Annotated in this window: 89 protein-coding genes and 1 pseudogene (2 of these 90 only partly in view); 51 read left to right on the top strand and 39 right to left on the bottom strand. The window is 40.0% G+C overall.

Translation table 11 applies throughout. The annotated features are described in order from the left end of the window. The 3 genes in view from BC751_RS16950 to nrfH are tightly spaced (at most 23 nt apart) and all read right to left on the bottom strand, a layout consistent with a single transcriptional unit that may run on beyond the window. Positions 1-1137: the 5' portion of an alginate export family protein gene (locus BC751_RS16950; protein WP_130276681.1), read on the bottom strand. Its footprint begins 189 nt before the window's first position; only the first 1137 of its 1326 coding nucleotides appear in the window; the start codon lies at positions 1135-1137; the stop codon falls past the left edge of the window. Between the two features lie 16 nt (positions 1138-1153). Then, entirely contained in the window at positions 1154-2647 is a 1494-nt protein-coding gene (nrfA, locus tag BC751_RS16945) for an ammonia-forming cytochrome c nitrite reductase (RefSeq protein WP_130276680.1), read from the bottom strand. Between the two features lie 23 nt (positions 2648-2670). Beyond that, positions 2671-3303 carry a cytochrome c nitrite reductase small subunit gene (nrfH, locus tag BC751_RS16940; protein ID WP_130276679.1) on the bottom strand — a complete coding sequence of 211 codons (633 nt, stop codon included), beginning with the start codon at positions 3301-3303 and terminating at the stop codon, positions 2671-2673. Positions 3304-3549: 246 nt separating this feature from the next. Here nrfH and BC751_RS16935 point away from each other — a divergent pair, with 246 nt between their 5' ends. The 3 genes from BC751_RS16935 to BC751_RS16925 all read left to right on the top strand — a co-directional run bounded on the left by BC751_RS16935 (position 3550) and on the right by BC751_RS16925 (position 6499). Continuing rightward, positions 3550-4107 carry a fasciclin domain-containing protein gene (locus tag BC751_RS16935; RefSeq protein ID WP_130276678.1) on the top strand — a complete coding sequence of 186 codons (558 nt, stop codon included), beginning with the start codon at positions 3550-3552 and terminating at the stop codon, positions 4105-4107. A 139-nt stretch (positions 4108-4246) separates the two neighbouring features. Further along, on the top strand, positions 4247-4786 hold the full coding sequence (locus tag BC751_RS16930) for a gluconate 2-dehydrogenase subunit 3 family protein (protein ID WP_130276677.1): 540 nt from the start codon (positions 4247-4249) through the stop codon (positions 4784-4786). 3 nt (positions 4787-4789) lie between these two features. Beyond that, positions 4790-6499, top strand: coding sequence for a GMC oxidoreductase (locus BC751_RS16925; protein WP_130276676.1), 1710 nt, complete (start codon positions 4790-4792; stop codon positions 6497-6499). 17 nt (positions 6500-6516) lie between these two features. On the opposite strand, the gene aceK is transcribed toward BC751_RS16925, so the two are convergent. Further along, positions 6517-8250 (bottom strand): bifunctional isocitrate dehydrogenase kinase/phosphatase, encoded by a 1734-nt coding sequence (gene aceK / locus BC751_RS16920; protein WP_130276675.1) that lies wholly within the window; start codon positions 8248-8250, stop codon positions 6517-6519. Between the two features lie 355 nt (positions 8251-8605). On the opposite strand from aceK, the gene BC751_RS16915 reads away from it, so the two are divergent. The 4 genes from BC751_RS16915 to BC751_RS16900 all read left to right on the top strand — a co-directional run bounded on the left by BC751_RS16915 (position 8606) and on the right by BC751_RS16900 (position 12094). Then, positions 8606-9268, top strand: a complete 663-nt coding sequence (locus BC751_RS16915) for a bifunctional isocitrate dehydrogenase kinase/phosphatase (protein ID WP_242617510.1) — start codon at positions 8606-8608, stop codon at positions 9266-9268. Then, positions 9268-9909, top strand: a complete 642-nt coding sequence (locus tag BC751_RS16910; RefSeq protein ID WP_130276674.1) for an NUDIX hydrolase — start codon at positions 9268-9270, stop codon at positions 9907-9909. Before BC751_RS16915 ends, BC751_RS16910 begins: the two co-directional genes overlap by 1 nt. Before the next feature lie 46 nt (positions 9910-9955). Next, positions 9956-11209 carry a DUF819 family protein gene (locus tag BC751_RS16905; protein WP_130276673.1) on the top strand — a complete coding sequence of 418 codons (1254 nt, stop codon included), beginning with the start codon at positions 9956-9958 and terminating at the stop codon, positions 11207-11209. A gap of 168 nt (positions 11210-11377) precedes the next feature. Next, positions 11378-12094 (top strand): SDR family oxidoreductase, encoded by a 717-nt coding sequence (locus BC751_RS16900; RefSeq protein WP_130276672.1) that lies wholly within the window; start codon positions 11378-11380, stop codon positions 12092-12094. Positions 12095-12118: 24 nt separating this feature from the next. On the opposite strand, the gene BC751_RS16895 is transcribed toward BC751_RS16900, so the two are convergent. The 4 genes from BC751_RS16895 to BC751_RS16880 are packed head-to-tail and all read right to left on the bottom strand — an operon-like array spanning position 12119 to position 15931. Next, the gene (locus BC751_RS16895) at positions 12119-12697 is read right to left on the bottom strand and encodes a helix-turn-helix domain-containing protein (protein WP_130276671.1); all 579 of its coding nucleotides are present in this window, start codon (positions 12695-12697) and stop codon (positions 12119-12121) included. 42 nt (positions 12698-12739) lie between these two features. Then, positions 12740-13861 (bottom strand): TIGR03364 family FAD-dependent oxidoreductase, encoded by a 1122-nt coding sequence (locus tag BC751_RS16890; RefSeq protein ID WP_130276670.1) that lies wholly within the window; start codon positions 13859-13861, stop codon positions 12740-12742. A gap of 38 nt (positions 13862-13899) precedes the next feature. Next, complete coding sequence (locus tag BC751_RS16885; protein WP_130276669.1) at positions 13900-15186, bottom strand: DUF5690 family protein; 1287 nt, start codon at positions 15184-15186, stop codon at positions 13900-13902. 16 nt (positions 15187-15202) lie between these two features. Then, positions 15203-15931, bottom strand: a complete 729-nt coding sequence (locus BC751_RS16880; protein WP_130276668.1) for an HAD-IA family hydrolase — start codon at positions 15929-15931, stop codon at positions 15203-15205. A gap of 224 nt (positions 15932-16155) precedes the next feature. On the opposite strand from BC751_RS16880, the gene BC751_RS16875 reads away from it, so the two are divergent. Beyond that, the gene (locus BC751_RS16875) at positions 16156-16734 is read left to right on the top strand and encodes a phosphonate degradation HD-domain oxygenase (protein WP_130276667.1); all 579 of its coding nucleotides are present in this window, start codon (positions 16156-16158) and stop codon (positions 16732-16734) included. Here the strand turns inward: BC751_RS16875 and BC751_RS16870 are convergent. Together BC751_RS16870 and BC751_RS16865 are read right to left on the bottom strand one after the other, a co-directional pair. Next, positions 16718-17563 (bottom strand): metallophosphoesterase family protein, encoded by an 846-nt coding sequence (locus BC751_RS16870; protein ID WP_130276666.1) that lies wholly within the window; start codon positions 17561-17563, stop codon positions 16718-16720. The genes BC751_RS16875 and BC751_RS16870 overlap by 17 nt on opposite strands. A 72-nt stretch (positions 17564-17635) precedes the next feature. Then, positions 17636-18376: a hypothetical protein gene (locus BC751_RS16865; RefSeq protein ID WP_130276665.1), complete on the bottom strand. Its 741-nt coding sequence runs from the start codon at positions 18374-18376 to the stop codon at positions 17636-17638. A 318-nt stretch (positions 18377-18694) separates the two neighbouring features. On the opposite strand from BC751_RS16865, the gene BC751_RS16860 reads away from it, so the two are divergent. Continuing rightward, the gene (locus BC751_RS16860) at positions 18695-20002 is read left to right on the top strand and encodes an IS1380 family transposase (RefSeq protein WP_130273823.1); all 1308 of its coding nucleotides are present in this window, start codon (positions 18695-18697) and stop codon (positions 20000-20002) included. Between the two features lie 211 nt (positions 20003-20213). On the opposite strand, the gene BC751_RS16855 is transcribed toward BC751_RS16860, so the two are convergent. From BC751_RS16855 to BC751_RS16845, 3 genes are all read right to left on the bottom strand, one after another. Next, complete coding sequence (locus tag BC751_RS16855) at positions 20214-21137, bottom strand: phosphoglyceromutase (RefSeq protein WP_130276664.1); 924 nt, start codon at positions 21135-21137, stop codon at positions 20214-20216. A 118-nt stretch (positions 21138-21255) separates the two neighbouring features. After that, the gene (locus BC751_RS16850) at positions 21256-22812 is read right to left on the bottom strand and encodes a SusD/RagB family nutrient-binding outer membrane lipoprotein (RefSeq protein ID WP_130276663.1); all 1557 of its coding nucleotides are present in this window, start codon (positions 22810-22812) and stop codon (positions 21256-21258) included. 21 nt (positions 22813-22833) lie between these two features. Continuing rightward, positions 22834-26049 carry a SusC/RagA family TonB-linked outer membrane protein gene (locus BC751_RS16845; protein ID WP_130276662.1) on the bottom strand — a complete coding sequence of 1072 codons (3216 nt, stop codon included), beginning with the start codon at positions 26047-26049 and terminating at the stop codon, positions 22834-22836. A 364-nt stretch (positions 26050-26413) separates the two neighbouring features. Between BC751_RS16845 and BC751_RS16840 the strand changes: the two genes are divergently transcribed. Continuing rightward, complete coding sequence (locus BC751_RS16840; RefSeq protein ID WP_130276661.1) at positions 26414-28117, top strand: potassium channel family protein; 1704 nt, start codon at positions 26414-26416, stop codon at positions 28115-28117. Positions 28118-28141: 24 nt separating this feature from the next. Here the strand turns inward: BC751_RS16840 and BC751_RS16835 are convergent, their stop codons facing one another. From BC751_RS16835 to BC751_RS16810, 6 genes are all read right to left on the bottom strand, one after another. After that, entirely contained in the window at positions 28142-28627 is a 486-nt protein-coding gene (locus BC751_RS16835; protein ID WP_130276660.1) for a thermonuclease family protein, read from the bottom strand. Positions 28628-28986: 359 nt separating this feature from the next. Next, a complete protein-coding gene (locus tag BC751_RS16830) occupies positions 28987-30294 on the bottom strand; it encodes an IS1380 family transposase (RefSeq protein ID WP_130276659.1) in 1308 nt (435 codons plus the stop codon). Between the two features lie 138 nt (positions 30295-30432). Then, positions 30433-31113 carry a protein-L-isoaspartate(D-aspartate) O-methyltransferase gene (locus BC751_RS16825; protein WP_130276658.1) on the bottom strand — a complete coding sequence of 227 codons (681 nt, stop codon included), beginning with the start codon at positions 31111-31113 and terminating at the stop codon, positions 30433-30435. A gap of 130 nt (positions 31114-31243) precedes the next feature. Beyond that, complete coding sequence (locus BC751_RS16820; protein ID WP_130276657.1) at positions 31244-32398, bottom strand: hypothetical protein; 1155 nt, start codon at positions 32396-32398, stop codon at positions 31244-31246. Between the two features lie 54 nt (positions 32399-32452). Further along, the gene (locus BC751_RS16815; protein ID WP_106565790.1) at positions 32453-32851 is read right to left on the bottom strand and encodes a VOC family protein; all 399 of its coding nucleotides are present in this window, start codon (positions 32849-32851) and stop codon (positions 32453-32455) included. 34 nt (positions 32852-32885) lie between these two features. Further along, positions 32886-33455 (bottom strand): RNA polymerase sigma factor, encoded by a 570-nt coding sequence (locus BC751_RS16810; protein WP_130276656.1) that lies wholly within the window; start codon positions 33453-33455, stop codon positions 32886-32888. A 286-nt stretch (positions 33456-33741) separates the two neighbouring features. Here BC751_RS16810 and BC751_RS16805 point away from each other — a divergent pair, with 286 nt between their 5' ends. Genes BC751_RS16805 through BC751_RS16795 form a run of 3 tightly spaced genes read left to right on the top strand, consistent with a single transcriptional unit; the run spans position 33742 to position 36207 of the window. Continuing rightward, positions 33742-34581 (top strand): transketolase, encoded by an 840-nt coding sequence (locus BC751_RS16805; RefSeq protein WP_130276655.1) that lies wholly within the window; start codon positions 33742-33744, stop codon positions 34579-34581. A gap of 11 nt (positions 34582-34592) precedes the next feature. After that, entirely contained in the window at positions 34593-35552 is a 960-nt protein-coding gene (locus tag BC751_RS16800; protein ID WP_130276654.1) for a transketolase family protein, read from the top strand. Continuing rightward, positions 35545-36207 carry an HAD family hydrolase gene (locus BC751_RS16795; RefSeq protein WP_130276653.1) on the top strand — a complete coding sequence of 221 codons (663 nt, stop codon included), beginning with the start codon at positions 35545-35547 and terminating at the stop codon, positions 36205-36207. The genes BC751_RS16800 and BC751_RS16795 overlap by 8 nt, the downstream gene beginning before the upstream one ends. A 54-nt stretch (positions 36208-36261) precedes the next feature. Here BC751_RS16795 and araA read toward each other — a convergent pair whose 3' ends face one another. The 3 genes from araA to BC751_RS16780 form a co-directional block, all read right to left on the bottom strand. Next, the gene (gene araA, locus BC751_RS16790; protein WP_130276652.1) at positions 36262-37761 is read right to left on the bottom strand and encodes an L-arabinose isomerase; all 1500 of its coding nucleotides are present in this window, start codon (positions 37759-37761) and stop codon (positions 36262-36264) included. A gap of 31 nt (positions 37762-37792) precedes the next feature. Then, entirely contained in the window at positions 37793-39667 is a 1875-nt protein-coding gene (locus tag BC751_RS16785) for a sodium:solute symporter family transporter (protein ID WP_130276651.1), read from the bottom strand. A gap of 219 nt (positions 39668-39886) precedes the next feature. Further along, entirely contained in the window at positions 39887-40597 is a 711-nt protein-coding gene (locus BC751_RS16780) for an NUDIX hydrolase (protein WP_130276650.1), read from the bottom strand. A gap of 372 nt (positions 40598-40969) precedes the next feature. On the opposite strand from BC751_RS16780, the gene BC751_RS16775 reads away from it, so the two are divergent. The 17 genes from BC751_RS16775 to BC751_RS22595 all read left to right on the top strand — a co-directional run bounded on the left by BC751_RS16775 (position 40970) and on the right by BC751_RS22595 (position 68658). Continuing rightward, on the top strand, positions 40970-42523 hold the full coding sequence (locus BC751_RS16775) for an alpha-N-arabinofuranosidase (protein WP_130276649.1): 1554 nt from the start codon (positions 40970-40972) through the stop codon (positions 42521-42523). A gap of 6 nt (positions 42524-42529) precedes the next feature. Then, complete coding sequence (locus tag BC751_RS16770) at positions 42530-44191, top strand: ribulokinase (RefSeq protein ID WP_130276648.1); 1662 nt, start codon at positions 42530-42532, stop codon at positions 44189-44191. A 105-nt stretch (positions 44192-44296) separates the two neighbouring features. Further along, complete coding sequence (locus BC751_RS16765; RefSeq protein WP_130276647.1) at positions 44297-44995, top strand: L-ribulose-5-phosphate 4-epimerase; 699 nt, start codon at positions 44297-44299, stop codon at positions 44993-44995. Positions 44996-45012: 17 nt separating this feature from the next. Next, entirely contained in the window at positions 45013-46158 is a 1146-nt protein-coding gene (locus BC751_RS16760) for an aldose epimerase family protein (RefSeq protein ID WP_130276646.1), read from the top strand. 128 nt (positions 46159-46286) lie between these two features. After that, a complete protein-coding gene (locus BC751_RS16755) occupies positions 46287-47297 on the top strand; it encodes an IS30 family transposase (RefSeq protein ID WP_130273814.1) in 1011 nt (336 codons plus the stop codon). 885 nt (positions 47298-48182) lie between these two features. After that, positions 48183-51527 carry a SusC/RagA family TonB-linked outer membrane protein gene (locus BC751_RS16750; RefSeq protein ID WP_242617508.1) on the top strand — a complete coding sequence of 1115 codons (3345 nt, stop codon included), beginning with the start codon at positions 48183-48185 and terminating at the stop codon, positions 51525-51527. Between the two features lie 13 nt (positions 51528-51540). After that, positions 51541-53454, top strand: a complete 1914-nt coding sequence (locus tag BC751_RS16745) for a RagB/SusD family nutrient uptake outer membrane protein (RefSeq protein WP_130276645.1) — start codon at positions 51541-51543, stop codon at positions 53452-53454. 33 nt (positions 53455-53487) lie between these two features. Continuing rightward, a complete protein-coding gene (locus BC751_RS16740) occupies positions 53488-56517 on the top strand; it encodes a SusC/RagA family TonB-linked outer membrane protein (protein ID WP_130276644.1) in 3030 nt (1009 codons plus the stop codon). A 12-nt stretch (positions 56518-56529) separates the two neighbouring features. Beyond that, on the top strand, positions 56530-58305 hold the full coding sequence (locus BC751_RS16735; protein ID WP_130276643.1) for a RagB/SusD family nutrient uptake outer membrane protein: 1776 nt from the start codon (positions 56530-56532) through the stop codon (positions 58303-58305). 43 nt (positions 58306-58348) lie between these two features. Continuing rightward, positions 58349-59374: a DUF5627 domain-containing protein gene (locus BC751_RS16730; protein ID WP_130276642.1), complete on the top strand. Its 1026-nt coding sequence runs from the start codon at positions 58349-58351 to the stop codon at positions 59372-59374. Between the two features lie 12 nt (positions 59375-59386). Next, on the top strand, positions 59387-61498 hold the full coding sequence (locus tag BC751_RS16725) for an endo-1,4-beta-xylanase (protein WP_130276641.1): 2112 nt from the start codon (positions 59387-59389) through the stop codon (positions 61496-61498). A 401-nt stretch (positions 61499-61899) separates the two neighbouring features. After that, on the top strand, positions 61900-63045 hold the full coding sequence (locus BC751_RS16720; protein WP_130276640.1) for an endo-1,4-beta-xylanase: 1146 nt from the start codon (positions 61900-61902) through the stop codon (positions 63043-63045). 30 nt (positions 63046-63075) lie between these two features. Continuing rightward, the gene (locus tag BC751_RS16715) at positions 63076-64641 is read left to right on the top strand and encodes a glycoside hydrolase family 43 protein (protein ID WP_130276639.1); all 1566 of its coding nucleotides are present in this window, start codon (positions 63076-63078) and stop codon (positions 64639-64641) included. Between the two features lie 21 nt (positions 64642-64662). After that, positions 64663-66405, top strand: a complete 1743-nt coding sequence (locus BC751_RS16710; RefSeq protein WP_130276638.1) for a glycoside hydrolase family 43 protein — start codon at positions 64663-64665, stop codon at positions 66403-66405. A 134-nt stretch (positions 66406-66539) separates the two neighbouring features. After that, the gene (locus BC751_RS16705; protein ID WP_130276637.1) at positions 66540-67649 is read left to right on the top strand and encodes an endo-1,4-beta-xylanase; all 1110 of its coding nucleotides are present in this window, start codon (positions 66540-66542) and stop codon (positions 67647-67649) included. Between the two features lie 168 nt (positions 67650-67817). Next, positions 67818-68249 (top strand): alpha/beta hydrolase, encoded by a 432-nt coding sequence (locus BC751_RS22600; protein ID WP_278043592.1) that lies wholly within the window; start codon positions 67818-67820, stop codon positions 68247-68249. A 7-nt stretch (positions 68250-68256) separates the two neighbouring features. Further along, positions 68257-68658, top strand: a complete 402-nt coding sequence (locus BC751_RS22595) for an alpha/beta hydrolase (RefSeq protein WP_278043591.1) — start codon at positions 68257-68259, stop codon at positions 68656-68658. Positions 68659-68769: 111 nt separating this feature from the next. On the opposite strand, the gene BC751_RS16695 is transcribed toward BC751_RS22595, so the two are convergent. The 3 genes and pseudogenes from BC751_RS16695 to BC751_RS22680 all read right to left on the bottom strand — a co-directional run. Next, entirely contained in the window at positions 68770-70539 is a 1770-nt protein-coding gene (locus BC751_RS16695; RefSeq protein ID WP_130276636.1) for a 7TM-DISM domain-containing protein, read from the bottom strand. Positions 70540-70857: 318 nt separating this feature from the next. After that, positions 70858-71751, bottom strand: coding sequence for a LacI family DNA-binding transcriptional regulator (locus tag BC751_RS16690; RefSeq protein WP_341272860.1), 894 nt, complete (start codon positions 71749-71751; stop codon positions 70858-70860). Next, positions 71746-71832, bottom strand: a pseudogene (locus BC751_RS22680) (LacI family DNA-binding transcriptional regulator); the annotation flags it as partial. The pseudogene BC751_RS22680 and the gene BC751_RS16690, both read right to left, overlap by 6 nt. A gap of 64 nt (positions 71833-71896) precedes the next feature. Between BC751_RS22680 and BC751_RS16685 the strand changes: the two are divergent. The 3 genes from BC751_RS16685 to BC751_RS16675 all read left to right on the top strand — a co-directional run bounded on the left by BC751_RS16685 (position 71897) and on the right by BC751_RS16675 (position 74684). Next, positions 71897-72190, top strand: a complete 294-nt coding sequence (locus BC751_RS16685) for a transposase (protein WP_130273826.1) — start codon at positions 71897-71899, stop codon at positions 72188-72190. Then, on the top strand, positions 72187-73023 hold the full coding sequence (locus tag BC751_RS16680; protein ID WP_130273825.1) for an IS3 family transposase: 837 nt from the start codon (positions 72187-72189) through the stop codon (positions 73021-73023). The genes BC751_RS16685 and BC751_RS16680 overlap by 4 nt, the downstream gene beginning before the upstream one ends. Positions 73024-73583: 560 nt before the next feature. Next, the gene (locus tag BC751_RS16675) at positions 73584-74684 is read left to right on the top strand and encodes a glycoside hydrolase family 43 protein (protein WP_130276635.1); all 1101 of its coding nucleotides are present in this window, start codon (positions 73584-73586) and stop codon (positions 74682-74684) included. A gap of 150 nt (positions 74685-74834) precedes the next feature. On the opposite strand, the gene BC751_RS16670 is transcribed toward BC751_RS16675, so the two are convergent. After that, the gene (locus tag BC751_RS16670; RefSeq protein WP_130276634.1) at positions 74835-75272 is read right to left on the bottom strand and encodes a GNAT family N-acetyltransferase; all 438 of its coding nucleotides are present in this window, start codon (positions 75270-75272) and stop codon (positions 74835-74837) included. 87 nt (positions 75273-75359) lie between these two features. Next, positions 75360-75992, bottom strand: coding sequence for a response regulator (locus BC751_RS16665; protein ID WP_130276633.1), 633 nt, complete (start codon positions 75990-75992; stop codon positions 75360-75362). Between the two features lie 327 nt (positions 75993-76319). Between BC751_RS16665 and katG the strand changes: the two genes are divergently transcribed. The 3 genes from katG to BC751_RS16650 all read left to right on the top strand — a co-directional run bounded on the left by katG (position 76320) and on the right by BC751_RS16650 (position 82607). After that, positions 76320-78524 (top strand): catalase/peroxidase HPI, encoded by a 2205-nt coding sequence (katG, locus tag BC751_RS16660; RefSeq protein WP_130276632.1) that lies wholly within the window; start codon positions 76320-76322, stop codon positions 78522-78524. A 389-nt stretch (positions 78525-78913) separates the two neighbouring features. Further along, positions 78914-79726: an SH3 domain-containing protein gene (locus tag BC751_RS16655; RefSeq protein ID WP_130276631.1), complete on the top strand. Its 813-nt coding sequence runs from the start codon at positions 78914-78916 to the stop codon at positions 79724-79726. A 430-nt stretch (positions 79727-80156) separates the two neighbouring features. Next, positions 80157-82607 carry an ABC transporter permease gene (locus tag BC751_RS16650; RefSeq protein WP_130276630.1) on the top strand — a complete coding sequence of 817 codons (2451 nt, stop codon included), beginning with the start codon at positions 80157-80159 and terminating at the stop codon, positions 82605-82607. A 105-nt stretch (positions 82608-82712) separates the two neighbouring features. Here BC751_RS16650 and BC751_RS16645 read toward each other — a convergent pair whose 3' ends face one another. The 5 genes from BC751_RS16645 to BC751_RS16625 form a co-directional block, all read right to left on the bottom strand. After that, entirely contained in the window at positions 82713-83774 is a 1062-nt protein-coding gene (locus BC751_RS16645) for a hypothetical protein (protein WP_130276629.1), read from the bottom strand. 115 nt (positions 83775-83889) lie between these two features. Next, entirely contained in the window at positions 83890-84810 is a 921-nt protein-coding gene (locus BC751_RS16640) for an IS1595 family transposase (RefSeq protein WP_130274191.1), read from the bottom strand. Between the two features lie 301 nt (positions 84811-85111). Continuing rightward, positions 85112-85561: a DUF4345 domain-containing protein gene (locus tag BC751_RS16635; RefSeq protein ID WP_130276628.1), complete on the bottom strand. Its 450-nt coding sequence runs from the start codon at positions 85559-85561 to the stop codon at positions 85112-85114. Positions 85562-85793: 232 nt separating this feature from the next. Continuing rightward, positions 85794-86855, bottom strand: a complete 1062-nt coding sequence (locus BC751_RS16630; RefSeq protein WP_130276627.1) for an FAD:protein FMN transferase — start codon at positions 86853-86855, stop codon at positions 85794-85796. 425 nt (positions 86856-87280) lie between these two features. Next, complete coding sequence (locus BC751_RS16625; RefSeq protein WP_130273823.1) at positions 87281-88588, bottom strand: IS1380 family transposase; 1308 nt, start codon at positions 88586-88588, stop codon at positions 87281-87283. A 304-nt stretch (positions 88589-88892) separates the two neighbouring features. Between BC751_RS16625 and BC751_RS16620 the strand changes: the two genes are divergently transcribed. Next, positions 88893-89564: a hemerythrin domain-containing protein gene (locus tag BC751_RS16620; RefSeq protein WP_130276626.1), complete on the top strand. Its 672-nt coding sequence runs from the start codon at positions 88893-88895 to the stop codon at positions 89562-89564. Between the two features lie 103 nt (positions 89565-89667). Next, complete coding sequence (locus BC751_RS16615; protein ID WP_130276625.1) at positions 89668-90534, top strand: phosphate/phosphite/phosphonate ABC transporter substrate-binding protein; 867 nt, start codon at positions 89668-89670, stop codon at positions 90532-90534. Between the two features lie 151 nt (positions 90535-90685). On the opposite strand, the gene BC751_RS16610 is transcribed toward BC751_RS16615, so the two are convergent. Together BC751_RS16610 and BC751_RS16605 are read right to left on the bottom strand one after the other, a co-directional pair. Beyond that, positions 90686-91636, bottom strand: coding sequence for an IS3 family transposase (locus tag BC751_RS16610; RefSeq protein ID WP_242617320.1), 951 nt, complete (start codon positions 91634-91636; stop codon positions 90686-90688). Then, positions 91633-92028: a transposase gene (locus BC751_RS16605; RefSeq protein ID WP_130273830.1), complete on the bottom strand. Its 396-nt coding sequence runs from the start codon at positions 92026-92028 to the stop codon at positions 91633-91635. Before BC751_RS16605 ends, BC751_RS16610 begins: the two co-directional genes overlap by 4 nt. 671 nt (positions 92029-92699) lie before the next feature. Here BC751_RS16605 and BC751_RS16600 point away from each other — a divergent pair. Next, positions 92700-93902, top strand: coding sequence for an IS4 family transposase (locus tag BC751_RS16600; RefSeq protein WP_165389854.1), 1203 nt, complete (start codon positions 92700-92702; stop codon positions 93900-93902). Between the two features lie 183 nt (positions 93903-94085). Here the strand turns inward: BC751_RS16600 and BC751_RS16595 are convergent, their stop codons facing one another. Together BC751_RS16595 and BC751_RS16590 are read right to left on the bottom strand one after the other, a co-directional pair. Then, the gene (locus tag BC751_RS16595) at positions 94086-94379 is read right to left on the bottom strand and encodes a Bor family protein (protein ID WP_130276623.1); all 294 of its coding nucleotides are present in this window, start codon (positions 94377-94379) and stop codon (positions 94086-94088) included. Positions 94380-94548: 169 nt separating this feature from the next. Next, positions 94549-95841 (bottom strand): hypothetical protein, encoded by a 1293-nt coding sequence (locus BC751_RS16590; RefSeq protein ID WP_130276622.1) that lies wholly within the window; start codon positions 95839-95841, stop codon positions 94549-94551. Between the two features lie 329 nt (positions 95842-96170). On the opposite strand from BC751_RS16590, the gene BC751_RS16585 reads away from it, so the two are divergent. The 3 genes from BC751_RS16585 (at position 96171) to BC751_RS16575 (ending at position 99767) form a co-directional block, all read left to right on the top strand. Continuing rightward, complete coding sequence (locus tag BC751_RS16585) at positions 96171-96701, top strand: hypothetical protein (RefSeq protein WP_130276621.1); 531 nt, start codon at positions 96171-96173, stop codon at positions 96699-96701. A gap of 7 nt (positions 96702-96708) precedes the next feature. Then, on the top strand, positions 96709-97779 hold the full coding sequence (locus BC751_RS16580; protein ID WP_242617507.1) for a class I SAM-dependent methyltransferase: 1071 nt from the start codon (positions 96709-96711) through the stop codon (positions 97777-97779). 263 nt (positions 97780-98042) lie between these two features. Next, complete coding sequence (locus BC751_RS16575; RefSeq protein ID WP_242617506.1) at positions 98043-99767, top strand: tetratricopeptide repeat protein; 1725 nt, start codon at positions 98043-98045, stop codon at positions 99765-99767. Positions 99768-99822: 55 nt separating this feature from the next. On the opposite strand, the gene BC751_RS16570 is transcribed toward BC751_RS16575, so the two are convergent. From BC751_RS16570 to BC751_RS16560, 3 genes are read right to left on the bottom strand one after another with little or no spacing between them, the layout of a single operon-like run. Next, entirely contained in the window at positions 99823-100374 is a 552-nt protein-coding gene (locus tag BC751_RS16570; RefSeq protein WP_130276619.1) for a GNAT family N-acetyltransferase, read from the bottom strand. 51 nt (positions 100375-100425) lie between these two features. Further along, positions 100426-101781, bottom strand: a complete 1356-nt coding sequence (locus tag BC751_RS16565; protein WP_130276618.1) for a sensor histidine kinase — start codon at positions 101779-101781, stop codon at positions 100426-100428. Continuing rightward, entirely contained in the window at positions 101771-103159 is a 1389-nt protein-coding gene (locus BC751_RS16560) for a sigma-54-dependent transcriptional regulator (RefSeq protein WP_130276617.1), read from the bottom strand. Before BC751_RS16560 ends, BC751_RS16565 begins: the two co-directional genes overlap by 11 nt. A gap of 362 nt (positions 103160-103521) precedes the next feature. Between BC751_RS16560 and BC751_RS16555 the strand changes: the two genes are divergently transcribed. From BC751_RS16555 to BC751_RS16515, 9 genes are all read left to right on the top strand, one after another. Beyond that, positions 103522-104772, top strand: coding sequence for an efflux RND transporter periplasmic adaptor subunit (locus BC751_RS16555; protein WP_130276616.1), 1251 nt, complete (start codon positions 103522-103524; stop codon positions 104770-104772). Between the two features lie 172 nt (positions 104773-104944). Next, a complete protein-coding gene (locus BC751_RS16550; protein ID WP_130276615.1) occupies positions 104945-105757 on the top strand; it encodes a glucose 1-dehydrogenase in 813 nt (270 codons plus the stop codon). 178 nt (positions 105758-105935) lie between these two features. Beyond that, entirely contained in the window at positions 105936-106634 is a 699-nt protein-coding gene (locus BC751_RS16545; RefSeq protein ID WP_130276614.1) for an ABC transporter ATP-binding protein, read from the top strand. A 94-nt stretch (positions 106635-106728) separates the two neighbouring features. After that, positions 106729-107109, top strand: coding sequence for a transposase (locus BC751_RS16540; protein WP_130275476.1), 381 nt, complete (start codon positions 106729-106731; stop codon positions 107107-107109). Beyond that, complete coding sequence (locus BC751_RS16535) at positions 107106-107984, top strand: IS3 family transposase (RefSeq protein ID WP_165389788.1); 879 nt, start codon at positions 107106-107108, stop codon at positions 107982-107984. Before BC751_RS16540 ends, BC751_RS16535 begins: the two co-directional genes overlap by 4 nt. A 427-nt stretch (positions 107985-108411) precedes the next feature. Next, positions 108412-109617 carry an IS256 family transposase gene (locus tag BC751_RS16530; protein ID WP_130274032.1) on the top strand — a complete coding sequence of 402 codons (1206 nt, stop codon included), beginning with the start codon at positions 108412-108414 and terminating at the stop codon, positions 109615-109617. Positions 109618-109820: 203 nt separating this feature from the next. Beyond that, positions 109821-112187, top strand: a complete 2367-nt coding sequence (locus tag BC751_RS16525) for an ABC transporter permease (protein WP_130276613.1) — start codon at positions 109821-109823, stop codon at positions 112185-112187. A 311-nt stretch (positions 112188-112498) separates the two neighbouring features. Further along, a complete protein-coding gene (locus tag BC751_RS16520; protein ID WP_130276612.1) occupies positions 112499-112939 on the top strand; it encodes a response regulator in 441 nt (146 codons plus the stop codon). Positions 112940-113149: 210 nt separating this feature from the next. Further along, a protein-coding gene (locus BC751_RS16515) for an ABC transporter permease (protein ID WP_130276611.1) crosses the window boundary here: on the top strand, positions 113150-115343 show its 5' portion. The gene runs 206 nt beyond the window's last position; the window shows 2194 of its 2400 coding nt (coding positions 1-2194); the start codon lies at positions 113150-113152; the stop codon falls past the right edge of the window.

Raw genomic sequence — 115343 nt, 5'->3', positions numbered from 1 at the left:
AAGTTCGGAACCAAAGTAACTATCCAATAGCTGGGCTTCGGGCTGACCTAATCGAAATACATCGTTTTGGGCATAAAATAAGTGGTAGTCGCCTTGAAGGAAAAACTTCTTATTGAATGCGTATCTGGATCGCAGGAAATAGTCTTCTAGACCCACGGATTCATAATGTGCTCCGCCCACAAAAAAGAAATCCATGTAACCATTGAAAAGGTGGTTGGTACCATATAATGGATTGTACGATCTGTTTACATCCTCTCCCAAATTACTTGTTCCACTGATATGTTCTGTACCCAAAGATAGGGTCCAGATTTTTCCGGCTTCTCTGTCCACGGGGATAATATGGTTATAAGCCACACTGAAGTTGTAGGCATTGAGGTTTTTACCTGAGATGTCTTTTCCAAACTGATGATAATAGAAAGCCGAAATCTGGGAATTCCCCGAATTATACCTGAGCGTAGGAATTCCCAAAGTGGATCTATACCTGACACCTTTGTCTATTAAAACTCCATTTGGATCAAAATTCTGCCATTCTCTGCCATCATTCCAGAATAAGGCAGAGAAGGAAACTTTCCCCCATTTGTTTTCATATCTCGCCATCTGGGCAATTTTGTACTGATTAGGGATCAGAAAGGGTTGATCGGTCAGGGTTTGATTTGCCTGATTGTAAGCGCCACCGAAATGGAATTTCATGTTTTCTTTTTCATATTTTGCAAGGGCAAAATCGTGTGCCCTCGCCTGTAGTGCCCAGTCCAGATTTCCCAGAAATCTAAAATTATCATAGTTCAGCTCCTGACGGCCTAATTTGACTGACCAATACTCTCCAATTTTCAATTGGGCCCAAGCCTCATGCACGGAAAGAAAATTGTCGGTAGTCTTGATCTGAGGGGTACTACCCCATACACGGACGTCCTGGACACTCATATAAAATGTCAGATTATCCAAGGTGTACTGCGCCTGTAGTCTTGCCCTGTGGGCAATGAAAAGTGCGGGATCTTGCCCTTCTCCTATCAGGCGGTTAAATCCATTGCGGTATTCAGACCGTTGTAAAATCTGTCCGTCTAAATTAAACTGGCCAAAACTTTGATTCCAAGCCAAAGTGAAAGCCAGGCCGATAAAGGTGAAAAGTATCTTCTTCATATAGTGCTGGGTGCTTTTATCTGCTGGAGACAGTTTTCACTTCTTTTTTAGCTTCTCGGGCTTTACCTTCTTTCAGCCAATTAGGCACGACTTCCTCTAAATACCTGGCTTTGGCAGCCCTTTCGGCAGGGATATCCAAACCAATATAAGCCTGCAATGATGCTTTGCTGGAGAAATCAGGCATTTCAACGGGTTTATTGTGACCCAAGCTTGCCAAAACCCTTGACAATTGAATCCTGGTTTCCTGAATAATCTGGTTGGAAGAGGCAACTACTCTTGCAGACTCCAAAGGTGCATGGAATGCAGCTCCATGTGAACCGGCAATAAAATCCCATCTCCACTGTGCATGACGGATACCTTTTAGTATGTCTTTCATTTGGGATTCAGTGGCGCCAAGTTCCCATGCTTTGGCAGCCTCGATATGTGCCATTGCAATATTTCGCTGGGCTTTGGCCAGTCCTTCTTTTACTTTTCTTTGCCTTTCATACACATCATTGATCAGATCTGATTGTTTTTCTCGGTGGCAAACAAAACAAGAGTTCTCAACTTTGCTGAGTGGGGAACTTATATGGTGGTCGGTGAATTTTTGTCCTCCTTCATTTTTATAAGGCATGTGACAATCTGCACAGGAAACCCCTCTTTTGGCATGAACACCCATTTCAAAAATTTCCCAATCAGGATGCTGCGCTTTGAGCATTTGTGCTTTGCTAAGGGGATGTACCCAATCCGCAAAATCGATGTTGTCATAATAAGATTCCATAGATTCCACACTCAGACCATCTTTCCATGGAAAGGTGAGGTAAGCGGCATTTTCCATACCTGGCTTAGTTCTGTCGAAATAATACTCGACATGGCACTGAGCACAAACCAGGGAGCGCATCTGTTGATGGGAGGCCTGATTAATGTCACGGCCCATAGCTTCAAAAGCTTCTATAAGTGCTGGTCTTGTAATGGTTAGATTCATGGTCTGGGGATTGTGGCAATCAGCACAGCCAATGGGATTGATCACTTCTATTGCCAAGCTGGATAATTTGGTGCTATAGTATTCTTTTATTCCCATTTCGCTCATCAGTCTTGGCACATCGGTGCTTTTGCAGGTCCAACAGGTGGAGGGCTGAGGACCGTCACCGAGTTCCATCGGCGCACCTATTCTTAAGGAATTGTGCACATCTGTAACAGCCCATGCATGTCCCCTTGGATGGTTGTAATCCCTGCTGAAACCAAAACCAGCCCAAAGGATTACAAGGTCGGGCTGTTCAGCAAGTGCATCTCTAAAGCCACTGGTACCGTACATACTCCTGAAAGTAGTATCCCGGGTATTCATGTAAGATTGATACTGCCGTGGATAATTAAGGCCCCAGACAGAATCTCTGGGTTCCATACCTTCAATCTGAACTTTAGGCTGATAGGCAAACCTCGCTTCTGCTTTTCTATCCATAATGGAATAGGCCAACATTGCTAGGAGGAAAACAATTACTGCAGTCAGGGTAAAAAGAATCCAGTTTTTCATAGTTTAGGAATTTTATGGGACTTTTATTTTTTGGTTGTATTCATAGACTCTTTGAGCCATTGAGGTATAATTTCCAAATCAGAAGGGGCATGGGCTTTGATTGGCTCAATTAGATGTCCTACGGAAGAAAGACTTTTTACCTTTCCATGAGGCACTTCTCTATGACATTCCCAGCAGATCCGATCTGTCCTGTGAACGATATGATTGTCTACAAAGCTAGCTAATTTGGCGTCCGTCACTTGGTTTTCATGGCATCGGATACAGTTGGCCTGTATCACCTGAATAGACGGTTCCAATGCCCTGATGACTTGGGGTTCTGCTCTTAAGGTAAATACAGTGGAATGGTAAAGGCCATCCTTTGCCTTGAAAAAATACTTATTGGCCATATTGTCGTGCGGTACGTGACAATCATTACAATGGGCCACTTCTCTGTGAGAACTTCTGGTCCAGGTAATATATTGTGGGGTCATAATATGGCAGTTGACACATGCCTGGGGATCATCCGACAGATAGGATGCCGCATTGCTAAGCTTGAACAAATATAAACCTAATCCAAATATTGCTGCGACAAGAATGGTTGCAGCCGGCCTCCACCTATGTGGGGGTATCAGGTTATACTGAAAAAGCTTTCTTTTTATTTTTAGCCGTTTGCCCATAAGGTGGTTTCCTGATGTTATAGTGTCAAAAGTATCCAGAATAAATTTTTCAAAACATGACAATTGTCATGACTTTAGAAATTTTCTGAAAAATTTCCAATTACAGCTATAATTTACCTTTTATCATCCTCTTTTCCAAATGGTTAATGGAAAAAGAAGATTTTATTCATCTATGGGTATGACTTTTATCATAAAGGATAAAATTGTCCTTTAATATCTTGCATTCATATTCTAACCCAATTAACAATGAAAGCATTATCTAAATCACTCTTATGGTTACTTAGCCTGGCTCTCCTAGCTGGATGTGGTACATCGGAAACACGAACTCACTCATCACCTGATGGTTCAGTGGTACAACATGTAGGTCAATCGGGGGTAAAAGACGACCAATCCAAACCCAATGTGGTTCAGATTGCGGTTTCATCCAAAGACCACGGCACCCTTGTAGCCGCTTTAAAGGCAGCTGATTATGTGGATGCATTGACCAATGTTGGACCTTTTACTGTTTTTGCTCCTACCAACGCTGCATTTGATGCCCTTCCCGTGGGTACCCTGGAAACTCTGACGAAAAAGGAGAACCAAAGACAACTTCGGGATATTCTGGAATACCATGTTCTCCTAGGCGTATACAAATCGGGAGATTTTGTCAATGGTAGAAAAATGGGTACTGCTGATGGTCGGCCTGTTGAAATAACTGTCAATGGAGATGGAACAGTTTTAATTAACGGTGGAAAAATCATCGCTACTGTGGAAGCCTCCAATGGGATAATACATGTAATTGACAGGGTTTTAGTTCCAAATTGATAAGGTAAGTTTTCCATGGTTGTTGGTTTCTGACCAAAAGGCATGGGATCCTGTCTCATGCTTTTTTCTTTTCCCCACTGATTTCAGCCATTTATCCTATTTTATTAGGCATTTTGGAGAATATTTTTTTGATTTTACTATGGATAGAAGAACAATGATGAAATCTTTGGCCATCACAGTATGGGGGATGATGGCCCTTCCTGGTTGTAGGCCCGGTGAGGATGGGGAAGGCATCGCTTTGGTTAGAAGCCTTCCTTTGAGTGATCAACAAAAATTGTGTCTTGAAAAAATGGTGGATACCTTTTTGCCGGACACCGATACCTTAGGGGCAGTACAATTGAACATCCACCGTTTTTTGGATAAGCTTATCGCCAATTGTTATCCTGAAGAGGAACAAAAATCTTTCATCAATGGTCTCGATATTTTGGAGGGAAAAGCACAGGATCTTTTTTCAAAGAGTTTTGGATCCTTAGAAAACCTTCAAAGAGAATCTGTACTTCTTGGCTTGGATAATGAGGAAAATGCAGAGGAAAAGGCATTTTTTGATTTTTCCAAAGAACAGGTAATCCTTGCTTACACGAGTTCTGAATACTTTTTGACCAATTTTACCAATTACGAAATGATTCCCGGGGGTTATGATGGTTGTGTGGATGTGCCCGAAGTACCATTTAAAGTTTAAACCATGCCTAATTTTAATATTGACGCCAAAAAAGACAATACTTACGATGCCATAGTCATAGGGTCAGGGATAAGTGGAGGTTGGGCAGCCAAGGAACTCTGTGAGAGAGGACTGAAGACTTTGGTATTGGAAAGAGGAAGGGATGTGAAGCATATCGTGGATTATCCAACTGCCAACAAACACCCTTGGGAGTTTGAATTTGGAGGGAGGTTACCCTTGGAAAAACAGGCAGAATTCGGAAGAAGAGGGGGGAGGATCCATGAATCAACTGCCCATTTTTGGATGAAGGAAGGCGAGCAGGAAACTGTTCAGGAAAGGCCTTTCCAATGGACCCGGGGATACCAGGTAGGAGGTAAATCCCTACTTTGGGCCAGACAGACCCAAAGGTGGTCCAATCTGGACTTTGAAGGCCCGGCAAGGGATGGTTATGCGGTAGATTGGCCCATCCGTTATGAGGATTTGGCACCCTGGTACAGTCATGTAGAGAAATTTTCCGGGATTGCAGGAAATTACGATGGACTTCCCCAATTGCCGGATGGAGAGTTTTTAAGGCCTTTTGACCTGAGCTGTGTGGAGCGACATTTTCAAAAGGTAATTGCTGCCAATTACAAAGACAGACATTTGATCCATGGGCGATGTGCCCATGTCACTGAACCGCAGGAAATCCACTTGCAGCAGGGCAGGGCAAAGTGCCAAAACAGAAATCTCTGCAATAGAGGATGCCCTTTTGGAGGCTACTTCAGTGCCAATGCCTCGACTTTGCCCTGGGCAGAAAGGACAGGGAATATGACACTGAGACCACATGCGGTGGTCCATTCCATTATTTATGATGAAGAAAAAGGCAAAGCAGTAGGTGTGAAGATCATAGATGCCATCGATAATCAGACCTATGAGTATTTTGCGAGGATTATTTTTGTCAATGCTTCAGCACTGAACTCTAATTTAATCTTGTTGAACTCTACCTCATCCCGGTTTCCAAATGGGCTGGGGAACGATAATGGTCTTTTGGGAAAATATATATCCTGGCACAATTACAGGGGGCAGATTTCTGGGAGAAGCGAGCAGTTTCCGGATAAAATGAGTACCGGTAAAAACCCCAGCCACAGTTATATTCCCCGATTCCGTAATCTATATCGCCAAGAAACCGATTTCCTAAGAGGGTATGCAGTTGGATTTGGTTCATCTGCAAGAGCCGTACAATTCTCCCGTGCCGGAATTGGAGAGGAATTGAAGCGGAATCTGTTTGACCGGAAATTGGGGCATTGGTGGGTATCCGGTTGGATGCAGGGGGAAGTGATTCCCATTGAGAGCAATCATGTGAGGCTTCATGAAGCACTCAAAGATAAATACGGGATTCCCCAGTTGGTACTTTCCTGTGATTGGACGGAAAACGATGATAAGATGGTCAAAGATTATATGGAGCAGATGACCGAGATGTTTGAAAAAGCCGGATTTACAGAAATCAATGCCAGGGACTCCGGGTCCGCTCCGGGATCGGATATCCATGAAATGGGAGGGGTAAGGATGGGCCATGATCCCAAAACTTCGCTGCTTAACAAGTGGAACCAATTGCACCATTGCAAAAATGTTTTCGTAACTGATGGGGCATGTATGACTTCCACGGCTACCCAAAATCCCTCATTGACCTATATGGCCATTACTGCAAGGGCTGCCAATTACGCAGTGGATGAGATCAATAAGGGAAATTTGTAGGCAATGCTTCTCATCGATTAAACTTCTTCATCAGGCCTGAACCTGATATGGTTGGGATAGGGGAGTGCATGGATCCATTCCCCTTTCTTGATTCTGTCTTGGATAGCATTCCAATAATCAGGATTAAACAGATTTTGATGGTAATTGAAAAAATGAGGTTTGACATCCTGACGGCCGATCATGAACTTTTTAAAATCTTCTGGGAAAACATCATTGGGCTTGATATCATACCAAGGCTCTGATGCATAAATCTGCTCAAAAGTTTCAGGCTTAGGTTTCCAGCGGAAATTCATATCTGTCAGGAATTCAATTTCATCGTAGTCATAAAAAACAATCCTCTTCTGTCGTGTAACTCCAAAATTTTTGGTCATCATGTCCCCTGGGAAAATATTGGCTTTGGCCAGTTGGAGGATGGCATCTCCGTACTCTTCTACGGCAGATTTAGCATCTTCTAAGCTGCATTCCTCCAGGTAAATGTTTAAAGGAATCATTTTTCTTTCGGTATATAGATGTTTGATAATGAGTTCATTATTTCTTATTTCCAAATGTGAGTTTACTGTAGCCCTCAACTCCTGCATCAACTCGGGATGAATCCTCTCCAGGGGAAGGTGAAATTCTTCAAATTCATGGGTATCAGCCATTCTCCCGACCCGGTCGTGCATTCCTACCATTTTGTATTTGTTTCTGACTTCCTGTCGGGTCATGGTTTTTGGGGGATCAAAATAATCTTTGATCATTTTGAAGACGATATTATAAGAAGGCAGCGTAAATACCGTCATAACCATTCCTTTGATACCCTCTGCGATTACAAATTGGTCATTGCTTTGACCCAAATGGTTCAGGAAATCCCTGTAAAATTCCGTCTTTCCATGTTTATTGAAGCCGATGGCATTATAAAGTTCATGCACTTGCTTATGGGTAATGACAGAGTTCAAAAAGGCCACCATTTGAAAGGGGATTTCCACATCCACCATGAAATAAGAACGGGTGAAGCTGAACAAATGGGCCATGATTTTTGGATCAAATATCAAAGTGTCCACATATACCCCATGAGGGCCATGTAAAAAGGGGATAATAAATGGCATCCATTTGCCACCCACGTAAGTCCTTCCGATAAGATATGCCGCCTTATTTCTGTAAAATACAGATTTGAGTACCTGCGTGACGGTATCCGCTGATGGCGTATAGCGGGACAGGATTACTTCCCTTACGGCTTTTACCAAAAACTGAATGTCAGCCTCTCTGTTCAGGTAAGGGGCATGAAAATCAAAATCACTGATGATTGAACGAATGATTTTTTGTAATCCCCAATTGGAGGGGTAACTGAAGTAAAGATTGTCATTGGGATAAATTTCACAAGAGTTAAAGCCTTCGTGGACAAACATCAGGTCTTCATTGATGGCCAAACCCGGGTATAATTTCCGGATGACTGAGTTGAAAAAGGTTTCAACCAGTTCTTTGTCTTTCCGGTTTTTGGTATCAATTATATAAGCTTGTTTTGTTTCTTTCCAAAAATCAAAGTCTGCTGTTTTTTCATGGAGCAATTCCTGAAGGATGGACTTGGTGGCAAAAACCTGATCCTTATAAAGCATGAGTCTTTTCCTATGGTTGTCTTTCATCGCCCGCCAATTCCGCTCTCTGAAGTGATTAGGTGCATAGGAGGTAAGTTCTTTGAAGTTGCGGAAGTAATTTTCAAAACCGCCAATTAGCAGTTTTGAGGTTTTTTCGACGAGAAGCTGATTCACAGACATAAAATTGTTTGAAACTGAATATAAAGGTATTGCGTTTTTGGACCAATACAAAAAGCTGCTTTTCCACTACATTTTTTAGGAGAAAAACCGTGAAATTTTAAGAGTTTGCAGTGAGAGGATCTCTGAAAAACAATCAAAAAGGATGTTTTAGGCCCTTTTGTTTCCAACAAAATAAAATTTTCGCAATCGATTGTTTGGACAATATCAAAACATTTTATACCTTTCGTGCATGTTATTCAATCACTGAATATCTACAATAGGTTTAATAGGTTTGAGAGATGAAAAAGGCTGAAACAATGTTTCGGCCTTTTTTGTTTTTTCAGCATTTTGTGCTTCATTCGAATTCTTTTTCTCCATGAAAATGATCAAACCCAGTCCTATTTACGCCTTCTTGTTTATGATCTTGTTGATCTGGTCCTGTTCTTCTGAAAAGAGCTCACAAGAGACCCTATCAGAGGGTCAGAAGGATGAACTATTGGAGGAGCGGATTTTGATAGAAAGTGGATTACAGCAGATCAAGACATGGTCCAATTACTGGAAAGAAAATAATCCTGATTTCAACCTTTCGGCTTTTTCATTAGAAAGAAGAGAATCATTTGAAGAGCTTGAATGGCCGGAAGAAAACCCCATCATTCCGGGCAATCCATTTTACCCTTACCTTCTTCCAAATCCGGAAGGAAAAGGTGTGGTTGACATTTACAGTTACAAAGTCTTTGTACCAGCCGAAGGCAAACCGGGATTTCAACCTGATTCCGAAGTGATATTTTTCAAAGAAAATGGCATGCGTGAAAGGTTATTGTTTATGGGACCATCAGGCGGGTTTGAAGAAGCGGTCTGGGTTAGTCCTGATAAACTTTTGGTAGCCGGTTATTTTGAGGAAGAAGAAGGCATCAGCCCAAAATTATGGCTGATTGATGTGGAAAAAAAACAGTATTCAATTTTTAAACACCCGATAATCACAACAAAATTTGAGAAGCAGGGGTATTTAATATCGAAACTGCGCAATATAGATTTTTGATGGAATTTGATAAGCTGATCAGGAAGCTTGAAAAAGCATTAAAGGAACCTTTACCGGGTAGGGAAGGGCAGATCACCATGGCACCGCTGCCTGTGGATGAAGAGCGGTTTATCCAAAGTATCAGAACAGATTACAGAAAAGGCGCTGTATTGATGCTTTTTTACCCTGACATGCAGAAGCAAGCTTTTGTGCCGTTTATCAAGAGACCTACCTATCCCGGAGTCCACAGTGGACAGATTGCTTTTCCGGGAGGAAAAATGGAGGAATCAGATGCTGACCTTTCGGTGACTGCCCTAAGAGAAACTGAAGAGGAAATCGGAGTGGATGCCAGCAAAATCCAGTTGTTAGGCAAATTGTCTGACCTGTATATTCCGCCAAGCAATTTTATGGTTTCTCCATTTGTGGGATTTACTTTGGAGCAACCCGAATTCAATCCTGACCCGGAGGAAGTGGTAAGGATAATCAATTGCCCCGTAGGGACGCTTTTAGACAAATCCGTTCGAAAAACCGGAATGATACAAGGGAGTGGAGGCTATCGGCTACAGGCTCCATATTTTGACATTGAATCTGAGATGGTTTGGGGGGCCACAGCCATGATGTTGGGAGAGTTTACCTACCTCTGGGAAAAACTGGATTTTTGATTTTTTAGGCCTTTGTGCTTATTGTTGTAAAAAAAAGATATACTTCATGCAGGAAAATGTCCCGTTAATCACCAACGATGCCGTTGTATTTGGAATATTGATGACTGTTTTGGCTTTTGTATTTGCCACATCATCAAGTTCTCAGACATTTTGGAAAAAATTCTACCGGGTGATTCCTTCCATTTTGCTCTGTTATTTTATTCCGGCTGTTCTCAACTCCTTTGGTGTAATTTCCGGTGAAATGTCCAGTCTGTATAAGGTTGCTTCCCGCTATTTATTGCCGGCATCTTTGGTTTTGCTGACCTTGAGCATAGATTTCAAAGGGATATTGAAATTGGGTCCCAAAGCTTTGATCATGTTTTTGGCTGGCTCAGTAGGTATTATCATTGGTGGTCCTTTGGCTTTATTGGTGGTTTCTTTCATTAGTCCCTCTATTTTGGGAGGAGTAGGACCGGATGAAATATGGAGGGGCCTGGCCACCATTGCAGGAAGTTGGATCGGTGGAGGAGCCAATCAGACGGCCATGCTGGAAGTTTTTGGTGCCAGCCCGACCTTGTTTTCACAGATGATCGCCGTAGATGTATTGGTTGCCAATGTTTGGATGGCTGTTTTGCTGTATTGGGCTGCCAAGCCAGGAAGGATAGATCAGATTTTCAAAGCCGATAGCTCAGCCATTCATGAACTTCAGGAAAAGGTGGAAAAGTACCGCGAAAGCATACTCAAAGTGCCCAGCCTTTCGGATACCATGAAGATTTTTGGGATAGGCTTTGCGTTGACTGGATTATCCCATCTTGTAGCAGATTACCTTGCGCCTTATATAGGTCAAAATTATCCTGCTTTAAGCCAATATTCCTTGGATTCCACATTTTTCTGGATTGTCGTAGTAGCTACTACAGGTGGATTATTGTTGTCTTTTACCAAAGCAAGGGAATTAGAGGGAGCCGGTGCTTCCCGTTTGGGTTCAGTTCTCCTCTATGTACTGGTAGCGACAATCGGTATGCAAATGGACTTAATGGCTGTTTTGGATAATCCAATTTTCTTTCTGATCGGTATTTTCTGGATGGTTTTCCATGTGCTGATTATGTTATTGGTGGCTTACCTGATCAAAGCACCCTTCTTCTTTGTGGCGGTGGGCTCACAGGCCAATGTAGGCGGAGCAGCTTCAGCGCCCATTGTGGCTTCTGCCTTTAACCCCTCTCTGGCGCCTGTTGGGGTATTGATGGCGGTTCTTGGTTATGCGGTGGGAACTTACGGAGCCTATCTCTGTGGGCTCTTGTTGCAGTTGGTGCATAATATGTGATGAAAAGGTATTAATGTACCTCTACTTACGCAATCAGGCCCTCCTAAGAAAGAGGGCTTTTATTTTTAGATGAAAATGTGGAGATTAGGTCATAGGAATAAACTCCACTGAACCCATTTCGCGGATTGGAGGTTATTCCCATATGTTTTATGAAAATCCAAAATATTTATGCGTCAGAATTTAGAAAATAAGACCGCGCTGATTACAGGCGGGTCCAAAGGAATAGGGTACGGAATTGCTGCAGCGTTGGTAGCAGAAGGAATGCGTGTAGCCATCACCAGTAGGTCTTTGGCTGCTGCAAAGGAAGCCACGGATGAAATGAATAAAATTGGTAAAGGAAAAGCTATGGCCATTGAAGCAGATGTACGGGATTATACTTCCCAGGAAGCAGCGGTGAAGCAGGTTATGGATGAGTGGGGCAGGTTGGATCTGTTGGTAGCTAATGCCGGAATAGGTCATTTTGCACCTATTGAGGATTTGACACTTGCCCAATGGCATGAAACGATTGATACCAACCTTACGGGGGTGTTCTACAGCATTAAGGCATCTATTGAGGCCTTGAAAGCCAGTCAGGGTTTTTTCATTTCGATTTCCAGTCTGGCGGGTACCAATTTTTTTGCCAAAGGTTCAGCTTATAATGCGAGCAAATTTGGGGTAACAGGTTTTACCCAAGCAGCCATGCTGGATTTGAGGAAATACGGGATCCGCTGTACCACCATCATGCCCGGTTCAGTAGCCACTTATTTCAATAACCATACTCCCAATGAAAAAGATGCCTGGAAAATCCAGATTGAAGACCTGGGCCAAATGGTGGTGGACCTGATGCAAATGCATCCAAGGACCTTGCCAAGCAAAATTGAGGTGAGGCCAAGTATGCCGGCTTAAGGACTGATCTAAAAAAAATCGGCTTTAATCGGCATTTTCAAAAAAATAGATGACCAGCATTCTAACGGGGATTTTATGCTCATTGACCGGGTTGTGTTCTAATCTACCATCAAATAGCATGGAATCCCCTTCATTTAATATAATGGATTGGTCTTTGAAGAGGTAGGTGACACTTCCTTGGATGATATATTTGAATTCAAAGGCATCAGTTGTCACAAAATCCCTTTCTGAACCAGGTTGGATTTCTAGTATAACAAAATCCACTGCTACATCCTTAAATTTTTTGGTAAATATCCTCTCATAAGAATACCCTGAGGCTGGCTCTTTTTCAAATTTTGAGTATTCTTCTTTTCTAAGTACCATTATGGGAGCTTCACGTCCTTCCAGGCTGATATCATTGAAAAAGAAATTGAGATCTACTTCAAGGGCTTTGATGATCTGAATAAGCACCAAAAGTGAAGGTATGGTTCTGGAGTTTTCTATTTGCGAGATGAGTCCTTTGGTGACACCTGCCCTTTCTGCTACATCCTGAATAGTAAAACCTTTGTCTTTCCGGATATTTTTTATTTTCTGGCTTATCTGTACAATTATTTCATTTTCCATTGGATAAAAATAATAGGATTCGGAATTTTTAAAAGTGTTTTTTTACAGTCTATTTACCAATTCTTCCCCCAACCCAAACGAAAGGGTCATTCCTGCACCTCCCAATCCATTAACAATCCAAGTGTTGGAATTCACCTGATGAACAAATTCCGTTGCGCCGTTTGTCATTTTAGGATAGATGCCATGCCAGGATGATTCCAGGGTCCAGTTCTTGAAATCGGCAAATGTCTTTAAAAAACCTATAATTTTTTCATTGATGTCCTGTCTGTCAAATGGATCCAGGTGTAAACCGTATTCATGACTGTCACCTACCGTCAGGTGTCCCTCCCCGTTTTGAGACACCATTACATGAATGCCCAAAGCCAATAGATCTGGGTATTCTTCTTCATAATATGTCTTTAGTTTGGGTAAAGAAGCGGAAACCTGGAAACCTTTATAATGAATAAAACTCAATCCTGCACAAAGTGGAGGGCCGATTCTCCAATTCCCTGGCTGCTTTTGGAGCCGCATCATCTGAAGTTTACATTTAGTGATGTCATTTTGTGCAAAAATTTCAGGATATAGCGTTTCAAAATCAGCGCCACTACAAATCAAAATCAGGTCTGCTTCCCAGGATTGCTGACCAGAAATCACTTTGTTTCCATGAACCTCAGATACAGCTTTATTCCATTCAAAAGAGATTCTTTCAAGGGTTTCAAGGTAAGCTGCAATTTGCCAGATGGCCTGTCTGGGATCTACTATGACCTCATCTTCTGTCCAAAGAGCAGCTTTTAATCCCTCTATCTTTGCGGCTGGGCTTTTGGTTTTTGTTTGTTCAGGATTAAGAATTTCAGCTGATTTTATTCCTTTCATGGAACTGACATACTCATTGATAACTTCTTTTTCAAGATCATTGTATGCCAGATGTATGGCGCCTGTTTCTTCTGCCCAAAAGTTGGCTTTTTTACTTAGTTCGAGCCAAATGGCCCTTGAACGCATTGCTCTTTCAAAAGAGGGGCCTTGAGGCTGTCCTACCGGCCATACCATTCCAAAATTTCTGATAGAAGCCCCAATTGGTTTTGGGTTTCTTTCAATAATTTTTACGGTCCAACCAGCGTTATGTAATGCTCTTGCCGTTGCCAATCCTACAATACCTGCCCCGATTATTATTCCTGTTTTTTTCATGGTGTATTTACGGTTACATTAACTTTCTCATGTTATGATTATAGTGACATTTTTTTCAATTTCATTTTGAAATAAAAATGGGCATATAACATCATTACAATCCCAATACTTAAAAAGAACAAGATGATATTTGCATAGAAATTATACCAACTCATATTTTCCAAAATCCCGAACTGTTTAATGATGACTATTCCTGCTGATCCTAAATACCCGAAGCTGTCGGCCAAATACATTAGAAATCCCACGTTACCAGCGGATCGGAAGGCTGCAATCAAGCGGTCAAAAAGAAGGCAATTGAAGGGGATGTACCCCATATATATTCCTGTTCCACTGAGTACTACCCACTGAAAGGGAGAGATGTAACCGTATTGGAGCAATATGGTGGAAATTACAGTTAGCAATAAGCCCAAGACGATGATCCATTGGTAAAAAAAAAGGGCTTTTTGGTTGTTTTTAACAAGCACCAAGAGGGACATCATGACCAAAAGGAAAAGTGTTATTGGAATTTCAGTTTTAGTCAAAAGTTCTGGATTGACCACAATCTGCAAATCCCCCCAAATTTCCACTGCAAAATTATCCCTGATATCCCTCAATGCAGTCAGGGCCACGTAAACCAAAACCAAAATGATGATACCTGGCTTAAAAGATTTGAAGAATGTTATACATTCAGGCCTTGACATAGGAGTCCTTATAGAGCGTAACTGGATGTCCTCTTTGTCAGGCGGTGGAATTTGGTTCAGCAGTGTTACAGAAATCAACAACAAAGGAACAAATAATGCCCCTGTCAAAAACGGCATCCAATATTCACTAATATGCCATTGATCCATCAGGTATTTCCCTATGGTCTTGACAATTCCTGAAGAAAACACAAAACTTACTGCCAGAATACTGCCCATAATTTCGGTGAACCTTCTTCCTTCCAAATAATGAAATACCAGACCCCAGATCAATCCCAAAGGAAAACCATTAACCAAAAAGCAAAAAATGTTCAAAGGTGCCGGTAGTATGGCAAATCCTAAAAGTCCCAACCAAGAAATTCCGATCAATGTTAAAATTAAAATTGCACGTTTTTCAGACCTAAGTTCCGAAATCATCTTTACCCCATAAAACTTACTCGCCATATAACCAATTGTTTGGGCTAAAATAAGCCATACCTTGATGTCAAAGCCAAAATAATCTTGCCCTTCAAAAGTGGCCGCTGCGAATGGCTTTCTAAATGCATACATGCTGCTGTAAGTCAAAAATGCCATTATGGCAGCAAAAAGACTCATGACCAAGTTGCTGCTTCTTGAGAGTCTTGTTTTTATGTAAGGGATGTTCAGCATGAAAAAATTTTTTTTATTACTGTTTTTCTTTTACGCTTTCTTTCCGAGGTAGCTTTTTCAACAAAGGAAGGATTTCTTTTAGAGAATTGATTATATGCGTTGGATTGTGTTTTAGCAGTTCTTCTTTTGTAAAAGCACCGGTGGTAACCCCTATGCTCCAAAGGCACCCTGAATTATGTCCCTGATTGATGTCCACCTCTGTGTCCCCAATCTTGATCACTTCTTTTGGGTCTGTTATTTTAAATTTATCCATCATTACCTGAATCATATCCGGATGGGGTCTTCCTTTTTCTACTTCATCACTGCAAACTGTAATGTCTATCAGAGGCGTTTCTTTCCATCCCACTCTTTGTAAAATCACATCGGTGATATCCCTACTGAACCCAGTGTCCAATCCCACTTTTATTCCCATGGCATGTAATTCTTTGAAAACTTCCTCTGCATCATCCATATAAGAAATTCCAGGCGCATTTCGGTAAAATTCTATCATATTGTTGACAAAATCACTATGGATCTCTGAAACCAACTCATCGGTGATCATGCTTTGGTCATTAACATGCTTAGCAACAATCTCTCTTATAGCAATTGGTTTTGGGTAACCCATCTTTTCTTGGGCCTCTTCTAAAGACACTTTCCCAAAACCATGTTTTATAAATGCTTTTTGAAAAGCATCAGCCACATTATTTTTGTCCTTAATTGTGGTTCCAGCCATATCAAAGACTGCCAGTTTTATATTTTTCTCCATTGGATACATCTTAAATTGTTTAGTAAAAATAAACAATTTTTATTATTTTATTTGAAATATATTTTTGGATGTAGACGATTTAATTATCCTATTTCCCCTTAACGGTTTATCTTTTTAAATATTCGAAATAAATCCTGTTTTTTATGATTGTCGATCAAAATTATAAGGGATTATTTTATTTTGTTTAAAGCATATTTAATTTAGTATTTGTAAACATTATAAACATGAAGTCTGAACTGTTTGAAATCAGTAATAAGGTAAATGAGGTATTTGCCCTCTATGAAAAACACGGAAAAGAGGATTATATAGGAGAGCCTGTATCTCAAATTGAACATATGTGTCAGTCTGCCCAATTGGCAGAAAGCGAAGGATATGATAAAGAAGTAATTCTTGCTTCTTTTTTTCATGATATTGGCCATTTGTTTGCTCTTGATAAGCAAATCGAGAATATGGGAGGATTTGGTGCGGTCAGGCATGAGCTTTTAGGAGCTGATTATTTAAGGGCAAAAGGCTTTTCTGAAAAAATTGCAAGGTTGGTAGAAAACCATGTACAGGCCAAAAGATATCTAACCTATAAATTTCCTGAATATTATTCAAAACTGTCGGAAGCAAGCAAGAAAACCTTGGAATATCAAGGTGGTGTAATGAGCCCTCAGGAAGCAGAGGCCTTTGAAAATAACGAATATTTTGAACTTTCACTGAAAATGAGAACATGGGATGAAATGGCCAAAGAGGAGAATATTCCAATTCCTGATTTAAGTAAATACAAGAAGTTGGCATTGGAGATTATTTCTCAAGGGTAAACTTGTCTATAATTACCCCATCAATTGAATGTGCCTCAAAGACCAATTTTTGATGGTCTGCTGTAATTTTTCCAAAGTGATGTTTTCTGATCACCCTATCCATTAGGGGAAAATCCTCCATTTCGTTTTCCGGTTCAAGACTTCCTCCTGCACCACCGACTATGAGGAAGCCGGTTTTTCCTTTTTGATGGCCTAAAAGCAATCTTTCATAGTCGTGGGTGTGGCCTGAAATCACTAAATCTATCATTCCAGATTCCCAATAGGGCTTTAAAAGATCCTGAATATTTTTTTCTCCATGGTATCCTTTCCAGCCTTGGCTAAAGGGAGGCTGATGAACTAAAATAATTTTCCAGGGTGTTTTCTTCCAGATTTCTGATTGGATAATTTCTTTAAACCAATTGTATTGATCCGACCCTTTTTTAATATCAACAGGGAAATTTTCATTTGGATCTAATCCGACAAATACGCAAGGACCGCTTTTCCAGAATCGGTAATTTGCTTCAGAATTGGTTTTTAAATAGTGTTTGAAATTTTTTGGCACCCAATCATTATAACTACCGTCATAGTCATGGTTGCCTGGAAATAGATAATGAGGGATTGGTAGTTGATGTAATTCGTTGAGAAGTTTGATATAATGCCAGTAGTTACCTCCATTTCCAACTAAATCACCTATACCTACAGTAAATTGTGGATTTTGCTTTTTCATTTGCACTAATATTTTTGAAAAATTTTCCCAACCACCCTGACTGTCGGACCAAACAGTGAATAAGGCTTCTTGAGAATGATTATTGAGTTCTATTTTAAAAACAGGGGAAATGCTTTGGCTCATTTCAAAATAGTAGTATTGAAATCCCTGAGATGGAAGGATTGCACTGTAAATACCATTTTCCTCTTTTACTTCTTAGCTTTCCGTGATAGTGTTGGGTTTATGGCCAAAATGAAGTTTTGCTTTTTTGTTTTTTTCACCTATCCATCTTAGCATCAATCTGTCGTTTTCTATGGGGAGGATTACCGGATCATTGAACCAAATGGAGTAATCATTCCTCTTTGGTGGTAAACTTCCTCCAATCCAAAAATTATCCTTAGCTTTTTGGATAAGCTTTGATTCAGAATTTCTTTTTTTCTCCCTAAAAGCATCAAAAGTTAATTTATCAATCCAATATTCCTCCTTTAATCCTCCAGATAAAGCATTATTCATAACCCTGATTTGTAAGAATCTTGTATTTATTGGATTTTTTTCGATTGGAAAATACAGCTCATGGTTTTGGAGAACCTGCTTTCCATTTACCCATAATTGAGCTCCATCATCAGCCCGGATCCAAAGATAACCTTCATCAAGTTTTATCTGATTTGAATACCAGATGTTGCTGTTTGGGAAAGGAATACGGTGCGGAAGCACCGTATTTTCTGAAAATGAGAAGTCTGGGAAATTTGGGTCTTTGCCAGGAATTGTGTCCCAGCCATGGAATACCCACCCCTCAGTTAGCATAGTTTTTCTATCCAGTGGGATCATAGATTGGATAGAAATACTGCTGAGTGAGTCTATGTAGTCAAAAGCTGACCTGGAATAATTTTGCTGGAAACTCACTTGATTACATGAAATCAGAGTAAGAATTCCAAGTATTAGCTTTAGGTTTCTCATTTATTTTCCCATCAAAGCTGGAATTACTTCTCCTGCTTTCTCTTCCGGATATTTGAATCCCAATAACTCCACCAAAGTCCTTGCAATCTGCATGGCATAATACTGGCTTTCTTTTTTCACTTCCCCTAATGCTTTTGTGTCAGGTCCTAAGGCTGCAATCCATATCTCATCAGAATTCGGGGTATTTACTGAATGCCTTAAATCCGCAGGGCGGATTTAAAAAAAGCCGAAAAAGTGGCTGAATTTATTCAATTCAGGCTTTTCCGGCTCGTTTTTTTTCACTTATTTAGATGATACCACTCAAACTAGATAAGCGGTATGAAAATTACGAATTCGACAGAAAAAATCACACCTTTCGGAGGTTTTAATTTTGTTTTTAACTCTTTCAAAAATTCTGGTCTCCCAGAACTCATTGATAATCAATTGGGGGTTAGAGCCTTAAGGGGAGGGTTTTCATACAGTGACATTTTCGCCAATCATATGGCTATTTTCTTTAATGGTGGCGACTGTACTGAAGATATCAATGTTCACTTGAGAGACGCACTTGAACAGGTCCCTTCATTTTCAGTATGCAGTGCCGATACAATTCTGAGAGGTATCAAAGAGCTTGCTGTTGATACAGAACTCTTTATAAATCCGTCCAGTGGAGTAAGCCATGAATTTAATATCAATGGAAAACTCAACAGCTTGTTGTTAAAATCAGCTTGTAAGACCGGATTACTCAAGTCAGGTGTTGCTTACGACCTCGATTATGACAACACCGTCATTCCAACTGAAAAGTACGATTCAAAAAAGACATATAAACACGTCTATGGATATCAGCCAGGTGTAGCTTCCATAGCACATCCTGAATTTTCACAGGCCATTCCTGTGTACGTAGAGGGCAGAAATGGCAACAGTCAGGCCAAATATTTGCAGGCTGATACACTTACACGCATGTTTGGGCAGCTTACCAATGAAAATATCCGTATCGGAAGGTTCAGAGCCGATTCAGCATCCTATCAGGAAGAAGTTCTCCGCACACTGGAAGCACATACCGAAAGCTTTTATATACGGGCAAACAGATGTGCCAAACTGGATAATATCCTTGGAAGTATAGCCCCTGAGAAGTGGCAGAAAATACGTTTGGGTGTACAGGAAATGGAAGTTACTGACCTATCCGACTACAAACCTTTCGGTAAAGACAGGTCTTACAGGCTGGTCATTACCAGAATCAGGCGTAAAGACGGGCAGGCAGATGTGTTTAGTGGAGATGCATTTACTTACAGGGCTATTCTGACCAATGAACATACATCGTCCAATGAAGCTGTTGTAAGGTTTTATAACGCCCGGGGTGCAAGCGAACGCTTGTTTGATGTACTCAACAATGACTTTGGCTGGTCTAAGTTGCCCTGTTCGTTCCTTGCAGAGAATACCTCCTTTATGCTTATGACGGCTATGTATGCCAATTTTTACACCTATATCATTGGAGAGTATTCCAGAAAAGTTGATTGGCTTAAGCCTACCGACAGGCTCAAGAAGTTTATCTTCAGATTTATCACTGTTTCAGCCAAGTGGATAAGAACGGGAAGAAGAGAAGTGCTCAAACTGTTCACGAGTAAGGATTACAAGCCGATTTTGAACTAAATTCAGATAAAAACCCCTCAGGAGCTCAAAAAATAAAGATTTACAGGGAAGAGGTATGCCTTTTCCATTAAAATTGAGGAAAAAAACCGTCCATTTTATCCTCAAACCTAAAATCCATTGTCTCAAAACTATGAACACTCTTCAATCAAAGGGAAGAAATTCCCGAACTAGACCAAAAATGAACACAAACAAGCAGATTCAAATCTCCAAACTAAAATCCTGCGGATTTTAGGGAATGACTTTTCCAATTGACCTTCGGGTAAACTCCACGTCCATGGTCAGTCATAATGACCATGGTTGTTTTGTCTCTATATTGGGAATCAGATTGAACAAATTCCCAGATTTCCCTTATGTATGCGTCTGTTTGTTGAGCAGAAAGTAGGTACTGGTCATATCGGTCATCATGGCTATAATCATCTGTTTCCCCATATCCAATATAAAGAACCTTTGGTTTTCTGGTCTTTAGTTCTTCCAAAGCAAAATGATGGGTGAAAAAATCCAATCTCACACCACCCCAAGGGCCTCTGATTTCATCTTGGGCCCTGTTTAAGAAAATTTCAATTTCTGTCAGGTCATTAGCTGAAACTTTTTCAAAACCAGCATTCAATTTCAGGTTATTTCTGTCTCTGTTAAGAATTGCAGGAAAAACATCCCAAGATGCAAAAGCAGCAACTTTTCCTTCAAAACCAGGTTGCCTATCTAAAAATTCAAGGAAATTTGGATTGGGATTATTTTCTTTGCTATTACTGTTGATCCTTTCATCATCAGGGTAACCTGCAAAAATTTCGTTATAACATGGTTTGGAAAATACCATTCTGTTTTTATCGTTGACTTTGCTCCCATATTTTCTATTACCATGGAGTTGGCCTTCTTTTGCAATCACTTGCCAGAAGAACGGCATTAATATCTCTCTCCTGATTTTCGGGTCTGAATTCCAAAATTGCCTTGTCAGTTTTTCCGGATTCTGGGCATATTTGGTGTCAACCACCAGAAGAGAATCTGCACCATAAAATACTTCTTGCCACCTCAATCCATCCAAAGTAATGAAAATGAGGTTTTCAGTTTTGTATTGCTGGGCAAAGGAACTTAACACAATTATGCTAAATAGGGCTATTAAAAGGGTCGCTTTTTTCATAAGGACTGGATTTTTGTGGTGTGAAGTTGTTTTTAAATAGAGTTTATCCCTTATCTTCTGAAGTTTAAACAAATCAAATCCTGCCTTAAATTTAAGGCAGGATTTGATGTCTTAAGTCTTATCTGACTACATCCCACCAAACCCTGGTTAGGATATTGTCGGGTCCCTGTCTTGATATTGCAGCCTTATAATTTTCCTCATTGAGTGCCTGTACTGAAGATGGGTACATAAATCTTCTTGGAACTTGGGTTTCAAATGCGGCAGGGCCTGGTTTTATATTTGGTATCCCTGTTCTTCTCCAATCGAACCAGTTTTCAAGACCAGAAAAGTAAAGTGCAAGCCATTTTTGAGTACCAATTTTCTGAAGTTTCTCTGATTGGCTTCCTGTGTAGGCCACTGATTCCTGTTCAACATAAGAATTATTGAAGACTAATTTATCCGCAATCTGGGGTAAATTAACCAGCCTATATCTCGATTCATAGTATTGGAATGATGCTTTAATTCCATTGATATAATATTCTTCAGCAGTACCTGTTGAGATGAATCCTCTTTCTCTGGCTTCTGCCAAAATAAACTGAAGTTCCGAATAATTCATCAAAATAGTCTGGTATCCGGTTGGATTGGCAAGAGGGGTACACTGATTACACGCCCACAATAATCCAACTCTGGAAATAAAGTTTGAACCTCCCTTTGAAGGATCCCCTGAAGGGGAGTATTGTAATGCTTCTTCGTCAGAAAGGCCATTAGGAACCCCTTGGTAATCGTTAACATTTCCGACAATACCGGCACCGGAGCTTGTTGTTGGTTGGGCATAAGCAAAAAGTCTTGGGTCATTTAGATCTTTCAGTGCTTTTTCCATGGTTTTACTCAACCTGAATTCGTCAAATGAACCTGATCTAGTTGTAAATAGGTCATGTTGGTTGGGTACATCGGGCAAGTGTTGTAAAACTGCATGGTCGTTGTTTCCGGTAAAAATTGGAAATTGAGCAGGGTTTGATAGAATCTGTTGCATTTCAGTGGATGGATTTTTTCTCAAGGAAATCCTCATCAATACCCTAAGTCGAAGGGAATTCGCAAATTTTTTCCATTTTGTAATATCTCCTCCAAATAAAATATCGCCTCTTACTGTTTCATTGCTTGAACCTAATAGTTCGTTGGCTTCTCTCAACTCTTTTAATATTCCTTCATAAATTGCCTCCTGTGTATCAAAAACAGGATAGTTGATTTGATCTTTTGCCAAAGTAGCCTGAGAGTAGGGGAGATCTCCATAAGCATCTGTCATAAATGAAAATTGGAATGCCCTGATTACTTTGGCGATGCCAACATAATTGTTCTGACCAAGAGGTTCCGAAATATTAATGATGTTGTTTAAATCTCTAAGGGAATTATAATAAGTACTATAAGGATTGCCAAATGGTCCCCAGTTATACCTGTCTTCATTGGTGAACTGAATTTTAGCAGTGTACTGCATGACTACATTCCCTATTCCCCAAGCCTGACTTGCTACTTGCCCGGCGGTACTTCGCAATACAGTGGGTAATAGAAGAGAGGAGGGTACTGTTTCTGGTGAGTTTGGATTGGAATTGATTTCTTCGAAATCACTTGTACAACTGCTGAACCAACTGATTTGAATGATCAGAAGGGCTGTCAATATTTTTATAAATTTAGATTTCATGATGTTGTCTTCCATTAGTTTTTAAAACTTTAGATTGATGTTGAACCCGATATTTCTGGTTGAAGGGAACGCCATGTTTTCAATACCAGGCTGAAGGGTTCCTCCTGACATGGATAAAGTTTCAGGGTCAAAGTGAGGGTTTTCTGTCCACAACGCCAGATTTCTTCCCACGAGAGATACTCTCACATCTTCAAATGGAATTTTTGAGAACCATCTTTTGGGAAGATTGTATCCAAATATTACCTCTCTGAGCTTCACATAAGAAGCATCATATTTTGCCGCTTCCACATTGTTTCTCTCGTAGTATCGGTTATGCCAGTTCCTGGAAGTAATCTTCACATCATTAGGTCTATATGTACCATCACCATTGTCAATAACTCCCGGGCTGATGATGCCATTTCCTTCAAGAGTAAGGTCGTAGCCATTCGCTCTACCCAAAAGAGTTTCTTCCAATTGCCCAGAAGTACTTCCAATTGTTTTGGTCCTGGATACAACGATTCCACCATATCTGATATCAAACAGAAAACCGAAAGTAAAATTCTTGTAGGCAAAATTGTTTTGTATGCCCAGCATCCAGTCAGGGTTGTAATTTCCTTGAAGAACCAATTCCGGGTCTCTGAGCGGTGTTCCGGTTGCATTATGGATGATTTCACCAAAAAATGGACTGTTGGGGTCTTTAACCCTGGCAAATCCTACACCGTAAATATTACCCATTCTTTCGCCGATTCTGGCCTGTATGAATGCACCATTGTTGCTAGTGAGTGTATAAGTGTCCAGACCATCGGTTAACTCTAATACTTTTCCACGATTTCTTGTGAAATTAGCCATAATATCCCATCTAAAACCACTTGCTCTTTTAATCGGGTTCGCCATGCCCACTATTTCAATGCCCTGGTTTTGAATTTTTCCAGCATTGATAATCCGGCTATTATAGCCTGTAGCAATGTCTAAGGTTATTGGGATGATTTGATCACGGGTTATATTATTGTAATATGTGAAATCTAGGCCTAATCTTCCTTCGAAGAACCTTAAATCAAGGCCATATTCCGCTGAAGCTGTCCTTTCTGGTCTTAAATTGGCATTGGAAAGCACTGATGATTCCGTCTTTGCCTGATTGCTTCCCCAAGCAATTTGGTTATTGAAGACATTGGTCAGACTATAAGGGCTAGTGTCATTTCCAACTTCGGCATATGCCGCTCTAACTTTTACCAGGGAAACACTTCTTGGCATTTGGACCATATCCGAAATAATGGCACTCAAAGTGGCAGAAGGATAGAAGTAGGAGTTGTTATCTATTGGTAAGGTTGAAGACCAGTCATTTCGGCCGGTAATATCCAAAAACAATATGTTTTTGAAACCAATCTGTCCAAAACCATACAAGGAATGGATTTTTTTCTTCGAATTGAATTGTTCTGACTGAAGAGCTACTGCCGTGTTGGTGAAATTATAAATTCCGGGAATCAATAACTCTGGTGCTACGACCTGAAGGAATCTGTTTTCCTGAAACATGATGTTGCCCCCAACAGCAATATTATAGGACCAAACAGAATTGCTTGTTTCAGAGTAAGTCAATAAAAAGTCCGAGTTTCTTTCATTAAAATAAAGATTATCCTCTCTGTAATGCCCTCTTGGAAATCTTTGGGTTGAGAATGCTCTTTTCCTGTCCCTCAATTCGCTATAATTATCCAATCCGGTTCTCAACATTAAATTTAGCTTATCGGTAAGCTTATAGTTGAGCATCACATTTCCAAAAATCCTGTCCTTTTTTTGTCCATTAGTGTTTTCGTATACCGTAAAGTAAGGATTGTCATGGTAATTGTAGTTATAATTGAACTGTTGAACTCCCTCTAAACCTGGCATCCAATAGTCTCTTAGATTTCTGGTATTTATTTGTCTTCCATACCAAATCCATAAATACATTAAGCTTTCTGTTCCATAACTTATATTAGGTCGGTTTCCAGAAATGGTATTTTGATAATTGGCCGTAACATTTAAAGTTAATTTTTCAGGAACAATATTAATTCCAGTATTTAATGCAAGTGTATTTCTTTTTAAATCGGTATTGGGAACAATTCCTTTTTGGTCAAGATTTGTCCAGGAAAATCTGACGTTGGCCTTTTCATTGTCGCCCGCAATTGAAATATTATTGGAAAGCGTTACACCTGTTCTAAAAAAGTCATTTACATTGTTTGGTTGAGAAACCCAGTCTGTTGGAATAATTACACTTCCACGGGGAGCATTTAAGTCTCCTCCTCTAAAACCAGGGACATCTCTGGGTGAGTCAAATTGTGGGATTTTTAGACCAATGTCCATTTGCGGTCCCCAACTTTCATCTACCCCATCCGCAATACCAGCGCCAGCTCCATTTACAAATGCAAATTGACCATTATTCCCTTGTCCATACTTGTCCTGCCATTTAGGCATGACTAAGGGATTATCAAAAGTAGTATTAGAGTTAACTGTAACACCTAAGCCTCTTTTTCCTTTACCGGATTTTGTTGTTATCAAAATGGCGCCATTGGCAGCTCTTGAACCATATAGAGCTGCTGCTGCCGGTCCTTTAAGTACAGTTACAGAGGCAATGTCATCAGGATTGATTTCCCCTGCTGCATTTCCATAATCCACTTCCAGACCTCCTCTGCCAGAAGAACCAACGATATTGTTTGAAATTGGAATTCCGTCAACAACAAAAAGGGGCTGGTTGGCATTGATGTTTAGAGAGGACTCTCCTCGGATAGTCACCCTACTTGATCCACCCAATGTGCTCGAGCCACTGGTTATTTGAACACCGGCAACCCTTCCACTTAATGAATTCAGAATGTTGGTTTCGCGGGCCTCTGAAAAACGGTCCCCATCTACTGTTTGGACTGCATAACCTAGGGCTTTTGCATCTCTCTCCATACCCAAAGCAGTAATCACCACTTCACTTATTTCAATACCTTCCTTGAGCGTAACATTGATGATATTTGCATTTCCTACAGCCTTTTCAACTTTTTCAAAGCCTATGTATGAAAACGAGAGGGTGTCAGAAGAATGTGCAAGAATGTTATACCTTCCATTAATATCTGCAACTGTACCTTTTGTCGTGCCTTTTATAATAATACTTGTTCCCGGCAATGGTTCTCCGCTAGGATCAGTAATTCTTCCTTCAACCCTCCTTTCTTGGGCAAAGGCGTTCATTACTAATCCCAAAACTAGGAAAAGTAATAAACCTGATTTCTTTAGATTAGTTAGCATGGTTTTTTTGTGTAGAAATTTTGAATACCTTTTGTTTAAAAGTTTTACCAAAGCTAAACTTCTGTAATGTGTTTTTGATTAAGTGAAAATTATCTTAAAGTGAATTAATTTTCTGTTAATTGGTAGATAAATAGGTTTTTAATAAGAAAAAACGAAGTTTTATAACTTAACATAAGGGTCCCAAAACAATTGTCTGTTTATTTATTGTTAGGGTTAAGTTAAGATAAAAAGTATACTTATATTAAACATTTTTTTGTTTTCTTCATGATTTTAGTTAGAAATTTTAGCGATTTCAAATAAAAAATCCATAAATTGAGTTAAATTTTCATGTTCTCTATTATAGCTACAACTTAGAGTTTTTGCAATGAAACTTTTGACCACCCAGGTAATGCTTTTTCTCCAGAATAAACCCGATAGGAGAAACTTCATCACTTTAGTACGTTTTTTAATCGTCTTGATCTTGCTGGTTGCTGTTTTCTCTGTATTGTTCCATGTGTTGATGGACAGGGAAGGCAGATACTTTAGCCCTTGGACAGGTGTATACTGGACATTGACGGTAATGTCCACTTTGGGATTTGGGGATATTACATTTGATTCTGATTTGGGCCGTTTTTTTTCGGTGGTGGTCTTATTGACCGGTATGCTTTTCCTCTTGATTCTTTTCCCTTTTACCTTTATCAACTTTTTTTATTCTCCCTGGATGAAAGCCCAAGAACAGGCCAAAGTACCCAGAGAAATACCTAAAGATACCAAGGGTCATGTGATTTTAACCAGGTTTGGTCCTGTCACGGAAGCTTTGATCAAAAAGCTTAACCGCCACAAATACCCTTATGTGGTTATAGTTCCTACCTTGGCTGAGGGCTTGGAATTACACGAACAGGGATACAACGTAATGCTGGGGCCTTTAGGAGATCCTGAGACCTATATCAAGGCAAGGGTGGAAAATGCGGCGCTTGTCGCGACCACAGAATCGGATGTGCTGAATACCAATGTGGCTTTTACAGTAAGAGGAATAGCAAAGGATGTGCCCATCATCGCTACCTGCAACTCGGAGGCATCGGTCGATATTTTAAAGCTGGCGGGCTGCAACCATGTACTCCAATTGGGAGAAAAAATGGGTTTGTTCCTTTCTCGAAGGGCGAATGGAGGGGAATCCAATACCCACTTGGTAGGAAGGTTTGGGGAATTGATCATAGCAGAGACCATGGTGGCAGGAACACCTATGGTGGGAAAGACCATCAAGGAAACCCGCTTAAGGAAGGATATTGGAGTGAATATTGTTGGTGTTTGGGAACGTGGGAAATTCAAGGCTGCAGACAGGGATGTGAAATTAACTGAAAATTCTGTTATTCTTTTGGCAGGATCGGCCAGGCAAATAGATCATTATAATAAGACGTACCAGGTATTTTGCGACAATCCGGCGCCGGTAGTTATTTTAGGAGGGGGTAGGGTAGGGCGTGCTACCGGAAAAGCTCTACAGGCAAGAAAGATTGATTATAGGATTGTTGAAAAAGATCCGATGAGAATAAGAAATGCAGAAAAAACAATCCTGGGCGATGCGGCAGAGCTTGAAATTTTGAAAGAGGCAGGCATAGACCAATCACCCTGCGTGATCATTACCACCCATGATGATGATGTCAATGTTTACCTTACAATTTATTGTAGGTCTTTGAGGCCTGATATACAGATAATTACCAGGACTACCTTAGAGCGAAATTTAGCTTCAATACATCGGGCAGGTGCAGATTTTGTCCTTTCCTATGCGTCAATGGGAGCCAATGCTATTTTGAACCTATTGAGGAGAAATGATATCCTGATGGTGGCAGAAGGACTGGATCTGATCAGGGTAAAAGTTCCTGACTCCCTGATCGGTAAGACTATCAAGGAATCTGCCATCCGAAAAAACACAGGTTGCACTGTCATCGCCATCAACTGTCAAGGTGAAATGAAAATCAACCCTGAACCCAAAATGGAATTTCCGGAAGGTGCAGAAATCATCTTGATAGGAACTGTTGAGGCTGAAAATGAATTTTTTAGAATATATGGAGAAGGGGATGGAAGAAAATAAATTTTAGATGTAGAAAACACCGATTTATTTCCAAAGCCCCCGGCGGTGCTGTCGGGCTTCTCTTTGTAATTGTACAAATAATTCGGAAAACCGTACATTCGGTGGGACGGTCATCGCAGTAGCATAGCCTTCCTTGACCAGGTGGGCATTCAGGAAAGTACCATCTTCCAGATAAACATAAGCCAAGGTTCTTTTATACCTGTCATATTTGGACACATCAAATTCCAACCGTACCCTTTTTCCCCGAAGTAACTTTTCCACATAAGCTGATGCTTCCTTTCCAAAATGTTCAATTTCTTTTCTTCCTGTCCGCCGGGCTTCAGGTGCATCTACCCCTATCAATCTGATTTTTTCAGGCTTTCCCCCTCCATTGATAATCCAAAAAGTATCCCCATCTACAAATTTTGAGATTTCAAACCACTGATGTTTTTCCCTTTGTGCTTGGACAGCTGAAGAAAAGAAAAAAAACAATAGGAATAGAAAAATATAAAAACTGTGTTGAATACGCATATTGGTTTAGATAAACTTACTTCCAAAAATAAGGCCAGTCTAAATAATCCCAATGATGGTGATGAAACTTTTGGAAAGTTAAAAGCTCCTTCATGTTTTTTTGAGAGGAGGGGGAAAAATTTAATACCTAAAATCCGCAGGATTTTAGTTTGGAGATTTGAATCTGCTTGTTTGTGTTCATTTTTGGTCTAGTTTAGGAATTTCTCCCATTTGATTGAAGTGTATTTGTAGTTTTGAGACAATGGATTTTAGGTTTGAGGGTGAAGTGGACGGTTTAGGCCTTTAATTTTTATGGAAAAGGCATACCTCTTTCCTGTAAATCTTTGTTTTTTGAGCCCCTTGGGTGTTTTTGTCTGAATTTAGTTCAAAATCGGCTTGTAATCCTTACTCGTGAACAGTTTGAGCACTTCTCTTCTTCCCGTTCTTATCCACTTGGCTGAAACAGTGATAAATCTGAAGATAAACTTCTTGAGCCTGTCGGTAGGCTTAAGCCAATCAACTTTTCTGGAATACTCTCCAATAATATAGGTGTAAAAATTGGCATACATAGCCGTCATAAGCATAAAGGAAGTATTCTCTGCCAGAAACGAACAGGGCAACTTAGACCAGCCAAAGTCGTTGTTGAGTACATCAAACAAGCGTTCGCTTGCACCCCGGGCGTTATAAAACCTTACAACAGCTTCATTGGACGATGTATGTTCATTGGTCAGAATAGCCCTATAAGTAAATGCATCTCCACTGAATACATCTGTCTGCCCGTCTTTACGCCTGATTCTGGTAATGACCAGCCTGTAAGATCTGTCTTTACTGAAAGGTTTGTAGTCGGATAGGTCAGTAACTTCCATTTCCTGTACCCCCAAACGTATTTTCTGCCACTTCTCAGGGGCTATACTTCCAAGGATATTATCCAGTTTGGCACATCTGTTTGCCCGTATATAAAAGCTTTCGGTATGTGTTTCCAGTGCGCGGAGAACTTCTTCCTGATAGGATGCTGAATCGGCTCTGAACCTTCCGATACGGATATTTTCATTGGTAAGCTGCCCAAACATGCGGGTAAGCGTATCAGCCTGCAAATATTTGGCCTGACTGTTGCCATTTCTGCCCTCTACGTACACAGGAATGGCCTGTGAAAATTCAGGATGTGCTATGGAAGCTACACCTGGCTGATATCCATAGACGTGTTTATATGTTTTATTTGCGTCGTACTTTTCAGTTGGAATGACGGTGTTGTCATAATCGAGGTCGTAAGCAACACCTGATTTGAGTAATCCGGTCTTACAAGCTGATTTTAACAACAAGCTGTTGAGCTTTCCATTGATATTAAATTCATGGCTCACTCCACTGGACGGGTTTATAAATATCTCTGTTTCAACAGCAAGCTCTTTGATTCCCCTTAAAATTGTATCTGCACTGCATACTGAAAATGAAGGGATCTGTTCCAGAGCGTCTCTCAGGTGGACATTGATATCCTCAGTACAGTCACCACCATTAAAGAAAATTGCCATATGATTGGCGAAAATGTTACTGTATGAAAACCCTCCTCTTAAGGATCTAGCTCCTAAATGATTATCAATGAGTTTTGGGAGACCTGAATTTTTTAAAGAGTTAAAAACAAAATTAAAACCTCCGAAAGGTGTGATTTTTTCTGTCGAATTCGTAATTTTCATACCGCTTATCAAGGATGTGAGGTAACACCTAAATAAGTGAAAAAAAACGAGCCGGAAAAGCCTGAATTGAATAAATTCAGCCACTTTTTCGGCTTTTTTTAAATCCGCACTGCGGATTTAAGGTAATAATCAAAAATTTCAGTTTTTATCCCTCAGAAATGGTACAAACCGTACGCTGCTGATAAAACGGGTCTTGAATTTTCCCTTGATTTTTTCTCCCAAAATGAGTTGCTGAATTTTCCCTTCTTCACCGACAGGAATGATCATTCTGCCCCCCTCTGCCAATTGGTCTATCAAGGGCTGTGGAATCTGTTCCGGAGCAGCTGTCACAATAATGGCATCAAATGGGGCTGCTTCCGGCCAACCTTTGTAGCCATCTCCGATCCGGACCTGTATATTTTTGTATCCCAAAGATTTTAGATCCCTTTCAGCCCTCAGCCCAAGCCCTTCAAAAATTTCAATCGTATATACCTCTTCCACAATTTCAGCCAATACGGCTGCCTGATATCCGGAACCTGTGCCGATTTCAAGGACCTTCATGTTTTTTTGGGGCTTGATCAACTCGGTCATTAAGGCCACTATGTAAGGTTGTGAAATGGTCTGCCCCTCTCCAATAGGCAAAGGCATATCATCGTAGGCATATTTTCTCACTTTTTCAGGGACCAAAAGATGCCTGGGGACTTTGCGCATGGCCTCAAGTACTGATTTATCCTTGATTCCCCTTTGGGCAAGCTGGTTTTCCACCATTAATTCCCTTTGGTTTTTAAAATGGTCTGCCTGAAATACAATGACCAAGAGCATAAAGCAGATCAATTTCATAGTCCATCAGCCTTAGACTATAAAATCTACGATATTTTACCCTGAATTAAAAGAAATTCAACGAACAATAATGTCTCAGGCTGATTCCGGATTTTACTGTCTTAATTTGTGTACCTTAATAAATGGTAGGCTAATTTCTCCTCAATTCATAAACGCTGTACCTTGTAACTTCTTCTTCCATCTCTTCATTGGCTTTTTCTTTTACAAGGAGTTTCTTTCCTGGAAGGGCAAACAAGATGCTGCCTTCAGGTAAAGCCAATTCACCTTCCAATTGCTTTCCGTTTTCAAAAATTACTAAGTTTAATTTGTCCTGTTGCTCTAAAATAGAGAATGGTTTTTCTTCTGAGTTTCTTGCCTCAAAAACTGGTTTACTAACTCCCTGATAATAGCTCAGCATCCAGGTATTTTCCCCAAGGTTAAGTAATTGCCGGTTTCTTCCCGGTAAATTGGCCAGGTCTTTTACCCTTGGATCATCCGGGGCTAGACCAATAGGTAAGGGGTTTGCTTTTTGAAATTGGCTATGCCTGATGGGGATTTTACGCAGTAGCTTAAAATCTTCAACTAAGTCATAGACATGGATAGCATCATCAAGGTTGTGCACCAGAAACAATTCGCCACCATCTACAAAATAACTTTTGCCCATGAGGTTGTAGTAAATTTGATCTGTCTTTTTATAGTAAGAATCTTTCTCATAAGGCAGCACGGATTTGGTTTGTCCGGACTCGGTTTTAATCAAAGTGAAGTTTTGTAAAGTATCCCTTCCTTCTTCTGTGAAAATCAGGTGATGTGCTGAAAGGAATGTACTCGGTCCTACCAAATAGCGGATATTTCCATTATCCTCAAAGTATGCGGTTTTTCCAATGGGGATATTAGCCCTGATGGGAAGGGGTGAAGGTATCCTGAAATCATCGACAATTTCATAATCGGAATTGTAAGCAATGAGCCGGAATGGAAATTGAAAAACACGTTTTCGTTCAGGACCAAAGCTCAGTCCCAATGGATTCCAGGTGCCATAACGATTGGGGCCATCTCCATTTCGGCTTACCCTCTTCAGGATTTCACCTTTTGGCGATACTTCCAAAATCTCGTTTTGTACTTCAGAAAACCCTAAAAATATCCCTTCTTCTGGACTGAAATCCGTTAAATGCACCCGGGTGAAATTCTCAATTTCAAAAGAATCCACTTTGATCAATTCAAAGCTTAAGCTTTGTTCATTGAAAGAAACGTTTTTGTTGCCGCAGGAAATTAAAAACAATCCCGCTAGGCACTTGAGTAGCGTCTTCATGATTCACTATTTTTTAATTTTTCAAATTAACGAAAGACTTAATAAAAAAACAAGTCAATCCTTAAAAGTAACTTCTATCCTGTTTCCATCAGGGTCCAAGGTTTCAAATTCGTAATACCCATCACCTGTGGTCCTTGGTCCACGGAGGATTTCAAAGCCCGCTTTTTTCAATTCTGCTGCCTTGACATCCACTTCCTCCTTGGTACCTACGCCGAAAGCCAAATGGATCAAACCCAAGTGCTGATTCGTTTTTCGGTCATTTAGATTTTCTGGAATTCCTTCTTTCTGCATGATTTCAAGTCGGGCCCCCGAAGAAAATGATAGAAAATAACTGTTAAAACCCGTGTTGGGGTTATGGTAGAGTTTGTTAGGAATCCCACCAAAATACATTTGGTAGAATTCTTTCAATCTTTCCAGGTTGTCCGTCCATACGGCTACGTGTTCCAGAATCATATTTCAATTGGCTTGAATGCGGTTGTCTTGACTTCTAACAGGCAAGTTCCCGATTTTTATAACCGCTTTTCAAGTTAAGCATTTTTTGTAGATGGGTTCTTGCTCTGCTCAGCTGCGACTTGGAGGTGTTTTCACTGATATGAAGCTTCTGTGCAATTTCCTGATGGCTGTATCCTTCAATAGCATATAAGTTGAAAACTGTTCTGTATCCCATGGGCAGGCTATTGATGAGTTTCATAATGTCTTCCACAGCCAGTTCATCCGAAGGCTGATGATATACAGGAGCAGGCAAAACCGCATCAATTCCAATCTCATTATAGAGGTTTTTTTCCTTTTCTAGATACATCAGACATTCGTTGACCATGATCCTACGGATCCAGCCCCCAAAACTTCCTGATCCTTTAAATTGGTGGATCCGGTCAAAAACCTTCATAAAGCCGATGATCAATACATCTTCCGCTGCTGCCCTTTCTTTGATGTAACGTAAACATAACGCAAACATTTTGGAAGAATAATGATTGTAAACTGCCTTTTGGATATTGGGATTCTTCTCGAGGCAGCCTTTGTACAATTCTGTTTCCGAATAAAAGCTCTGTTGTTTCATGGTGGTATAAATAATAGTTGGTTTGAAAAAAACTGTTTTCAATAAAGAACTGTACAAAATTGCTGATAATCAGAAGTTAGTGAAATCACATAAATGTGTGAAAATCCTTCTGTGGGTAATCAATTATTAAAATTGAAACATGCTTTTTTTGAGGCAATGATTGTTCAGTTGTTTTCTTGCCGTTTTCAAAAAAATCTAACTTTCAGGGTTATGATTGCCATATTTTTAAATGTAGATTTAACACTTTATATTTACTTTCATATTTCAAACCTATTAGACTTATTTTATGAAACTAGAAGAACTAGAGGACTTAGCAACTCAAGTAAGACGGGATGTACTCAGGATGGTGCACCATTGCCAGTCGGGTCATCCTGGTGCTTCCTTAGGATGTGCGGATTTTTTTGTAGCGCTATTTTTTAGCAAGCTCAAACATAATCCCAAATTTTCTATGGAAGGAAAAGGTGAAGATTTGTTTTTTCTTTCGAATGGCCACATTTCCCCAGTTTGGTACAGCGTTTTGGCCCGTGCTGGATATTTTGACCTTGGGGAACTATCTACATTTAGAAGATTAAATTCTAGGTTGCAGGGGCATCCGAGCACCCATGAAGGACTTCCAGGGGTGAGAGTTGCCTCAGGTTCATTGGGGCAAGGCATTTCGGTGGGTATAGGTGCAGCTTTGGGCAAGCGCTTGGACCAAGACCCGCAACGCGTTATTGTCCTCACTGGTGATGGTGAATTGCAGGAGGGCCAGAATTGGGAGGCTGCCATGTTTGCAGCCCACCATAAGGTAGATAATTTGCTTGTATTTGTGGATTACAATGGTCAGCAAATAGATGGTCCCACCAAGGAAGTAATGGATAATGGAGATCTCTCTGCAAAATTTAAGGCATTTGGATGGGAGGTTTTAGAAGCAGAGGGGAATGATATGGAGAAGGTCTGTGAAGGAATTGAAAGCGCTTTTGCAGCATTAGGAAATGGTAAGCCTGTTTTGGTTTTATTACACACAGAAATGGGGTTTGGTGTGGATTTCATGGTTGGGACGCACAAGTGGCATGGTATAGCTCCAAATGATGAACAATTGGAAAAAGCATTGGCCCAGTTAAATTCAACCCTTCAAGATTATTAATTCTGATACCTATGATTCTAGAATATAAAGAAAAAAAAGATACACGTTCAGGTTTTGGTGCAGGTCTGACCCAACTTGGAGAAAGCCATCCTCAAGTAGTCGCATTATGCGCAGATTTGATTGGTTCATTGAAGATGGGAGATTTTCAAAAAAAATACCCAGAGAGGTTTTTTCAAGTAGGAATTGCTGAGGCCAATATGATGGGTATTGCAGCAGGTTTGAGTATTAGTGGGAAAATTCCATATACAGGCACATTTGCTAACTTTAGCACAGGGAGGGTATATGACCAAATTCGTCAATCCATTGCCTATTCCCATAAAAATGTGAAGATTTGTGCATCTCATGCAGGTCTGACTTTGGGAGAAGACGGAGCGACACACCAAATATTGGAGGATATTGGCATGATGAAGATGCTTCCCGGAATGACGGTTATCAATCCCTGTGATTATAATCAGACCAAGGCTGCTACTTTAGCCATTGCGGATTTCTATGGTCCGGTTTATTTGAGGTTTGGCAGACCTGTTATTCCTGTCTTTACTCCGGAAAACCAAATTTTTGAAATAGGAAAAGCATGGAAAATAAAGGAAGGTAAAGATGTCACTATATTTGCGACCGGTCACTTGGTTTGGCAAGCATTAATAGCTGAGGAAGTCCTGGCAGCCCAGGGAATAGATGCGGAGATTATCAATATCCATACGATCAAACCCCTTGATGAAGAGGCCGTCCTGGCATCTATCCGCAAAACAGGCTGTGTAGTTACAGCCGAAGAACACAATAGAATTGGTGGTCTGGGTGATAGTATAGCGCAGGTAATTGTTGGTAATCAATTAGTTCCACAGGAATATATAGCTGTCAATGATAGCTTTGGAGAAAGTGGTAAAGCTGAGGATTTAATGAAAAAATATGGACTGGATGCCATGACTATTGTAGAAAAGGCAAAAAAAGTCCTACAAAGAAAGCACTATGAATAAAGCATTTGAAGCGGTATTATTTGATTTGAACGGGACCATCATTGATGATATGGCCTTTCATGCCAAAGCTTGGCATGAGTTATTGGTTCAGGATTTGAAGGTGGATATTACCATTGAAAGGGTATGGAAGGAGATGTATGGCAAGAATAGTGAGTTATTTGCACGTGTATTAGGTGAAGGGGCCCTGAGTGAGGAGGAATTAAACCATTGGTCGATTGAGAAAGAAAAACGGTATCAAGCGGTGTACAGGGATATAATCGCTCCAATCCGAGGTTTTGATTCCTTTATTTCGATGCTAAAGGACCAGCAATATAAAATTGCATTAGGCACAGCAGCCATTCCTTTTAACGTTGAATTTTCCTTGAATGCATTGAACATCCAATCATTTTTTGATGCCATAGTCCATGCAGATGATGTAGTTTTGAGTAAGCCTCATCCGGAGGTTTTTCTCAAATGCGCGTCTTCAATGGGAGTCCTACCTGAAAAATGTGTTGTCTTCGAAGATTCTCCAAAAGGGGTGGAAGCTGCCAAAAACGCAGGTATGAAAGCAGTAGTATTGACCACAATGCACCAGGAGGAGGAATTTAACTACTTGGATAATATTCTCCTTGTTATCAAAGACTATTCAGATCCACGGTTAAAAACAATTTTCTAGTTAAACAAAAAGGAGTTTCCAAATAGGAAACTCCTTTTTGTTTATCCAATCAATTTAATTTTTCAATTTATAATAAACCTCACTCCAACGGATTTCATTTTGAAGTTCCCTCAGGTTAGTGTTTTTACCGATGGTGATGTTTTCAATATTGGCTATTTTGGCAAAATCATCCAAATGTTCGGTGCTGAGAGATAAACTGAAACAGGTATGGTGTGAACCGCCGGCGTAAATCCATCCGGCGCATCCTGTCTGCATGTCCGGGAATGGTTTCCACATGACCCTTGCGACAGGCAATTTTGGTAGTGGCTGTGGTACTTTTACCGCTTCAACTTCATTTACAATTAATCTAAACCGGTTACCCATATCAACCAAACAAGCATTTAGCGCTTGTCCAGCTTTTCCGTTAAAAACCAACCGGACCGGATCTTCTTTTCCACCAATTCCAAGTGGATGAATTTCACAACTTGGTTGGTCTACCGCTAAAACAGGGTCAACTTCCAACATATGAGCTCCCAAAACCATTGGATTTTCGGGGTCAAAATGGTAAGTGTAATCCTCCATGAAGGCACTACCTCCTTCCAAGCCTGATCCCATAACTTTCATTGCCCTTACCAATGCGGTAGTTTTCCAATCACCTTCACCTGCATAACCATAGCCATCCGCCATCAGACGCTGTGTCGCAATACCAGGAAGCTGTTTCATGCCATGAAGGTCTTCAAAAGTATTGGTAAAACCTTTAAACCCTCCATCCTTTAAAAAATTCCGTAAGCCTACCTCAATCTGGGCTGCATCTATCAAAGATGAGCGTCGGTTCCCATTGGCTTTGAGATTTTCTGCAAGTTTATATTTCGATTCGTATTCTTCAATTAATGCATTGATATCAGATGTGCTTGCAGCATTGATATAACCCACCAAATCACCCACAGGGAAGGTGTTTACAGCAAAACCAAATTTCAGTTCGGCCTCTACCTTGTCCCCTTCTGTAACTGCTACATTCCTCATATTGTCACCAAATCTTGCAAATTTGGCCCCTTGCCAATCTGCCCAGGCTGAAGCGGCCCTTACCCAAGTATTAATTTGCTGATGAACATCAGTTGATTTCCAATGGCCTACTACCACTTTTCTTTCGATCTTCATTCTGGATACCATAAAACCAAATTCCCTGTCTCCATGTGCACTCTGGTTGAGGTTCATAAAATCCATATCAATGCTGTCCCAAGGAATGTCCCGATTGAACTGTGTATGGAGATGAAGTATGGGCTTTTGAAGGATTTTGAGACCGTTGATCCACATTTTTGCAGGAGAAAATGTATGCATCCAGGTAATGACCCCGATACACGAAGGATTTTGGTTGGCTTCCTGGCAAATGCTATAAATTTCCTCTGTGGTTTTTACAGTAGGTTTGAATACTATGCTGACGCTAATATTTTTTGTTTGGTCAAGTTCCTGCGCAATGATCCGGGAATGTTCCGCTACTTGCTTTAAGGTTTCCTCTCCGTACAGATGTTGGCTTCCTGTTAGAAACCAAACTTCGTTTTGCTTGAGGTCAATCATATTTTTTTATTGTTAGGTTTAAATTTATTTTTTACATCCAAAAGAAATAGTACAAAAGTCCCACTATAAGGATTATTCCTGCTGCTCCAAGATTGAAAGGTGTGGCAGTATTGAACAGGACCGGTTCCACTGTAAGTGATTTTGAGTCTGCAGTTTTCATCTTCACATTACTGTATAAGATGATCCCTAACATCGTGAACAGTGAAGCGGACATAAAAACAGATTCAAATCCGATATCAGCCCATGCATTGTATTGGACGATTCCGGTAATGGCTGAAATAAAACCAAGCACAAGGAAAAAATAAGCTGCTTTTATCGATCTGCTCCCTTTTCCTGTTTCCCTGAATGCTGGGTTTTGATGGGTTTTCTTTTCTGAGAAACTAATTATGGATGCAATAAACAATAAAATGATAAATACATATCCCATTCTCAATAAGAAAGGCATGTCAGGATAGAAAATTTTGAATACGATACCTGTGGGGATTGTTGCTATGGCAGTCCACAAGGCTGCATTGCTGGTAATTTGTCTCCAAAATAGTCCCATGCCGAATACAGCGACTACACCAGGATAAATGTATCCGGTATATTCTTGTATATACTGGAATACCTGATCGAGTGAAGCCAATTGTGGGGCAATAAGCATGGCTATTAACAAAGCCACTACAGCAACCAGTCTTCCCGATTTTACCAATTGATTATTTGTGGCATTTGGGTTAAAATATACCTTATATATATCCATGGTGAAAATCGTGGATGTACTATTGATCATGGAGGCCAGCGAAGAAACAATGGCAGCTGCCAAGGCTGCAAATGCAAGACCTCGGACACCTGATGGGACAAAGTTTTTCAATAACCAAGGATACGCTTCGTCTGATTTGTTGATGGTTCCAATCTGCTCAAAGGGGACATTGAGCATGGCAGAAAGTTCCTCAGGGGTTGATTTGTTGATCAATACCCATGCTGCAATACCTGGAATGACCACCAAGACCGGGATAAGGATTTTCAGATAACCCGCAAAGATCAAACCTCTTTTGGCATCTTCAATACTTTTGGCAGCCAATCCTTTTTGGATGATATATTGGTTAAAACCCCAATACCCCAGGTTTGTAAGCCACATGGCCCCAAGTACTACAGCCACTCCCGGAAGGTCTTGATAAGCGTCCTTCAATCCCCCCGTACCATCAGGTATTAATATTTCACCTTTAGGAATCACCATCACAAAATGATCTCTAGCTCCTTCATACAGGTTTATAAATCCTGATATTATCCCTGAACCGTCACCTACAGCATCCAGGGCCAGAAAGGTAGTGACCAATCCACCGGCTATCAAAACGATTACCTGAACAACATCTGTCCATGCTACAGCAGTAAGACCACCATATATCGAATAAATTCCGGAGAAAATCAATAGTCCAATAATACCATACTGCAAAGGTACATTCATGATTTTTTCCAAAGCCAATGCTCCTAAGTAACTCACGGAGGTTAGGTTAACAAAAACATATACCAATAACCAGAAAACAGCAAATGCAGTACTTACGCGCTTGTCAAATCTGGATTCCAAAAATTGTGGCATGGTGTAAATACCGTTTTTGAGGAATATGGGCAAGAAATATTTTGCTACTATAATTAGAGCAATAGCGGCAATCCATTCATAGGCTGCTATTCCAAGTCCAATGGCAAATCCTGATCCTGAAGTACCGATAAAATGCTCAGCAGAAATATTGGCTGCAATCAAGGAAGCACCAACTGCCCACCAAGTCAGCGATTTATTGGCCAAAAAGTACTCCTGGGCTGTTTTTTGAATCCCTGCCTTTGTTCTGGAAACCCAAAGCCCTAAGGCTACTATGACTAAAGCATAAACGGTAAATACGATATAGTCCAGGGTTGAAAATCCTGCTTCCATTTTGATCCGATTTTTCTATTGATTGAAAATGTTAATCCTACACATTAATTGCACAAAATAAATAAAATAAGTGTCTTAAAAACACTAAATGAAAAAAATATTTGATACACTACCTGTCAAAAACCAAATTGATTCATGGGGAAGGTTTCAATCCTATATTCTAAACCCGAAATTGGCCTGATGGTGTGATTTAAATTCAAATGGCATTGGATTAACCGGTTATTCGGATCCCACCGGTATTTCGTTTTTGGGAATGAAATTGTGGAAATTGCTAAAGTTTTCTTTGTAATTCGCTTCATCCAGAGAGTAGAAAAAGGCTCCCTTTTTAGAACTTGATTTATCTTTTTCTTTTTCCTTTTTTAAGAGATTGGTGGACAATATTTTACGCGTAAAATTTCTTTTGTCGATTTTTGTATCATACAGCCCTTCATACATTGCTTGTAACTGGGGAAGTGTAAACTTGTCCGGTAAAAGTTCAAATAAAATGGGGTGAAAAGCGGCTTTGTATCGTAATTTGGAAAGGGCAAGTTCAACCATTGCTTGGTGGTCGAAGATTAGCTTTGGCAACTCTTTGATCGAAAACCATCTTGCATGAAAGTCATCATTGATTTGGGCTTGGTATTTCTTAATGTCGATCAGCGCTACATAGGGAAGAGCGATAACCCGTTCGATGGGGTCTCTTTCAGGTTTACTGAAAGCTTGTATCTGTTCCATATAGACATCATGAAGTCCCGTTAGCTGTTTTAAAATACGTTCCGCGGCCTCGTCAGCAGATTCTTCCGGCTGAATGAAGCCTCCCATCAGGCTCCACTTTTCTTTTTCCGGGGCAAATCCCCTTTGTATCAACAATAATTTGTAATCCGTTCCATCAAATCCAAAAATGATACAATCCACAGCAACAAGTATCCTAGTTTGATTCGAATATTTCATTTGGTTTTTTAGAATTTAATGAGTGATGGTTCAACACTTAAACAATTGTTTGCTTTGTACCTTTGGTTTAGGGAAATTATCAGAAATCTATGTTAATATTACAATTTTTATCCCCAAAAAAATATTTTTAAAAATAATTAGCTAAAGTTGAGGGTTTTAAATCCTTCATTGTCGTCCCAATTTACATTTTTTAAACATTTGAAAATCAAAGAATTGATCTTATTTGGCTTTCTGTTTTAAAGTTTTTCTATTTTAAAATAATTAGTGTAAAAAAAACAATTAAAAATTTGCACATTTAGAAACTTCATTCCAAATTGACACCTGGAAATTTTTTAAATGAACCTGTAATAAATAATGATAAACCTAATTGATATGTTAGCAACGAAAAAAATTCAAGTCTGGCCACTGTTTACCTTAAGTTTCATTTTGTCACTGAATGCTTCAGCACAAAACCGTCTGATAATAAATACTGATCAGGGAAAAACAACCATTAGCAGGCATATTTACGGGCATTTTGCGGAGCATTTGGGCCGAAACATTTATGGTGGTATATGGGTAGGTCCTGATTCAAAAATACCAAATGAAGATGGCTACAGAAAAGATGTAATGCAGGCATTAATCGATTTGGAAATCCCTAATTTAAGATGGCCGGGGGGATGCTTTGCTGATGAATATCACTGGACAGATGGTATTGGTAATCCCGCTGACCGTCCAAAAATGGTAAATACCCATTGGGGAGGGGTGACAGAGGACAATTCCTTCGGAACGCACGAGTTCCTTAATTTTGCTAAGCGAATTGGAACGGAGCCTTACATCACCGGAAACGTTGGTTCTGGGTCTGTGGAGGAAATGTCCAAATGGATTGAATATATCAATTTTGATGGGGTAAGTCCAATGGCTGATTTGAGGAGAAGAAATGGACAAGAAGAACCTTGGAATATAAAATATTGGGGAGTAGGTAATGAAAGTTGGGGTTGCGGGGGTAATATGACGCCAGAATACTATGCCAATGAGTATAGAAGATATGCCACGTTTGCCAGAGATTATGGAGGGACCAAGCTGTATAAAATTGCAGGAGGTGCCAACAACTTCGATTACAACTGGACTGAAGTTTTATTTAAAAACATCCCGTTGAACATGATGGACGGGTATTCTCTTCATTATTATACAGTGACTGGCACATGGGAAAATAAAGGACAAGCCACAGTGTTTGATAAGGAGGAATACTTAGAAACTTTAAGGAAGGCTGCAAGATTGGATGAACTGCTGACCAGGCACAGTACAATCATGGATAAATATGATCCCGAGAAGAAAGTTGGAATTATCTTTGACGAATGGGGTACATGGTACCAAGTGGAGCCTGGGACCAATCCAGGATTCCTTTACCAGCAAAATACCATGCGTGATGCGCACGTAGCAGCAATTTCATTGAATATTTTTAACAAACATGCGGAAAGAGTTCACATGGCCAACCTTGCACAGACCGTCAATGTGTTGCAAGCCATTATTTTGACCAATGAAACTGACATGATTTTGACCCCAACTTATCATGTGTTTGACCTTTACAAGCCACACAAAGATGCTACTTTGTTGCCTCATCATTTGGTCTCAGAAGAAGTAAGTTTTGGAAAAGAAAAAATGGAAGCCTTGAATGTATCAACTTCCAAATCGGATGATGGTACAGTAAATATCAGTATTGTAAATATCCACCCTGACAAAAAAATAGCGCTGGAGGTAGTGTTAAGAGGTATGGAGGCTAAGAATGTGAGAGCTGAAATTGTCACCGCTCCATCTATTGATTCTTACAATACTTTTGAGAAAAAGAATACTGTTAAAAAAGCCGAATTCAAAGATTTCAAATTAAACAAAGACAACCTGACGATTAATCTGCCTGCAAATTCAGTATTGATGGTAAGGGTGAAATAAGTACTTATGAAACAGCAATATGTAGTAGGCTTGGATTATGGAACTGATTCAGTTAGGGCTGTTTTAGTGAATGCGGGGAATGGACAGGTTTTAGCCAGTAATGTCTATTGGTATCCCAGATGGAAAGCCGGGAAATATTGTAACCCTGTTATTAACCAATTCAGGCAGCATCCATTGGATCATTTAGAAGGTCTGGAATCCACAATAATGGGCGTATTAAGTGAGGCAAAAATCGATTCATCCCTTGTAAAGGCAATTTGTGTGGATACAACAGGTTCTTCACCAATGCCGGTGGATAAGCGTGCCCAATCTTTGGCTTTAGATCCTGAATTTGCAGAAAATCCAAATGCCATGATGATCCTATGGAAGGATCATACAGCTATTAATGAGGCAGATGAGATCAATAAAATTGCCCGAACCTGGGGCGGGGAAGATTTTACCAAGTATGAAGGGGGGATTTATTCCTCAGAGTGGTTTTGGGCCAAAATACTTCATGTGATCAGGGAAGATGAAGCGGTCAAAAATGCAGCTTATTCCTGGATGGAACACTGTGATTTTATCACATCCCAATTGATTGGCTGTAAGGATCCATTGGCGCTGAAAAGAAGCAGGTGTGCCGCAGGCCATAAAGCATTGTGGCACGAGTCCTGGGGGGGACTTCCTCCTAAAGAGTTTCTGGAAAAATTTGATCCTTATTTGGCTGAACTTAAGGATAGGCTTTATACGGAGACTTATACTTCTGACCAGGTTGCAGGCCATTTAAGTCCGGAATGGGCTGAGAAGTTGGGGCTTTCAACTGAGGTAGTGGTCGCAGTGGGGACCTTTGATGCCCATGCAGGTGCAGTAGGAGGGGAGATTACTGAAAACACCTTGATTAAGGTAATGGGTACTTCCACCTGTGACATCATGGTGACCAATAAAGAAAAATTGGGAGATAAATTAATCCCTGGTATCTGTGGACAAGTAGACGGTTCGGTGATCCCTGGAACAATAGGTTTGGAAGCTGGACAGTCGGGTTTTGGAGATGTGCTTGCCTGGTTCAAAAACTTGATATTAAGGCCTTCTCTTGAAATGATCCAAGCCAGTGATTCACTCAGTCCAGAACAAAAAGAAGCCTTAACCAATGAGCTGGAAGATAATTTGATCATCAAGCTTTCAGAAGATGCTCTGGCTATTCCTGTATCTGAGTCTTCCATAGTAGCATTGGACTGGATCAATGGCAGGAGAACTCCAGATGCCAACCAAGCGCTCAAAGGTGCCATTCGAAACCTGAATATGGGGTCTGATGCAGCCCGTATTTTCAAAGCCTTGGTGGAAGCAATCAGTTTCGGCTCCAAAAGTATCGTGGAGCGTTTCCGTCAGGAAGGTGTGCAAATCGATGCGGTGATTGGACTGGGAGGAGTTGCCAAGAAGTCAACTTTGGTCATGCAGACCTTAGCAGATGTGTTGGATATGCCCATCAAAGTGGCCACCTCTGATCAGGCTCCGGCTTTAGGTGCTGCCATGTATGCTGCCACTGCAGCAGGGATTCATCCAAGCACAGAAGCAGCTATCCAAGCCATGAGTTCCGGTTTTGATAAAGTCTATGAGCCAATAGCAGAGCATGTGGAAGTATATAAAAAATTGTATCAGGATTATTTGGAGTTTGGCAAGCTAGTAGAGGGATGAAAATTTTAGATTTTAGATTGGAGGAGAGATTATTGAAGTTGAGTAATCTCCTATTTTTCTAATCTAATTTTTACTACAATTAAAGATATAAAATCTCAAGTAAAGATGTACAAACAACTCAAAGAGGCCTGTTATGAGGCAAATATGCAGCTCCCAAAATTAGATCTTGTGGTCTACACATTTGGGAACGTCAGTGAAGTAGATAGGGAAAAGGGTGTTTTTGCAATCAAGCCCAGCGGTGTGCCATATGAAGAATTAAAGGTTGAGGATATCGTGATTGTGGACTTTGATGCCAAAGTGGTGGATGGAAAGATGCGTCCATCATCAGATACGAAAACCCATGCCTTTTTATATAAGAATTGGGAAAGTATCGGTGGTATATGCCATACCCATTCCACTTATGCGGTAGCTTGGGCCCAGGCTATCATGGATATTCCAAACTTCGGCACTACACATGCTGATCATTTGACAGCAGATATTCCCTGTGCCCCCCCAATGGCCGACCACCTGATCGAAGGGGATTATGAATACAATACCGGCCAACAGATTTTGGATTGTTTTGACGGGAAGAATTTGAGTCCTAATGAAGTGGAGATGGTCTTGGTTGGAAGTCATGGGCCATTTGCTTGGGGAAAAGATGCCGCTAAGGCTGTTTACAACAGTAAAGTACTTGAGGAAATTGCCAAAATGGCCTATTTGACGCTTCAAATCAACCCCCATGCAGCTAAGCTGAAAGATGCCCTGGTTAAAAAGCACTATGAGCGCAAGCATGGAAAAAATGCTTACTATGGCCAAGGATGCTGAAAAAATTACTGATAGCGATGAAAAGTAAATTAACATTTATACTTTCCCTGATGGGGATTGTCAGCCTGGTGAGTTGGAACTGTTCCGGGTCAAAGAAAGAAGAAAAATCAATGATACAAGAAAAAGTCAATTTCAAGGTCAAGGTGAAGGAAGTGCCTGTTGCTGGAAAGACCGCCAAGGTTTTTCATTTGGATAATGGAAATGGAATGGAAGTAGAAATTTCCAGCTATGGAGGCATTATTTCAAAGCTGATTGTACCAGACAATAATGGCATCATTGAGAATATTGTTTTGGGCTATGAAAATGTTGCCGATTATGACAATAACGATTATTACTTTGGGGCAGCTATTGGCCGGTTTGGAAATAGAATAGCCAAAGGTAAGTTTGAGTTAGATGGTAAGACCTATCAATTGGCGACCAATGATGGGGACAATCATCTACATGGAGGTCTTCTCGGTTTCAATAGGGTATTTTGGGATGCAGCATACATCGAAGGTCAAGAATCTATGATTGTCAAGATGTCATATACCAGTAAAGACGGAGAAGAAGGATACCCCGGTAATCTGAAAACAATTCTGACTTTTGAGCTTACCAAGGATAACCGACTCCTATTGGAGTTCACTGCGGAAACGGATCAGCCTACTATTGTCAACCTGACCCATCATGGCTACTTTAATCTTAGTGCTATGAATGAAGATATTCTGGGTCATCAATTAACTATCCATGCACCCCAATACACACCTGTAGATGCTGGACTTATTCCAACAGGGGAATTGAAAGCAGTTAAGGATACACCATTTGATTTTACAACACCACATTTGATAGGAGAGAGGATTGCCCAAGTTCCTGGTGGATATGACCATAATTTTGTGGTCAAGGAGTCCCATTCTGATGAATTGGTGAAAATGGCGGAACTTTATCATGAGAAATCCGGAAGGGTGATGGAATTATATGCTGATTCGCCAGCTGTTCAGTTTTATTCCGGTAATTTCCTAGATGGAAAAGTGACGGTCAATGGAGTGAATTATAGACAGTACATGGGGCTCTGTCTTGAGCCACAGACTTTTCCCAATGCACCAAATGAACCAAGCTTTCCAACAGCAAGACTAAATCCGGGAGAAGTATACCGCCATAGGATACAGTATCACTTTAAGGTGAAGTGAAAAATAAAATAGAATTTTAAAAAAATGAAGGGTGAACCTATATTCAAGTCATAAATGCAACACTAAGGGTTTAAGGGAAGGAACCTGGGTTCCTTCCCTTAGGCTGAAAATATTAATTTTGTGTTGTCATGAATAAATTTAAACATCTCAGCCAGGAACAAAGGTACCAAATAGAGGCTTTATTTAGAAACGGAACTTCCCAGACCAAAATCGCTGCGATTATCGGTGTCAACAAAAGTACTGTATCCAGAGAACTTCAAAGAAATACCGGCAAGAGGGGCCGTTATAGCGGTGAATATAAGGCTGCAGTTGCCCAGAACCGTACAGACGAAAGACATAGACTCAAGAGAAAGCGAATCAAATTTACCGAGTCCCTTAAAGAAGAGGCCCGCAAATTCCTTGTTGTTGACAAATTGAGCCCAGAGCTAATATCGGTCACCTGGAAGAAACAAGGTAAAGAAGGGGTTTGTCATGAGACACTCTACAACTGGATATTTACTGCCAAAAAAAGTAGCCATTGGAGATACCGAAGGGACAGGGAGCTTTACAAGAATCTCCGGCATGGTAAAAGAAAGCGTAAGAGAGGTAATTACAGGCATACCAGAGGAATTATCAGGGAGAGAGTTCCAATTGACCAAAGGCCTCCTGTAGTTGAAAAAAGACAAAGGATAGGAGATATTGAAGTAGACCTTATGATGGGGAAAAACCACAAATCAGCTCTTTTGGTACTGGTGGACAGGGCAACCTTGGTTACTACCATAGAGAAACTTGATGGTAAAAATGCAGATATCATTGAACAGAAAATAGCAAAGAGAATACAGAGAATTGGTGCTTCGTTCTTCAAATCAATCACTTTCGATAATGATATGGCATTCGCAAACCATTATAAAATCAGAGATAAATTCAATATCCCAACATTCTTTACAAGACCATACACTTCACAGGATAAAGGAACAGTGGAAAACAGAATCGGACTTATCAGGGCTTTCCTGCCAAAGGGTACTGACCTCAATCAAATCTCTCGGGAACAGATCCAAAATATAGAAACCAAAATCAATAACAGGCCAATAAGAAAGTTTAATTATCTTAGTCCTATCGAATGTCTAATGAAAAAATTAGGCGTTGCATTTATGACTTGAACATGGCGAAAGTTTAAAATGGACTTTCACCCTTCTTTTTTAGGTAGAAATTTTCCAGGTAAAGGTTTTTGGCCTAATTCTAAGTACTATTAAACAATAAAATGAAATCGGTTATATTTTTTGTATATGATCGGATCGATTAATCTTAGGAGATAATTTTTCAAGGATTGGCCTTATTTAATTAGGGGCAATATTTTGGTTTTCAAATTGACGCTTATTATCTGATTCAAGCATTTGAAATATGGAATTTAAAATTGGAAATGATTGAATTTTTTCAAAAAAAATATCAATGTAAGTTATTGAAAATCAAATACTTTATTTAAGCGTAAAAAGAAATTTTGATCAAATAATGAACAAAACCTTCGAAATTTGCTTTCAAAGGGCATTTCTGAATTTTTAAGGAATAATTTTTTTTGCTTTTAAGCGCAATGATCGATTTAAAACACTGAAAATCAATCATATATGATCATGATTTGATTTTTGTTTTTAAAACTCAAATTTTATTTTTGATTGAGTCAAAAACGATAAACCAAATATAATTATGCCTTTTCTTAATGACTTGATATTTTCAATTTTTGCAATCGATTTCAGGAGGCTGATAATTATTTATTTATATATAGTTAAAAACTTTTTTGGCTGTTATCCTTCTTTTCAAAAACTAAGAAATAGAAATTCTTTAGATCAAGAAATACCTGGAACTGTCTCCATAATGGGAATTGAATACGCTCTTATTAAAGAAAGACAACATTATGAATCAATCTTAAGAAATATTTGCCATGAAAACATTTATGAATTCAAGCTAATGAAAAATTACTGATCACTGAAGTTCGTTCTTAGGTGAGCCTCAAATTTAGTTCAAACCTAATTTAACCTTAAAAATATTTTATGAATGAAAAATTACTAAGGCTAATCGATAACTTTCAACCCAAACCTTTAAGCTATTTAATCTTCTCTATTTTGCTGCTGTTTAGCTTCCAGTTGATAGCATCTCATAAAGGGGTTAAAAGCTTTGAGCACACTGAAGTTATTTTAGCGGGTGAAGATTCAAATTTTAGTAAAAGTAATCCAACGGAAAAAGAGCCGAATACTTCCAAGGACACTAAAAATTCTTCTTCTTCCCTTTCGCAGTCTGCAAAAGACCGTAAGCAGAAAAACGTCCTTTCCCAAGAAAATACAAAGGGAAAAATTTCGGAATTATTTCAAGAAATCAGGGGTGTTGTTACGGATGGAAAAGATGGAATGCCAATTCCAGGTGTTACCGTTTTGATTAAGGGAACCTCCATAGGGGTTGCCACAGGTGTCGATGGCGATTTTAAACTTGAAGCGCAGCCAGGTCAAATCCTTGTTATCAGTTTTATTGGTTATAGATCGCAGGAAGTGTTAGTAGAAGCGGGAAAAACAGTTTACAATATTGTTTTAAGTGAAACTGAAACCTCACTTCAAGAATTCGTAGTAATCGGATATGGCGAGCAAAGGAGAGAGACTTTGATTGGTGCTGTTTCTCAGACAAATGCCCAAGTATTGCAAAGAACCGGCGGGGTTTCTAATCTTGGTGCTGCATTGACGGGTAACTTGCCTGGCTTGATTGCAGTGCAAAGTTCAGGAGCCCCTGGGGACGAACAGCCGCAGATTGTCATAAGGGGCAACAACACCTGGAACGGCAATGGTCCCTTAATTTTGGTGGATGGAGTGGAACGACCTGAGTTTTTTAATCAAATGGATATCGGTTCGGTTGAATCTATCTCTGTTTTGAAAGATGCTTCTGCTACAGCGGTTTTTGGTTCGAGAGGTGCAAATGGGGTAATCATCGTTACCACCAAAAGAGGTAGAGAAGGGAAAGCAGAAATTGTCGCCAGGGTAAATTCAACCGTAAAGTCACCATCTAAGCTTCCTGGAAAAATGGATGCTTACGATGCAATTGGTATTCGTAATTTAGCGATTGAAAGAGAATTATCTGTAAGTCCCCAGGCATGGTCACAGATCATACCCCAGGAGATTCGAGAAAAGTACCGTAACCCAGCCAATTTAGAGGAGGCAGAAAGATATCCGAATATTGATTGGCAGAATTACCTGTTCAAGGACTATGCCATGGCATATAATGCGAATGTGTCCATTACAGGAGGTACTAAATTTACTAAATATTTCGCAGCATTTGATTTCCAGAATGAAGGAGATCTTTTTCGAGAATTTGAAAACGGCAGAGGTTATCAGCCTGGCTATGGCTTCAATAGGCTTAACTTCAGAAATAATCTTGATTTTCAGTTGACATCTTCCACACTTTTAAAAGTCAATTTGGGAGGTATCTATGGAGTTCGTAAAACTCCTTGGAATGGGAGCAATGATGCAAATTTCTGGCGTGCTGCTTACCGTAACCCACCGGACGTATTTATGCCCAGATATTCTAATGGACTTTGGGGTTATTATCCTTTAGATGATTTTGGGGCAATCAATTCTGCTAGAGTATTGGCTATCGGAGGTATTGAATATACCACCACCACAAGTCTATCAACCAATATCGTATTGGAGCAGGATTTAAAAAAATTCATCAAAGGTCTAAATTTTAGAGGTACTATAGCGTTGGATAATACCTTCACTGAAATTGGTAGGGGTGTTAATGATTTGTTTAATAATACGGAAGAAATGTGGATTGACCCTGTTACGGGAAGGGTGAATCTTAAAAACAACTTTGACAACAGCAATTTCGATTTTTTCCAGCCAATTGCTTGGACTACCCAAGGTGGTACGGTAGAGGGGGCACAGCGTAGGATGTTCTACCAAGCTCAATTGAATTATGCTACTACGATCGCCGATAACCATAACCTTAATGCTATGGGTTTGGTCATGAGACAAGAGGATGCGATTGGTGACATGATCCCAAGCTATCGTGAGGACTGGGTATTCCGTACGGTTTATAATTACAAGAATAAATACTTAGCAGAATATAACGGTGCTTATAACGGTTCAGAGAAGTTTGGAGTCAACTATAGATTTGCGTTTTTCTCTTCCGGTGGTATTGGTTGGGTGCTCTCAGAAGAGAACTTCATGAAAAACATCAAGCCGATTGATTTCTTGAAAGTAACTGCTTCCTATGGTGAAGTCGGTGACGATAATATTGGAGGAAGATTCCTTTTCATGAATCAATGGGAATTTGGAGGTTCTTCCAGAATGTCTACTGTCGGTTGGAGAGGTGATTTTAGTCCTTACACTTGGTATAGACAAACAGTGTTGGGAAATCCAAATGTCCGTTGGGAAACTGTGTACAAATACAATCTAAAAACAGAGTTTAGTCTGTTCAAAGGCTTTTTGGATGGTAGTTTTGATATTTTCCGAGACAATCGGGTGGATATTTTGATGGCAGCGGACCGTTCCGTACCAAGTTATTTTGGTGCCAATGCACCTGCTGCAAATTTAGGTCGGGTTGAGACAACCGGCTATGAAATTGAGTTACGCTTTAACAAAATTTTGAAAAATGGTATCAGACTGTGGGCAGATGTGGCCCTGACCAGAGCAGTTGATGTAGTAATTAATAGAGATGATCCTGAATTTTTGGCAGCGTACCAAAAGCAAGCAGGTTTCCAGTTGGGCCAAGCACGCTCTCACATCAATCAAGGGTTTTATAATACCTGGGATGAAGTATTTGCAAGTACGCCACACAATACCAATAATGGGGGGAAATTACCTGGAGGATACTTTATTCTTGATTTCAATGGAGATGGGGTGATTGATGCCTTTGATGCTGCGCCTTATGGATTTTCAAACATACCACAAAACACTTACAACACCAATATTGGTATCGAGTGGAATGGCTTATCCTTTTTTATGCAGTTTTATGGTGTCAATAACGTAACCAGAAGTGTGCCTTTTACCAACTTGGATGGACAGCGAAATCTTGTCTATGACGAAGGGACCTATTGGTCCAGAGATACCCCGAATGCCGATAGTCCACTACCTGTTTGGTTGACACCAGTATCTTATTATTATGGTGCCAGGTACTTATATGATGGCTCATTCTTAAGATTGAAAAATGCAGAAATCGCTTATAACGTGAATTCAGCCAGTGCCAGAAAATTAGGCATGGCAGGATTAAGGGTTTTCCTCAATGGTAACAATCTTTTGGTTTGGAGTAAAATGCCAGACGATAGAGAATCAAACTTTGGAACTGGTGCAGCATGGGAGGGGGCTTACCCTATGATGAGAAGGATAAACTTAGGTTTAACGATGACATTCTAATTCTTGATTTGCTATGAAAGTTTTAACAACGATAAAAACTAAAATCAATCCATTCTTGGTTGCGGTACTTTTGGTAGTCAGTACATCTTCCTGTTTGGATTATTTGGAAAGAACACCCGAGTCGGTGATTTCAGAAGAAATTGCCTTCCTTAATTTTCAGAATTTCCAAGGATTTACCGAGGAGCTGTACCATTGTATTCCCAACTTTACTACCAGTTACTGGACCGCTTCTTGGAATTGGGGAGAAGATGAAATGGTATCTTCAGCAGGTAATTTTCACGTGACTTTTGCTTTTGATAGAGGTAATTTCTGGGCTTGGCAAGTGGAGCATGCAGGTCATGGTGGTCAAGCTTCCTGGATGGATAAGTGGTCTGCTAATACCAATGATAACCCCCATACCAAAGGCCTGTGGCCTTTAGCTTGGTATGGTATCAGAAAAGCCAATCTTGGATTAGAAAACCTCCATCGAATGACAGATGCCACAGATGAAGAACGTGCTCTAATTGAAGGACAACTTCTTTTCTTCAGAGGTTGGTTTCACTTCATGTTGATACAACATGTTGGCGGTCTTCCGTACATTGACAGGGTATTGCCTGGAGATCAGCAGTTGCGAGAAGCACGTTTGAATTATCATCAAAGTGCTGAAAAAGTAGCGGCTGACCTAAGAAGAGCAGCAGATTTGTTACCCATTAATTGGGATAACATCACAGCAGGAAGGCGGACCTTGGGTAGAAATGAATTAAGAATAAATAAAATCATGGCTTTGGCCTACTTGGGTAAAAACCTCTTATATGCGGCGAGCCCATTGATGAATTTCGAATCTACTGGTAGTAGAACATACAATACTGACTTTGCTCGCCGTTCTGCCGAAGCATTCGGTGAATTGCTCAATTTAGTGGAGAGTGGCCAAACCCAATATGCGCTGATGCCTTTTGACCGTTGGCATAGTTTGTTTTACACCATGGGTCAAAATTGGGCATTATCCGGCGGTACCGAAACGATTTTCAGATCTTTATATTGGTCAGGAGACCAGTCCAATTGGGGTATTACTAAACAGTATTTTCCTTCCATCATTGTAGATGGGGATGCGACTAAGTTTGTACCAACAGCCAACTATATCAATCAAAACTTCGGGATGGCAAATGGTCTTCCCCTGCCTACCGACATAACAAAAGCAGACCCAGAGTCTGGTTACAATCCGGAGTTCCCATTCAGGGGCCGAGATCCGCGCTTTTATAAAACTGTAGTATTTGATGGTGTACAGGTGGTACAAGGCTCCATGCCCCCCAATCAAGAAGATAACCGATATGCGAATCTATTCACAGGGGGTAGTTACAGAGGTGCTGTTTCTGGAAGTCCTACAGGTTATTTGAATAGAAAGTTTGTCCCTTTGACGGCCAATGCCTATGATAATGCTTTTGCCTTCGGTGCAGCACTTCACTTGAATGTTCCTTACCTCCGATTGGCAGATGTGTATTTGATGTATGCAGAAGCGGCTTTGATGGGGCATAATTCGGTGCAGGCACGTTCTTCAAATTTTAATAAATCTGCACTTGAGGCAGTGAATGTAATCAGAGAAAGAGCAGGAATGCCTGGAGTCCTTCCAAAATTCCAAACATCTGTGGATGTATTCTTAAATGAGATAAAGAGAGAACGCGCTGTTGAGTTAGCTTTTGAAAGGCATCGGTTCAATGATTTGAGAAGGTGGATGCAATTAATCGAAAGACCTTATACGCTCAAAACTTCAATTGAGTTTACCCGTGCTCCCGAGTCTACTTTAGGAGGCGATCCTACAAACATGCGGGTGTTGAATTTCAGGGAGGAAGTTCTGTTGGAAAGACCGCTTGCAGAAAGACATTATTGGTTACCACTAAAAGTTTCTGATGTGACTTTGTATCCTGAATTCCGACAAAATCCAGGTTGGTAAAAAAATCAAGTTCAACATTTTCTAAAAGCACTAATGAAATATAAACATATCATATGGCTATTGGTATTGATGCTGATGAGTAGTCCCATTCTGCTCTTAGCTCAGGCTAATCAAACAATTCGGATACAGGCGTCCGTGAAGGATACCAAAGGAGAACCGGTTCCAGATGTTTTTATCTTGGATGAACAAGAAGAAGTCTTAGGAACAACTAATGCCCAGGGTTTTTTTGATATTGAGGTTATTCCCAACAGTTTGGTGATTTTCAAATTAAATGGCTATGAAACAAAGGTAATGCGCCTTTCAGGCCAAATAAATGATATCATTTTAATACCTGAGTGGGAATCTAGACAAGTGAATACCGCTTATCAAGTGAAAGACAGGTCCAATTTGTTGGGAGGAATATCCTTTGTTAACATCCCCGAATTGTTGGAGAAAAATTATTTCACATGGACCTTGGACAATATGGAAGGTTTCGCACCAGGTTTCCATGGTAACATCTGGGGAAATAATGAATACTTATTATTGGTAGATGGAGTTCCAAGAGATCCTGGCAGTGTGATGCCCATAGAAATCGAGCAGATTACTTTCTTAAAAGGAGCTTCTGCGGTTGCTTTATATGGAAGCCGTGCTGCTAAGGGTGTGATCATGGTAACCACCAAAAGAGGAAGTGTAGGAAGGCAATACATCAATGTAAGAGCCAACACAGGTGTTCATGTAGCCCGTGAGATTCCCAAATATTTGGGCTCTGCTGAATACATGACATTATTTAATGAAGCCCGTGTGAATGATGGCTTGCAGCCTTTGTTCACTCAGGAGGAAATCTTTAATCATGCGGCTGGTACCAACCCTTACCGTTATCCGAATTTGGATTTCTATTCAACAGATTACCTACAAAAAGCATTCAGTAGGCATGATGCAATACTTGAAATTGGTGGCGGCTCTGACAAAGCACGCTATTACACAAATTTGGGTATGATGTCTGAAGGTAGTTTTCTCAACTTTGGTCAGGCGACCAACAATCGAAACGAAAGATTCAATGTCAGGGGAAATGTAGATATGAATTTCAATAATTACATTTCCGGTTTTGCGGATGCAGCGGTGATTATTTACAATGGAAAAGGAGTGAATACTAATTATTGGCAAGGCGCTGCAACTATTCGTCCAAACAGGTTCTCTCCTCTAGTACCTATCAGTATGATTGAGGAGGATGATGAGGTGTCTCAGAATTTTATTCGTAACAGTAGCCATGTCATCGGTGGCCAATACCTGTTAGGAGGTACCCAATTAGAGCAGACTAACCCGATTGCAGATATTTATGCCGGTGGTTCCAACGTCTTTACCAGTAGACAATATCAATTCAATACTGGAGTCAACGCTGACTTGAGAAATGTTTTAAAAGGTTTGACCTTTAATTACAGGTTTGGATTGGATTATCAGACATCCTACACACTAGCCTTTAATAACCAATACGCTGTTTATCAGCCGGTTTGGAATAATTATGCGGGTAAGGATTTGATAACAAGCTTGACTAGATTCGGTCAAGATGCCAGTACCAGAACTCAAAATATCAGCGGGAACAGGTTTCAGCAGACTTTGTCAATGTCTGCTCAACTTAACTACCATACTATAATAGAAAAAAAGCATGAAATTTCCGCCATGTTGGTGGCCGGAGGATTTCAAACCGGAGTTTCCCAGTTGTATCATCGGATAAGCAATGCCAATCTAGGTATACATCTTGGTTATAGTTTCCAAAACCGGTTTTTGGCTGAATTCAATGGTGCAATAATTCATTCTGCAAGACTTCCCGAGAATAACAGACAGGCATTTTCCCCAACAGGTTCTTTGGGTTGGAGAATAAGTAATGAGGAGTTTCTTAAAAATTCCTCAATAGTCAACAATTTATTACTTTCTGTTTCTGGTGGTATTGTTCACACAGATTTAGATATCACGGATTATTATCTGTATGAACAAGTATTTACACAACAAGGTGACGGTACTGTTTTCTACACCTGGAAAGATGGATTGAATAACATCACCACCATTTCAAGAAGAGGAGCCAATCCAGGAATGAGGTTTCCAAAAAGAGAAGAAATAAACTTTGGAATTGAAGGTTCTTTCTTCAATAACAAATTATTCTTCTCAGGTTCTGCTTTTTTCAGCCGAATGACCGGTTTGCTGGTTCAAAGGAGTGATATCTACCCTAGTTACTTTACTACAGGTTTTCCGGTGTCTTCCTTCATTCCTTTTGAGAACTACAATAGCGATCAGCGCACAGGATTCGATTTCAACTTAAATGTAAATCAACAAGTGGGCGCAGTTAAACTGAATGTAGGGTTAGTAGGTACTTATTATGCTACTAAAGCGCTTCAGAGAGGCGAAAACTGGCTAGATGAATATCAAATCAGAAGCGGTAAACCGATTGATGCTATTTGGGGTCTAAGAAATGCTGGTTTCTTTGGCAGTACTGGCGAAATAGCCTCTGCGCCTGTTCAAATTTTTGGTGAGGTGGCACCAGGAGATATACGGTATATTGATCAAAACGGGGATAATAGAATTACCCCTCAGGATGAAGTTTTCTTGGGTAGAGGTGGATGGTTTGGAGCCCCTTTGACAACCGGGTTGAATATTACAGCAAACTGGAAAAACTTCACCCTTTTTGCCTTGGGCATGTGGAGAAGTGGTGCTTATGCGATGAGAAACAGCTCTTATTTCTGGATTGCAGGAGATGCCAAATATTCCGAAGTAGTCAGAGATAGATGGACACCACAAACAGCGGAAACAGCAACCTATCCTCGTCTCACCACATTAAATGGCGCGAATAACTTCAGGAACTCTGATTTCTGGCTTTATAGTACGGATCGTTTTGACCTTTCCAGGGTTCAGATTACGTACCGATTACCATCTGACAAGTTGTTTGCAAGTTCATTTATCAGAGGAATGGATGTGTACATCAATGGGGTAAATCTTTTAACGCTTGGGCCTAACCGTAAAATTCTTACGACCAATATCGGCTCTGCACCCCAAACACACTTCTTTAATTTAGGTTTAGCTGCTCAGTTTTAATAACCGAAATACATGAAAAATATCAAAAATATACTGGGATTGCTTGCTACGGTAGTTATTTTCAATACTGCCTGCGATGATTTGTTTGAACCTGCTATCCAGAACAACAGAGATCTGGAGAGTAGTTATAATGAACCAAGGTTTGCTCAAGGTTTGATTATCAATGCCTATGCCCGTATTCCTAGAAATAGTTGGTCATTTAATGATATGGCCACAGATGATGCTGTAGCCAATAATGAAAACAACGCCTTTTTTAACATGGCAAGTGGCCAGTGGGCTTCTGATAATAACCCCTTGAATCAATGGACAAATGCCAAAGCCGCAATACAATACATTAATCTGATGATTGAAACGGCGGAGAAGGTCACCTTTACGGTAAATAATCCTATGCTGGACCGCATGTTTGCAGATAGGATAATCGGTGAAGCCCTCGGCCTTCGTGCGCTATTTATGTATCATTTGCTGCAGGCACATGGTGGTTTTGCTGATGGACAATTGCTAGGGGTTCAAATTTTTACGGATTCGCAAAATCTTAACTCTCAGTTCAATCTTCCAAGAATTACATTTGAAGAGTGCATGAGACAAATTTATGTGGATGTGGAAAGAGCCCTTGAATTGTTACCCTTGGATTATGAAAACATTGCAACAGAAGCCGATGTACCAGAGCGATACAGGGCTATAGGCGCTTCTCGAAATGACTACAACCGAGTTTTTGGGGAAGATGCAAGACAATTGATGAGTGGAAGAATTGCAATGGCGGTACGGGCTCAAGCAGCACTAATGGCTGCAAGTCCTGCCTTTAGTCAAGGAAATAGTACTACTTGGGAAGACGCTGCGAATTATGCTGGTCAAGTATTGGCCTTGAACGGAGGTGTTTCGGGAATATCCCCAACAGGCTTAACATGGTACACCAACGTGGCAGAAATCAACAATTTAGGAGGGGGCGTCAATCAGCGTGAAATTTTGTGGAGAACTTCTTTGGGTGGACCTTCAAGCAACCTGGAAGCTCAGCATTTCCCTCCAACTCAATTTGGTAGTGGACTTTTAAACCCTACCCAAAATTTGGTAGATGCTTTTCCTTCCATAGATGGATATCCGATCACTCATCCAAACAGTAGCTATGATCCAGCTAATCCTTATGCTAACAGAGACCCTCGTTTCAATCACTTCATTATTCGAAATGGAAGTACAGCAGGACCTAATAATCAGGTAATCAACACTACTGCCGATGGTGGGACAAATGATGGTATCAACAGGGTGGAAGTTTCGACCCGAACTGGTTATTACATGAGAAAGCTGTTGAGACAAGATGTCAATTTGAACCCTGTCTCTGTCAATGGCCAATTGCATGTCATGCCAAGGATCCGCTATACGGAGCTCTACCTGATTTATGCGGAAGCAGCCAATGAAGCATGGGGGCCAATGGCAACAGGTTCATTTGGATTCTCTGCCTATGATGTAATCAAGGCTATCCGTCAGCGCGCTGGTATAGGCCTAGCCAACGGTGATGCATACCTGGAGTCCATTAAAAATGATAAAGATGCTATGAGGGAATTGATCAGAAATGAGCGGAGGTTAGAACTTTGTTTTGAAGGTTTTAGATTCTGGGATTTGAGAAGATGGAATTTGAATTTGACAGAGCCAGCTAGAGGCATGAGAATTCAAAACAATACATACCAGGAGATCAATGTCCAAAACAGGGTTTTTGGTCAGCATATGGTTTATGGACCAGTCCCTTTGAGTGAGCTATTGAAATATAGTGCACTCCGTCAAAATACAGGCTGGTAAGTTGTAAGTGAAAGGTAATTTTCAAAGCCGAAAGAAAAATAACATGAAAAAATTAATAATACTTCTAATCTCAATTGTCTGCTTAAGTTCCTGCGTGAACGACGAATGGCAATTCCCGGATTTTGATTTCCAGAGTGTGTATTTTGCTCATCAATATCCGGTACGTACCATAACCCTTGGTGAAGATATTTTTGATACCACACTTGATAATGAACAGAAGTTCAGAATTATGGCGACCACTGGTGGGGTTTACAACAATCGAAATAACATTCGTTTAGAGGTAGCTTATGACCCTTCACTTGCGGAAAACCTCTTGTTTTCTCAAGGGGGAAGGGAAGTAAAGGTGCTTCCTACAGAATATTTTCAAATGGCCGAACCTGTTATCACAATCCCTCGTGGGTCCATAATAGGAGGACTGGAGATTCAACTTACAGGGGCCTTTTTCAATGACCCTGAAGCTATCCAAAATACTTATGTATTTCCCTTGAGAATTGTTTCTGCTACGAATGTTGATTCTGTACTAAGAGGCCGGTCTCCGCTTCCAAATCCTAATAGACATGTGATTGGTGATTGGGAAGCAGCGCCAAAGGATTTTGTTCTTTATGCTGTTAAGTATGTAAATGAATGGCATGGTATCTATTTGAGAAGAGGGGTGGATAACATCATCGGTAAACCCGGTAATGAGAATTTGTCCCGCCAAGTTGTCAGAAGAGAGCGTTTTGTAGAATTAGATGAATTAAAAACACTCCAAACGCAATCATTGACAACACTGGATTTTCCGCTAGAAATTCAGGATGCTGGAGGAGTCAATCAGCAAATAAATCTAAGACTTACCTTCAATAACCAAGGGAATTGTACTGTAACTTCTACTACACCAGGCGTAACTGCCACTGGTTCTGGTCAATTTGTGAAAAGAGGCGAAAAAAGAAGCTGGGGGAATCAAGACAGAGACGCCTTGTATTTGCAATATGAGCTAGATATGCCCACGATGAGTATGTCCACCAGAGATACATTGGTGATGAGAAATCGTGGTGTTGGTTTAGAGTTTTTCAATCCTGTAGTGCGTTAAGATTATTTGTTTATGAAAAAAATTTTCTATTCAGTTGGTATGATTGGGGTGCTAGGTTTAGCTTCCTGTGCTGATTTTGGAGCGTTGGATGATTTTCAAGTTGAGAAACCATTGAGTATTGAAATCCAAGAAGAAATCAATATCCTGCCTGATTTATTGACATATTTGGAGGAAATGAATAATCCTGACTTCAGGTTAGGGGTATCCTTACCAATGACGGATTATACCAATCAAGGGGTTCGTTTTCGATTGATGAATCGGAATTTCAATGAATTTATTCCAACATCCGGAATGGACCACCGTTCCATTGTCGGGACCAACGGTAACCTAAATTTGGCACCAGTCCAATCCTTATTGGAATTAGCAGGGTCAAAAGAAATGAATGTGTTTGGAAGCCCTTTAATTTGGCATAGAAATCAAAACTCTGGGTTTTTGAACGGTCTTCTTTCTCCACTCATTGTTAATTCCCCCGCTTTTCAAAATGAATTGAATATTGGTGAGCTTTCCAGTGGGATATTGAATCAATGGTCTTTTACTTCGGGTGTTACCTTCGAACCCAATCAAGGAATGGGGACTAATACTCCTGGAATTAAGCTGGTGGCGGGTTCTACTGCATCAAGTCCGGAAGATTTGAAGTTTAGTTCACCAACTATTTCTATTATCCCTGGAAAAACCTATGAAGTGATTGCATATATCAAATCTGATCTGCCTGGTCAGGGAAGATTTACTTTTGAAGGATTGAGTAACAATGAACCTGCATTGGCTTGGGATGGTACCGGTACTGCAACTGAATTTTTTACCACGGGTATTTCTTGGAGAGAAGTTCGATTTAGGATTAATGATTTCACCGGTGATTCTTTCCGTTTTAACCTGGAATTAGGCTATCTTCCTGGAGTTACTTACTATTTGGATATCAATAATCTGTATGTGTATGACCTTGAAGGTGAGCCATTAATCAATAACTTGATTTCAAATGGAGATTTTGAAAATGGCATTGCTTGGGGAGGATGGGGAAATAACTCTGTCCGTGGAGTAACAGAAGACGGTTTGGGTGTTGGAAATCAAGGTAGAGCTTTCTTTGTGACCAATCCTTCGAGAACAGGTGGATTCTGGGAGGTACAAACACTTTACCAACTTGCTGCTCCCGTCAACAACGGTGAGACTTATCGCTTGAGTTTCTGGGTAAGAGGGGATGCCGAAGGGGTTATCCGTCCAGAATTGCAAAGTCCAAACTTTTCTTCTGATGGTTTTGGTCAGGTGTTTGTTACCACTGACTGGAGATTTGTTACCTTGACCACTACTGTAAGTGCTAGTGATAGGAATCGATTTATTATCAGCTATGGTGAATTTGCGGGTACAGTATTCATTGATCAGGTAGTCCTATCAAGTGCTTCCAACTCTGGAGGATCGACAACAATTGTAGAAAAAACAGCTTTCGAAAAAACCTCTATTATTTCAAGTCAAATGCAAAATTGGATTAGCCAATTTGTATCTCAGACTAGAAATTCGATAACTGTAAGAGAAGTAGTTTCTGATCCAATTAGTGAGTCCAATCCAAGTCAAATCCGTACGGGGGTAGGATTGACATTGGGGGATGGAGAATTTTATTGGCAGGATTTCCTTGGAAAAGACTATGCGGTTGAAGCGTTCAAATTGGCGCGTCAACATGGGAATCCTTCCGATATTCTGTTTATCAGTGAAAGTGGTATGGAGTCAAATCTTGCCAAGTGCCAAGCTTTGATAGACTATGTTGCCTATATAGAACAAAATGGAGGAAAAGTGGACGGTATTGCAGCAAAGATCATTTTGAACCCTAACTCCAACCTTGAAAATGTAGCTGCTATGTTTAGATTGTTGGCAGCTACTGGTAAGAAGATAAAAATCAGTGCTTTGGAAGTACGATTAAATGATACTAATCCATCTTTGGTCGCACTTATCAATCAAGGACAGATTTATAGAGAAGTTATTGATTACTACATGACCTTGGTTCCTGCCAATCAGCGCTTTGGGGTGACTTTCTCTGCTCCAATTGATGGTACAGATGCTGCTAGGGCTGGCCTTTGGACAAGTTCACTTAACCGTAAGCATGCTTATGCCGGTGTGGCCCAAGGGTTGGATAGATAATCTTTCCTATTAAAGTTTGGGTAGAGGGTTGAAATCTAAACCTTCTACCCAATCATTTTCTTTGTGCTTATTTACTAATCCCTGTTGTAAAAAGGTTTCTGATTATTTATTATTCAAGCATCATTCAACGGTTATGTTTTGTTTTTCTAGGTTTATGTAAACTTTTTTGTAATGATACCCTTGTGGACAAAATCATTTCCAACGGTGCTGAAAAAGTAAATTATAAACTCTTTATGTCAGAGAATCATTACTCTAAAGGAGATTCCTAAAGTCCTATGCATTAAGAATAATATCCTGAAGCTTGTTTATAACTTGTAAACATTTGGTTTAGTGAGCATAACCGTAAAAAACTGTCTTCCTTACTTCAATCTAAACTACTGAAATTTCAAAACCTTTAACCTATGAAAACATTCGGTCTTCTTAAAATTTTAACACTTTCATCTCTTTTCTTACTCTTTTCTTTTTCTTTCGGTGAACGTAAATATGGTAATGAGGAATTACTTTTAAAGAGTGCTTTTGAAGGAAAGTTCTTGTTCGGAGCTGCGCTTAATCATCGCCATATCAACGGAACAGATAAGAAAGGTTTGGAATTATTGCGTCAACATTTCAATTCGATTGTAGCAGAAAACGTTATGAAAAGTGGTCCCCTCCAACCCACAGAGGGCAATTTTAATTTTACTATGGCAGACCGTTTTGTAGAACTCGGGATGGAAGGGAATTACCACATGGTAGGTCATACCTTAATTTGGCATTCACAGGCCCCTAAATGGTTTTTTACTGACGACGAAGGAAATGATGTAAGTCCTGAAGTATTGACTCAACGAATGAAAGACCATATTTATACTGTAGTTGGGAGATACAAAGGTAAAATCAATGGATGGGATGTGGTGAATGAAACTATTTTGGATGATGGATCCTGGAGGAACAGTAAATTTTATCAAATCTTGGGAGAGGATTTTGTGAAGTTGGCATTCCAATTTGCGCATGAAGCTGATCCGGATGCAGAACTCTATTACAATGACTATTCCATGGCCAATCCCGGTAAAAGAGAAGGGGTTGTCAAGATGGTTAAAAATCTTCAAGAACAAGGCGTTCCTATCCATGGTATTGGAATGCAAGGTCATATAGGGTTGGATTATCCAACAGTGGAAGAATTTGAAAAAAGTATTTTGGCTTTTTCCAAACTGGGGGTTTCCGTAATGATTACCGAACTTGACTTAACTGTATTGCCGGCACCGCGAAGGGATATGGGTGCAGATTTGGCTACCAATGTAGAATATCAGCAATATTTAAATCCATTTACAGAAGGATTGCCGGAAGATGTGAAGCGCAAATTTGACCAACGATACATTGAATTTTTTAAGTTATTTTTGAAACACCATGATAAAATTTCCAGAGTAACCCTTTGGGGGATTCAAGATGGGGATTCATGGAAAAATGGCTGGCCAGTGAGAGGACGTACAGATTATCCCTTGTTGTTCAATAGAGACTATACACCCAAGCCAGTAGTCAATGAGATCATAAATATGGCCAGAGCTCACCAATAGTCTCTGGGTCAAACCTATTAAACGCCCAATATGATAGCAATCCGTAAGATAACCCTAGTTTATGGCCTTTTAATTGTACTGACTTGCTCAGAGCTGTTTGCCCAGGGGGCAACTAATCCGATCATCAATGCGGATGTTCCCGATCCTTCTCTTATCAGGGTAGGGGATGTCTATTACATGAGTAGTACTACCATGCACATGAGTCCGGGACTACCCTTGATGAAGTCTGAGGATTTGGTCAACTGGGAGATGCTCAATTATGCCTATGAGGTATTGGATAAGGGTGATGACCTGGAATTGTCCAATGGGAAGTCCATGTATGGTAAGGGCTCTTGGGCAAGTAGCCTACGCCATCATCAGGGAACTTACTATGTTTCTACTTTTTCGGGTAATACCAATAAAACATACATCTATACTACAGATGATATAGAAAAGGGGAATTGGAAAGCAACCTCTTTTAGCCCTTCCTTGCATGATCACACACTTTTTTTTGAAGGGGATAAAGTGTATATGATATGGGGTGCAGGAACCATCAAGATTGTTGAACTGGAGCCCGACTTTTCAGGCATAAAGAAAGAAACCGAGCGGATACTGATCGAAACTGCTCATGCTCCCATCCAAAGAGAGATTATGCTTCCTGCGGAAGGATCTCAGTTATTTAAGATAAATGGTTACTACTATCTCCTACATATCGCATGGCCCCGTGGAGGAATGCGTACAGTCCTTGTGCACCGCTCAAAAGAATTGATGGGACCATATGAAGGAAAGGTTGCTTTGGAGGATAAGGGAGTTGCCCAAGGCGGATTGATTGAGACTGTTGAAGGAACCTGGTATGCGTATTTATTCCGTGACTTTGGTGCAGTTGGTCGGACTCCTTATTTGGTGCCTGTTCAATGGGAAGATGATTGGCCGGTATTGGGACTTGAAGGGGAAGTTCCTATGGAATTGCCGGAATTGCCAAAGCAAAACTCACTCATTCCCTCCATTGTAAGCTCGGATGATTTTAAGCGAAAAGCAGGTCAGCCTAAGCTCCCCTTGGTTTGGCAATGGAACCACAATCCGGTAGATGATTTATGGTCTATTGACGGTGAAAAAGGTCTTTTGAGTTTGAAAACAAACCGTACAGATGAATCTTGGCTCACGGCCAGGAACACTCTGACGCAAAGGACTTTTGGACCTACCAGTAGTTCTGTGGTGACACTTCATCTCAATCTCTTGCAGGAAGGTGATGTTGCCGGTTTAGGCTTACTTCAGAAAGACTATGGCTGGATTGGCGTCCAAATCAAGGATGGTCAAAAGGTCCTAAGTTTGGAATTGGTTGAAAATGGCCAGTTGGTAAAAAAAATTGGTACAAACATCCAAAATGACAAGATTCTGTTGAAAGTCTCCTGCGATTTTACCGATAGAAAAGACCAAGCCACTTTTTATTTCAGTGAAGACAATGGGCATACCTGGAACATTTTTGGTCCAGCCCTTCAAATGAACTATACCCTGCCTCATTTCATGGGCTACCGATTTGCGCTTTTCTATTACTCCACGCTTAGTCCGGGTGGAAGGGCAGATTTTTCTGATTTTCGATTATCCCAAAATCTTTAAACAATCAAAACCAAATAACGAATGAAAAATTATAGCAAGTTTGTATCGCTCATTGCTCTATTAGCATTAACTATTGGGCAGGGTTTCAGTCAGAGGAACAAAGTGAACCATGCGGTGTTTAATTATGCCACCTATGAAGGCAAGGATCAAGTTTACATTGACCATCCTTTAGGAGTGGATGAATTCTATAATCCAATCCTTCAAGGTTGCTATCCCGATCCTTCCATCACCCGAAAGGGGGATGATTATTTTTTGGTAACTTCCTCTTTCGCTATGTTTCCGGGAGTACCTATTTTTCATTCCAAGGATTTGGTAAACTGGACACAGATAGGACATGTCTTGGACCGTAAGTCCCAATTGAAGGTTTTTGATGCCGGCATTGCTTTTGGAATTTTCGCTCCCGATATCAAATACAATCCCTACAATGATACATTTTATATGATTACAACGCAGTTTGCGGGAGATATCGGCAATATGGTGGTCAAAACCAAAGATCCATTCCAAGGCTGGAGTGATCCTATCCAACTCAAGTTTGAAGGTATAGATCCGGGGCTTTTCTTCGATGAGGATGGAAAGGCTTATGTTGTTCACAATGATGCCCCTGATCCGGGAAAAGAAAGATACAGTGGTCACCGTGTAATCAAGATTTGGGAATATGATTTGGAAAAGGACCAAGTGGTTGAGGGTACGGACAAAATAATCGTAGACGGAGGCGTGGACCCATCCAAAAATCCTATTTGGATTGAAGCACCTCACATTTACAAGAAAAATGGTTTCTATTACCTGATGTGTGCTGAAGGCGGCACAGGGGGCAACCACAGTGAAGTGATTTTTAAAAGTGAGCATCCTATGGGGCCCTATATTCCTGCTCCTTCTAATCCTATCCTAACCCAACGCTATTTTGGAGACAGAAAAAATAGGGTGGACTGGGCCGGACATGCGGACTTGGTTTTAGGCCCGGATGATAAGTATTATGGTGTCTTTTTGGGCATTAGACCAAATGATAAAAACCGGGTAAATACAGGGAGAGAAACCTTTATTTTGCCTGTGGATTGGTCCGGAGAATGGCCGGTTTTTGAAAATGGCTTGGTGCCGATTCAACCAAAGCTAAAAATGCCTGGTGGAGTCACCGAAAACAAGACCGGTCAAAAGGGATATTTCCCTAATGGTAACTTCGTGTATACAGAAAAATTCAATGCCGATAAATTAGATTTTAGATGGATAGGGTTGCGTGGCCCAAGGGAGGATTTTATGAAGACTACGAAAATTGGGGCTCAGATCACACCATTTCCGGTCAACATGAAAGAAGTCAAGCCAACTTCAACCTTATTTTATAGACAACAGCACAAGAATTTTTCTTTTACAACAGCCCTTGATTACAAACCCCAATCAGAAAAAGACCTAGCAGGAATTGTTTGTGTGCAAAGTGAGGCTTTTCATTACATTTTTGGAGTGACCAAAGTAGGTAATGATTATATACTCCTGCTGGAAAGAACAGAGGCGGAAGGAAATGGAAGAAATAGAAAAGTCAAATCACAAATATTGGCAAGTACCAAGGTGGATCTTTCCAAACCTCTCACCTTGCAAGTCAAGGCTACAGGAGATGACTATGAATTTGGATACGCTACCGATGGGGGAGAGATTGTAAATCTGGGTGGTGTGGTGTCCGGAGATATCCTATCTACCAATATAGCAGGCGGATTTACTGGGAACATGATAGGCCTATATGCAACTTCCAGCAACGATGTGTTGCCAGCCAGATAAGAAGCTGAATCACAATTCTTAAAGCCAACATCAAGCTTTTACGAATTCTAATTCAGATCCTATACGAATAAAAAAGAGGCTGTCCCTAAATACGAGACAGCCTCCAATTTATTTTAAAGATAAAATTAAAATACATGAAGAATTTCCGAGTTCATTTTTGGTCCTTTGGAGTTATTTTGTTTTTTGTTTTTAGTTGTTCTTCAGAGGATGCTAATCCAGACCTCAATGGAAACAATCAGAATTCCTATATTCCTTTGAAGGAATTGTTTAAAGATCATTTTTTTGTAGGCGCAGCTATTACACCTGCGCATACGGATATCCGTACCCCTCATGGAAGGACCCTCGTCGAACATTTTAACAGTGTAACCGCTGAGAACGTAATGAAACCTGATGCCATTCAACGGATAAAAGGAACGTTTACATGGACTGAGGCAGATAGAATTGTACAGTTTGCCAAGGAAAATAACATGAAAGTAAGGGGTCATACCTTGACTTGGCACTCACAGACTCCGGATTGGTTTTTTTTCGACCAAACAGGAGCGCTTTTATCCAAAGATATTGCATTGAAACAGCTGGAGGAGCATATCACTGCCGTGATGACACGTTATAGAGGAATGATAGATTCTTGGGATGTGGTGAATGAAGCTTTATTCGATTGGGATCCCGATGGGCAGATCATTTATAGGGAAGATTCTCCTTGGTATAAAATCATAGGTGAATCGTATATCGATTCTGCATTTGTTTATGCACACAGAGCAGATCCAGATGCGAAGCTATTTTATAACGATTATAATTCTATTTTTAGTTGGAAGCGGAATAAAATATTCGACTTGGTCAAAAGGTTGAAGGATAATAATATTCCAATCCACGGGATAGGTTTACAGGGGCATTGGTTTGTTGGGACATCTGTTGAAGACCTAAGGACAACATTAGAATTGTTCAGAGGGTTGGGGGTGGAAATTCAGATTACAGAGCTAGATTTGTCTGTGTATCTCTCATCAAATGAACCTGGATCTGTGGTTTATACAGATGAATTTAACACAAGACAGCGAATTGCCTATCCTGAGATCTTTAGGGTTTTGTTGGATTATAGTGATGCCATTGCTGGAGTTACCTTTTGGGGTATAGGGGATGATGCGTCGTGGTTGGATACACCGGGGAGGAAGCATTTTCCATTTTTGCTGAATGAACAGTTACAACCAAAACCAGCATATTTTGATGTACAAAGGCTTCTCCGGAGATGAAAAATGAAAAAGTTGTTAAATTTAACCGAGAAAAGAAAATAATCCGCCCATTTGATTTTACCAGTCTATTGTTGGAAGGTATTTCCCAAGGAAAGGTGTAGAATCGTGTTGAATGTTAAGATAGTTCCGAAGGTCATTTTATATTTATTTAGAGATTAAACCATAACCATGAAAATAACTAAGCCCCTATTATTTGTATTAACCATGTGTATTAGTATCGTTGGTTTTCCACAAGACGCATCCCTTATTGCTCCAGAAGGATTTGACAAGCCCAATGCTAACAATCCTCAAGGGGAAGTTATGGAAATTATGTATCCTTCCAAAACAGTCGGCATAGACAGAAAAGCAAATATCTACTTGCCTCCTAATTATTCACCTAATAAAGCTTATCCTGTCCTATACTTGTTGCATGGAATTGGGGGAGATGAAAGAGAGTGGTTGGATCAAGGAACACCCGAAGTGATAATGGATAACCTTTATGCAGAGAATAAAGCCAAGCCGATGATCATTGTGATCCCAAATGGCCGAGCCATGAAAAATGATCGGGCTGAGGGCAATTTTTTCGCCGAGGATAAAAATTCAGGCATTTGTAATCTTTGAGCAAGATTTGTTGCAGGATTTGATTCCTTTTATTGAGAAACAGTACAAGGTTTTACCTGGTGTTCAAAATAGAGCTATAGCGGGCCTTTCGATGGGTGGTGGTCAGTCTATGAATTTTGGATTAAATAATCCAGAGCACTTCGCGTGGATTGGGGGATTCTCACCAGCACCGAATACCAAAAGGGGAGAAGCCTTGCTTCCAAAACCTGAGTTAACCAAGTCTAATCTGAAGCTATTGTTTTTGAGCTGTGGAGATAAAGACAATCTTTTGAATGTGACCACATGTGCACATGAATTTTTAACAAAAGAAGGTATTGAACATATTTACAGGATTCTTCCCGGTCATTACTTTGATTTCAAATACTGGAAGAATGAATTGTATTTCTTTGCTCAGTTGGTTTTTCAGTGAACAATGGGCAAAGTTGTGGTTTTCCTCTCTCAAACATTTCACTACCGGTACTTGTCTTGTGCCGCACAACTGGCCTCTCACCCAAATTCTAAATTCAACTGCCTGAATCCTCTATTCTAAATCCACTAAGGCCAAGGATTCCCAGCCACTCAGATCTTTGTTATGGCCTACTTTTTCCATGGCCTGAGCAATCTTGTTTTTAAATGCCCAGCAAGTTTCCCTTCGGAGTTCCAAGATTTCTGAGAGTTCATTTAATGTCAAATCCACATCCTTTCTGTTGGATAGATAAAGGATATAAAATGCTTTTTCAATAGGGAATTTTAGCTTGTTAAACAAAGTGTCTACTGTAGGCGATTCCAGGTAATTGCAATTTTTGCATCGTCTACTAAAGTTGGTTGTTTCTTGGTATTTATTGTATTCACATTTTTTGCAGCGGTAACCATCTTTCCATTTCAAGTCTGCCAAAAATTTCAAACAGGTATCTTTATCAGGAAAGACTTTCTTAAATTCTTCAAATCCCAGCCCTTTCATAAGGGCAAGACTTTTGGTGATTTCATCTACTGATGATATTAATTCAGCATTTCTCTCTAAAAGTAACTGATTCATTTCTGTTACTTTTCTATTGAGGTCTTCAAGTTTTGCGTTACTTTCCTGGAGCTCCTCATTTTTAAGGGCCAAATCAGCGGCCATTTGTTCTATTTTTTCTGTTCTAGCCCTTACCTTTTCTTTTAGTTTGCTGTTTAGCTCTTGTGTTAATTGATCGTTTTTTTCAAGAATAAGTGTTTTTTCAGCATTTGCCTTAATAAATTCATCTTGTAAAAATTTGATTTGGTTCAAAATTGAAAATGAGAACAAAATCATCTCTAAAAAAATAAACGGATACATCAAATACCAATTGATAACAGGGTTTTCAAAAAGTTCAATAGATCTGGAATAGGTATAAATAATGACCAAAAACAAACACGCAAATGCAAAAATGTAAGACCATGAAAGGATTTTTTCTTTGATAAGCTCTCTTAGCCCGAAAACAAAGGGGATCAGCAAAATCAGTATGGTGATGACTAAGTAACTTATGTAATGAAGTTCAATAAAGAAAAGCTGATTAAAAAAGAATATTAATTTCAGAATAATCGACCAGGTAGTAAACCTGATAACCTTATCGCTTTTGGTGTATTTTTGAACGAATCTATTCGAAAACAGCAATGTAGTTAATATGATGAATAGCTCGATGACATATTGGTTATTAAGTTGATTCAACCAAGGCATACTTGGCCAAAAATATTGGAAGCCAAGACCATCTCTACCCAAGGAAAACCATATATAAGATAAAATCAGTCCTTGAAAATATAGATATAATAAATCTTTCAGCTTCAAAAATAAGTATAGGTTTAAAATCAGAATTAAAATCAGGACACCATAATATGTTCCTAAAAGGAAATATTCATTGAGTGAGTGGTTTAAAAATCTTTCATTAGTGCGAAGATGAAAGCTAAATTGATGGTTGTAATTTCTTTGGATTTTTAAATAATATGTTTTTTGCTCCCCTGGCCTTAAATCAAGAAAATAATTAAAGTTTTTATGGTTTATCCTCCTTGTCTTGAAAGGAAGTTCAAAGCCTGCTTGATGCATTTCATAAGTACCATCTGGATTTGGAAAGAAAAAGCTAAAACTTTTTATATCAAATCCCCAAGATTCGAAATACCATGATTTATCAAATGATTTTTGCGCATTTTCGATGGTAAGTTTTACCCAGATTGCTGACTCAAAATAATCGAATAGTATATGAGGATCTGTTACTTTTTGAAATCTCTTTTGGATCTCAGGCTGAATAACATCGTCAATAGTTAAGGTGCCTGCAGTATCCAAAAAGAAATCCATCATAGTATTTAACTTTATTTCTGTCAGCCCATCCTGGATTTTAATTATGGTGGTAGGCTGCGTCGATTCTTTAGCATTTACCAAGAATGCTAAAAAAAGTATACAAACGGTTAAAAAAACAGAAATAAAGACTTTAGAAAACCGCACTTATTTTAATTTATTCAGAAGTTTCAGGTACAAATTTATTTTATCTATATGATGAAAATATGCATAAACCGTCATAGCTCAATCAATATTTATATAAACCCAGGGTAAAGCTTCCGTGATTGGGGTATTCAATTGATATCATTTTTTTAGCGAATAAATCGATATCTAAATTCATCAATTATTTTTCAAAGATGAGGCCCGGACCAGTAACTCGGATCGTAAAGTAATTTTTTTGGTTGTACTTAAAGTGTTTTCATCTTTACCCTCTAGATGATTTATTAGATTTCTCATAGCGATCTCACCCATTTCATATCCTGGGTAATTAACTGTGGTGATGTTTGGCTCTACCAAACGGGAAATAGGGTCATTATTGAATCCTACTACTGCAATGTCCTCCGGAACCCGTATATTATGAAGTTTAAGGTGTTTGATGCAGCTGGCCGCACAAGCATCATTTGATACAAATAAACCATCAGGCAGTGTCTCCATTCCCAAAATTTGGTCAACTATAAATTCTCCTGCATCCTCGCCTAAATCCATTATGATAATCAAGGTTTGATCATATGAGATGTTATGTTCGGTCAGTGCGTTTTTATATCCCTTTAGCCTTTCAGCATAAATATTGATTTCCGTATTTCCCAAGACGTGCACAATTCGTTTGCAACCCTGTTCCAATAAGTGATTGGTTGCCTGATAGGAAGCATTGAAATTGTCAATTACAACGCCTGTACAAATGTCACAGTCAGCGACCCGATCAAAAAAAATAACAGGAATTCCTTTGTTGAAAAACCGGTCAAAGTGCTTGGTCCCATTAGAGTTCTTTGCCATTGAAACCAATAAACCATCCACCCTGCTTTTGAAAAGAGATTCTACGTTGGAACATTCTTTTTCAAAGTTTTCAAGGGATTGGCTAATGATGAGGTTAAATCCGGCATTATTCGCAACCTTCTCCATTCCTGCGATGACAGATGATTGAAAGTTGCTGTTCAGTCTAGGCACTAATACTCCAATGTTTTTAGTTTTTTTGCTTCTAAGGTTGGAAGCGAAAATATTTGATTGATACCCCAATTCTGAGGCTTTTTGAAATATTTTCTTTTTGGTTTTTTCTTTGACTGCAGGATGGTTATTAAGGGCACGACTTACCGTGGTGTATAATACTCCCCAAAATTGAGACCAGAGGTTAAGTTAAAAAAAACTGTTTAAATTTAACCTTATGAACAAGCAAACAAGACGAAAGTTTTCTCCTGAGTTCAAGGCAAAAGTAGCCCTTGAAGCAATCAAGAATCAGTTTACATTGGCTGAATTGTCCAAGAAGTTCGATGTTAGCCCTGTGATTATATCCAAGTGGAAGGGTGAGTTTTTGGATAATATGTCAGCTGTATTTGAAAAGGAGCATTCAAAGAAAAAGGAAGAAGGCCCTGCCCTTGAGCAGCTCTATGCCCAGATCGGAGAGCTAAAAGTAGAGAATGACTTTTTAAAAAAAAGCTGCAAGAAACTGGGGATATGAAAGATCGGGCGACATTGATTTGTTCTGATTATAAGGGGCTGTCTATAAGGAGACAGTGTGAAGTATTGGAGGTTCCCCGAAGCAGTCTATATTACAAACCAAAAGGGGAAAACGAGGTCAATCTGAAACTTATGGGAATCATGGACAGGCATCTTACCGATCACCCTACTGAAGGCGTTGTGTCGATGGTCTATCTGTTGACAGGACTGGGCTTCGTTGTCGGCCCAAAGCGCATCAGGAGGCTTTTCAGGCTGATGGGCAGGGAAACCCTTTACAGGAGGAAGAACCTTACCAAATCCGGTTTGCGTGAATATATCAGGCCTTATCTTCTCAGGAACTTAAAGATTGAAAGACCCAACCAAGTGTGGGTAACCGATATCACCTACATTCCGATGCAGAAGGGGTTTATGTTCCTGACCGCAGTCATGGATGTTTACAGCAGAAGGATACTGTCATGGGGTATATCCAACAGTCAGGACGCCAAATGGTGTAAGCAGGTAATCGAAGAGGCCATCAGAGAATATGGTAAGCCAGAGATAGTCAATTCCGATCAGGGAAGCCAGTACACATCAGCCTTATGGATCAATTACCTTGAAGGGCTGGATATCAAAGTATCAATGGACGGAAAGGGAAGGGCTTTGGACAATGTATATATTGAAAGGTTCTGGAAGTCGATCAAGTATGATTACATCTATCTGAACCCAAGCGAGGACGGTTATGACCTGCTCAAAGGTGTCAAAAAGTATATTGAATATTACAACCAAAAGGTCCATCATACCACCAGGGAGAAGCCCGGGGAAAGGTATTTTGGGGCAACCCAAAAAGCAGCATAAAGCAAAAGTTAGTTGTCTTATTTCCCAAGGGTCCCCTTGGGAAATAAGACAACTAAGGATATATTAACAAATAAATAAATTAACTTAGCAACTGATACTTTTGGTCCAACAAATGGGGAGTATTATAGTGGGAGAAACCCCACTTACTTTGGCAATGTCGTATATAGTAATCTCTTTCTGCATAGAAAAAAGATGTAATATTTAACCACCTTTCCATAGACGGTGATTGCTATTGCTTATAGTTTATTCAAAAATAATTTTTTTCATTTTAGAAAACAAGAAGGAAATATGAAATCGGTTGTGATTAAAAAATGGGGTTTCTAAAGACCATATTTTGTCTTTTTTTGCTCTTTTTAGTAAATAATTCTTTGATAGAATTTCTTGACTTGGGATTTGAAATTTGCTATTTAGGAGGGGTATTCTTATCGAAAATGGTTTTTTTTATCCCATTTTTTGGAAAAAAAATTATCAAAAGGCTAAAAATTAAATTTATTAATTTTGAAACCGATTTCATTTATTTATTTTTGATTTCCTCATTTTTAAACCAAAAATCAAAACCTATGAACCTAAAATTTGCCAAAGATGTCTCTTTCCTTTTGACGGCATTTATTTTGACTGCAGGATGCGCCAATAATAAATCTTCGGAAGGGAAAATAGAAGAATCAGCCGAAGTTCAGTTTCTGAATGCACCATTGATAACCCACATGTACACCGCAGATCCCTCTGTACATGTTTTTGATGGAAAGATTTATATTTATCCTTCCCATGATGTGGAGTCGGATGTTGAAGAAGATGATACTGGAGCCCATTTCAATATGAGGGATTACCATGTGTTCAGTATGGATAATGTAAACGCTACTCCAATAGATCATGGACTCGCTTTAGATGTGGATGATATTCCCTGGGCCAAAAGACAATTATGGGCACCGGATGCAGCCCATAAAAATGGGAAGTATTTCTTCTATTTTCCGGCTAAAGATAAAGATGATATTTTCCGTTTGGGGGTGGCAGTGAGCGATAGTCCAACCGGGCCATTTGTGCCCCAGCCAGAGCCCATGAAAGGTTCTTATAGTATGGATCCGGCTGTCTTTCAAGAAGGTGATAATTATTACATCTATTGGGGAGGAATTTGGGGAGGACAGCTTCAAAAGTGGAGAACAGGTAAATACCTTTCAACTGGTAATTCTCCCTATGATGATGAACCTGCTGATGATGAGCCAGCTATAAGTCCAATGGTGGCCAAACTCAGCGACGATATGCTTGAGTTTGGGGAAGAACCTAAACCAGTGTTGATCCTGGACAAAGACGGTACAGCCATCAAAGCCGGAGATCATGAGAGGAGATTCTTCGAAGCAGCATGGGTCCATAAATACAATGACACGTATTACTTTTCCTATTCCACAGGTAATACCCATAAAATCGCCTACGCCACAGGTAATTCACCTTATGGACCTTTTACTTACCAAGGTGTCATTCTTCAGCCTGTCCAGGGATGGACCAACCATCATTCAATTGTAGAAATTGGTGGCAAATGGTACTTATTCTATCATGATACAGAATTGTCCGGTAAAACTCATCTTAGAAATATTAAGATGACCGAACTCCATCATGAACCAGATGGAAGCATACGGACTATCGAACCATTGATTTCTAAAAAATGATATAAATCCTAAATAAGTCCCATTTGTTTATAAAGGAAATATCTTATTCGATAAATAAAGAATCCCCTCGAAGTTAATTTTGAGGGGATTTTTTTGATCTATATGATCATTTGTCATTAACAATCACGTCAATATTTGTATTAAGAAATTTTACGATATTTCCATCTCCAAAATAGGGAAGGGGTTGCCCTGACTGTCCAGGGGATTTCTCTTTATTACCTGAAAACCCATTTTTTTATAAAACCGCACTGCCCGGAGATTTTGCTCATTGACATCCACGCGGGTGATTTTCTTTTCTGAGATGGCAAATTCCGTCAATTGTTTACCTATTCCCATTCCCTGGTAGTCCGGATGTATAAAAAGCATTTCAATTTTGTAATGGGATAAACCCAAAAAACCCACTTTTTCACCTTTCTCATTGTGAAAGGCATGCAGATCCACATGGGAAAAAATATTGCCTTCAAGGATAATCTGTTTGATTTCAAGAATTTTCTCCTCTGTCAAAAAATCATGGCTTGCCCTGACCGAGGCTTCCCAAATAGCCAATAAGACAGGGTGTTCTTCGGGATTATTGCTTTCTTTGATCATTTCCGCAGTTGCTTATTTTTACCCTGAAAGTACCCAAACTTTGATAAATACTTTACTCATGGTCCTGCATTTTTGATGGATGGTAAATCAAACAATCCGATCTCTAAATGCCTTGGCCACTGCCTCTGATTTTGAATTCACATGGAGTTTTTCATATATTTTTTTGATATGGCTTCTTACCGTGTCCATGGCAATAAACATTTCTGAGGCTATCATTTTGTAAGAGTATCCTTTTACAAGCAGTTGTAATACCTGTTTTTCCCTTTCGGAAAGGTTGTAGTCATTGTCAGCAGGTATATTGATCTGTGAAAACATTTTGAGTACCTGGGCTGCTACAGATGCCGTCATGGGTGCACCGCCAGTGGCCGCTTCCTGTATATATTCCAACAATTTGACAGGAGGGGTTTTTTTAAGGATGTAGCCGTTGGCCCCATTTTGAAGGGCTTCGAAAATGTTTTTGTTGTCATCAAATACTGTCAACATCAAGATACTTACCTGCGTGTTTTGTTGCCGGACAATCTTAAGGCCCTGAATACCGTTTACCCCTGGCATGTCTATATCCATAAGGATGACATCCGGTTTATAGGATTCGACTTCAAAAGCAATATTGGAACAGTTTTTAAATGCTCCCAAAACCCTAAATCCCTCGCTGCCATCGATCAACATGGTCAATCCTTCCCTGAGTTGGGGATTGTCTTCGTATATCAGAACTTTTACCATTTTGGTTTTTTAATTGTTTGTATGATACAAAGAAACCAGTGATTTTTTTGATTTTCAATCACATAAAAGGGGTATTTATTAAACATAAGAGGAAAACATCCAGTAAGCATTTCAGAAAAGGAATTGCAAAAACGGATAGTGACTAAGCCAAAGAAAATTTTGCTTTTGGCATAGGCAGAGGAGATTTGAATGACAATGTTCTGTGAATAGGTAGGGGATAGAAATCCCTAAAGAATCATAGATTTTATCTATCAAAAAAAAATTCAATTAACTGAATATTTTGGTAACTTGAGCATCAAATAATGAACACCATTAACAAAAAAAATTATGGATAACAAACATTCAAGTGGCGATATCAGTAAATGCCCTTTTCACAACGGTTCTATGGCTGCCGCTGCAGGCAGAGGCACACAGAACGTAGATTGGTGGCCTAACCAATTGAAATTGAACATCCTTCGTCAGCATTCCTCCCTTTCCAATCCAATGGATGAGGGATTTGATTATGCCAAAGAATTTCAGTCTTTGGATCTGGCTGAAGTAAAGAAGGACATCGAAAAAGTGCTCACGACCTCCCAAGATTGGTGGCCTGCGGATTATGGCCATTATGGTCCCTTTATGATCCGTATGGCATGGCACAGTGCAGGAACATACAGGGTTCAGGATGGCCGTGGGGGTGCAGGCACAGGTAATCAGCGTTTCGCTCCTTTGAATTCCTGGCCAGATAATGCCAACTTGGACAAAGCAAGATTGTTGCTTTGGCCTGTGAAGCAGAAGTATGGCAAAAAACTTTCCTGGGCTGACTTAATGATCCTTACAGGAAACGTTGCTTTGGAGTCCATGGGATTCAAAACCTTTGGATTTGGTGGCGGCCGTGAAGATATCTGGGAACCAGAGCAGGACATTTATTGGGGGTCAGAAAAAGAATGGGTTGCCCACCGTAATCCGGAAGCCCTGGAAAATCCTCTGGGAGCTACCGAAATGGGGCTTATCTACGTTAATCCGGAAGGACCTAATAAGGTGCCGGATCCGGTTTTGGCTGCCAAAGCCATTAGGGAAACTTTTGGCCGTATGGCTATGAATGATTATGAAACTGTTGCCCTAATTGCAGGCGGACATACCTTTGGGAAAACACACGGAGCTGCTGATCCTGGTAAATATGTTGGGCCTGAACCTGCTGCTGCCTCAATTGAAGAAATGAGTACAGGTTGGAACAGTACGTATGGAACAGGTCATGGTGCAGATACTATTACTTCAGGTCTGGAAGGTGCCTGGACTTCTACTCCTGCCAAGTGGGGTCATGATTACTTTAAATTCTTGTTTGAATATGAGTGGGAATTGACAGAAAGCCCTGCAGGAGCCCATCAATGGGTTGCTAAGAATGCAGAAGCCATCATTCCTGACGCGCATATCCCAGGAAAATTCCATAAACCATTTATGTTGACCACGGATTTGTCCATGAGATTTGATCCGGAGTATGAAAAAATCTCTAGAAGATTCTACGAAAATCCCGATGAATTTGCGGATGCTTTTGCAAGAGCATGGTTTAAATTGACACACCGTGATATGGGGCCAAAATCCCGTTATTTAGGCCCAGAAGTTCCGGCTGAAGATCTGATCTGGCAGGATCCTATTCCAGCAGTGAATCATCCTTTGGCAGATTCGAAAGACATTGAAGGTCTAAAAGCCAATATCCTCGCTTCAGGTTTGACTATAGCTGAATTGGTTTCAACTGCTTGGGCCTCTGCTTCTACGTTTAGAGGTTCCGATAAGCGAGGAGGTGCCAATGGAGCACGTATCCGTCTGGAACCTCAAAAGAACTGGGAGGCAAACAACCCAGCACAGTTGTCCAAAGTATTAGGAGTACTTTCCAGCATTCAGGAAGAATTTAACAGCACTGCTGGTGGCGGTAAAAAAATCTCCATGGCAGACTTGATCGTTTTGGGTGGTTGTGCAGCTGTTGAAAAAGCAGCCAAAGATGCCGGTTATGACGCAAAAGTTCCGTTCACTCCTGGCCGTACTGATGCCTCACAAGAGGAGACAGAAGTTGATTCTTTCGAGCACTTGAGACCTTGGGCTGATGGGTTCAGAAATTACATTCACGCTGATTGTGCAGTAAAAGCGGAAGATATGTTGGTAGATAAAGCCCAGTTGTTAACCTTGACCGCTCCCGAAATGACTGCCCTTGTGGGAGGCATGAGGGTTTTAGGTGCCAATTGGGATGGCGGAAAGCATGGGGTCTTTACAGCAACTCCCGGCAAATTGACCAATGACTTCTTCGTGAACTTACTTGACATGGGTACTACCTGGAGAGCCACCTCCGACAAACAGAATGTATTTGTTGGTAGTGACCGCAGAACTGGTGAACCTAAATGGACGGCAACCCGCGCTGATTTGATTTTTGGATCGAATTCAGAATTGAGGGCCTTGGCTGAAGTTTACGCGTGTGAAGACGGTAAGGCCAAATTCGTTAAGGACTTTGTTGCTGCCTGGGACAAAGTAATGAACCTTGACAGGTTTGATCTGGCCAAATAATCCATATTGAATCATTATCTAAAAAGGCGGTCCAAATGAAAGGATCGCCTTTTTTTTTATCAAATTCCCAATTCCAAAACCAACTCAGTTCCTTCTCCTTTCTCGGAGGTGATTTTGAGAAAAGCGCTAAAATAAAGAGCTAGATGCGGTTGCTCATTTGCATCCCATCCAAATCTTTATTTGTATTTTTGAGAATCCGACGTTTTCTGAAGAGTGACCCATTTACAAGGCAGGATAGAATAATTTTTTTTAGAGAATGAAAAAATTATGGCAGGAAAATTGTTAAACGTTTTGAAATTCTTGATTTCTTTGCGGCTCCAATTTTAAAAAACGCTCATTTATTCTTTATCCTTACCCAGAATCGGGTAAGTACACTATTTGTGATAACTATGAAAAAATACTTCAGCTTGCTGATTTTCTCATTTGCGGTAATGCTTATTTCCGCTCAGCTCAATGCCCAAACACTTTATGTCAATTCCAGTGGAGGGGCTAATCTTAGGAATGGTCCAGGCACCAATAATACTGTGGTGACTACTATCCCCCAGAATGGACAGGTAAGGGTTGTCAGTAAAGAAGGTTCTTGGACAAAAGTGCAATACAATGGAAATACAGGCTATATAAGCTCCTCACTTTTGTCTGAAAATCCAACCCGATCAAGCAACAATTCCCAAAGTTCTTCAGGCAATCGGAGTTCCAGCTCCCAATCACGAAGTGGGAACAGCAGGTCCTATTCCGGTTCAGGTTATACTACAGCTATAGGTTTGAGGGGTGGATTTACCTCCGGGATTTCCTTCAAACATTTTACTAATCCTAATGGGGCCATTGAACTGGTATTGGGATCCAGATGGCATGGGCTTTCATTATCGGGAATGTACCAATGGCATAAACCAGGAGCCTTTGGCGTACCTGAACTCTCTTGGGTATATGGGCTTGGTGCCAGAATTGGTTTCTATGATGGGTATTATTATTACTATCACCCCAAAAGAGGCAGGTGCAGGGACCCATGGGATCCAAGATGTGACCGCTATTATTACAACAGAAATTTTACGGCAGTAGGACTACTTGGAATTGGCGGATTGGAATATCAGTTTAGGGAAATTCCTATTTCCATCAGTTTAGATTTGATTCCCCATTTTTATTTCAACCATAGAGGAAGAAGTTTTATGGATGGCAGCGTGTCTGTAAGATATATCATCAAATAGGTCTTAAGATCTAGATTCTCTTGAACCCGGATAATGTATGAAGGTCAATAACAAAAAGCCCAATGCATATTCGGGTTCAATTTTTAACTATGGTATCCTGTTTCCAAACAGTAGTAAGTTCATCTGCAGTATTTTTCTATCAAATCCGAGTCTATACCTATCCTTTTGATACTTTTAAAGAGTAATTTTCCTAGTTGCTGAAGAAGGTAAAAGTAATTTGTCCGAGGGCGAACAAGAATGTTCGCTTTTTTTAAGATCAGTGAACATTAACCTGCCTATTTACCCAAATTTCACTTTTTATTGTTGGCATTGGATTGGATTCTTTTTTAGGTAAGTATTGCTTTAGCCTTTAAAATATCGGCTTTTTGTACACTAGGGCTTGATTTTAAAGTTGGGGCAATTTTCAAAAATCCTTTATAAACTGAATCGTATGTGGAAAAACTATTTAATTATTGGGTTTCGAAATCTTTTTAGAAACAAAACCTATTCGATCATTAATTTACTGGGTCTGTCTGTTGGTGTGGCAACAAGCATGTTACTGTTTTTTTATATTCAGCACCAGTTGGATATGGATAAGTTTCATGCTTCGAAAGATTCCATTTATAGGGTACTCCGTTCCTATGAATCAGGAGAGGACCTTAAGTTTTCTCCATCCTTGCCTTTGGCTTTGAAGCCTGTGTTAGAATCTAACTTTGGGGATGCAATGGTATATACCAGTATTCTCCCCAATAGTTTTTTAACAAAAACCGAAAATGGAGATGGTTTCAGGCAAGAAGTCACTATGGTAAGCCCTGGATTTTTTGAAATTTTCAGCTTTAAGATGCTCCAAGGGACGTTTCCAAAAAAATCAGAAAACAGGTATGAAGCCGTAATTTCGGAAAGTACATCCAAAAAATATTTTGGTTCCCAATCTCCCCTTGGTCAAAATTTACTGATAAGGGTTGCTGAAGAATTCATCAATTTTGAGGTAGTTGGATTAATTGAAGACAAACCCAATAATTCCAGCCTTGCTTATGAGGTGTTGATTCTTGATGATAATGTGGATTTACTCTATACCAAACAGCAGATAGAGCATTGGCATATGGCTTTTGGAGATGGATATTTGATGGTTAGGGACAATAATCAATTCCGTAATTTTGAATCTTCCATGAAGGCATATATCGCTAGGCTATTTAATGACAGTGATGAGCCAATTGACTATTTTTTTGAGCTACAACCCTTGGAAGATGTATATCTCAATACAGAAATTATGAGCGGCACAGCAGCTTCCATGAATCCTAAAATATTGTGGGTTCTCAGTGGAATCGGGGTATTGATCCTGTTGATTGCCTGTATCAATTATACTACCATGGCCTTGGGGAACTCCACTGTAAGGGCAAGAGAGGTTGGAGTGAGAAAGACAATGGGTGCAGGAAAATTTCAGCTTTTTGGCCAATTTATGGCAGAGTCAATTATTCTTACAGTATTTTCGGTTTGCGTGGGTATGATCTTGGCATTTGTTTTTCTTCCTACTTTTAATGATTGGTTGACCACCGAAGTGACTATCAATTTTTCATTGCCTCAAATCGGAATAATCTTAGGATTAAGTTTGGTGATTGCAGTTTTGGCCGGTTCTTACCCTTCTGTTTTTCTTGCTTCATTTTTGCCTATTCAGGTTTTAAAGTCAAACCTAAGTTTGAATTTCGGAAAACAAAGACTGAGGTTGACTTTACTTGGATTCCAGTTTTTTGTCTCAATTTTCCTAATTACCTGCACATTGATTATGCATAAACAAATGAGGACTATTGAAGACCACGACCTAGGATTTGATCACCATTCTATCGTCCAGATCAATATTCCTCCGCCGGCTTCTCAGGGATTGGCATCATTTATTGATAATGGTTTTGAATTTGCTTTACCATTTAAAAATGAAATCCTTAAGTATCCGGAAGTAGAGAGGGTTTCTTTAGCTACCGCTGTATATGGGGATAAATCCTGGTTTCAGGCAGGATTTGAAACTCCAGATGATAGGGAGGTAAATTTCAGTATCAATATAGTTGATGAGGATTTCCTGGAACTTTTTGGGCTAGAATTATTGGAAGGAAGGAACTTTTCCGCAATGGTACCATCCGACAAGAAGGGAGGCTTTATACTCAATGAATCCATGAAAAATGCGCTGGGTTGGGACGATGTATTGGATAAGGCATTGGAGAGTAAAAGGGGTTTTCCTGATAACAGGGCTGTTGGACTTGTAAAGGATTTCCATTTCGAAAGCCTGTATAACCCTATAAATCCTGGAATTTTGATTTTGGGTTATGAAAATATTTTTTCAGGACTTCATTCCCTTATGATGAATGATGACATGACTCCAAAAATTTTTGTAAAAATTATTGGAAATAATGTCCAGGAATCAATTGGTAAATTTGAAGATAAATGGAGAGCGCTTTATGGGACAGATCCATTTGAATATAGTATTTTGGATGATTCGATAGCAGTACAATACGAGCAGGACCGAAGTCTGAGCTCATTGGTAACCGTAGCATCTTTGATTGCCATCATCATTGCAGGAATGGGCTTGTTTGCCATGGTTTCATTGACAATTGCAGGGAGGTACAAGGAGATTGGTGTAAGAAAAGTATTGGGAGCTACAAGTTTTGAGATTTCACTGCTTTTCAATAGACAGTTTTTGAAAATCAATCTGATAGGAATAGTATTGGCACTTCCTGTTAGCTATTATTTAATGCAGCAGTGGTTGGCTAATTTCATTTTAAAAACTGAAATTTCATTCGGACTATTGTTTTTTTCTTTCCTGTTGGGATTGGGATTTTCTATCCTTATTGTAAGTATTCAAAGCCTAAGTGCTTCTCTTTTGAATCCAGTGGATACCCTGAAGAGCGAGTAAAGGGTACAATTTAAATTGAACAAATTGTCCAATTGGGCCGGGATGCAATCTTAAAGAAGAAAATCCCGGCCATAAATTACCCTTTACTCTCTTTTGGAGACTGCCTTATTTTGTTTTGGAAATAACTGAGAAAGAATCGATCCATTCTTCCAAGATACCGGCATTGTTTTGTTTTAAAAAGTCGCTAAGTCCTTCACCTTCAAGAATTTCGATTCTCCTTTTCAGTTCCTTTTTGAATTCTTCTGTGATAAAAAAAGCTGTTCTTTCAGATTTTTTCATTTCTTCCACCGGTTTCAGAAAAATAAGCCCATCATAGGCATCTGACATGAGGGTTTGCTTTTGCATGTTTAGCGCGTGATTTCCCAAATAGGGTGTTTTTCCAAATACATTGTTTTTCAGATCCAAACCAACAGGAAGTTGATTGTTGTTTAGAAATGCTCTTTCCCACAAGCCATTTGCCGCTTGTACCCAATTAAATTCAAAATTTTCCAGTCCTTCCGCCGAATTTTTTGATGGTTCGCCAACTCTTTTTTCTACAATTGAAAGGAATAAATTGTGAAAGCGGATGGAAAATGTCCTGCCAGGATTAAAATGATTGAAAAAAGTGTTGGTGTTCCAATAGGTTTCGCCTTCTTTATTTTTAATGTTTTTGTATGCATGTCTGGTATTGGTAAGAAAAACCCCTTTTTTGCCTTGATTGAAGTTTTCCATAGAAGTATTGATTTCATGGTACATGAAATAATCCCTGCTGTCCAAAGTTTTTAAAAATACATCATAGTCTCTTCTCGTTTCAATAGCTTTCCAATAAATAGGAGGGCTTACCGCTATTACCTGAAGTTTGTTTTTTAGAGATGGGGTTTGTCGGATATCCCAAATGACCGAGAGCAGATTGAGGTAGCTTTCATATGGCCATCCATATCCGCTGTAATCATTTTGAAAAACTTCATGGAGTAATGAGAAGTCTTTTTCTGGAGCTGCAAAAAATGCATCCAGATTGTCTTGGGTATCCATATGGAATACCTCAATAAAAATGAAATCCAGTTTTTCGGAAATGACCTTGTTTTTTATCATATCCTCATAAAATATGAATGGTTCAAGGGCACTATGGAATCCGTCGTCAAAAACCAATAGATCAGATTTTTCCAACCGATTTGTAACATAATCCATTGGCTTAGTTCCAAACTTATGGATGGCTTTTTCGAACTTTTTCAGATCATCCTGCTGTCCAAATGAATTTAAAGCAATCAGATACAAGAATACAAATGAAAAAATTCCAATATGATTATCCGCTTGTATACAAGTAGGGGCAAATGCTCGCAATAACAAGTCTATCAAAGAGTTTTTTACCAAAGTATCTTCGGTTTAGTTTATAACAGAATTCATTGAGATAGTTTTGAAGCATCTTTTCTGAAACCATATGGTACTTCTGTAAATCCCTTTTAAGGTTGCTTATTGCTATATGTGCCCATTTGAGGTTGAACTTTCCTTCTTTTGTGGAAGATAATTCGCTCACGTGAACATCGATACAATCTTCTAGGTTAGCATAAGTCGTACTTTCATCAGTTTGGAGCACGGCTTTTTTGTCAATCAGTCCTTTTATCAGTTTTTCGGCTGTTTTTGCCTTCAAGTTATCTATTTTGACCATCTTGAAATATCTGCAGCTTTTGTCCTTTTCTCCAGTAATTAGGTCTTCAAGAATAGATGATTCAGCCATAACAGCGACAGTAGCTTGTTTTTGGCTTCCACGGCCTTTCTTCAGCTTCGTCTTTTCCGAAGATTTTGTTGCCTTGCTTACAAAAGCCTCATCATATTCAACCATATCTTCTAGTTTATATTGGCTGTCACGTTTACCCATTGCTTCCCGGAGCTTGTGATACAGTCTGAAAACAGTCTCGTATCTGCTATGACCCATCTGCCTCTGTAGTTCAAGGCAGCTAAATCCCTTCTTGGTTGCGCTTACAAGAGTCATTGCAAGCAACCAAGTCCTCAATGGTAACTTGCTGTTTTCCATAATAGTACCATTTTTCAGTCCTGTCCTAAATTTACAATGTTTACATTGGAACATATTGAGAGAATTAAGCCAGTAGTGATCCTTGGAATTACAATTCTTGCAAATGACACCTTCTCTTTCCCTTTGTTCCTTCAAGTAATGGATGCAACTTGCCTCATCAGGATATCTTTCATTGAATTGTAGAATATTCATGGCCTTCTTATTTATTTACAGCCAATTAAACACTTACAATTCAGCCCTGAAAGTTATTGACACTTATTGTCAAAGTATAAAATTTGCCCACTTGTATGTAGGCGGATATTCATAAATTCCAATAAGAGGTTTTGAAGTGATGGATTTCATGGTCATAAATATACTTGGGGTAAATGGAAAAACCCACCAGGTATTACCTTTTAAAATCATCCATAAGGGCGGTTTTAGGTGTTATACTTGGCAGGTTTGGCCATGGATTACAAATCCACAGTTAGTCAGAGGTTGATTTCTAGGTTCTTTTTCAAGACAGCCTATTTTGGTCTACCATGGTGTATATCAGTTCGTCGGTTTTGACGAGGATGTTTTTGGCCAATAAGATTCCGGAACCAACAATAAAGAGGAAACTCTCTATCATCAACCAATTTGATCCAAAATCACCCAAATTGCCTTCCATCAGAATGGTCAGGATCCTGCTAAAAGCATAGCTTCCCCAAAACACCACCAAAAAGCCAAATGCCCATTCGTGTTTTTTGAACAAAAGGAAAATAAGCATAGCGCAAATGGATAATCCCACACCTCCATAAACCCCACGGATAGAACTTATGGCATCTGTGTTGTTCAGGTTTACCTGCACCATATCCATGACCTGTTGAGGAGAAAATATGGCCAATATGCTTACATAGAGTAGGCTCAATAGGGAAAAGATTACATAACCTTTCGTTGTTTTTTCAAAGATTTTGTTAGTTTTCATAATTTCTGAAATTGTGTTAGTATTTGATTTCTCTATAGATGGAAGTATTGGTTTTTGGGTTGTCCCAAGTTTTTTCATATTGCCAAAAATCACATCTTCGTGTGGTGATGCAACAGCTATTCTAAACAAATGAAACTGGATGCTCTTGAAAGCTGGTTTAAGTCCAAATTCAAAAGAGGGTAGGAATTGGATGAGATAGGAGATGAAAGCTCCTAAACGAGACGTTTTTGGCTTATTTTTCTTTTGAATATCTAAATCCGGAAGATGTCCAAACTTCCAGATTTCCGTTCAGATTATAGACTATTAAACCTTCAAGCTCAGGATCATTGTTGATCAGATAAATGGATTCTTCAAGGTCCAAAATCATACAGATTGTAGCTATGGCATCGGCTTTGACGCATCGGCTAGATATGATATGGTTTGCAAGGATTCCATTTGAAATAGGGAATCCAGTCCTTAAATCAATCAAATGGGAATGTTTGTTTCCTTTGGCATCCACATAGAACTTGTTCAGGTTGCCCGAACTTGAATAGGCGGTATTGTTAATATTCTGATTCAGTTTTTTTGAAAATTGTCTCTGGAATTCTGGAGGTAGGTTACTTAAAAAGTTCAAACTGTTTTTCCTTTTGCCTAAGCCATACGTCACACCATCTAACCCGAATTCTATATGGAAATTTTTTACCCCTTTTTTCAATAGGAAATCAGTTAGCAGGTCAATCAGGTATCCTTTATCCAGGTAATTTAAATCAAGCATAATACCCTGCTGGTTGGATTTGATCATACTTGTGCCTATTTCCACGTTTCTTATATCGCATAAGCGCATCAATTCTTCAACTTTTTCATGCGTCATCTGTCTCTGATTGGAGAATTCCCGTCCCCATCCTCTTATCAAAGGCAACATGGTATGACTAACCGCCCCACCTGATAAAAAATGGAAAAAATTAGATAATTCAATCAGGTTCTCCAAGTGGGAGGATGCATTGTCTATGCTGCCAAAACGGTTGAACCGTGAAATTTCAGAATTGGGAAGCTGTAGGTTGACTGCCAGATCAATTTCATGGATCAGCGAATCAATAGATTTTTCCAATCGTGGATCTCCTTCAAAAGAAATGGAATAGAAAACACCCAATGCTTTTCCTTCCATAAAAACATTGGATGCTTTTTCCTTAAAAAAATGTAGCCATACAATTAATGCAGAAAGGCTGAAAACAGTACCCCATAAGAAATATTTCAATGATCTACTTCTCATGTTAATTCTCCAAGAAATATTCACCCGCAATAGGCTTACAGTCATTGGTGTAATAAACAATATGTTTTCCGAAATCTTGGAATTTGGGTTTTCTAATCTCCAGTAAAGCAGGACAGTCAGCAAACAACTGACTAAAAGCCTTTTTGGAAAGAGGCATTTCCTCTAAAGGAGGTAAAAGGGACTGGGCTTTTACTTGGAATAAGGTAAATAGCCAGAATGCTAGGAGAAATAATAATACCTAAAATCCGCAGGATTTTAGTTTGGAGATTTGAATCTGCTTGTTTGTGTTCATTTTTGGTCTAGTTCGGGAATTTCTTCCCTTTGATTGAAGAGTGTTCATAGTTTTGAGACAATGGATTTTAGGTTTGAGGATAAAATGGACGGTTTTTTTCCTCAATTTTAATGGAAAAGGCATACCTCTTCCCTGTAAATCTTTATTTTTTGAGCTCCTGAGGGGTTTTTATCTGAATTTAGTTCAAAATCGGCTTGTAATCCTTACTCGTGAACAGTTTGAGCACTTCTCTTCTTCCCGTTCTTATCCACTTGGCTGAAACAGTGATAAATCTGAAGATAAACTTCTTGAGCCTGTCGGTAGGCTTAAGCCAATCAACTTTTCTGGAATACTCTCCAATGATATAGGTGTAAAAATTGGCATACATAGCCGTCATAAGCATAAAGGAGGTATTCTCTGCAAGGAACGAACAGGGCAACTTAGACCAGCCAAAGTCATTGTTGAGTACATCAAACAAGCGTTCGCTTGCACCCCGGGCGTTATAAAACCTTACAACAGCTTCATTGGACGATGTATGTTCATTGGTCAGAATAGCCCTGTAAGTAAATGCATCTCCACTAAACACATCTGCCTGCCCGTCTTTACGCCTGATTCTGGTAATGACCAGCCTGTAAGACCTGTCTTTACCGAAAGGTTTGTAGTCGGATAGGTCAGTAACTTCCATTTCCTGTACACCCAAACGTATTTTCTGCCACTTCTCAGGGGCTATACTTCCAAGGATATTATCCAGTTTGGCACATCTGTTTGCCCGTATATAAAAGCTTTCGGTATGTGCTTCCAGTGTGCGGAGAACTTCTTCCTGATAGGATGCTGAATCGGCTCTGAACCTTCCGATACGGATATTTTCATTGGTAAGCTGCCCAAACATGCGTGTAAGTGTATCAGCCTGCAAATATTTGGCCTGACTGTTGCCATTTCTGCCCTCTACGTACACAGGAATGGCCTGTGAAAATTCAGGATGTGCTATGGAAGCTACACCTGGCTGATATCCATAGACGTGTTTATATGTCTTTTTTGAATCGTACTTTTCAGTTGGAATGACGGTGTTGTCATAATCGAGGTCGTAAGCAACACCTGACTTGAGTAATCCGGTCTTACAAGCTGATTTTAACAACAAGCTGTTGAGTTTTCCATTGATATTAAATTCATGGCTTACTCCACTGGACGGATTTATAAAGAGTTCTGTATCAACAGCAAGCTCTTTGATACCTCTCAGAATTGTATCGGCACTGCATACTGAAAATGAAGGGACCTGTTCAAGTGCGTCTCTCAAGTGAACATTGATATCTTCAGTACAGTCGCCACCATTAAAGAAAATAGCCATATGATTGGCGAAAATGTCACTGTATGAAAACCCTCCCCTTAAGGCTCTAACCCCCAATTGATTATCAATGAGTTCTGGGAGACCAGAATTTTTGAAAGAGTTAAAAACAAAATTAAAACCTCCGAAAGGTGTGATTTTTTCTGTCGAATTCGTAATTTTCATACCGCTTATCAAGGATGTGTGGTAACACCTAAATAAGTGAAAAAAAAACGAGCCGGAAAAGCCTGAATTGAATAAATTCAGCCACTTTTTCGGCTTTTTTTAAATCCGCCCTGCGGATTTAAGGTAATAATATTTTATTCATGGTTAGCGTCGGTTTTTGCTCAAGATGGTTTGCATAGGGGCTAAGTTGCATCCACATGGGCTGGTTTGGGGAAGAACCACATCATCATGTGGTTTTTTGAAAAGGCTGCAACTTCCTTTTGAATTTCAACATCCTTAGGGTACAAAAAAATTTAAAAGTACTATGCAAACTTTAAGACTAAACCCCTATTTATTGCCCCACAAAGGTTTAAGGTACCTTCTGGGCAAAGTTTCATTTTTGGCCGGCAATCTGGATCAAACCAAAGCCGAGGAAGTGAAGCAATTGAAAGTGCTATCCAATGAACTGTTTTACCTTTTAGAACAGCATGCGTATGTGGAAGACCATATGATTTTGCCTGATCTTGAAAAAAGATGTCCTGGAAGTACAGCAGAAAACCATGAGGAGCATGAGCATTTGGAAGGTCTTGTATCCGCACTGAAACACAAAGTCAATGGCCTAGAGGTAGGAAACCCTCCCAAGATGTTCTTTGATTATTTTTTGGATTTGTCTGAATTCCATTCAAAATATTTGGCCCATATGGTTTTTGAAGAAAGAATGGTCCTGCAGTTGATTTGGGAAAATTACAGCGACGAAGAATTGATTCATCAGCATCACAGCATCGTTTCTTCTTTTAGCCCGGAAAAAATCTTGCGCTGGTTCAAATATATCATCCCTGCTTTGGATCCTTCTGAAAGATTGATGGCATTGGCCGGATTGAAGGCTAATGCCCCAAAAGCATTTTTTGATCAATTGATGGAGGTTATTGGCTCTGAAATGGAGTCCTCGGCATTCTCTGCCTTAATGCACTCTTTGGAAGAAAAGATTTTGGCCTAATCTATTCCTGTTTGAAGGGTATCTGATCAAAAGCCGTCAGGTACCCTTTTTTTATTTAAAAAAGCTTTACTCACAAAATTTCTATCATCAAAAAGACATCATCATGAAAAATCTATCATTAATCATTTTAGCGCTAGTTTACTCCCTGACTTTCAGTTTTTCCAAAGCAGAAGATGGGAAAAAATTCCTCACATTAGGTACATACACATACGGGTTGAATCACCGAATGGACAATCTTTTGCCTTTTTCCACTTTGATTCAGGAAAAACTGGAAGGTGAATATAAAGTAATTACAGTTTCCTATCCCACTGTTGATGAACTGATACAGGCCATGCTTGTCAATGAAGTTGATATGGTGTTTATCAGTACCTCCGGATACCTAGGGTATATGGAACATTCCCAAGATTTTGAAATAGCAGGGGCCTTGATTGATGATTCAGGTGCTACTTCCAGTTACCGCTCCGTTATTGCTGCTTCCAAAAAATCAGGAATTTCAGATTGGGAAGGAGTTATGAAGAAATCAAAAAACCTCAAATTTTCTTTTGTAGATGAAAAATCCACTTCCGGTTATTTGTTTCCCATAAAGCAACTTGAAAGTAAAAAACTTATACCCATTGAAGATCAATTTAAAACGGTTGATTTTTCGGGGAATCATATGAAGGCTTTGGAATCCATTCTTTCGGGTGAATCGGACTTAGCTGCTTTTGGAGCCAATGACTTATATGCACTTGGGAAAAGAAAGGATGAAATCAATATCCTTTGGATTTCGGACACAATTCCGCTTGGGCCTGTTCTGGTCAGCAAAAGAGTGGAGGAAAAGGTTAAATTAGTAATTGAGGACTTATTGCTGGGGCTTCATTTTACGCAGCCGACAGTATTTGAAACTGTCAAATCGGGCTGGGTAGAAGCACAGCATGCTTCCAGATTTGAGAAAGTAAGCCTGGCTTATTATCTGGACTTTCTTAAATAGTCAAAGGGGCTATTATTTAGCCCAAATTCTAAAATATTTCTAGCGAGAGGCCAGAATGAAGGGCAGGAATTTTAATAAGAGCCAAGGCAAAAGGGAAAAGGCAAAAGGCAAAAGAGGGGTGTTCTTCCCTGAATAGCGTTGACCGTTTGGTTCAACATTCATTAAATATTTCCATCGGGCAATCATGAGCCAGAGGTTCTTCTCTTGGGCAAACTTCGAAGGGGCTCGATGCCCCTAAGAAGTTTTTTCTTCCTTCGGTATAAACAATCACCGTCGGTCTTTCTTGGGCTTTTAAATTTAGTATATTTTTATAAAATCCCATGGGGGTGTATTTCATTTTAAATCCCCTGTGTAGTCTTATGCTGTTGTAGTTGGCTACAGCTTTCGCCACTTTTCTTTTCAGGTCGCTGAAATCTTTGATTATCCACCTTTTGAGGTATTCATTTTTTATGATTCCATTGATTCGTTCTGCGTAGGGGTTTTCCCATGCGATATTTCCCATACTGATATGGATATTGTTTTTGTTGAGCAAGGAGGTGTATTCTTTACTACTGTACTGGGAACCTTTATCTGAGTGGTGGATCAGGCCCCAAGGCTGGTATCTCAAAGTACTGAGGGCCATTTTCATAGCTTTGATATTACCTTCTGTGCGCAAGTTGTCGTTGACCGAATATCCCACGATGATCCTGGTATAAACATCAATAATGAAGACCAAATAATAGAATTCACCATTGAGGTAAAAGTAAGTGATATCGGTTTGGATGACCTGAAAAGGTCTGTTTATGGCCATACCTTCGATAAGGTTTGGATAAGAATAAAGGCCTGCGTAAGTGGTTTTCTGGTAGTTTTTTATTTTTTTGATACCATATCCCATTTCCATGAAAATTTCACAGAATTGATCCCTTCCCATGAATTCGGGTTTCAATGTATAATACATTTTTTCGACCCCACATCCTGGATGGTCTTCCCTGAGCTCATCGGCCAGGATTACCAGTTGGGCAATTTCAAGATCGAATGCTTGCTGCCTTTTTTTGGCTTGTTGAACGGCCTGCTTGGTTACTCCAACAGTCCGATAAAGTTCATTGAGCGAATGGTTTATCATACTTTTGTTGGATTGGAACCACCAGAGTGTGGGGTTTTGGAGTTTTTTTTAATATCGATTGAGTAAGTTTCTTTGGCCAAATCAATCATTTTTTCCAAATAATCAATCATGATCTGTTTTTGGCCAACGGTACGCTCGAGATCTTTGACCTTTTCTTCGAGTTCTTTGAGCCTATTGGTTTGACTGTCTTTCATCTCAATTATCCTGATATTTTTTTCATTATAGGTCGAATACTTATAAATCCAATGATAAATAACTGAGTTCACAATTCCATAATGTCGCTCCATTTGCTGAACTGTCATGATTCCTTTCTCAAAATCATCAACCAACTTACGTTTAAATTCCTCTGAAAATCTACGCTGAGAATTAATCCTTTTTCCTGTTTTTAACATCTTTTTTCTCGGTTAAAAACGGTCAACCTATTTCAGGGAAGGACAGGGTTTCGTCTGGGCCGGCATTGCCCTTGCGGAGGATGGAACTTGTCTGACCGCCAGGCAAGCGATAAGAAATAATCCCTTTGTTCCCAATAGCATCGGGATTTGGGGAAGGCCTGGTTTTAGGGCAGGAATTCAAAATTCTTACCCAAATAACTTTACGGGTTTGGTGACTTTTTTATCAAAGCCTGTCCCGCAGTATTGCTGGGAAAAATGGTCAGAAAGAGAAAATTGTAAAAAAAATCATTCAGCCAGATTGAATTGTAATTTAGCTATTGATCACCTTTAAGGATAAGTTAGATCGAAATATGAAAACTGAAGCTGCTCCACAAATGGGGGCAGCTTTTTTTTATTTGATGTGTTATTTGAATCAAACCTTATGGAAAGAAATCTTCTAACCTGCCTATCTCATTTCAACAGGTTCTGCTCACTTTATTCAACTTTAAAATCTAAGGATTGTCACTTTAATGCCGTTTAGTTAGTGGTTAATTGACTGAAATTCATTATATTAGAGATATAAAATAAGGCTTCCGAAAGCAGGGAGTGCTGGAAGCCTTAAAACTTTAATTGTAAATGAATTCAAGTTAAAACTAAGTTATGAAAAATTTATCATCGAAAGTAGGACTTCGGTGAAAGATTTTCTTCGTGACCGTTTCTTTTCTTTTGAAGTTCTTGTGCTTTTTATTTTGTCAAAGAGCAACAAAGGACTTAATATCTGTCTTGAAGAGTTTTTTGGGGAATCTTCCTTATCGCCCACTAAAAGTGCATTTACCCAGGCCAGGAAAAAACTGTGCTACACAGTTTTCAAAAAGCTTAACTCTTTGATCTGCAGTCTTTTTTACGAACATGCAAAGTTTAAGAAATGGAAAGGCCACAGAGTGCTTTCTGTGGACGGATCAACGCTTGAGCTTCCGGATCATCCCTCCATGTCAGAAAAGTTCAGCTATCATGGTTTTGGGCCCAATGCGGATGCGGGACATTATATGAGCAGGATATCTTATTTATATGATGTTTACAACGGCCTTGTACTGGATGCCGGCATGGAAAGCTATACCACTTCTGAAGCTACCCTGTGTCATGGCCATCTTGGACATATTAAAGAAGGTGATCTTCTTGTATGCGATAGGTATTATGCATCCCTGAGAATTTTCTACGAGCTGAAAGGAAAGGGGGCAGACTTTCTTTTTAGGATGAAGGACAATTGGTGGAATTGTGTCGAGGATTTTTCCCAGAGCAGTTCCACTGATGCGGAATATACGTTGGTACTCCCTCCAAAGTATGGCTGGCTGCTTGAAAAATACCCCTCGTTATCCCGAACCATGACCGTAAGACTGATCAAGAAAAAGAATAAGAAGGGTAAGATATCAATATATGCGACTTCTCTGTTGGACAGGAAAAAATATACAGCCTCCTCTCTAATAAACCTGTACAAACAGAGATGGGGAATAGAAGAAGCATATAAACTGATCAAATCAAGACTTGAAGTATCTGATTTTTCCGGCAAAACAGCATGGGCGGTCCAGCAGGACTTCTATGCCAAGACCCTGATCCTCTCACTCTGCAATATTCTTTGCTATGATGTGAAGCCAAAAACCAAAACAGGAAGAAAATCAAAGTCAGCAAGGATCTTGATAATCAATAAAACTTATGCACTGTCAAAAACAAAATCCCTGATTTTCAGCATCAGGGATTTAATTGGTGAGTTAGAGGAGATTATCCAGAAATGTGTAAACAAAATCGCTTCCAAAATAGAATATTCACGAAGAAACCAGGTATTCAAACGGAAATTCAGAGCAAAACTGAAATACTCAATGAATTACAAATCTATTTAATCACATTTCTTAACTTAACGGCATTAATTGTCACTTATTTATTTTGGAAGAGATCAATGGATGGGTGAGTATCATTAAAAAATGGGTTTCTTTATGTTTGGCAAAAGCATTAAAAAAAAGAGGCCGAAATTTGATTTCGGCCCCAAATTCAAAAAAATATGAAGCAATACTATACTTTCGGTCTTATTTGACCACTTTTGTGGTTGTAGGTGTGTAAATTCCAAAGGTCAGGGCATTTAAAACACCATCGATAAAAGAGTGCTGGATGGTAACTGAATAATCTTGCGCATCCCCAGCCATTTTAACGGGGTCAGCCGTTTTGAGAGGCGCCAAGCCGTACACCAAATAATGGCTTTTTTCTGTAGTTTCAACTCCTCTTTGTGGCCCGTTTCCTACAATATAGGATTGGGTGTAACAAGACGTGAGAGATCCAGCCAAAGCAAAGATCAAAGTGGATTTAATGATGATTTTTTTCATTTGTAGTTGGTTTAATTTTATTTACAAAATTCACTTTTAATGCAGATTCCGTCTATCGCATGTTTGGGTTAAAATGCGGATGAGCAATTAATCTAAATTATTGATAATAAGGGGTATGAGTTCTATTTGCTAAAATTTAATAACCCCTTCATGTGAATATTCAATCGCCTTAGTTGCTCAAAATGCCGGAAAAGGAAGCTTGAAAATTATGAGGAACATAACTTACACTATTGTTTGATTCCCTTCTTTCATATAAAATTCCGGACATGGTTCCTTCAATGGTTCCGCCTGAAGTATCACTACTTTCAGTGATTACTATTCTCCCATCAAAATAAGGTTCTAAGTTTTCGTCGAAAGCGATGCTATTGAAGCTTTTGGATGCATTGATGATTTCAATACCTCCTTTTACAAGGGCTGAGAAATTGTAAGTGCCTTTTCCATTAAATCCAGGAATCAAAAATGCCAAAGAGGCATCATAGTTATTGTTGCTTGACTTCAGCATGTTGATGGTCAGTACATTTCCCGCTCTTCCAATCAATACTTCTGCATTGCTGTAAGCATAAGGGCCAACTTCAAACCGGTTTTTATTTTCAATGGTCAGATGGGAAAGAAGAAGGAATTTTTCCTTACCCAGAAAAAGTTCAGCAGAGACCATAATATTAGGTTGGTCCGGGACTATGGCAGGAGCGGTGTACTTAGCAAAGGATAAATTATTGTTCAAAAATCCAAGTGTTCCCCGTTCAGGCTGGATGCCGCTCTTTTTTCCATCAATCAGCCATTCACTTACCAAACTGTTTTGAATTCTAACAGGAGGTACCAAAGGCGCCAAAAGGTCACTGTTTTTAAGATCAGTTCTTAGGCTGAGTTCGTATTCGTATCCCACAATTTCCAAATCCTGGCTTTGGGATATTCCTAAGTTTTTCCTTCCCGGTTTAATCATTGCAGAAGCAAAGAATGACCACCTGCCTGGATAGGAAATCCTTCCTTTTATAGTTTTACTGACTTTATTGTTTTCAAGATTTCGGATGGATTTCCAGATTCTATTGCTATCCTGTCGGGCCAAATGAATAAAATCCGGTCCTGTACCAGCAAGATCCTCTTCGGAATAGGTGTAAATCACTTCGACTGGTTTCCTAAGTGTATTTCCGCTCAGTTCCAAGTCAAAAGAAATTCCAACTGCCTGTTCTAAAGTTTGTGTGATGGCTTGAACTTTAACATTTGTGGTTTGTGAGAAGGTACCCGAAGGGAAAAGTAATTTTACTTTGCGATTGGCAAGTTCCATACTTCCGCCTTCAGTACTTATTTCCTGAATGATGGCTTCACCTATTGGAACTCCTATCTCAGTTGGGCTTCCAATAGGTAGTGGTGCAGGTGGATTTGGAAAGTTGTCAGTCAATTCCCCCATGCAGGAAAGACAAAAGGAAGAAATGCCTAATAAGACAATAAGACTTGCTTTTTTCATAAAGAGAGATTTTTTGTTATTATTCGGATAAATTTTTGAATTATCCGGATGATTGGGATTCTTCGAGGAGAGTTGCTCAAAGAATTTGTTTTCCCCCTTTTATGTAGTAACTGGAATTATCTGATTTTTAAAGATTTTTGCTTGATTGTATTTCTGTGGATTAGATTTTGGGCGTGGTAGAAATGGTACTTGAGGTTGTTTTGTATCACATTTTCATGTGGTTTTATCAATACCATGCAACTTTCTTTTTTAATGCACCATCATCATGATTAGAATATCTTAAATGATTTTCTGAACGAACTATTTTAAACCAACTAATTATTTACTTCATGAAAAATTTAATTTTCAAACCATTGTGTTTTTTGTTGCTCCTGCTTGGATTAGGGGCATGTAATTCTGAAGAAGCCCTTCCCCCAATGAATCCGTTTTTGGGCGAATGGAAAGCATCCGGTGAGCAGTTTTTAACCCTCACAGTCAATGGAGAAGAAAAATCTTTGGAAGATTTTGGTGTGCAGGTATTAAGAAGCAACACAGCTACTGCTGTTGGGGCGGCTGAGGAATACCTGAGATATACCATCATGGGTCCTATAGATATTTATGAGCCTCTACTGCTGTTAACCCCCCAAGAGTTGTTTGCCGCACAAGTTGAAGGTGAAAGGGTCACAGGAATTTGGAAATTACAGAATTCAGGAAGCGTTTTACACTTGAATTCCCTTGATTTGAGAGATAACGGCTATTACTTCAATATCAAGAGAATTTCAGTAAATGAATTGGAACTGGATTGGTCATGGGAGATGAGTTATATCGGAGAAAACTCGGGTGTGTTTAAGATTAATCTTAAAATCCATCTGAAGAAATAACATGTGCATGGCCTGTGAAATAGACCCGGTCAAAGCTGAAGGCTTTGCCGGGTCCCTTATTGAAATGATCAACCAAGGTGCTATGAGCATTATGATTTCGATTGGTCATCAGACAGGATTATTTGATGTATTGGCGGGTTTGGAGCCTGCTACTTCCCAAGATATTGCCAATCTTTCCGGCCTACATGAGCGTTATGTGCGGGAGTGGCTGAATGCCATGGTTGTTGGTAAAATCATTTTTGTGGATGATACATCTACTTATTACCATTTGCCTATGGAACATGCCCTGGTCTTGAGCAGAAAATTCCCTGGGGATAATATTGCCTTGTTTGCCCAGTATATACCGGTGATTGCCGGTGTGGAACAACAAGTAATCCATTGCTTCAAAAATGGGGGAGGGGTTCCTTATTCCGAGTATGGAAGGTTCCATGAAGTCATGGCTGAAGAAAGTGGGCAGACCATTATTGGAGCTTTATTCGACCATATTCTTCCTTTGATTCCGGGAATCAACCAAAAATTGGAAAAAGGAATTTCGGTTTTGGATATCGGTTGTGGCTCAGGTAGGGCATTGAATCAATTAGGGGAAAAGTTTCCAAATTCAGTATTCCTTGGGATAGACCTCTGCAAAGAGCCAATAGAAAAAGCCAGAAAAAGTGCCGAAGAAATGGGACTTAGAAACGTGTTTTTTCATCAAGCGGATTTGACCTCTTTTAGACTGGATGCTGAGTTTGACCTCGTAACGGCTTTTGATGCCATACATGATCAAGCAAGGCCGGATTTGGTCTTGAAGGCCATTTATAATTGCCTAAAGGACAATGGGGTATTTCTGATGCAGGATATAGATGCTTCTGAAAAAGTCTATAACAACCTCGATCATCCTTTTGGAAGATTGCTTTATAGTATATCCACGCTTCATTGCACTACTGTTTCCTTGGCACAAGGGGGGATGGGATTGGGAACGATGTGGGGTACTGAACAGGCCAAAAGAATGCTTAAACAGGCTGGATTCAATAAAGTGACTGAAAATCGCCTGCCACATGACTTGATGAACTGTTATTTTGTTGTCAGCAAAAACTGAAAAATCCTTTCGCCATTTAATTTTTATGAGGTAAGGAGAAAATGAAATGGTTTGGATCTGATTAAAAAGATTCTCCTAATATGAATTGAAAGCTTATTTTTGTTTGTAATTTTATGATAGCCAATGTATTGTCTTATTTTTTCATCTTTGGTTTTTCACTGTTTTGGTATATCCTGTTAGGGTTATTGTGAAGATTTCACTTCAATCAGGTCAGTTCATGAGTTAGGTATAGAGTGGTAATTAAAATTTGACTAAAACACACTATGGACAAAAATATTCTGATTACATGTGGTTTGATGTGCATTGTATTTTCCTGTCAAAAACCCATTCAGGAAGTTGTTTCTGAAAAAGATCCATTTCAACAGGCCATGAGTCTTTGTTTTGTTCCTGCCGGAATGAAATGGGATTTTTCCGAAGGAAAGGCTCCATTTATGGCGGGAATGGATCTTTTGGACTTCCCGGTTTCAACCGGCAATGATGAGGCAAGGAAATATTTCAATCAAGGGCTTTTGTTGGCCTATGGTTTCAATCACGCAGAGGCTGAGCGTTCTTTTCAATATGCGGCAACTTTGGATCCGGATTTTGCAATGGCTTACTGGGGTCAGGCTTATGTTTTGGGACCCAATTATAATGCCGGAATGGAACCTGAGCATTATGCATTGGCTTTTGCGGCTATTCAAAAAGCCAAGTCAAAGCTGCATCTGGTTTCAGCCAAAGAAGCTGCCTTTATTATGGCCATGGATAAAAGGTATGTGGCAGAGGCCAGAGAAGACAGAACAGAATTGGATGAGGCTTTTGCCGAGGCGATGGGAAAGGTATGGGGAAATTATCCTGATGACCCTGACGCAGGGACAATATATGCAGAAGCATTAATGGATCTTCAACCCTGGGATCTTTGGGATAAAGCCGGCAATCCCAAAGGAAATACCAATCTGATTTTGGAGATTTTGGAAGAAATATTGGCCAAACACCCTGAACATCCAGGGGCCCACCACCTTTACATTCATGCGGTGGAAGGATCAAAAAATCCTGAACGTGGGCTAAATTCTGCTAGAAAATTTGACCAAGGACTTACTCCAATGGCGGGCCATTTGGTCCATATGCCATCCCATATTTATATCCGAACAGGAAATTATCATGAAGGAACCCTCTCTAATCTCAGGGCAGCCAAAGTAGACAGCATTTACATTGAGACCTGTAAAGCACAGGGAACTTATCCCTTAGCCTATTTCCCGCACAATTATCACTTTATGGCCGGAACAGCCATTTTGGAAGGAAATAGCAAATGGGCCGTTTTTGCCGCGGATAGACTATACGACCATTTGGAACTTGGGCTCATGGAAGAGGAAGGCTTGGAAGTTATCCAGCATTTTTCTACAATTCCTTATTTCGTCCGTGTGAAATTTGGCCTTTGGGATGAGATATTGAAATTGGATTTATGGGAAAAAGGGACGGTTTATCAGGAAGGAATCAGGCATTATGCTTTAGGAATGGCTTATTTGGGCAAAGGGGATTTGGAATCATCAGAATCCGAACTCCAAAAATTGCAGAAAATAACTGATAGTGATCAGCTTGGAGATGCCAGTATTTGGGGAATCAATTCACTCCAATCCATTCTCGAAATTGCAACATTAATCCTTGAAGGGGAAATCTTGGCCAGTAAAAACCGATATGATGAAGCCATTGCCAAACTTGCGGAAGCATCAACACTTGAGGATCAATTATTGTACAACGAACCCCCTGATTGGTTTTTGTCCACGCGCCATCATTTGGGGGCTGTGCTTTTAGACGCAGGAAAATATCAGAATGCTGAATCAGTTTTCAGAAAAGACTTAGAAGAGTATCCGAACAATGGATGGGCATATTATGGATTGATGCTGGCACTTGAAAAGTCAGGAAAGACAATGGAGGCAAGTGAGGTAAAAAAACGATTTACTTCTGCCTGGCGTACAGCTGATATTTCCCTAGTATCATCAAGGATCAAATGAGTAATGGCACCAGGAAACGCATTGTCAGAAAAAATTAGGGATTGGGAATTTGATCTTATTTCCAATCCCACAATACAATACTCCAATCCATGGGCAAAGCATCCTTGTACTGATGGATTTCTCTGAATCCAAGCTTTTGATGGGCCCGGATCGATCTTGGATTATTGAGGGCTATTTCTGTGACTGCAAAATCAAATACCCTTTCGTAAGTGGATTTGTAGTACTGATACATTTTGTCAAATATTCCCTTGCCCCTGTAATTTTTACCTACACAGACCTGCCCAACCACCAGGTAATTCCAAGAGGAAAGTGACTTTTCTTGGTATGTCAAAACATTGAATTGCTCAAACATGGGAATTAGGACAGGAATATCTTCCTTTGAAGCTGGCGTCATGGCCAAAACATAAGCTACCACTTTTTCCCTATCTTTTGCAATGACATGAGGAGCCAAATCATTCATTTTTTTAAGCAGTTGAAGATCATGTTTTACAGTAACAAATCCTTCTTCTGGTGAAGAAATCTGCTCAAGGTGGTTTTCTGATTGAAGTTCCAGAATACCCAAAAGATCTGCTTCATTACTGGCAGTTTGGAACATTACCGATTCCATTTTTCTATAGTTTTAATGGTCCTCAAAAAGTAGGCAAAGAATTTTTAAATTTCATTTAAAAAGCAAAGTAAATACTGTCTTTTTTCCTGGTTCTGAATGCACCTCCAAACTTCCTTTGTGCAGGTTCATGATCTGCCTTGAAATGGCCAGTCCGATACCAGAACCTGATTTTTTAGTGGTATAAAAAGGTACAAATATCCTTTCCAGGGCTTCTGGAACAATGCCTTCTCCATGATCAATTACCTGGATAAAGGGATGAGAATGAACATCTAAGCCGGCTTTTAAGATGATTCTCCTATCAGAGGCTTTTTCCATGGCCTCTTTACCGTTTTTGACCAAATTGATCAAAATCATCTGGATCAAATCCTGGTCACCAATAACCTCAAGATCCAATGGGGTAAGGTCACAGACAAGCTGGATTTGGGACTTTGCGAGCTCCTCTTTTAATAGTACCCGGATATTTTCAAATAAGGGTTTGACAAGAAACACTTTTAAATCAGGCTGTGGGATATTGGTATAGTCCCTGTAGGCATTGACAAAATCGACCAGGCCATTGCTTCTTTTCGAGATGGTTTCCAGGCCTTCCGAAAGATCCAAAAAGCTCTCTTTGTCAAGAGATAACTCACCTTCATCACTTTCCTTTACATCTTCCTCCAAAATAACTCCCAGAGAACTGGCCAAACTTGCGATGGGGGTCATGGAATTCATGATTTCATGCCTCAGCACCTTGGTCAGGTTCTGCCAGGCTTCCAATTCATTCTTTTGCAATTCTGATTTGATGTTTTGGAAAGATAAAAGGGTCCAACTTTGTCCTTCCATTTTAAATGCAGCAGATTGAACATTCAGATGAAGCTCATTATTGATTTTTATCGCGAAGGAACCTCCCGGTTTAAGTTTTAGCACCTCCTCCAATAAATTTTTGGACAATTTCCCAAGGTCATGGATGTCTTTAAACTGGGGAATCTGTAAAAGTTGCTTGGCAGCCCCGTTGATTACTCCTATTTTCCCTTTGCTATCGAAAGAGATGATACCGGTATTGATATGTTGGATCATGATCTGGAGAAACAACATCTGTTCTTCTTTCTGTGCCCGGGTTTTTTTGAAAGCCTCAATTACCTCATTGAAGGAAAGGTTCATTTCTCTGAAAGACTTTCCCAAATTGCTGTCTTTGGTAAAAGAGGATGAAAAATCAGAATAGCGGATCGATTCCAAAAAGCGGCTGATTTTCCTATTAGTGACCGTGGTATAGGAAATGAGGTTAAACGAAAGCAAGGCCAAAATCCAAATAAAAAGGAGGCCATACAAGGTGGATTCATATTGAATATACAAAAATGCACCAAGAACAGCTGCTGATACAATCAGAACAACCCTTAAAAGGACACCTAGTGCAAAAGATTTAAAGACCATATCTTTCCAATCTTCTGTACAAAGATGACCTGGTCAATCCTAATTCTTCCGCTGCACGCGTGATATGTCCATTGTGCTTATGGAGTGCTTTACGGATAAGTATTTTCTCTACATCCTCTATATTCAAATGATCCAAAGAAACGGTTTCTTCCTGTTTTTCAGGTATCATGTGTTTCTGTGTGAAAAGGTCTTCAGGCTGTAGTACGCCGTGGGTTGTCATGATGACTGCCCTTTCAATACTATGCTGCAGTTCTCTGATATTCCCCGGCCAATGGTATTTCTGCATTCTTTTGATAAGCGCTTCCCCTGCTTTCCTGATTTCCTTGTTGTATTTTTTGGAATAAATGTCAATGAAATGGTTGGCCAAAAGCGGAATGTCTTCCAATCTGTCCCTTAATGAAGGCAAAGTGATTTCTATGGTATTGATTCGGTACAGCAGGTCTTGCCGGAATTTGTTTTCAAAGACCATGTTATGGACAGGCATGTTGGTAGCAGAGATCAGGCGGATATTTACCGGAATGGGTTTATTGCCACCTACTCTCGTTACTTCCCGGTTTTGAAGGGCCGCCAAAAGTTTTGATTGCAGGGCCAATGGGAGATTTCCTATTTCGTCTAGAAAGAGGGACCCTTTATGAGCCTGCTCAAACCTGCCTGCGCGGTCTTCCTTGGCATCGGTAAATGCACCTTTTTTGTGTCCAAACAACTCACTTTCAAATAGGGTGGAAGTGATCGAACCTAAATCAACACCTACAAATGCTTCCCTATGCCTTTTGGAGTTTCTATGGATGGCACGGGCGATCAATTCTTTTCCTGTACCATTTTCACCCAAGATCAGCACATTGGCATCTGTGGCGGCAACTCTTTCAATGGTTTCAAAGACTTTTATCATGGCCGGGCTTTGACCTATGATGTCTTTGAATTTGCTGTCCATATCTTCAAAAAACTGCTGTTGCTGGTTTTTCAACAGATTGACTTCCATCTTGGATTGCCGCAATTGAAGGGCAGCATTGAGCGTTGCAAGGAGTTTTTCGTTTTCCCATGGTTTGAGGACAAAATCCGTAGCCCCTTCTTTGATGGCTTTTACCGCAGTATTCACATCTCCATAAGCAGTGATAAGCACGACTACTGCCGAAGAATCTATTTCAAGAATCCTGTCCAACCAATAAAATCCTTCCTGTCCACTGCTGACGTCTTTGGTGAAGTTCATGTCCAGCATGATCACATCATATTGTTCATTGACCATCAATATGGGTAATAGCCCAGGGTTGGTCTCTGTATCCACCTGTGCAAAGTGCCTTTTCAAAAAAATCTTTGCTGCCTTCAATAAATCTTCATTGTCATCTACAATTAGGATTTTGCCGGTTTTTTGTTCTTTCATGAGTATCTTCTAATTTATTGAAATTTCTTAACATCATGGCAATCAAAGCAATTGCTGTTACCTGCACTTGGTACTTTGTACAAAATATTCTCCCAAAACCCGTTCCTAAATCAACTGTACCCAACTCGTTTTGCCAAAAACGCCTTTTTCTTTAATTGCTGGCTTATTTTTGTTTAAATGCGTTTGGCTGTTAGATGGAAATCTGTTCGGTAGAGTTGCATGGCTTTGTTCGCTGGCGGACGATTTTGTACGGAATTTTTTAGGAAAGAATACAAAAAACGGGGAATCAGCCAGATTTCAGGCTTTTTAGGCATGGCATACTATTGGCAAATAATTATTCAGAAAAAAATGATTCACGGATAATGGACAGAAAAATTGAGAAAAAGACCTGGACTCCCAAACGTATCGCTTTAGTCGCAGGAGGAGTTTTGTTAGTGGGGTTTATAAGCTATCAATTGTTTTTTGCAGACTCCAGGTCTTCCATGAATGTCAATATGGAACGAATCACCATTGCTACGGTTAAGGAAGGAGAGTTTACTGATTATATTCCAGTAAGTGGCACCATTGAACCTGGGGAGGTATTTTATTTGGATGCTTTGGAAGGAGGAAATATCCAGCAGATTGTGAGAGAGTCAGGAGCTTTGGTAAACCGTGGTGATACCATACTGTTGCTTTCCAATTCCAAACTCCAACTCGAAGTCATGGAAAGGGAATCCGGATTGTATTTCCAGATCAACAACCTGAGGCAAGTGAGGTTGCAATTGGACCAAAATGACCTCAACCAACAGGCCCAATTGGCAGAAATTGATTATCAGATCAGTTTACTTAAGCCCCAATACGAAAGGTTCAGGGAACTGCATACCAAAAAACTGGTTTCAGACAGGGAGTTCGAGGAGGTAAGGGAACAGTACGAATATAACGTCAAACGGAGAAGGTTGACTTATGAAGCCTACAGAAATGATTCCATGTCCCGTGCAATCCAAAAAAAGCAACTGTCGGATTCAGAAAGAAGGATGAACCAGTCTTTGGATGGAGTGGGTCATATTTTGGATAATTTGGCGGTAAGGGCACCGATTTCAGGACAGCTTTCAACCGAACAAATTGAAGTGGGTCAATCTATTACACCGGGGCAAAGGTTTGGTCAAATAGATATTTTGGATAAGTTCAAGGTGAGGGTTCAGATCGATGAATTGTACCTTCCCAGAGTATACACTGGCTTAAAAGGAACATTTAATTTTTCGGGAGGGAGTTATGAAGTTGAGATTTTTAAAATTTATCCCAATGTGACTGCAGGAAGGTTTGAAGTGGATATGGCTTTTACCGGTGAAATACCCAATGGAATAAGAAGGGGGCAAACTGTCAGGATCAGGTTGGAATTGGGTGAAAGCCAGCAGGCTGTATTATTGCCGACAGGAGGATTTTATAAAGATACAGGAGGGAATTGGGTCTTTGTCGTAAACCAGCAATCAGGAAAAGCGGAAAAAAGAGAGATTCGCTTAGGCCGGAAAAATCCCGAATTCTACGAAGTCATTGATGGATTGAAGCCGGGGGAAAAGGTAATCGTCAGCGGCTATGAGAATTTTGGGAAAAATGAGGTGCTGAATCTTAAATGAGAAACTGGAATTTTAGTATTTTTCAGCAAACGGGTTAAAAATTAGACCGATGGATTTTCCATCGGTTTTTTTTTCATCGATGCAACTGTACAGGGTTGGTTTTCATCAATTAGGAAAAGGGACCAATATCTGGCCTGTTTCAATCCTTTTAACTTTAATCTACTACTGCTTTATGAACAAGAGACTTGAAAATAAAATTGCCTTGATTACCGGTGCCGCAAGAGGTATTGGAGCAGCCATTGCCAGAAAATTTCATCAGGAAGGAGCTGTAGTCATTGTAACCGATATTTTAGATACCAAAGGTAAGGTTTTGGTTGCCGAATTGGGGGAAAGGGCCTATTATTTCCATTTGAATGTTAAATATGAGCATGAATGGAAGGACATGTCCAAAATTATAATTACTGAATTTGGAGGACTGGATGTTTTGGTTAATAATGCCGGTATCACCGGATTTTTGGAGACCAATGGCCCCCATGATGCAGAAATGGTGGATCTCGATTCCTGGACAGAAGTCATGGCAGTCAATCTTAATGGAAGCATGTTGGGCTGCAAATATGCCATCGATTGGATGAAAAGAAAAGGAGGGGGAAGTATCATCAACATTTCATCCAGGAGCGGCATTGTGGGAATCCCGGGAGCAGCTGCCTATGCGGCAAGCAAAGCTGCTGTCAGAAACCATACCAAGTCGGTAGCTTTACATTGTGCCGAAAAAGGTTACCACATAAGGTGTAATTCTATCCACCCTGCCGCCATCATGACTCCCATGTGGGATGTAATGTTAGGGGAGGGGGAAGTCAGGGACCTGATCATAGCCTCCGTTGAAAAAGGTATTCCGATGGGACATTTTGGCCAACCGGAAGATGTGGCATATGCAGCTTTGTATCTTGCCTCAGTGGAGTCCAAATATGTGACCGGAATTGAGTTGAACGTAGATGGGGGCATTTTGGCTGGAGCCGAAGCTAAACCTGAACCGATGGGAGAATAACAAAAAACTCAAAATATATTTTTTGTTTGTCCGTGCGCGGACGAAAATGTTCGGAAATTTTGAGTGAAAAAGTAAAAAATGGCCTGTATAATTGATTAATGGCCTTTTTCTTTATGGCATACGATTGGCCTTAGCAATCACAGGTAAATTTTAACATTTGACAAATTTCAGCATACCTATGGAAAATATCATCAAGACAGTTAATCTCAAAAAGCTTTACACCACAGAAGAGGTAGAGACCACCGCTTTGGACGATATCAATATCGAAATCAAAAAGGGTGAATTTGTGGCCATCATGGGGCCTTCAGGATGTGGTAAATCCACATTGTTAAATATCATCGGACTTTTGGACAACCCCGAAGCAGGTCAATACCATTTTCTTGACCAGGAAGTTGCAAGATTTTCTGAGAGGCAGCGCTCTCAACTGAGGAAGGGTAATATTGGTTTTGTCTTTCAGAGCTTTAACCTGATCGATGAGCTGACAGTATTTGAAAATGTGGAACTTCCCTTGCTGTATTTAAAAACTCCAGCCGATGAAAGAAAAAGAAGGGTGGAAGAAGTCCTTACCAGGATGAATATTATGCACAGAAGGGACCATTTCCCACAGCAGCTTTCCGGTGGTCAACAGCAGAGGGTGGCTATAGCCCGAGCAATCGTAGCGAAGCCTTCTGTGATTTTGGCAGATGAACCTACAGGTAACCTGGATTCCGCCAATGGGGAAGAGGTAATGCGGCTTCTGGAGGAATTGAACAATGAAGGTACTACCATTGTGATGGTAACCCACTCGCCCCATGATGCCAATTATGCGCATAGGATTATCAATCTCTTTGATGGGAAGGTGGTGACGGAAAATATCAGGGAGCAATTTCATATTTAGATGAGAAGCGAGAAGCGAGACTTGAGAAATAAGAAATGAGTGTCACGTCCTGAAATAGCTTGACAGATTAAGTCAAACTAAAAACAGGAAAAAAATGACAAAAACGGTTCGGGAATTTAACAGGTACAGTATTAGCTTCAAGAAGCAAGTAGTAGAGGAGCTGGAAAATGGAAGTTCCTATTCTTATCTTCAAAAGAAGTATGATATTAGAGGAGCGGAGACGATCCAGAGGTGGGTCAGGTCCTTTGGCAGGGATCATTTGTTGAACAAAAGGGTTAGAATAGAGACTATGGATGAGAAGAGAAGACTTAAGGAACTGGAAGAGGAGAACAAGAGGTTAAAACTTGCCTTGGCCGATTCGATAGTTGCCAACAAGATGCTTGAGACGCTGATAGATGTTTCAAATGATGAATACAAGACGGATTTAAAAAAAAACTTTGGCAACGGACTGTTTCAAAAAGGCCTGAAGAAGTGAGCGTTAAGTCCGGTTGTACTTACTTTGGTTACAGTAGGTCAGCATATTATGGTTGGATGGACTCCAAGTTGAAGGAGGAAGCGCAATACGACCTGGTATTGGAGCTTGTCCGGGATTACCGGAGGACGCATCCGATGATGGGCACAAGAAAGCTTCAGGAGTTGATCAGAGAAGATGCGGTGAGGTTGGAGATCAGCATAGGAAGGGACAGGCTCTTTGAGTTGTTGCGTTCTGAAGGCTTGCTGGTCAAGCGCAAGAGGAAGTATGTTGTTACAACGCAGTCATTTATGCGCTACAGTAAATATGAGGATCTGTTCAATGGCAATGTCTGGACCACTGCCCATCAGGCCTGGGTTTCGGACATAACCTATATCCGTGTCGGGGATTCCTTCAGGTACCTGTATCTTATTACCGATGCATACAGCAGGAAGATAGTAGGATGGTATTTGGGGAATACGCTTGAGTCAAAATGTGCTGTAGAAGCCTTAAAAATGGCGATAGAACAATGTCCGTCAACAGAAGGCATTGTTCATCACTCAGATAGGGGCTTTCAGTATTGCAGTAAGATTTATACTGAATTACTGGAAAAGGAAGGTATAAAGTCCAGTATGGGAGAAGCAGGGAATTGCTATGATAATGCAATGGCAGAGCGGGTTAACGGGATTCTGAAGATTGAATATAAACTTGGGGACAGGTTTAAGAATCTCAAAGAAGCGTTTGCAGCAGTAAGGCATGGAGTATGGGCCTACAATGAAAAGAGGCCACATTGTTCATTAAATATGAAGAAGCCGATTGAGGTACATGAGGGACTAACAGTGTTTTCATCTCTCAAACGCAAAAGTAGCCCAAGACAGAGACCTGTCAAGGCTATATAAACGTCGCTTCGCTCCGGCCTTGACAGGTCTCCTTACTTGGGCTCTAGGGCATTTAAGAGGATTGAAAATAAAAGAAAAAACAAAGAAAAAAGTGTCAAGTAAAATCAGGACGTGACAGAGAAACAAGAGACAAGAAACAAGACTAATGCGGAAGTTAAAAGTCGGATTTCGGAATGAAAATTTGTAAGTACCATCCCCCTTGGCGGACAAGTTGTACCATGTCATTTCAGAAGAGGTAATTACAAAAGAAGGGACTATGACACAAACTGTGTAAGTTGGTTTCACTACTTACGAAGTTAAAGTTAAACCTCGAAATTCTCTGTGTGATTTAGAAGAAATCGCACAGGGAATTTGAGGAACCCGCGGTAGGCGCCCCCCGGTCTGTGTGTGGACAATTTCTTACCTTTATAACACACAGATTACAAAAATGAAAAAAGAAGATCTCCTAAATGATGACTTCCTCAAGCAGTTCAGGACTGCCGGGGAGCTTAATTCCTTCCTTCAACAGCTTCAGAAAAGAGCCGTTGAGAAAATGCTTGAAGGCGAGCTGGATGCCCATCTTGGCTATGAAAAGCATCAGAATTCCGATAATCCCAATTCAAGGAACGGCTATTCCACCAAAACAATAAAAAACACATTTGGGGAAGCTGAAATCAGAGTCCCAAGAGACAGGGACGGCAGCTTTGAGCCTGCCCTTGTGCCCAAACGCAGAAGCATGGCGGAGGGCGTTGAAAACGTGATCATTTCCATGTATGCCAAGGGAATGTCAAACCAGGACATCGAAGAACAGATCCGGGAGCTTTATGACATCAATGTTTCCTCCTCCACCATCTCAAGGGTTACCGGTGCCGTAGCGGAGGATATTGTTGCATGGAGAAACAGGCCGCTTGACCCTGTATACCTGATCGTTTGGATGGATGGTATATCCTTCAAAGTCAGGGAGAACTCCAAAGTGGTCAACAAGACCGTTTATATTGCCGTTGGCCTCAGAACTAACGGCCTTAAAGAGATCCTAGGCCTTTGGCTTGGCAAGAATGAATCTTCGGCTTTCTGGATGGGGGTACTCACCGACCTGAAAGCCAGAGGGGTTGAAGATATTCTCATAACGGCAACTGACAACCTGAACGGGTTTACTGATACGATAAAAGCTTCATTCCCCCAATCAGTCACTCAGATATGTGTCGTCCACCAGATCAGAAACGCATGTAGATATGTCGCATGGAAAGACCGCAGGGCGTTTACAAGGGATATGAAGGAAATTTATACCGCCCCTACAAAAGATGCTGCTTGGGCTGCCCTGAACGATTTTGCCAAAAAATGGGAATCCAAATACGCTTATGCCATCAAAAGCTGGAGGGACAACTGGGATGAACTCACCGTTTTCTTCGATTACCCGGCTGAAATCCGTAAAATCATCTATACCACCAACCTGATTGAAAATCTCAATGGAAAGATCAGAAAATACACCAAAAACAAGCTCTCTTTCCCGACAGATGATGCCGTAATGAAGTCTGTTTTCCTGGCTGCAAGAGAAGCATCGAAAAAATGGACTATGCCTATCAGAGACTGGGGAGCTATTCTTAACAGTTTCCTGCTTATATTTGGTGATAGGGTCAGGCTTCTTGATACCTGACAATAAAACCATAATTTGAAGTTTACACACTTATCGGGATAGTGTCCAAAAGAAAAATCAAGAAGGTCTTGTCCCGAGGAATTCCAAGAGCTCAAATTGAAGTGATAGATTTTCGAACGATGGTCTGAAAACAGTTACAACCATTACAACAAAACCCTAGGACGGGTCTAATTAATCCTGACAACCTTACAACCCTTTTCACTATGTTTTCCAACTACTTCAAAATCGCTATTCGTGGCTTTGCCAAGCATAAGTTGACTTTTTTCATCAACCTCTTTGGTCTGGCTTTGGGCTTATGGGCCACCATTTCCATTGGTTTGTGGGTCAAGAGCGAGCTGAATATGAACCAGTCCTTCCCTGAAATGGAACAGGTTTACCGGATCATGGAACACCAGCGTTATGGTTCCGATATTTTTACCACCAACTCCACACCAGGTGTTTTGGCAGCTGCCTTGAAAGAAGAGTTTCCGGAAGTGGAACGTTCGGCTTGCTATTCTTGGAATGAGACCCTGCTGTTTGTCGTAGGAGACACGAAGCTTAACATTTCAGGTTTCTATGCTGAACCTGATTACCTTCATATCATGCAGTACAAATTTTTGCATGGAAGCAGAGATTTGGCTTTAACTGAGCCTAGCCATATTGTACTGACAGATGAGGCGGCGATCAAGTTTTTTGGAAAGGCAGATGTAATTGGGGAAACTGTACTAATGAAGGAAACTGATGGTGAAACATCCTTTATAGTTACAGGGGTGATTAAGCGTAATCCCCAGGAAGTGAGCAGTCAGTTTGAATTCATATTGCCCGCTCAATTCTGGTTTGACAAACCATACAATGGATGGCTAAAACATTGGGGAAACAATGGTCCAAGTACCATTGTAAAATTGCATAAGGATACTGACGCAAAGGGATTTTCTGCCAAAATAGAAGATTTTATCGCGCAAAGAAATGAGGGAAGTAATGTGCAGCTTTTTGCTTATCCCCAAAAGGGCCTTTACCTCTATGGAAGTTTCAAAGATGGCATGCAACAAGGAGGAAGGATCGAATATGTTAGGCTGTTTTCTCTTATTGGGATTTTTGTCCTTTTGATTGCCTGTATCAATTTTATGAATCTCTCTACTGCCAAATCCCAAAAGCGGTACAAAGAAGTTGGTGTGAGAAAAGTGGTCGGCGCAGAGAAAAATGAATTGGTCTCTCAGTTTTTGACCGAATCCATTTTAATTTCCTTTGCTGCTGGTGTTGTGGCTTTGCTGTTGGTGGAATTGACCCTCCCTATATTCAACAACCTGACCGGAAAAGTAATGGTAATTCCTTATACTGATTGGGTTTTTTGGGCTCAATTGTTATTGGTACTTATGATTACCGGAATAGTAGCGGGAAGCTATCCTGCATTTTATATGTCTGCTACCAAGGTGGTTTCAGTATTCAGAAATTTTACCAAATCAGGAAGAGGGGTAGTGGTGGCAAGAAAAGGCCTGGTCCTTTTTCAGTTCATCTTGGCGACCATGTTGATTTTGGCCACGATTGTGGTATTTAAACAAATCAACTTTGCGCTGAACAAAGATCTGGGTTACAACAAAGACCAATTGCTCCTGGTGCAGCTGGAAGGAAGGTTGTTTGATAATTATGATATTTTCAAGGAAGAATTGAAGCAACTGCCGCATGTTCAATCAGTGACACGTTCTAATCATTCTCTTTTGGGAAGAATGTCCAATACAGGCAGTGTTTCATGGGAAGGTAAAGATCCTGATTTCAAAGCCCTTTTTGAAATTATGCGGGTGGATTATGATTTTATTCAGACTATGGGCTTAAAGTTGATCCAAGGAGAGGATTATTCTATAGAAAGAGCTTCCGACTCTTTGTCAAAGGTAATCATCAATAGAAGGGCTTATGAACTCATTTCACAAGATCAACCTGACCCAGTCAGTATCACTTGGGATGAGGAGCTGCAAATCCTTGGAGTCGTGGAGGATTTTCATTTCCAGAGTTTTCATCAGGGCATGGAACCCGCTATTATTATTCTTGACCCTTCATTTGCCACCAGGGCATATATCAAAGTTTCACCAGGGCATATGCGTGAAACTTTGGAAGAGATCAAAAAAACAGCAGAAGCATTCGAGCCTTTATTCCCTTTCCAATATGTTTTTATGGATGACAATTATGCCAGTTTGTATGAAGAAGACATCAGAACGAGGGAGTTAGCGAAGTACTTCAGCATCCTGACCATCCTGATTTCCTGTTTGGGTTTGTTTGGTCTCTCTGCCCATATAGCGGAACAAAAAACAAAAGAGATTGGCATCCGAAAAGTGTTGGGAGCAAGTACCTTGTCCATTCTCCATGTGATCAATAGGGAATTTATAATGATTGTTTCCATTTCTGTTTTAATCGGTTCTGCCATCGCCTGTTGGTTGATACAGGATTGGTTGGAAGGGTATGCCTACAGGATTGATTTTGAGTGGTGGTTTATCCCAATGGCAGCTGGGGTTATTTTCGCAATAGCCTACCTTACAGTAAGCCTGCAGGCTTGGAAAGCTGCTCAGATTAATCCTGTGGGAACTTTAAAATCTGAATAAAAAATATTTTAACTGAATTTGTAGCGCTGAAGGCAGCTACACCGTCAAGGTTTTGACTAGTAAGATTTTTTAGATTAATGGTTAAGTTTACGGTCCTTTTTTATCAATTTTCGTTTTTTAGGAGCGGATTTTGGTATTAAAGGGCCGGATTTTTTTGTTGGTAGTCCAATTCCTATGATAAATTTTGATATTTCAAACTACAACTTTTGTAAAATATGCATAAAATATTGGTATTGAAAGAATTAAATGTGTAACTTTAGACTGACAAATCAGGTGTCAATAGAAGTTCGATTTTTAAAAGACCGGAAAATTTGGAAAGGAACTATCCCATAGCGATTGTTTTAGTGGATGACGATGAATCCGTCAACTACATCAATAAGATCGTTATCCGTCATTTTGGATTTGATGGAGATGTTATTCCCTTTGATGATTCTGAATTGGCCTTTGATTACCTGACCGGAATTACCAGCGATTTTCTTCCAAAACTGGACCCTAATGCCAGGTATTTGGTTTTTTTGGATCTGAATATGCCCAATTTCAACGGCTGGCACTTTTTGAACAGGTACCTTACCTTACATGAAAGTAAGAGAAAGCATTTCAAATTTGTAGTGCTGACCAATTCTACTGATCCTCAGGATAAAATGCAGGCCCTGCAGTATGCTGATGTGATTGGTTTTGCAAGAAAGCCTTTGACGATCAATATGTTCAAAGACATCATGGAGATGTTTGCGGTTGGTAAGAGAATTGGCTAAATCTCTTTCTTTTTAAGTATTGAATCTGTCCGCTGACGGGCAATACTGTTCGGATATTTTTCCTGGATTTTTTGAATAACCCCTTAAATCGTTTGTTTTTGAGCTTTTTTTCATGGCATGGTGATGGATATATGTTTCAGGTCTTTTAATTGGCTACTGCCCTTTGGAAGCTGAACCAACGATTATAATCCACTCTTTGAATTGAGCGCTATGTGGAAAAACTATTTTAAAATTTCTTTTAGAAATCTTAAAAAGCGAAAGCTTTACACAGGGATCAATGTACTGGGCTTAAGTATTGCCATTGTCAGTTTTTTGGCCATTTCCCTCTACATTTATCATGAATGGTCTTTTGACCGCATGTACACGGATTACCAAAGGATCTATAAGTTCAACCAAGAATTTGTTTCCAATGGAGAGACCCAGACTGTACAATCTACACCTTCAATGCTTGTTCCTGTGTTATTGGAGGAATTTGAAGAAGTAGAAACGGCCACTTTGGTCTTTGACCTGAGTATGTTTTCATCTGTAGTGGTGGAAGGGGATGATCTCTTGGTGGAGGAAGACCGCTTTGCTTTTGTGGATGAGCGCTTTTTTGAAGTTTTTGATTTTGAACTGCTCGCAGGAAGTATAGAAAAAGTTTTAACGGAACCCAATCAATTGGTGCTGCCTTTTAGCACTGCCTCCAGATATTATGGTAATGCAATTGATGCTTTGGGAAAAAGCTTGAAGGTGGATGGAGCTGAATATGTGGTTACCGGAGTGATGGAGGACTTTCCATCCAATAGTCATTTGGATTTTGATCTTTTGGGATCATTCAAAACCCACAGGCATGGGAGAAATCCGGAATGGATGCCATCAAATTACCTTTCTTATGCCAAGTTGAAATCCGGAATTGACCACGCACTTTTCCAGGAGAAAATCAGCCAAATGGTAGAGAAGTATTTTGGTGAAATGCAAAGAAGTTATGGTTTTAAGACAGCTTTTCACTATCAACCGGTGTCCAGCATACACTTGGGGAATTCCGCTCCCAACGGTATAAAACCAGCTGTTGATGTGAAAAACTTATATATTTTTGGACTGATTGCATTGTTATTGATTTTAATAGGTGTAATCAATTATATCAACCTAGCTACAGCTGAGGCCACTGAGAGGAATAAGGAAGTGGGTATGCGAAAAATACTTGGGGCAAACAGAAAACAATTGTTTGGTCAGTTTGTCTCGGAGTCCTTCCTACTTACCCTCTCTGCAATAATCTTTTCGATTACTTTGTTATATTTCTTAAATCCATTTTTTGAAAATCTTTCGGGGGTGGGCCTACAACTGGATCTGATTTTCACACCCATCGGAATGTTGTTTTTATCTATCCTTTTGCTAGGCATAGGTTTTCTGTCCGGTTTTTACCCTTCTTTGATTCTTTCGCGCATGGAACCCCTCAAAGCCCTTGGTAAACAGACAAAAATTGGGGGAGGAGCTTGGTTAAGGAAGTCCTTGGTAGTTTTTCAGTTTTTTGTTTCCATTTCTCTTTTGATTGCCACCCTGATTGTCCATAGACAGTTGCAGTATATGCAGGAAGTCAATTTAGGCTATGAAAGAGAAGAACTTATTGCCATGGGCTACCATTACCGGATGGGCAAGTCAATAGATAGTTTTCAGAATGAACTTATGCGTCAGGGCTTGGTTCAATCAGCAAGTCTTGCGGCAGACATGCCCATATTCATCAAGGCAGGTTACAGGATCTTCCCAGGGGGAGACAACCAGAAAGAGATCATGATCACAGGATATTCAGGTGACCATAGCATTGTTCAGACTTTAGGGTTAAACCTGCTTGCAGGCAATGATTTTGTTGAATCGGATCTATCGAGAAGCCAGGCTTCTGAATCCAATATCCATAACTATTGCATGCTCAATGAGGCTGCTGTTGCAGAATTGGGCTGGACCCCACAGCAAGCCATAGGGAAAAAAGTGGATTTTGGAGGGGGACTTTCTGAAGTCAAAGCCGTCATCGGTAATTTCTATTTTAATTCTTTGCACCATCAGGTGGGACCTTTGGCCATTTTCATTGATCCGGATAATGCGAATGTAATATTGGCCAGGTTACCTAAAGGCATTCCAGCATATTTTCTAACTGAAATTGAAAAGAACTGGACTGCATTATTTCCTGATAGGCCATTTACCTACAAGTTTGTAGATCAGGAATATGCCAGCATGTACAGGGCAGAAGAAAGGATAGGAACGATATTTTCCTTATTTGCCGGGATTGCAGTGTTTATAGCCTGCATGGGATTATTCGGTTTGGTCTCTTATGTAGCCTTGCGAAGGACAAGGGAGATATCCATCAGAAAGGTGCTGGGTGCAGGGACAAGTGATGTTTTGAAGATGCTTTCTGCGGACTTCTTTGCCTTGC

Source organism: Cecembia calidifontis, from assembly GCF_004216715.1.
GTDB classification, from domain to species: Bacteria; Bacteroidota; Bacteroidia; order Cytophagales; family Cyclobacteriaceae; genus Cecembia_A; species Cecembia_A calidifontis.
Note: the sequence above shows the minus strand (reverse complement) of the source record. Positions and strands in the feature narration are given on the sequence as shown.

Bases quoted from the DNA above. Each gene is read 5' to 3' on its own strand.
- BC751_RS16800 (WP_130276654.1), top strand. From the start codon at position 34,593: ATGATTCTAGAATATAAAGAAAAAAAAGATACACGTTCAGGTTTTGGT.
- BC751_RS16855 (WP_130276664.1), bottom strand. From the start codon at position 21,137: ATGAAAAAAGCGACCCTTTTAATAGCCCTATTTAGCATAATTGTGTTA.
- BC751_RS16770 (WP_130276648.1), top strand. From the start codon at position 42,530: ATGAAACAGCAATATGTAGTAGGCTTGGATTATGGAACTGATTCAGTT.
- BC751_RS16685 (WP_130273826.1), top strand. From the start codon at position 71,897: ATGAACAAGCAAACAAGACGAAAGTTTTCTCCTGAGTTCAAGGCAAAA.
- BC751_RS16775 (WP_130276649.1), top strand. From the start codon at position 40,970: ATGTTAGCAACGAAAAAAATTCAAGTCTGGCCACTGTTTACCTTAAGT.
- BC751_RS16630 (WP_130276627.1), bottom strand. From the start codon at position 86,855: ATGACTGTAAGCCTATTGCGGGTGAATATTTCTTGGAGAATTAACATG.
- BC751_RS16710 (WP_130276638.1), top strand. From the start codon at position 64,663: ATGAAAAATTATAGCAAGTTTGTATCGCTCATTGCTCTATTAGCATTA.
- BC751_RS16590 (WP_130276622.1), bottom strand. From the start codon at position 95,841: ATGAAAAAAGCAAGTCTTATTGTCTTATTAGGCATTTCTTCCTTTTGT.
- BC751_RS16780 (WP_130276650.1), bottom strand. From the start codon at position 40,597: ATGAAATATTCGAATCAAACTAGGATACTTGTTGCTGTGGATTGTATC.
- BC751_RS16605 (WP_130273830.1), bottom strand. From the start codon at position 92,028: ATGTTAAAAACAGGAAAAAGGATTAATTCTCAGCGTAGATTTTCAGAG.
- BC751_RS16655 (WP_130276631.1), top strand. From the start codon at position 78,914: ATGAAAAAATACTTCAGCTTGCTGATTTTCTCATTTGCGGTAATGCTT.
- BC751_RS16595 (WP_130276623.1), bottom strand. From the start codon at position 94,379: ATGAAAAAAATCATCATTAAATCCACTTTGATCTTTGCTTTGGCTGGA.
- BC751_RS16725 (WP_130276641.1), top strand. From the start codon at position 59,387: ATGAAAAAAATTTTCTATTCAGTTGGTATGATTGGGGTGCTAGGTTTA.
- BC751_RS16735 (WP_130276643.1), top strand. From the start codon at position 56,530: ATGAAAAATATCAAAAATATACTGGGATTGCTTGCTACGGTAGTTATT.
- aceK (WP_130276675.1), bottom strand. From the start codon at position 8,250: ATGTCTGTGAATCAGCTTCTCGTCGAAAAAACCTCAAAACTGCTAATT.
- BC751_RS16785 (WP_130276651.1), bottom strand. From the start codon at position 39,667: ATGGAAGCAGGATTTTCAACCCTGGACTATATCGTATTTACCGTTTAT.
- BC751_RS16680 (WP_130273825.1), top strand. From the start codon at position 72,187: ATGAAAGATCGGGCGACATTGATTTGTTCTGATTATAAGGGGCTGTCT.
- BC751_RS16550 (WP_130276615.1), top strand. From the start codon at position 104,945: ATGAACAAGAGACTTGAAAATAAAATTGCCTTGATTACCGGTGCCGCA.
- BC751_RS16625 (WP_130273823.1), bottom strand. From the start codon at position 88,588: ATGAAAATTACGAATTCGACAGAAAAAATCACACCTTTCGGAGGTTTT.
- BC751_RS16935 (WP_130276678.1), top strand. From the start codon at position 3,550: ATGAAAGCATTATCTAAATCACTCTTATGGTTACTTAGCCTGGCTCTC.
- BC751_RS16740 (WP_130276644.1), top strand. From the start codon at position 53,488: ATGAAATATAAACATATCATATGGCTATTGGTATTGATGCTGATGAGT.
- BC751_RS16765 (WP_130276647.1), top strand. From the start codon at position 44,297: ATGTACAAACAACTCAAAGAGGCCTGTTATGAGGCAAATATGCAGCTC.
- BC751_RS16895 (WP_130276671.1), bottom strand. From the start codon at position 12,697: ATGGAAAATGAAATAATTGTACAGATAAGCCAGAAAATAAAAAATATC.
- BC751_RS16750 (WP_242617508.1), top strand. From the start codon at position 48,183: ATGAATGAAAAATTACTAAGGCTAATCGATAACTTTCAACCCAAACCT.
- katG (WP_130276632.1), top strand. From the start codon at position 76,320: ATGGATAACAAACATTCAAGTGGCGATATCAGTAAATGCCCTTTTCAC.
- BC751_RS16760 (WP_130276646.1), top strand. From the start codon at position 45,013: ATGAAAAGTAAATTAACATTTATACTTTCCCTGATGGGGATTGTCAGC.
- BC751_RS16840 (WP_130276661.1), top strand. From the start codon at position 26,414: ATGAAACTTTTGACCACCCAGGTAATGCTTTTTCTCCAGAATAAACCC.
- BC751_RS16730 (WP_130276642.1), top strand. From the start codon at position 58,349: ATGAAAAAATTAATAATACTTCTAATCTCAATTGTCTGCTTAAGTTCC.
- BC751_RS16530 (WP_130274032.1), top strand. From the start codon at position 108,412: ATGAAAAAAGAAGATCTCCTAAATGATGACTTCCTCAAGCAGTTCAGG.
- BC751_RS16865 (WP_130276665.1), bottom strand. From the start codon at position 18,376: ATGAGAAACCTAAAGCTAATACTTGGAATTCTTACTCTGATTTCATGT.
- BC751_RS16575 (WP_242617506.1), top strand. From the start codon at position 98,043: ATGGACAAAAATATTCTGATTACATGTGGTTTGATGTGCATTGTATTT.
- BC751_RS16620 (WP_130276626.1), top strand. From the start codon at position 88,893: ATGCAAACTTTAAGACTAAACCCCTATTTATTGCCCCACAAAGGTTTA.
- BC751_RS16835 (WP_130276660.1), bottom strand. From the start codon at position 28,627: ATGCGTATTCAACACAGTTTTTATATTTTTCTATTCCTATTGTTTTTT.
- BC751_RS16565 (WP_130276618.1), bottom strand. From the start codon at position 101,781: ATGGTCTTTAAATCTTTTGCACTAGGTGTCCTTTTAAGGGTTGTTCTG.
- BC751_RS16650 (WP_130276630.1), top strand. From the start codon at position 80,157: ATGTGGAAAAACTATTTAATTATTGGGTTTCGAAATCTTTTTAGAAAC.
- BC751_RS16695 (WP_130276636.1), bottom strand. From the start codon at position 70,539: ATGATGGATTTCTTTTTGGATACTGCAGGCACCTTAACTATTGACGAT.
- nrfH (WP_130276679.1), bottom strand. From the start codon at position 3,303: ATGGGCAAACGGCTAAAAATAAAAAGAAAGCTTTTTCAGTATAACCTG.
- BC751_RS16905 (WP_130276673.1), top strand. From the start codon at position 9,956: ATGCAGGAAAATGTCCCGTTAATCACCAACGATGCCGTTGTATTTGGA.
- BC751_RS16645 (WP_130276629.1), bottom strand. From the start codon at position 83,774: ATGGATTATGTTACAAATCGGTTGGAAAAATCTGATCTATTGGTTTTT.
- BC751_RS16705 (WP_130276637.1), top strand. From the start codon at position 66,540: ATGAAGAATTTCCGAGTTCATTTTTGGTCCTTTGGAGTTATTTTGTTT.
- BC751_RS16880 (WP_130276668.1), bottom strand. From the start codon at position 15,931: ATGGAGAAAAATATAAAACTGGCAGTCTTTGATATGGCTGGAACCACA.
- BC751_RS16545 (WP_130276614.1), top strand. From the start codon at position 105,936: ATGGAAAATATCATCAAGACAGTTAATCTCAAAAAGCTTTACACCACA.
- BC751_RS16715 (WP_130276639.1), top strand. From the start codon at position 63,076: ATGATAGCAATCCGTAAGATAACCCTAGTTTATGGCCTTTTAATTGTA.
- BC751_RS16930 (WP_130276677.1), top strand. From the start codon at position 4,247: ATGGATAGAAGAACAATGATGAAATCTTTGGCCATCACAGTATGGGGG.
- BC751_RS16805 (WP_130276655.1), top strand. From the start codon at position 33,742: ATGAAACTAGAAGAACTAGAGGACTTAGCAACTCAAGTAAGACGGGAT.
- BC751_RS16640 (WP_130274191.1), bottom strand. From the start codon at position 84,810: ATGAATATTCTACAATTCAATGAAAGATATCCTGATGAGGCAAGTTGC.
- BC751_RS16540 (WP_130275476.1), top strand. From the start codon at position 106,729: ATGACAAAAACGGTTCGGGAATTTAACAGGTACAGTATTAGCTTCAAG.
- BC751_RS16875 (WP_130276667.1), top strand. From the start codon at position 16,156: ATGAAGTCTGAACTGTTTGAAATCAGTAATAAGGTAAATGAGGTATTT.
- BC751_RS16555 (WP_130276616.1), top strand. From the start codon at position 103,522: ATGGACAGAAAAATTGAGAAAAAGACCTGGACTCCCAAACGTATCGCT.
- BC751_RS16870 (WP_130276666.1), bottom strand. From the start codon at position 17,563: ATGAGCCAAAGCATTTCCCCTGTTTTTAAAATAGAACTCAATAATCAT.
- BC751_RS16850 (WP_130276663.1), bottom strand. From the start codon at position 22,812: ATGAAATCTAAATTTATAAAAATATTGACAGCCCTTCTGATCATTCAA.
- BC751_RS16720 (WP_130276640.1), top strand. From the start codon at position 61,900: ATGAAAACATTCGGTCTTCTTAAAATTTTAACACTTTCATCTCTTTTC.
- BC751_RS16810 (WP_130276656.1), bottom strand. From the start codon at position 33,455: ATGAAACAACAGAGCTTTTATTCGGAAACAGAATTGTACAAAGGCTGC.
- BC751_RS16900 (WP_130276672.1), top strand. From the start codon at position 11,378: ATGCGTCAGAATTTAGAAAATAAGACCGCGCTGATTACAGGCGGGTCC.
- BC751_RS16580 (WP_242617507.1), top strand. From the start codon at position 96,709: ATGGCCTGTGAAATAGACCCGGTCAAAGCTGAAGGCTTTGCCGGGTCC.
- BC751_RS16860 (WP_130273823.1), top strand. From the start codon at position 18,695: ATGAAAATTACGAATTCGACAGAAAAAATCACACCTTTCGGAGGTTTT.
- BC751_RS16755 (WP_130273814.1), top strand. From the start codon at position 46,287: ATGAATAAATTTAAACATCTCAGCCAGGAACAAAGGTACCAAATAGAG.
- BC751_RS22600 (WP_278043592.1), top strand. From the start codon at position 67,818: ATGAAAATAACTAAGCCCCTATTATTTGTATTAACCATGTGTATTAGT.
- BC751_RS16675 (WP_130276635.1), top strand. From the start codon at position 73,584: ATGAACCTAAAATTTGCCAAAGATGTCTCTTTCCTTTTGACGGCATTT.
- BC751_RS16745 (WP_130276645.1), top strand. From the start codon at position 51,541: ATGAAAGTTTTAACAACGATAAAAACTAAAATCAATCCATTCTTGGTT.
- BC751_RS16525 (WP_130276613.1), top strand. From the start codon at position 109,821: ATGTTTTCCAACTACTTCAAAATCGCTATTCGTGGCTTTGCCAAGCAT.
- BC751_RS16570 (WP_130276619.1), bottom strand. From the start codon at position 100,374: ATGGAATCGGTAATGTTCCAAACTGCCAGTAATGAAGCAGATCTTTTG.
- BC751_RS16830 (WP_130276659.1), bottom strand. From the start codon at position 30,294: ATGAAAATTACGAATTCGACAGAAAAAATCACACCTTTCGGAGGTTTT.
- BC751_RS16885 (WP_130276669.1), bottom strand. From the start codon at position 15,186: ATGCTGAACATCCCTTACATAAAAACAAGACTCTCAAGAAGCAGCAAC.
- BC751_RS16845 (WP_130276662.1), bottom strand. From the start codon at position 26,049: ATGCTAACTAATCTAAAGAAATCAGGTTTATTACTTTTCCTAGTTTTG.
- BC751_RS16585 (WP_130276621.1), top strand. From the start codon at position 96,171: ATGAAAAATTTAATTTTCAAACCATTGTGTTTTTTGTTGCTCCTGCTT.
- BC751_RS16635 (WP_130276628.1), bottom strand. From the start codon at position 85,561: ATGAAAACTAACAAAATCTTTGAAAAAACAACGAAAGGTTATGTAATC.
- BC751_RS16915 (WP_242617510.1), top strand. From the start codon at position 8,606: ATGAAAATGATCAAACCCAGTCCTATTTACGCCTTCTTGTTTATGATC.
- BC751_RS16890 (WP_130276670.1), bottom strand. From the start codon at position 13,861: ATGAAAAAAACAGGAATAATAATCGGGGCAGGTATTGTAGGATTGGCA.
- BC751_RS16820 (WP_130276657.1), bottom strand. From the start codon at position 32,398: ATGAAGACGCTACTCAAGTGCCTAGCGGGATTGTTTTTAATTTCCTGC.
- BC751_RS16560 (WP_130276617.1), bottom strand. From the start codon at position 103,159: ATGAAAGAACAAAAAACCGGCAAAATCCTAATTGTAGATGACAATGAA.
- BC751_RS16665 (WP_130276633.1), bottom strand. From the start codon at position 75,992: ATGGTAAAAGTTCTGATATACGAAGACAATCCCCAACTCAGGGAAGGA.
- araA (WP_130276652.1), bottom strand. From the start codon at position 37,761: ATGATTGACCTCAAGCAAAACGAAGTTTGGTTTCTAACAGGAAGCCAA.
- BC751_RS16615 (WP_130276625.1), top strand. From the start codon at position 89,668: ATGAAAAATCTATCATTAATCATTTTAGCGCTAGTTTACTCCCTGACT.
- BC751_RS16825 (WP_130276658.1), bottom strand. From the start codon at position 31,113: ATGAAATTGATCTGCTTTATGCTCTTGGTCATTGTATTTCAGGCAGAC.
- BC751_RS16670 (WP_130276634.1), bottom strand. From the start codon at position 75,272: ATGATCAAAGAAAGCAATAATCCCGAAGAACACCCTGTCTTATTGGCT.
- BC751_RS16815 (WP_106565790.1), bottom strand. From the start codon at position 32,851: ATGATTCTGGAACACGTAGCCGTATGGACGGACAACCTGGAAAGATTG.
- BC751_RS16610 (WP_242617320.1), bottom strand. From the start codon at position 91,636: ATGATAAACCATTCGCTCAATGAACTTTATCGGACTGTTGGAGTAACC.
- BC751_RS16925 (WP_130276676.1), top strand. From the start codon at position 4,790: ATGCCTAATTTTAATATTGACGCCAAAAAAGACAATACTTACGATGCC.
- nrfA (WP_130276680.1), bottom strand. From the start codon at position 2,647: ATGAAAAACTGGATTCTTTTTACCCTGACTGCAGTAATTGTTTTCCTC.
- BC751_RS16795 (WP_130276653.1), top strand. From the start codon at position 35,545: ATGAATAAAGCATTTGAAGCGGTATTATTTGATTTGAACGGGACCATC.
- BC751_RS16910 (WP_130276674.1), top strand. From the start codon at position 9,268: ATGGAATTTGATAAGCTGATCAGGAAGCTTGAAAAAGCATTAAAGGAA.